Source organism: Paraburkholderia sp. SG-MS1, assembly GCF_012275575.1.
GTDB lineage: Bacteria > Pseudomonadota > Gammaproteobacteria > Burkholderiales > Burkholderiaceae > Paraburkholderia.
This window is the reverse complement of the sequence record NZ_NPIH01000255.1, coordinates 1-105,269: the sequence shown is the minus strand read 5'-3', so window position 1 is coordinate 105,269 and position 105,269 is coordinate 1. Positions and strand designations below refer to the sequence as shown.

The 105,269-nt window shown below is 63.9% G+C and carries 95 protein-coding genes and 7 pseudogenes; 54 read left to right on the top strand and 48 right to left on the bottom strand.

The features are described from left to right. From CIC12_RS26045 to bcsD, 5 genes are all read right to left on the bottom strand, one after another. Window positions 1–245: hypothetical protein (locus CIC12_RS26045; protein ID WP_168668325.1), on the bottom strand; the 245-nt coding region annotated here is incomplete at its 3' end. Between the two features lie 3 nt (window positions 246–248). After that, window positions 249–2,471 (bottom strand): UDP-forming cellulose synthase catalytic subunit, encoded by a 2,223-nt coding sequence (gene bcsA / locus CIC12_RS26040; RefSeq protein ID WP_168668323.1) that lies wholly within the window; start codon window positions 2,469–2,471, stop codon window positions 249–251. After that, entirely contained in the window at window positions 2,468–3,256 is a 789-nt protein-coding gene (gene bcsQ / locus CIC12_RS26035; protein WP_168668321.1) for a cellulose biosynthesis protein BcsQ, read from the bottom strand. Before bcsQ ends, bcsA begins: the two co-directional genes overlap by 4 nt. Then, on the bottom strand, window positions 3,253–4,332 hold the full coding sequence (gene bcsP, locus CIC12_RS26030; RefSeq protein ID WP_168668319.1) for a cellulose biosynthesis protein BcsP: 1,080 nt from the start codon (window positions 4,330–4,332) through the stop codon (window positions 3,253–3,255). Before bcsP ends, bcsQ begins: the two co-directional genes overlap by 4 nt. A gap of 255 nt (window positions 4,333–4,587) precedes the next feature. Further along, the gene (gene bcsD, locus CIC12_RS26025) at window positions 4,588–5,043 is read right to left on the bottom strand and encodes a cellulose biosynthesis protein BcsD (protein ID WP_168668317.1); all 456 of its coding nucleotides are present in this window, start codon (window positions 5,041–5,043) and stop codon (window positions 4,588–4,590) included. Between the two features lie 603 nt (window positions 5,044–5,646). Here bcsD and CIC12_RS26020 point away from each other — a divergent pair. Together CIC12_RS26020 and CIC12_RS26015 are read left to right on the top strand one after the other, a co-directional pair. Continuing rightward, window positions 5,647–6,795, top strand: a complete 1,149-nt coding sequence (locus CIC12_RS26020) for a GGDEF domain-containing protein (protein WP_168668315.1) — start codon at window positions 5,647–5,649, stop codon at window positions 6,793–6,795. A 154-nt stretch (window positions 6,796–6,949) separates the two neighbouring features. Next, a complete protein-coding gene (locus CIC12_RS26015; protein WP_168668313.1) occupies window positions 6,950–9,283 on the top strand; it encodes an EAL domain-containing protein in 2,334 nt (777 codons plus the stop codon). A gap of 42 nt (window positions 9,284–9,325) precedes the next feature. Here the strand turns inward: CIC12_RS26015 and hpaI are convergent, their stop codons facing one another. From hpaI to CIC12_RS25980, 7 genes are all read right to left on the bottom strand, one after another. After that, window positions 9,326–10,135, bottom strand: a complete 810-nt coding sequence (hpaI, locus tag CIC12_RS26010) for a 4-hydroxy-2-oxoheptanedioate aldolase (protein ID WP_168668311.1) — start codon at window positions 10,133–10,135, stop codon at window positions 9,326–9,328. Window positions 10,136–10,145: 10 nt separating this feature from the next. After that, entirely contained in the window at window positions 10,146–10,949 is an 804-nt protein-coding gene (gene hpaH, locus CIC12_RS26005; protein WP_168668309.1) for a 2-oxo-hept-4-ene-1,7-dioate hydratase, read from the bottom strand. Between the two features lie 37 nt (window positions 10,950–10,986). Beyond that, a complete protein-coding gene (locus CIC12_RS26000; RefSeq protein WP_168668307.1) occupies window positions 10,987–11,409 on the bottom strand; it encodes a 5-carboxymethyl-2-hydroxymuconate Delta-isomerase in 423 nt (140 codons plus the stop codon). A 17-nt stretch (window positions 11,410–11,426) separates the two neighbouring features. Continuing rightward, window positions 11,427–12,290: a 3,4-dihydroxyphenylacetate 2,3-dioxygenase gene (hpaD, locus tag CIC12_RS25995; protein WP_168668306.1), complete on the bottom strand. Its 864-nt coding sequence runs from the start codon at window positions 12,288–12,290 to the stop codon at window positions 11,427–11,429. A gap of 126 nt (window positions 12,291–12,416) precedes the next feature. Continuing rightward, window positions 12,417–13,874, bottom strand: coding sequence for a 5-carboxymethyl-2-hydroxymuconate semialdehyde dehydrogenase (gene hpaE / locus CIC12_RS25990; RefSeq protein ID WP_168668305.1), 1,458 nt, complete (start codon window positions 13,872–13,874; stop codon window positions 12,417–12,419). 23 nt (window positions 13,875–13,897) lie between these two features. Then, window positions 13,898–14,656 carry a fumarylacetoacetate hydrolase family protein gene (locus CIC12_RS25985; protein ID WP_168668304.1) on the bottom strand — a complete coding sequence of 253 codons (759 nt, stop codon included), beginning with the start codon at window positions 14,654–14,656 and terminating at the stop codon, window positions 13,898–13,900. Further along, entirely contained in the window at window positions 14,653–15,426 is a 774-nt protein-coding gene (locus CIC12_RS25980; protein ID WP_168668303.1) for a fumarylacetoacetate hydrolase family protein, read from the bottom strand. The genes CIC12_RS25985 and CIC12_RS25980 overlap by 4 nt, the downstream gene beginning before the upstream one ends. A 184-nt stretch (window positions 15,427–15,610) precedes the next feature. On the opposite strand from CIC12_RS25980, the gene hpaR reads away from it, so the two are divergent. Then, window positions 15,611–16,018 (top strand): homoprotocatechuate degradation operon regulator HpaR, encoded by a 408-nt coding sequence (gene hpaR, locus CIC12_RS25975; RefSeq protein WP_121323838.1) that lies wholly within the window; start codon window positions 15,611–15,613, stop codon window positions 16,016–16,018. A 33-nt stretch (window positions 16,019–16,051) separates the two neighbouring features. Here hpaR and CIC12_RS25970 read toward each other — a convergent pair whose 3' ends face one another. Then, the gene (locus CIC12_RS25970; RefSeq protein WP_168668302.1) at window positions 16,052–17,188 is read right to left on the bottom strand and encodes a DSD1 family PLP-dependent enzyme; all 1,137 of its coding nucleotides are present in this window, start codon (window positions 17,186–17,188) and stop codon (window positions 16,052–16,054) included. A gap of 28 nt (window positions 17,189–17,216) precedes the next feature. Next, window positions 17,217–17,531, bottom strand: a pseudogene (locus CIC12_RS25965) (HAD family hydrolase); the annotation flags it as partial. 245 nt (window positions 17,532–17,776) lie between these two features. Between CIC12_RS25965 and CIC12_RS25960 the strand changes: the two are divergent. Next, entirely contained in the window at window positions 17,777–18,895 is a 1,119-nt protein-coding gene (locus tag CIC12_RS25960; protein ID WP_238812891.1) for a hypothetical protein, read from the top strand. 25 nt (window positions 18,896–18,920) lie between these two features. Here CIC12_RS25960 and aroQ read toward each other — a convergent pair whose 3' ends face one another. Genes aroQ through CIC12_RS25945 form a run of 3 tightly spaced genes read right to left on the bottom strand, consistent with a single transcriptional unit; the run spans window position 18,921 to window position 21,930 of the window. Further along, on the bottom strand, window positions 18,921–19,361 hold the full coding sequence (gene aroQ / locus CIC12_RS25955) for a type II 3-dehydroquinate dehydratase (RefSeq protein WP_168668301.1): 441 nt from the start codon (window positions 19,359–19,361) through the stop codon (window positions 18,921–18,923). A gap of 48 nt (window positions 19,362–19,409) precedes the next feature. Beyond that, entirely contained in the window at window positions 19,410–20,477 is a 1,068-nt protein-coding gene (locus tag CIC12_RS25950) for a Gfo/Idh/MocA family protein (protein WP_168668300.1), read from the bottom strand. Window positions 20,478–20,523: 46 nt separating this feature from the next. Continuing rightward, complete coding sequence (locus CIC12_RS25945; protein WP_168668299.1) at window positions 20,524–21,930, bottom strand: MFS transporter; 1,407 nt, start codon at window positions 21,928–21,930, stop codon at window positions 20,524–20,526. 252 nt (window positions 21,931–22,182) lie between these two features. Here CIC12_RS25945 and CIC12_RS25940 point away from each other — a divergent pair, with 252 nt between their 5' ends. Both CIC12_RS25940 and CIC12_RS25935 read left to right on the top strand, forming a co-directional pair. After that, window positions 22,183–23,139: a LysR family transcriptional regulator gene (locus CIC12_RS25940; protein WP_168668297.1), complete on the top strand. Its 957-nt coding sequence runs from the start codon at window positions 22,183–22,185 to the stop codon at window positions 23,137–23,139. A gap of 281 nt (window positions 23,140–23,420) precedes the next feature. Then, window positions 23,421–24,944, top strand: a complete 1,524-nt coding sequence (locus tag CIC12_RS25935; protein WP_168668295.1) for a CoA-acylating methylmalonate-semialdehyde dehydrogenase — start codon at window positions 23,421–23,423, stop codon at window positions 24,942–24,944. 93 nt (window positions 24,945–25,037) lie between these two features. On the opposite strand, the gene CIC12_RS25930 is transcribed toward CIC12_RS25935, so the two are convergent. From CIC12_RS25930 to CIC12_RS25915, 4 genes are all read right to left on the bottom strand, one after another. After that, entirely contained in the window at window positions 25,038–26,390 is a 1,353-nt protein-coding gene (locus tag CIC12_RS25930) for an MFS transporter (RefSeq protein WP_168668293.1), read from the bottom strand. 67 nt (window positions 26,391–26,457) lie between these two features. Beyond that, window positions 26,458–27,021, bottom strand: coding sequence for an isochorismatase family protein (locus tag CIC12_RS25925; protein ID WP_168668292.1), 564 nt, complete (start codon window positions 27,019–27,021; stop codon window positions 26,458–26,460). A 27-nt stretch (window positions 27,022–27,048) separates the two neighbouring features. Next, a complete protein-coding gene (locus tag CIC12_RS25920) occupies window positions 27,049–27,501 on the bottom strand; it encodes a MarR family winged helix-turn-helix transcriptional regulator (RefSeq protein ID WP_168668291.1) in 453 nt (150 codons plus the stop codon). Window positions 27,502–27,624: 123 nt separating this feature from the next. Continuing rightward, window positions 27,625–28,272 carry a VTT domain-containing protein gene (locus CIC12_RS25915; RefSeq protein ID WP_168668290.1) on the bottom strand — a complete coding sequence of 216 codons (648 nt, stop codon included), beginning with the start codon at window positions 28,270–28,272 and terminating at the stop codon, window positions 27,625–27,627. Window positions 28,273–28,385: 113 nt separating this feature from the next. Here CIC12_RS25915 and CIC12_RS25910 point away from each other — a divergent pair, with 113 nt between their 5' ends. Further along, complete coding sequence (locus CIC12_RS25910; RefSeq protein ID WP_168668289.1) at window positions 28,386–28,913, top strand: GNAT family N-acetyltransferase; 528 nt, start codon at window positions 28,386–28,388, stop codon at window positions 28,911–28,913. A gap of 169 nt (window positions 28,914–29,082) precedes the next feature. Here CIC12_RS25910 and CIC12_RS25905 read toward each other — a convergent pair whose 3' ends face one another. Together CIC12_RS25905 and CIC12_RS25900 are read right to left on the bottom strand one after the other, a co-directional pair. After that, window positions 29,083–30,144, bottom strand: coding sequence for an alkene reductase (locus CIC12_RS25905; protein WP_168668288.1), 1,062 nt, complete (start codon window positions 30,142–30,144; stop codon window positions 29,083–29,085). Between the two features lie 84 nt (window positions 30,145–30,228). Beyond that, the gene (locus CIC12_RS25900) at window positions 30,229–30,531 is read right to left on the bottom strand and encodes an ArsR/SmtB family transcription factor (protein WP_121321401.1); all 303 of its coding nucleotides are present in this window, start codon (window positions 30,529–30,531) and stop codon (window positions 30,229–30,231) included. A gap of 529 nt (window positions 30,532–31,060) precedes the next feature. Between CIC12_RS25900 and CIC12_RS25895 the strand changes: the two genes are divergently transcribed. Continuing rightward, the gene (locus tag CIC12_RS25895) at window positions 31,061–31,924 is read left to right on the top strand and encodes a PH domain-containing protein (RefSeq protein ID WP_168668287.1); all 864 of its coding nucleotides are present in this window, start codon (window positions 31,061–31,063) and stop codon (window positions 31,922–31,924) included. A gap of 272 nt (window positions 31,925–32,196) precedes the next feature. Here CIC12_RS25895 and ppk2 read toward each other — a convergent pair whose 3' ends face one another. Next, the gene (gene ppk2 / locus CIC12_RS25890) at window positions 32,197–33,012 is read right to left on the bottom strand and encodes a polyphosphate kinase 2 (protein WP_168668285.1); all 816 of its coding nucleotides are present in this window, start codon (window positions 33,010–33,012) and stop codon (window positions 32,197–32,199) included. Window positions 33,013–33,216: 204 nt separating this feature from the next. Between ppk2 and CIC12_RS25885 the strand changes: the two genes are divergently transcribed. The 15 genes from CIC12_RS25885 (at window position 33,217) to CIC12_RS25815 (ending at window position 50,486) form a co-directional block, all read left to right on the top strand. Then, window positions 33,217–33,897 (top strand): hypothetical protein, encoded by a 681-nt coding sequence (locus tag CIC12_RS25885; protein ID WP_168668283.1) that lies wholly within the window; start codon window positions 33,217–33,219, stop codon window positions 33,895–33,897. Window positions 33,898–34,325: 428 nt separating this feature from the next. Further along, entirely contained in the window at window positions 34,326–34,913 is a 588-nt protein-coding gene (locus CIC12_RS25880) for a BPSL1445 family SYLF domain-containing lipoprotein (protein WP_168668281.1), read from the top strand. A 1,075-nt stretch (window positions 34,914–35,988) separates the two neighbouring features. Then, window positions 35,989–37,422 (top strand): sensor histidine kinase, encoded by a 1,434-nt coding sequence (locus CIC12_RS25875; protein ID WP_168668279.1) that lies wholly within the window; start codon window positions 35,989–35,991, stop codon window positions 37,420–37,422. Between the two features lie 17 nt (window positions 37,423–37,439). Beyond that, window positions 37,440–38,063, top strand: coding sequence for a response regulator (locus CIC12_RS25870; protein ID WP_168668277.1), 624 nt, complete (start codon window positions 37,440–37,442; stop codon window positions 38,061–38,063). A 161-nt stretch (window positions 38,064–38,224) separates the two neighbouring features. Then, window positions 38,225–38,611 (top strand): response regulator transcription factor, encoded by a 387-nt coding sequence (locus tag CIC12_RS25865; protein WP_168668275.1) that lies wholly within the window; start codon window positions 38,225–38,227, stop codon window positions 38,609–38,611. A gap of 211 nt (window positions 38,612–38,822) precedes the next feature. Next, entirely contained in the window at window positions 38,823–39,215 is a 393-nt protein-coding gene (locus CIC12_RS25860; protein WP_168668273.1) for a hypothetical protein, read from the top strand. A 16-nt stretch (window positions 39,216–39,231) separates the two neighbouring features. Continuing rightward, window positions 39,232–40,536 carry an efflux RND transporter periplasmic adaptor subunit gene (locus CIC12_RS25855; protein WP_168668272.1) on the top strand — a complete coding sequence of 435 codons (1,305 nt, stop codon included), beginning with the start codon at window positions 39,232–39,234 and terminating at the stop codon, window positions 40,534–40,536. 13 nt (window positions 40,537–40,549) lie between these two features. Continuing rightward, complete coding sequence (locus CIC12_RS25850) at window positions 40,550–43,768, top strand: efflux RND transporter permease subunit (RefSeq protein ID WP_168668271.1); 3,219 nt, start codon at window positions 40,550–40,552, stop codon at window positions 43,766–43,768. Between the two features lies 1 nt (window position 43,769). Next, a complete protein-coding gene (locus CIC12_RS25845) occupies window positions 43,770–45,311 on the top strand; it encodes an efflux transporter outer membrane subunit (protein ID WP_168668270.1) in 1,542 nt (513 codons plus the stop codon). Beyond that, complete coding sequence (locus CIC12_RS25840; RefSeq protein ID WP_168668269.1) at window positions 45,308–46,600, top strand: paraquat-inducible protein A; 1,293 nt, start codon at window positions 45,308–45,310, stop codon at window positions 46,598–46,600. Before CIC12_RS25845 ends, CIC12_RS25840 begins: the two co-directional genes overlap by 4 nt. Next, window positions 46,584–48,203: a PqiB family protein gene (locus CIC12_RS25835; protein ID WP_168668268.1), complete on the top strand. Its 1,620-nt coding sequence runs from the start codon at window positions 46,584–46,586 to the stop codon at window positions 48,201–48,203. Before CIC12_RS25840 ends, CIC12_RS25835 begins: the two co-directional genes overlap by 17 nt. Beyond that, window positions 48,200–48,796, top strand: coding sequence for a PqiC family protein (locus tag CIC12_RS25830; protein WP_168668266.1), 597 nt, complete (start codon window positions 48,200–48,202; stop codon window positions 48,794–48,796). The genes CIC12_RS25835 and CIC12_RS25830 overlap by 4 nt, the downstream gene beginning before the upstream one ends. A gap of 64 nt (window positions 48,797–48,860) precedes the next feature. After that, entirely contained in the window at window positions 48,861–49,118 is a 258-nt protein-coding gene (locus CIC12_RS25825) for an RNA recognition motif domain-containing protein (protein ID WP_121321430.1), read from the top strand. A gap of 16 nt (window positions 49,119–49,134) precedes the next feature. Continuing rightward, window positions 49,135–50,157: a hypothetical protein gene (locus tag CIC12_RS25820; protein ID WP_168668264.1), complete on the top strand. Its 1,023-nt coding sequence runs from the start codon at window positions 49,135–49,137 to the stop codon at window positions 50,155–50,157. A 32-nt stretch (window positions 50,158–50,189) separates the two neighbouring features. Then, window positions 50,190–50,486 carry a hypothetical protein gene (locus CIC12_RS25815; RefSeq protein ID WP_174772197.1) on the top strand — a complete coding sequence of 99 codons (297 nt, stop codon included), beginning with the start codon at window positions 50,190–50,192 and terminating at the stop codon, window positions 50,484–50,486. Window positions 50,487–50,540: 54 nt separating this feature from the next. Here CIC12_RS25815 and ydiK read toward each other — a convergent pair whose 3' ends face one another. The 3 genes and pseudogenes from ydiK to CIC12_RS25800 form a co-directional block, all read right to left on the bottom strand. Further along, window positions 50,541–51,686, bottom strand: a complete 1,146-nt coding sequence (gene ydiK / locus CIC12_RS25810; RefSeq protein ID WP_168668262.1) for an AI-2E family transporter YdiK — start codon at window positions 51,684–51,686, stop codon at window positions 50,541–50,543. 245 nt (window positions 51,687–51,931) lie between these two features. Further along, window positions 51,932–52,504, bottom strand: a pseudogene (locus CIC12_RS25805) (hypothetical protein); the annotation flags it as partial. 59 nt (window positions 52,505–52,563) lie between these two features. Then, the gene (locus CIC12_RS25800) at window positions 52,564–52,989 is read right to left on the bottom strand and encodes a glycine zipper family protein (protein WP_168668261.1); all 426 of its coding nucleotides are present in this window, start codon (window positions 52,987–52,989) and stop codon (window positions 52,564–52,566) included. 389 nt (window positions 52,990–53,378) lie between these two features. On the opposite strand from CIC12_RS25800, the gene CIC12_RS25795 reads away from it, so the two are divergent. The 7 genes from CIC12_RS25795 (at window position 53,379) to CIC12_RS25765 (ending at window position 60,944) form a co-directional block, all read left to right on the top strand. Then, the gene (locus CIC12_RS25795) at window positions 53,379–54,761 is read left to right on the top strand and encodes a DUF3300 domain-containing protein (protein ID WP_168668260.1); all 1,383 of its coding nucleotides are present in this window, start codon (window positions 53,379–53,381) and stop codon (window positions 54,759–54,761) included. A 10-nt stretch (window positions 54,762–54,771) separates the two neighbouring features. Then, a complete protein-coding gene (locus CIC12_RS25790; protein ID WP_168668259.1) occupies window positions 54,772–55,731 on the top strand; it encodes a DUF2950 domain-containing protein in 960 nt (319 codons plus the stop codon). A gap of 258 nt (window positions 55,732–55,989) precedes the next feature. Further along, window positions 55,990–57,756: a SulP family inorganic anion transporter gene (locus CIC12_RS25785; RefSeq protein WP_238812889.1), complete on the top strand. Its 1,767-nt coding sequence runs from the start codon at window positions 55,990–55,992 to the stop codon at window positions 57,754–57,756. A 35-nt stretch (window positions 57,757–57,791) separates the two neighbouring features. After that, window positions 57,792–58,190 (top strand): RT0821/Lpp0805 family surface protein, encoded by a 399-nt coding sequence (locus CIC12_RS25780; RefSeq protein ID WP_168668257.1) that lies wholly within the window; start codon window positions 57,792–57,794, stop codon window positions 58,188–58,190. 388 nt (window positions 58,191–58,578) lie between these two features. Next, window positions 58,579–59,397, top strand: coding sequence for an ABC transporter substrate-binding protein (locus tag CIC12_RS25775; RefSeq protein ID WP_168668256.1), 819 nt, complete (start codon window positions 58,579–58,581; stop codon window positions 59,395–59,397). 93 nt (window positions 59,398–59,490) lie between these two features. Further along, window positions 59,491–60,249, top strand: a complete 759-nt coding sequence (locus CIC12_RS25770) for an amino acid ABC transporter permease (RefSeq protein WP_168668254.1) — start codon at window positions 59,491–59,493, stop codon at window positions 60,247–60,249. Beyond that, on the top strand, window positions 60,246–60,944 hold the full coding sequence (locus CIC12_RS25765; protein WP_168668253.1) for an amino acid ABC transporter permease: 699 nt from the start codon (window positions 60,246–60,248) through the stop codon (window positions 60,942–60,944). Before CIC12_RS25770 ends, CIC12_RS25765 begins: the two co-directional genes overlap by 4 nt. 281 nt (window positions 60,945–61,225) lie before the next feature. Here the strand turns inward: CIC12_RS25765 and CIC12_RS25760 are convergent, their stop codons facing one another. The 6 genes and pseudogenes from CIC12_RS25760 to CIC12_RS25735 all read right to left on the bottom strand — a co-directional run. After that, entirely contained in the window at window positions 61,226–62,593 is a 1,368-nt protein-coding gene (locus CIC12_RS25760) for an LLM class flavin-dependent oxidoreductase (RefSeq protein WP_168668252.1), read from the bottom strand. 55 nt (window positions 62,594–62,648) lie between these two features. Then, complete coding sequence (locus CIC12_RS25755; RefSeq protein ID WP_168668251.1) at window positions 62,649–63,512, bottom strand: ABC transporter ATP-binding protein; 864 nt, start codon at window positions 63,510–63,512, stop codon at window positions 62,649–62,651. 29 nt (window positions 63,513–63,541) lie between these two features. After that, on the bottom strand, window positions 63,542–64,426 hold the full coding sequence (locus CIC12_RS25750; protein WP_168668250.1) for an ABC transporter permease: 885 nt from the start codon (window positions 64,424–64,426) through the stop codon (window positions 63,542–63,544). 34 nt (window positions 64,427–64,460) lie between these two features. Further along, window positions 64,461–65,312, bottom strand: a complete 852-nt coding sequence (locus CIC12_RS25745; RefSeq protein WP_168668249.1) for an ABC transporter permease — start codon at window positions 65,310–65,312, stop codon at window positions 64,461–64,463. A gap of 12 nt (window positions 65,313–65,324) precedes the next feature. Further along, window positions 65,325–66,392: an ABC transporter substrate-binding protein gene (locus tag CIC12_RS25740; protein WP_168668247.1), complete on the bottom strand. Its 1,068-nt coding sequence runs from the start codon at window positions 66,390–66,392 to the stop codon at window positions 65,325–65,327. Window positions 66,393–66,472: 80 nt separating this feature from the next. Next, window positions 66,473–66,604 (bottom strand): annotated as a pseudogene (locus tag CIC12_RS25735) (co-chaperone GroES); the annotation flags it as partial. A 272-nt stretch (window positions 66,605–66,876) separates the two neighbouring features. On the opposite strand from CIC12_RS25735, the gene CIC12_RS25730 reads away from it, so the two are divergent. The 4 genes from CIC12_RS25730 (at window position 66,877) to CIC12_RS25715 (ending at window position 71,022) form a co-directional block, all read left to right on the top strand. After that, window positions 66,877–67,119, top strand: a complete 243-nt coding sequence (locus tag CIC12_RS25730) for a hypothetical protein (protein ID WP_168668191.1) — start codon at window positions 66,877–66,879, stop codon at window positions 67,117–67,119. 213 nt (window positions 67,120–67,332) lie between these two features. Beyond that, window positions 67,333–68,172 carry a CmcJ/NvfI family oxidoreductase gene (locus tag CIC12_RS25725; protein ID WP_168668238.1) on the top strand — a complete coding sequence of 280 codons (840 nt, stop codon included), beginning with the start codon at window positions 67,333–67,335 and terminating at the stop codon, window positions 68,170–68,172. Between the two features lie 192 nt (window positions 68,173–68,364). After that, window positions 68,365–69,336 (top strand): aliphatic sulfonate ABC transporter substrate-binding protein, encoded by a 972-nt coding sequence (locus CIC12_RS25720; RefSeq protein WP_168668339.1) that lies wholly within the window; start codon window positions 68,365–68,367, stop codon window positions 69,334–69,336. A 552-nt stretch (window positions 69,337–69,888) separates the two neighbouring features. Beyond that, window positions 69,889–71,022, top strand: a complete 1,134-nt coding sequence (locus CIC12_RS25715; protein ID WP_168668237.1) for a response regulator — start codon at window positions 69,889–69,891, stop codon at window positions 71,020–71,022. Between the two features lie 42 nt (window positions 71,023–71,064). Here the strand turns inward: CIC12_RS25715 and CIC12_RS25710 are convergent, their stop codons facing one another. The 3 genes from CIC12_RS25710 to CIC12_RS25700 all read right to left on the bottom strand — a co-directional run bounded on the left by CIC12_RS25710 (window position 71,065) and on the right by CIC12_RS25700 (window position 76,581). Continuing rightward, window positions 71,065–73,617 (bottom strand): hybrid sensor histidine kinase/response regulator, encoded by a 2,553-nt coding sequence (locus tag CIC12_RS25710; protein ID WP_168668236.1) that lies wholly within the window; start codon window positions 73,615–73,617, stop codon window positions 71,065–71,067. Window positions 73,618–73,633: 16 nt separating this feature from the next. Beyond that, window positions 73,634–74,860 (bottom strand): hypothetical protein, encoded by a 1,227-nt coding sequence (locus CIC12_RS25705; protein ID WP_174772199.1) that lies wholly within the window; start codon window positions 74,858–74,860, stop codon window positions 73,634–73,636. A gap of 389 nt (window positions 74,861–75,249) precedes the next feature. Continuing rightward, window positions 75,250–76,581 (bottom strand): phospholipase A, encoded by a 1,332-nt coding sequence (locus tag CIC12_RS25700; protein WP_342030570.1) that lies wholly within the window; start codon window positions 76,579–76,581, stop codon window positions 75,250–75,252. Window positions 76,582–76,770: 189 nt separating this feature from the next. On the opposite strand from CIC12_RS25700, the gene CIC12_RS25695 reads away from it, so the two are divergent. Beyond that, a complete protein-coding gene (locus CIC12_RS25695; RefSeq protein WP_168668235.1) occupies window positions 76,771–77,028 on the top strand; it encodes a hypothetical protein in 258 nt (85 codons plus the stop codon). Here the strand turns inward: CIC12_RS25695 and CIC12_RS25690 are convergent. The 5 genes and pseudogenes from CIC12_RS25690 to CIC12_RS25670 form a co-directional block, all read right to left on the bottom strand. Further along, window positions 76,988–77,491, bottom strand: a complete 504-nt coding sequence (locus CIC12_RS25690) for a hypothetical protein (protein WP_168668234.1) — start codon at window positions 77,489–77,491, stop codon at window positions 76,988–76,990. The genes CIC12_RS25695 and CIC12_RS25690 overlap by 41 nt on opposite strands. Before the next feature lie 86 nt (window positions 77,492–77,577). After that, the gene (locus CIC12_RS25685) at window positions 77,578–78,369 is read right to left on the bottom strand and encodes a phytanoyl-CoA dioxygenase family protein (RefSeq protein WP_342030569.1); all 792 of its coding nucleotides are present in this window, start codon (window positions 78,367–78,369) and stop codon (window positions 77,578–77,580) included. A 176-nt stretch (window positions 78,370–78,545) separates the two neighbouring features. Beyond that, window positions 78,546–79,196 carry a sulfotransferase gene (locus CIC12_RS25680; RefSeq protein WP_238812888.1) on the bottom strand — a complete coding sequence of 217 codons (651 nt, stop codon included), beginning with the start codon at window positions 79,194–79,196 and terminating at the stop codon, window positions 78,546–78,548. 204 nt (window positions 79,197–79,400) lie between these two features. Continuing rightward, window positions 79,401–81,357, bottom strand: a pseudogene (locus CIC12_RS25675) (VTT domain-containing protein). Window positions 81,358–81,665: 308 nt separating this feature from the next. Beyond that, window positions 81,666–82,313 (bottom strand): HD domain-containing protein, encoded by a 648-nt coding sequence (locus CIC12_RS25670; protein ID WP_168668331.1) that lies wholly within the window; start codon window positions 82,311–82,313, stop codon window positions 81,666–81,668. 159 nt (window positions 82,314–82,472) lie between these two features. Here CIC12_RS25670 and CIC12_RS25665 point away from each other — a divergent pair, with 159 nt between their 5' ends. Then, window positions 82,473–82,811, top strand: a complete 339-nt coding sequence (locus CIC12_RS25665) for a hypothetical protein (protein ID WP_168668233.1) — start codon at window positions 82,473–82,475, stop codon at window positions 82,809–82,811. A 100-nt stretch (window positions 82,812–82,911) separates the two neighbouring features. After that, window positions 82,912–83,388, top strand: a complete 477-nt coding sequence (locus CIC12_RS25660) for an OsmC family protein (RefSeq protein WP_168668231.1) — start codon at window positions 82,912–82,914, stop codon at window positions 83,386–83,388. A gap of 164 nt (window positions 83,389–83,552) precedes the next feature. Here CIC12_RS25660 and CIC12_RS25655 read toward each other — a convergent pair whose 3' ends face one another. Continuing rightward, the gene (locus CIC12_RS25655; protein ID WP_168668229.1) at window positions 83,553–83,786 is read right to left on the bottom strand and encodes a hypothetical protein; all 234 of its coding nucleotides are present in this window, start codon (window positions 83,784–83,786) and stop codon (window positions 83,553–83,555) included. Window positions 83,787–83,851: 65 nt separating this feature from the next. Continuing rightward, window positions 83,852–84,319 carry an Lrp/AsnC family transcriptional regulator gene (locus CIC12_RS25650; protein ID WP_168668227.1) on the bottom strand — a complete coding sequence of 156 codons (468 nt, stop codon included), beginning with the start codon at window positions 84,317–84,319 and terminating at the stop codon, window positions 83,852–83,854. A gap of 154 nt (window positions 84,320–84,473) precedes the next feature. On the opposite strand from CIC12_RS25650, the gene CIC12_RS25645 reads away from it, so the two are divergent. Next, window positions 84,474–85,148 (top strand): LysE family translocator, encoded by a 675-nt coding sequence (locus CIC12_RS25645; protein WP_168668225.1) that lies wholly within the window; start codon window positions 84,474–84,476, stop codon window positions 85,146–85,148. A gap of 54 nt (window positions 85,149–85,202) precedes the next feature. Here the strand turns inward: CIC12_RS25645 and CIC12_RS25640 are convergent, their stop codons facing one another. Further along, complete coding sequence (locus tag CIC12_RS25640; protein ID WP_168668223.1) at window positions 85,203–85,376, bottom strand: DUF1289 domain-containing protein; 174 nt, start codon at window positions 85,374–85,376, stop codon at window positions 85,203–85,205. A gap of 137 nt (window positions 85,377–85,513) precedes the next feature. Between CIC12_RS25640 and CIC12_RS25635 the strand changes: the two genes are divergently transcribed. Then, a complete protein-coding gene (locus tag CIC12_RS25635; RefSeq protein WP_168668221.1) occupies window positions 85,514–85,834 on the top strand; it encodes a YnfA family protein in 321 nt (106 codons plus the stop codon). 66 nt (window positions 85,835–85,900) lie between these two features. On the opposite strand, the gene CIC12_RS25630 is transcribed toward CIC12_RS25635, so the two are convergent. Then, entirely contained in the window at window positions 85,901–86,410 is a 510-nt protein-coding gene (locus tag CIC12_RS25630) for a DUF1993 domain-containing protein (protein ID WP_168668219.1), read from the bottom strand. A 302-nt stretch (window positions 86,411–86,712) separates the two neighbouring features. On the opposite strand from CIC12_RS25630, the gene CIC12_RS25625 reads away from it, so the two are divergent. From CIC12_RS25625 to CIC12_RS25605, 5 genes are all read left to right on the top strand, one after another. Next, window positions 86,713–88,272 (top strand): S53 family peptidase, encoded by a 1,560-nt coding sequence (locus CIC12_RS25625; RefSeq protein ID WP_168668217.1) that lies wholly within the window; start codon window positions 86,713–86,715, stop codon window positions 88,270–88,272. 237 nt (window positions 88,273–88,509) lie between these two features. Continuing rightward, window positions 88,510–90,165: a S10 family peptidase gene (locus CIC12_RS25620; protein WP_168668215.1), complete on the top strand. Its 1,656-nt coding sequence runs from the start codon at window positions 88,510–88,512 to the stop codon at window positions 90,163–90,165. A gap of 237 nt (window positions 90,166–90,402) precedes the next feature. Next, window positions 90,403–91,059, top strand: coding sequence for a hypothetical protein (locus CIC12_RS25615; protein ID WP_168668213.1), 657 nt, complete (start codon window positions 90,403–90,405; stop codon window positions 91,057–91,059). A gap of 114 nt (window positions 91,060–91,173) precedes the next feature. Continuing rightward, complete coding sequence (locus CIC12_RS25610) at window positions 91,174–91,524, top strand: hypothetical protein (RefSeq protein WP_168668329.1); 351 nt, start codon at window positions 91,174–91,176, stop codon at window positions 91,522–91,524. Window positions 91,525–91,956: 432 nt separating this feature from the next. Continuing rightward, on the top strand, window positions 91,957–92,220 hold the full coding sequence (locus tag CIC12_RS25605; protein ID WP_168668211.1) for an RNA-binding protein: 264 nt from the start codon (window positions 91,957–91,959) through the stop codon (window positions 92,218–92,220). A gap of 107 nt (window positions 92,221–92,327) precedes the next feature. Here the strand turns inward: CIC12_RS25605 and nadE are convergent. After that, window positions 92,328–92,977, bottom strand: a pseudogene (gene nadE, locus CIC12_RS25600) (ammonia-dependent NAD(+) synthetase); the annotation flags it as partial. A gap of 554 nt (window positions 92,978–93,531) precedes the next feature. Here nadE and CIC12_RS25595 point away from each other — a divergent pair. Then, window positions 93,532–94,440 carry a L,D-transpeptidase gene (locus CIC12_RS25595; RefSeq protein ID WP_168668209.1) on the top strand — a complete coding sequence of 303 codons (909 nt, stop codon included), beginning with the start codon at window positions 93,532–93,534 and terminating at the stop codon, window positions 94,438–94,440. Between the two features lie 27 nt (window positions 94,441–94,467). On the opposite strand, the gene CIC12_RS25590 is transcribed toward CIC12_RS25595, so the two are convergent. Both CIC12_RS25590 and CIC12_RS25585 read right to left on the bottom strand, forming a co-directional pair. Then, window positions 94,468–95,337: a DMT family transporter gene (locus tag CIC12_RS25590; protein WP_168668207.1), complete on the bottom strand. Its 870-nt coding sequence runs from the start codon at window positions 95,335–95,337 to the stop codon at window positions 94,468–94,470. Between the two features lie 127 nt (window positions 95,338–95,464). Further along, a complete protein-coding gene (locus tag CIC12_RS25585; RefSeq protein WP_168668327.1) occupies window positions 95,465–97,024 on the bottom strand; it encodes an ABC1 kinase family protein in 1,560 nt (519 codons plus the stop codon). Between the two features lie 197 nt (window positions 97,025–97,221). Between CIC12_RS25585 and CIC12_RS25580 the strand changes: the two genes are divergently transcribed. The 9 genes and pseudogenes from CIC12_RS25580 (at window position 97,222) to CIC12_RS25545 (ending at window position 105,129) form a co-directional block, all read left to right on the top strand. Continuing rightward, a complete protein-coding gene (locus tag CIC12_RS25580; RefSeq protein ID WP_121321486.1) occupies window positions 97,222–97,977 on the top strand; it encodes a DeoR/GlpR family DNA-binding transcription regulator in 756 nt (251 codons plus the stop codon). A 768-nt stretch (window positions 97,978–98,745) separates the two neighbouring features. After that, window positions 98,746–99,837, top strand: coding sequence for a 2-aminoethylphosphonate ABC transporter substrate-binding protein (phnS, locus tag CIC12_RS25575; RefSeq protein ID WP_168668205.1), 1,092 nt, complete (start codon window positions 98,746–98,748; stop codon window positions 99,835–99,837). Between the two features lie 140 nt (window positions 99,838–99,977). After that, the gene (gene phnT, locus CIC12_RS25570; RefSeq protein WP_168668203.1) at window positions 99,978–101,078 is read left to right on the top strand and encodes a 2-aminoethylphosphonate ABC transport system ATP-binding subunit PhnT; all 1,101 of its coding nucleotides are present in this window, start codon (window positions 99,978–99,980) and stop codon (window positions 101,076–101,078) included. After that, window positions 101,056–102,018 (top strand): 2-aminoethylphosphonate ABC transporter permease subunit, encoded by a 963-nt coding sequence (gene phnU, locus CIC12_RS25565; protein WP_168668201.1) that lies wholly within the window; start codon window positions 101,056–101,058, stop codon window positions 102,016–102,018. The genes phnT and phnU overlap by 23 nt, the downstream gene beginning before the upstream one ends. Further along, the gene (gene phnV / locus CIC12_RS25560) at window positions 102,008–102,871 is read left to right on the top strand and encodes a 2-aminoethylphosphonate ABC transport system, membrane component PhnV (RefSeq protein ID WP_168668199.1); all 864 of its coding nucleotides are present in this window, start codon (window positions 102,008–102,010) and stop codon (window positions 102,869–102,871) included. Before phnU ends, phnV begins: the two co-directional genes overlap by 11 nt. Window positions 102,872–102,950: 79 nt before the next feature. Then, a complete protein-coding gene (locus CIC12_RS25555; protein WP_168668197.1) occupies window positions 102,951–103,676 on the top strand; it encodes a phosphonate utilization associated transcriptional regulator in 726 nt (241 codons plus the stop codon). Then, a pseudogene (locus tag CIC12_RS33355) lies at window positions 103,645–104,005 on the top strand (phosphonoacetate hydrolase); the annotation flags it as partial. The gene CIC12_RS25555 and the pseudogene CIC12_RS33355, both read left to right, overlap by 32 nt. Window positions 104,006–104,013: 8 nt before the next feature. After that, window positions 104,014–104,343: pseudogene (locus CIC12_RS25550) on the top strand (aldehyde dehydrogenase family protein); the annotation flags it as partial. A gap of 225 nt (window positions 104,344–104,568) precedes the next feature. After that, window positions 104,569–105,129 (top strand): phosphonate degradation HD-domain oxygenase, encoded by a 561-nt coding sequence (locus tag CIC12_RS25545; protein ID WP_168668193.1) that lies wholly within the window; start codon window positions 104,569–104,571, stop codon window positions 105,127–105,129. The last annotated feature ends 140 nt before the right edge of the window (window positions 105,130–105,269 follow it).

Genomic DNA, 105,269 nt, shown 5'->3' with positions numbered 1-105,269 from the left:
GCCTGCGTGGCGGCGGCCTGGCCGGTAGCCGGCGCGGCGCTTGCGCCAGTTGCCGCGACCATTTCAGCCGCCGACGCCAGCGGCGCGGCCAGCGCGGTCTGCAACGCGAGCCAGCAGGCGAGGCCGCGCATCAGCCGTCCCGAGCCGGAGCGTCCGACGCGGCGCGCTGCCAAGGTGTGTAATCCGGTCCTGCCGCGCTCGTGATCCGAGCGTTCGATCTTGTCCTTCGCCATCCTGTTGCCCATTGATCAGTCTTTGGTTTTTAGCTTCTTGACGTCCACCGGACGGCTTTTCATCGAACTGCGAAGGTCGGCGTAAAGATGTTCGAACAGCCCGCCGATGCCGCGCGCGCCGACCCTCAGCACGTGCGACAGACCGCGCAGCGGCGTGTCCTGCTGACGGCCTTCGGCCCAGCCGGTCCACGCGTCCGCGCGCGCGAAAGTGGTCTTGACGAACTCGTACTCCTGCTCGCGCGTGAGCGCCGAAAAGCGCAGGCCCACGCGCCCCGGCGCGGTGAAGCCGACGGTCGCGGGAAACGCGTATTCCTCGTCGCCGCGAAACAGCGACACCGTGACGCGCTCGTGCATCGGCACCTGGATCGCGGCCGGCAGCGCCACGCCGACGCCGCCTTCCGAGTAGTCGATGGTTTCGCAGGCGAGCGTGCGGCCGGTCGAGAACTTGAGCATCACCGGCATCTTCATCGCCACGCGGTGCACCGCGCGAATCTGGCGCCGCTCGCTCGCGGCGGCCACGCTCGCGCCAAGAATCAGCATGTTGTATGTGGTCCACGCGAGATTCAGGACGGTAGTCTGGACCACGCTGCGCACGTGCCAGTTCAGATAGATGTGCGCGAGGCCCACGCAGAAGCCGATCAGGTTCAGCAACAGCAGGAACAGATACGGCCGCGAGATCGCCCAGTCGAAATAGTTCTTCTCGATCTGGCCGCCCTTGGCCGTCACGTTGAACTTGCCGAGCTTCGGGTTGATCAGCGCGAGCAGCGTCGGCGCGGTGATGTACGACGCCAGCACCGATTCATACACTTCGGCCCAGAACGAATGGCGAAACGAGCGCTGCATGCGCGAGTTGGTGATGCTCGCGTGCATCATGTGCGGCAGCGCGTAGATCGCGATCGTGCTGGCGGCGGCTTCGATCACGTGCGCGCCGAAGAACAGATACGACAGCGGCGCGGTGAGGAACACAAGGCGCGGGATGCCGTAGAAGAAGTGCATCATCGCGTTCAGATAGCACAGCCGCTGGCCTAACTTCAGGCCCTTGCCGGTCAGCGGATTGTCGATCCGGAAGATCTGCGTCATGCCGCGCGCCCAGCGAATGCGCTGGCCGATGTGGCCGGACAGGCTTTCGGTGGCGAGCCCCGCGGCTTGCGGAATCGCCAGATACGCGGTGGTGTAGCCGAGGCGGTGCAGCTTGAGCGCGGTATGCGCGTCTTCAGTCACGGTCTCGACCGCGATGCCGCCGATCTCTTCGACCATGGTCCGGCGCAGGAGGGCGCACGAGCCGCAGAAGAAGGTCGCGTTCCACAAGTCGTTGCCGTCCTGCACGAGCCCATAAAACAACTCGCCTTCGTTCGGCACCTTGCGGAAGGTGCCGAGATTGCGTTCGAACGGGTCGGCGTTGAAGAAGTGGTGCGGCGTTTGCAACATCGACAGCAGCTTGTCGCGCAGGAACCAGCCGAGGCCGACCTGCAGGAACGAGCGGGTCGGAATGTGATCGCAGTCGAAGATCGCGATGTACTCGCCGCCCGTGATTTTGAGCGCTTCGTTGATGTTGCCGGCTTTCGCGTGGCGGTTGTGCGTGCGGATCGTCCAGTTGACGCCGACTTCCTCGCAGAATGCCTTGAACTCCGGACGGCGGCCGTCGTCGAGTACGTGGATCGAGATTTTCTCGGGCGGATAGTCGAGTGCGAGCGCCGCGTAGATGGTCGGCTTCACCACGGAAAGCGGCTCGTTGTAGGTCGGAATGAACACGTCGACGCTCGGCCACTCGCCGCGCGAGGTGGGCAGCGGCAGCGGCGTGCGCTTGAGCGGCCAGGCGGTCTGGAAGTAGCCGAGCAGCAGCACGATGGTCGAATAGACTTCGGCGGACACCAGCAGCAGGCCCCACGCCGCATCGAGCGGATGCTCCCAGTAGGTGGTCGCGGTGAGCCGCCAGTACATGTAGCGGCCCGAGGTGACCACCGACAGCATGATCATCACCATCGTCGCGTAACGGCCTTGCAGGCGGCGCAACAGCAGCGCGACCAGGAAGCAGCAGGTCGCGAACGCGAGTTGCTGGTAGAACTCGAGCGGCACCGTGAACACGAAGTACAGCATGCCGAGCGCGAACGCCGTGACGAACACGGTGACGATGCGGCTGTTCCAGAAGCCGGCGTCGACGAAACGCTCGAAGCGCGACGGCTCGGCGCCTTCGCCGCCCGGCGCCTGCTGTAATTCCGGCGATCCCTGCGTGCTCATGCGACGTTCCTCGGCGAGACGGCGATCGCGTCGAGCGCCGCCATCAGCCATGTGCCGCACGCGCGGAAATCGGCGGCGGCCTGGCTGAGCGGATCGTAGTGGATCAGCGTGGTGTCGCAGGCGAGCGCTTCGCTCACGCCTTCGTCCAGATGAATCACGCCCGGAAAGACCTTCGCGCCGAGCATCTGGCGCAGCACCTTGAGCACGTCCTTGGTCAACTGGCGCGACTGGTCGATCTGGTTGATCACGTAGCCGTCACCGCCGAACTCGGCGCGCGGCGCCGCGTAAGTCGCGATGAGCCGCTCCATTTGCGGAATCGCCGCGTACGAGGCGGCGTCGGCGAGCACCACGTTCAGCGCGAAGGTGGCCGCGCACAACGCGGTGCGCACGTAAGCGGAGGAGCCCGGCGGCGTGTCGATGATGACGATGTCCGACGCGTCGAGCCGCAGATTCTGCAGCGACTGAGCGAGCCAGCGCGGTTCCTGGTCGATATACGCTTCGAAACGGCGGCGGTCGTCTTCGAGCACCGCACCGTACGGCAGCACGGTCACGCCGTCGACGCCGTCGAACATCACGGTCTGCCACGGGTCGCCGGTGAGCGTCGCGCGCGACAGACCGTCGATGCTGTCGAGCGGCACGCCGAAGTGCAGGCGCAGGGCGTTCTGCGGGTCGAGGTCGAGGGCGATCACGCGCCGGCCACTGGTGGCCAGCACGGAAGCGAGATTGGCGGCGAGGGTGGTCTTGCCGACCCCGCCCTTGGCGGACACCACCGCAATGACTTTCATGAGCGACGCGGGCCGTTGACCAGCCACGAATTGGCGACGCCGGGCGCGGCGGCGCGCGATGCGCCGGCCGGCGTGGCGGGAGTGGGAGCGGGTGCGCCGCGCAGACGGTCGAAGACCGATTGCAGCGGCGCGGATTCGTTAGCGGGCGCGGCGGCTTGCGGCGGCCCGGGGGGCGAGGCCGCGGCGAAGAGTTTGCCGAGGATGGACGCGCTCGGGGTGGATTGGGCGGCCGGGGTTGCCGGTGCGAAAGTGCCTGCAAATGCCGGTGCCGGTGCCGGTGTGGTGAATTGCTGCACGGGAGCGAAGGCGGGCGCCGGCGCTTGCGCCCGCGTCGGCGCGGCAGAAGGCGTTTGCGTAGCAGGCGTGCGGAACAGGAACGCGGGCGACCCGCCACCCACCGGCGTGGCCGCTGCGGCGTGCGACACGGCCGCGAGCGATGCAAGCCCGGCCGGCGCAGCGACAGGTGAAGCCGCAGCCGCGGCGGCAGCGGGTGCAAACGGAGCCGAAGGCATAACCGGCGCGACGGGCGTGAAAGCACTGGGCGCCGCAGGGGCAAATGGAGCCGGCGCAGCAACCGGCGTGACCGGGGCCGACACACCGCCCTGCACAGGTGCGCCAGACGCAAACGGCACCGAACCCGCATGCCGTGCATCACCCACGCTTGCGCTAGCAGACGCATCCCGCGCCGTGCCTTCCTGTTCCGCTTCAGGCGCGCCGAACCGCGAGGCGCCGCTCGGCGCAGCCGGCTGCGCGGCCGCCAACACCACCGGCGGAATATCCCGTCGATGCGAGCGCGTGAACAAGGGCGCCTTCGCGCGGGTCACCGCGGCGACGTCCTTGGGCGTCGTGTCCTGGCGATCGACGGCCGTCGGCGCGGCGCTCATCGGCGGCTGCGGCCTCGCCTCCCGAGCTTGCCCGATCGCCGGAATCGCCGGTTGCGTCAGATCCAGCGTCACCAGAAGCGGCCAACGCGTGCGCGCCGAACGCGCTTCGTTTTCGCGGCCGATTTCCTGGTACGCGTTGGCGTCGCCGCCAAAATGATCGAACAGTTTTTCGATGTCGCTCGATGAACTCATAATGCCGCCGTCTTGTTCATGACTTGTCTTGCCCCCCATCCTTACCTGCTTGCGGCGCTAAACCCTTCTTACCGCTGCCACTGCACGCGCCCGGTCAGGTGCGTCTGCCTGACTGCATTGCTTCTTTGTCTTGTGCCCGGAGCCGTTACGCTGCTTCGCCCGGCGCGCCGCCCGCGAGCGCCAGTTGCACGGCGCTTACCTGACACACGCGCCCGTCGCGCCCGTTCGATCCGCGAGCCGCATCGTTCACGCCGTTCATGCTGGATGACGACCCAGACGAAACTCGATCGCGCTGTCCTCGCCGTACGCACTCGTTTGCGCGACCGACAGACCTTGCGCGCCCAGCGCGCTCAACCACGTCTGATAGACGCCTTCGAGGAACGCCGGGGTCCATGTCAGCGCGGCCTCGCCGAATGCCTGCAGCGGTGCACAGTAGTGAACGATGCGCAGCGACTCGGCTTCGTCGGCCAGTTCGACATAGCCCCAAGCCATCTCCTGCCAGTAGAAATTCAACGCGTGTGCAAGCTCGGACGTCGATGCGCAGGCGGGCAGCGGATGCGCCGCCGCGAACCGGCTGCCGACGCGGTGCATCAGCTGCCGCAGTTCGTCGCGGCCGATCTGCGCCGCGAACTCGGCGGCGAGCGCGGTCAGCATGCCGCGCCACTGTGGCGAGATCTGGCGTTCCAGCAGGTAATCGAGAATGGGGACCATGGTTTCCGGGGAATGGCCGTTGCTTCGATGCGCACAAAGGACGCGACGGCCGGGTGAATATCAAAGTGTTCGGAAAAATCGCGCGTTGCACGCGTCCATAAGTGACTTTTACAAAGCTGTCTAGTCTGTCCGACACACTTCGAGGGGAGTCTACTTAAGACGATAACTTTTAGCCACTTTCCATTCGTCAGCTTATACGCAAAAACGCGCGTATTGGATGCATTGCGATTACGTAATTTTTGCTGGTTCCATTGCGGCTCGCACGATCCTACGGTCTATGCGGCATTTGAATTCGTCTGCTCCAGCTGCATTAATGGATAATTGCGCCGCGCTTTTGACGCCACCATTTCGTGGTAAATGCAACGCTTTTCAGGCAACGCGGGATACGCCGTCGCGCGTCCTTACAAAATCTTGCCTCGCGATGACGTGCAGTAATTTTTACGCAGACCGTATAAGCTGACGAATACGCGAGAACTCGACGCGCATGCAATGGCGCACGAGTGTACGAGAGGGTGCGTATTCCTCGCGCGCACGAAGCATGTGCACGGGCTACGCGTTACTTGCGTCGCGCCGTTGTCATGTCGTTCGAGTCATTCACTTGCCATGCTCAATCCACTCAGTATTCTGCTGGTCACCGTTTTATCGAGCGCGATGGCGATGGCCGTGCTCGGGTCGTTGTGGCGCGCGGCGATTCCCGGCGTTGGCTACTGGATCGCGGCCAACGCGCTCGCCATCGTGGCGCTGCTCGCATTCGCGCTGCAGGGACATGCGTCGCGCTGGCTGACCTTCGTCGCGGCCAACGAGTTGCTCGCCCTGTCGTTATTGCTCGTGATCGAAGGCTGCCTGCGTTTTCTCGGTCGCCGCACCCGTCCATGGGCGGCGTACGCGGGCCTCGTCGCAGTGTTGGTCGGCATTTCGTACTGGACCTTCGCCGCGCCGGACTTCAATGCCCGCGTCGCGCTGGTGTCGGTGTACCACGCGGGACTCTACGCGGTGCTCGCTGCGCTGATGGTGCGCGGCCGCCCGCCGCACCGGCCGCGCTACAGCTATTACTTCCTCGCGGTGGCGGCCATGCTGCTGTGCGCGGGGCATGCGTCGCGCGGCGTAATGTACGGCTTCGGCATCCTCATGCAGACCGGCCTCATGGAGGTCACGCCGTCGAACATCATTTTTCTCGCCCTCGGCATTCTCGCGCCGCCGTGTCTGTCGATCGGCGTCGTGATGCTGGCGCACGACCGCCTTGCCGAACGGCTGGAGCGGCTCGCGAACGTCGACGACCTGACGGGCGCGCTGTCGCGCCGTGCCTTCCTCGCGCTCGGCGACGCGCTGCTCAAGGCGTCGCTGCGAAGCCGCTCGCCGCTGACGATGGCGATCATCGACATCGATTCATTCAAGGCCGTCAACGATACCTACGGCCACGCCGCCGGCGATCAGGTGCTGGTGCACTTCGCGGCGTTCGTCGCGGACAACCTGCGGGTTGGCGACATATTCGGCCGGCTGGGCGGCGAGGAGTTCGGCGTGCTGTGCCCGGCGACCACCACCGCCGACGCGGTCGCGCTGCTCGAGCGCCTGCGCGTCCGGCTCGCGGCGACCACACCGGCCGGTCTGCCCCGCGGGTTGCGCTACACCTTCAGTGTCGGAGTGGATCAGCATCGGCGCCCCGAGTCGCTTGCCCAGTTGATGGCGCGCGCCGACGGTGCACTGTATGCCGCCAAAGAATCGGGCCGCAATCGTGTGATGGCGGCGGCGTAGCAGGCATCGGCGAGGCATCAGCGAGGCACCGGCGAGGCACCGGCGAGGCACCGGCGGAATTTTTTACCTCTATTTGCGCGTCAGGCATAAATATTAGGAAGACGCCTGCCGATAACCAATGGCGGAGTGACTGGAACCAGCTGATAACCTCGATATGTCTGCCACCTCAACGCAGCACCTGCCCGATCCTGGTCTGCGCGATCGCTTTCATGAGCGCTCGCTGGAGCATCAGCGCCCGCTGTCCACGGTGACGATGGCATTCACGGTGATCGCGTTCCTGTGCATGGTCGGCGCGCGTAATCTCGTGGACGGCCCAGCGGCGCCGCTCACCTACAGGTTGCTCTGCGCGCTGGTACTCGTGCTGCTGGTGCTGGCGATCCCGAATGCGAAATCGACCTGGGTGTTCGGCGCGATCGGCGTCGCGTACATGCAGGTACTGGTGGCGGGGCTCGCGCTGAACGCCGCCGGCCTCGCGCAGCCGCTGCTGTGGGTGCTGCCGGCGCTGGTGGTGATCCCGGTTTGCGCGGCGCCGCTATGGCTCACGCCGACGCACTTCTTGACCGGCAGCGTGCTCTTCTATGCGGCGGCCTTCGTGCTGCTGCTCGGCGAGCCGCTCGCGCATGACGTCGATATCGCCGTGTGGATGTGGATCGTGGCGATCGGCGTACCGGCTTCGATGGTGTTTCACTTCGGCTTTTACCGCTTCAGGCGCAATCACTTCCTGCTTGAAAGCCAGCTCGCGCAGCTCGCCGCGACAGATCCGCTGACCGGCCTGCAAAACCGCCGCGCCTTCGTCAAGCAGGCGGAGGGCCGCCTCGGCGCGCTTGCGCCCGAAGCGCGCATCAGCGCGATTTTCGTCGATATCGACAACTTCAAGTCCTTGAACGACCGGTTCGGCCATGCGCTCGGCGACCGGGCGCTGCACCGGGTCGCTCAGGTGCTGATGGACGAGACCACCACGGAAGACAGCGTGAGCCGGATCGGCGGCGAGGAGTTCGCAGTGCTGTTGCACGACGGTCTGGCGGGCGCACTGAGCCTGGCGGAACGCCTGCGCGGCGCGATCGAAGCGATCGACCGCCCGGACGGAAGTTTGACCGCGAGCTTCGGCGTGGCCGAGCATCGCCACGGCGAAAGCATCATGGTGCTGCTCGACCGCGCAGACGAAGCGTTGCTGCGCGCGAAGCACTCGGGCAGGAACCGCGTGTGCGCCGAACGCGCGCCGCCGCTCGACGCGCTGCAGCCGCGCCGCGCCGATGCGCAAGCCCTCGAGGGTGGCGCGGGGCGGCGCCATCGGTGGGACGATTTTTACCTCATCTCGCACTTCCAGCCGCTCTACAGTCTGTCGCATCAGAAGCAGGTCGGGTTCGAGGCGCTGCTGCGCGGCGAGCAGGACGACGGCACGCTGGTGCCGCCGGTGGTGATGTTTGCGCCGAAGCCGTCGAACGACGAAGGCGCGCTCGACCGCGCGAGCCATGCCGTGCATCTCGGCAACGCGTGCCGCGCGCTGCCGGGCGATGCGTGGCTGTTCCTCAATATTTTGCCCGCCACTTTCATCGCCGATGGATACGCCGATCAGCTCGCCGCCATCGTGCGCAGTTCGGGGTTCGACACCGGGCGCGTGATCCTGGAGATTCTCGAATCGCATGGCGGCAGTGTCGACGATATGTCGCGGGCGGCGGCCGCGTACCGCGAGCACGGCTTCCTGATCGCCGTCGATGACTTCGGCGCGGGGCAGTCGAATCTGGACCGCTTGCTGCGCATCCGCCCAGACCTCGTCAAGCTCGACGGTGAACTGATTCGCGCGACCACCCATGGCACCGAACAGCCGATCCTGCCCAAGCTTGTTTCGCTGTTGCATCAGGCGGGGATGCTGGTGGTGGTGGAAGGCGTGGAGACGACCGAGGAGCTGATACTCGCGGTGGAATCGAATGTGGATTTCGCGCAGGGCTATCTGCTCGGGCGGCCGGCGGTCGAGATCGCGCCGCCGGAGTCCGTGCACCGGCAGATCGACGATGCGTTCGACGTGATCGCGCAGGGGCGCGCGCATCAGCATGCGTTGTTCGAATCCGAAGTCGAGCCGTATCGGGTCGCGTTGCGGCTCGCCGCCGATGCGTTGCTGGCCGGCGCCGTGGCTGACGACGCGTTTGCAACGCTCGCGACGTTCGAGCGCTGCGTCAGCTGTTTCATCCTCGACGATTCAGGCCGGCAGATCGGTCACGAGGTGCCAGGGCCGGCCTGGAGCAAGGAGGGCGCGTCCTTGCATCCGGTGGCGGATCCGCGGGATGCGCGATGGGATCATCGGCCGTATTTCCGCAATGCGGTGCTGTTGCCCGGTGTGGCGGTCGCCAGTAATCCTTATCTTTCGCTGGCGAGCGGACGGCCTTGTATTGCGGTGACGGTGGCCGTGCAGTTCGCCGCCGAGCGCTCGGTGATCGGCGTGGAACTGGACTGGTCGGAGCTCGGGTTGCCTTGGCCGGCGGGGGAGTAATGTTTTGCTGCATACACGACGTGGGCGTGAACCCCGCCTGGTTCAGTAACCGCCTTTGTCTTTGACCGGCACGGCCACTTGCGCCGTTGTCTTGTACGACGCAGCGAGCTCCGCCGCCGCGCGGCTCAACAAACCCGTATCCGTTCCGACCGCGACGAAGCTCGCCCCCGCCGCCAGATAGTCGGCGGCAATCGCGGGATCGGGCGCCAGCACGCCCGCCGCTTTGCCCGCATGACGCACGGTGTCGATGCCGTGGCAAATCGCGGCGCGCACGCTCGCGTCGCCCGGCTTGCCCAGCAGGCCCATCGACGCGCTCAGATCCGATGGCCCGAAAAAGACGCCGTCGACGCCCTCAACGCGCGCAATCGCCGCGAGGTTCTCCATGCTTTGCACGGTTTCCACCTGTACCAGCACGCACAACTCATCGGCGGCGGTGGTCAGATAGTCCGGTGTCTGGTTCCAGCGCGATGCCCGCGCCAATGCACTGCCTACACCGCGAATGCCTTGCGGCGGGTAGCGCGTGGCCGCCACGGCGTCGACGGCTTGCGCCGCTGAGTCGATCATGGGCAGCAGCAGGGTTTGCGCGCCGATATCGAGCAACTGCTTGATCAACGCGCTGTCGCTGCGCACCGGGCGCACCACCGGATGCGACGCGTACGCGGCCACCGCCTGCAATTGCGACAGCGTGCTGCGCACGTCGTTGGGCGCATGCTCGTTGTCGATCAGCAGCCAGTCGAAACCGGCAGTGGCCAGCAGTTCGGTCACATACGCGTCGGCGAGCGCGGCCCACAGGCCGAATTGCGGGCGGCCTTCCGCCAGCGCGCGTTTAAATGGGTTGTGCGGTAAAGACATGTCGCTCCACTTAGATGAAATTCAAACCGATGCCGCCCAACGGGCCATAGTCGACGTGGAAGGTGTCGCCTGCGCGTGCCGCGATTGGACTCGTGAACGAGCCGCTCAGGATCACGTCGTTGGCGTTCAGTGCTTCGTCGTACGGCGCGATCTTGTTGGCGAGCCACGCCACGCCCGTTGCCGGATGATTCAACACCGCCGCGGCAAGACCGCTTTCTTCGACAGTGCCGTTTTTATAGAGCAATGCGCCGACCCAGCGCAGGTCGACATCGAGCGGCCGCACCGGGCGGCCGCCGAGCACGATGCCCGCATTCGCGGCGAAGTCCGAGATCGTATCGTAGACCTTGCGCGGCGCTTTGGTCTCGCGGTCGAACTGTTCGATGCGCGCGTCGATGATTTCCACCGCGGGGCTCACGTAGGCGGTGGCGTCGAGCACGTCGAACAGCGTGACGCCGGGCCCCTTTAGCGGTTTGCCCAGCACGAACGCGAGTTCCACCTCGACGCGCGGCGAAATGAAACGGTCCGCACGAATGTCCTGGCCGCTTTCGATGAACATGCTGTCGAGCAGCGGCGCGTAGTCGGGCTCGTCGATCTGCGACGAACGCTGCATCGCGCGCGACGTCAGCCCGATCTTGCGGCCTTTGATCACGTGGCCCTCGGCCAGTTTGAGCTTGACCCACTCGCGTTGGATCGCGTAGCCGTCCTGGACGGTCATCTGCGGATATTGCGCGGAGAAGTGGCGCAGTTGCGTGCGGGTCTTTTCGGCGTGATCGAGTTGCGCCGCGAGGTCGCGGATAGTCTGTTCGTCTAGCATGATGGATTCTCTATGGACCACAGCGCGGCTTCGGGTGTCAGCGTTTGAGCCGCGCGTGCAGATTGTTGTGCTTCCATGTGCCGGCTTCGCTGAACTCACCGATTTCCAGCGATAGCGCGAGGCCCTGCTGCTCGAACTCGAGCGCAAAGTGCTGTTTGATCAGGGCGAACAGCGCGTCGCCAGTCGCCTTTTTCGTGGCGCCGGAGCGACCTGCGCCGATCTTCAGATTCGCATGCAGGAACGCGGCGTCGGGGCCTCCATCGGCGATGCAGTACTGCTCGCAGCGCACGGCGCGCACGCGAATGCCGCCGAGCGGATAAACCCGCTGTTCGCTTTCGTTGACGCTTTCGTTGCCGTTCTGGCGCTGCGCAGCGAGGCATTGCGCGAGCGCGTTGCATAGTTGGCCGATGCGCTCGGCACCGGCGAGATTGGCGCTGTATTCGAGTGTCAGATGCGGCACGTTGATCTCCTCACTATTCAGGCAGGCAGCCGCGTGACTGGAAAGATCGCGTTGATCTGGCCGGTGCCCGAACTGCCAAAATACGGCGTGACGACCTCCACATTGCCGTCATACCGGTCCCAGCCGAGCGCGCCGAGCAGCATCGCGGTGTCGTGCATGCCGCCTTCGCCCCAGCATTTCTCGTTGTAAAGCGGCAGCATGGCGCAAAAGGTCTTCCAGTCACCGGCTTCCCACAACTCGACGACGCTGCGGTCCATCCGTTCGAGAAACGGACTCCACACCTTGTGCATGAACTGCTCGGCCGTTCCGTTATTGGCGAAGTGATGACTGAGCGAGCCGCTCGCAAGGATCGCGACGGTGCCGTCGTAACGTTCCTCGATCGCCTTGCGCACCGCGAGGCCGAAGCGCGCACTCGTTTCCAGGTCGTGCCACATGCACCAGCCCGCCACCGACACGGCCTTGAAATGCTGATCGCTATTCATATAGCGCAGCGGAACCAGCGTGCCATATTCGAGTTCGAGCGTGGTTTCGCTGTGCGCGCGGCTCTTCACGCCCATCTCGTTGGCGACTTCGGCGATCAGATGCCCGAGGCCGACATTGCCCGGATACGCGTACGGCATGTTCCTGATGAAATGCGGCAATTCGTTGCTGGTGTACACGCCTTCGAATTTCGGTGCGCAATTGATGTGGTATTCGCTATTCACGAGCCAGTGCACGTCGAACACGACGATCGTATCGACGCCCAGTTCGCGGCAGCGCCGGCCGATTTCGTGATGACCGTCGATCGCCGGCTGGCGGCAACCCTTGTGCGGACCGTCGAGTTCGGACAGATATAACGACGGGACGTGAGTCACTTTTGCTGCCAATGCGAGTTTGCCCATCGTGGTCTCCGTGTCGGCTGCGGTTAGCGCGTTAGCGCTGGCTGCGGCCGCATGCAAGATAGTTGCTGTTCCGTGTGGCGCGAGGCAAGTTGCATTCGCGTGTCGATTCTCATCGCTTTGGCGACGTTACACACCCCAGCGTGGAATAGGGTGCGAGCCGAGCGAGACACAGACATTCTTCGGTTCCAGAAACACTTCGTAGCTCCACGTGCCACCTTCGCGGCCCACGCCCGATGCCTTGGTGCCGCCGAACGGCTGACGCAGATCGCGCACGTTCTGACTGTTGACGAAACACATGCCGGCTTCGACGGCGGTGGCGACACGATGCGCGCGGCCCGTGTTTTCCGTCCAGATATAGCTCGACAAGCCGTACGAGATATCGTTGGCGAGCTTGATCGCGTCGGCTTCGTCGTCGAACGGAATCAGGCACGCGACCGGGCCGAAAATTTCCTCCTGCGCGATGCGCATGCGGTTGTCGACATCGACGAATACCGTCGGCATGACGAAGTTGCCTTTGCGCATTGCGTCGGGCAGGTCCGGCGTATCGAGGCCGCCGCACGCGAGCGTGGCGCCTTCCTTCGGGCCCAGTTCGATATAGCTGCGTACTTTCGCCAGATGCCCCTGGCTGATCATCGGGCCGACGATGGTGCTGTCCGAGAGCGGATCGCCGACGCTCAAACGCTTCGCACGTTCGATGAAGCGCTCGGCGAAACGCGCGTAGATCGGGCGTTGCACCAGAATGCGCGACCCCGCCGTGCAGCGCTCGCCGTTGTTCGAGAAGATCATGAACACGGCGGCGTCGAGTGCGCGTTCGAAATCGGCGTCGTCGAAAATGACGAATGGCGACTTGCCGCCGAGTTCCATCGAGAACTTCTTCAGGCCCGCGGTTTGCACGATGCGGTTGCCGGTCGCTGTCGATCCTGTGAACGATACCGCGTGCACGTCGGGATGCGCGGCCAGCGGCTCGCCGGCTTCCTTGCCGAAGCCGTGCACCACGTTCAGCACCCCGGCGGGGATGCCGGCTTCGAGCGCCAGTTGCCCAAGCATCGACGCGGTGAGCGGCGACAGTTCGCTCATCTTGAGCACGGCTGTGTTGCCGAAAGCGAGGCAGGGCGCAACTTTCCAGGTGGCGGTCATGAACGGCACGTTCCACGGCGAGATCAGCGCGCAGACGCCGACCGGATGAAACAACGTGTAGTTCAGATGCGTGTCGGTCGGATACGTATGGCCGTCGACGCGCGTGCACATCTCGGCAAAGTAGCTGAAGTTGTCGGCGGCGCGCGGCACGAGCTGCTTGCGCGTTTGCGAAATGGTCTGGCCGGTGTCCTTTGTTTCGGTCTCCGAGATTTCCGGCACATGCCTTGCGATCAGTTCGCCGAGCTTGCGCACGAGCTTCGCACGTTCTGCGGCGGGCTTGGCGGCCCACGCGGGAAACGCGCCTTTGGCCGCGCGCACGGCGGCATCCACTTGTTGCGCGCCGCCGCGGGCCACTTCGGCGAGCACGTCCTGCGTGGCCGGATTGACCGTTTCGAAATAGTCTTTCGCGGCGCAGGCTTCGCCGTTGATCAGATGGTCGATTCGCATTGCGTAGTCCTTTTTGCTGTCGCTCAGGCGCGTCCGAAGTCCGCGTCCGATCCAATCGTGTTGACGAGACGGCCCAGGCCGTCGATCTCGCAGGCCACTTCGTCGCCCGCATTCACGTTGACGATGCCTTCCGGCGTGCCAGTGAGAATCACGTCGCCGGGTGCGAGCGTCATGAAGCCGCTCAGGTATTCGATCAACGCCGGGATGCTGGTGACGAGATCGCGCGTATTGCCGCGTTGTTGCAGTGTGCCGTTCACGAATGTGCGCAATTCCAGCTGCGTGACGTCGCCGATGTCGGCCGCGTCGACGAACCACGGGCCGAGCACCGTGCCGCCGTCGCGATTCTTCACGCGCAGGTTGGGGCGGTAGTAGTTTTCGAGGTAGTCGCGGATCGCATAGTCGTTGGCGATCATGTAGCCGGACACATGCTGCAGGGCGTTTTCACGCGTCACCTTCCGCGTGCTCTGACCGATCACGACCGCCAGCTCGCACTCGTAGTGCATGAACGTGACATCGGCGGGGCGGCGCGTGACGCCGCGATGCCCGAGCACCGTGCCCGGTCCCTTGAGAAAGACGAGTGGTTCTTCCTGCTTGTTGAACTGCAATTCCTTCGCATGCTCGGCGTAGTTCAGCCCGAGCGCGAAGATCGTGCCGACTTCGATCGGCGCAAGCCAGACCACTTCATCTTCGCGACGCACGCGGCCGTCCGCGAGGCGCACGCCATGGGCATCGGGATAGGCTTCGTGAATCGCACCCGCATACGCAACACGGCCGCGCATCATCGTGGTTCTCCGTCGTGTTCCGGTGCGGCGACAAACGACACCATAAGTGGTGGCATGGCACCGATCGTCAGCGTGGCCGTGTCGCCGATATGTGCGACCGGCGAGCCGTGGGGCACGCCGGTCGTGATGACGTCGCCCGCGCTCAGGGTCATGAAATCGGTGACGTCTGCGAGTAATTGCGCGACCTTACGCACCGACGCCGCCGTGCTTGCCGCAAAGGCCGCGGCGCCGTTGAGCGAGACCGCGATGGCAAGCTCGTCCGGCGTTGCAACATGGCGCGCTGCTACCACCGCCGGTCCGATCACACAGAAGCCGTCGCGCGCGCGAAAACGCACCGAAGGCCGGTACACATTCGCATGGGGCACGCTCAGGTCGGCGATCAGCGTATAGCCGGCGATGTAGTCCGCCGCGCGATTCGCATCGACGCGTGTTGCAGTGCGGCCAATCACGATACCGAGCGACGCGCCGACTTCTACCCCCAACGCATCGTCTGGCACGACAACTTTCGCGCGATGTCCGGCGTGCGTGTTGCGGGGCTTCAGATAAAGAACCGGCCCTTTCGGCGGCGCTTTATACGGCGCCGCATGCACCGCGTCGCCTAGCGCATCCAGCGCGGCACGGTCGTTCAGCAGGGTTCCGTACACCGCGCCATGCACCGGCGCGCGGCAGGCTATGCCGCGTGCAAGCAGGGCGGCCGCGGTGCACGCGTCCACGTCGCGAGGCAGTGGGTCGCCTTCGGGATGCAGCAGGTGATCGGCAAGGGCGAACATAACGGCAGACTCTCAGGAAAAAAACTCAGCGAAAACACTAACATGTTAGTAGTATTGCGCTTGATATGATTCACGGTCAATAGGCTGTCGATTGATCGCGGGTTTTCCCTTAAGCTTCGCCGGCTGCTCTTATTTCTTTTCCAACATGTCCGCTGCCACCCGAGTTTTGCACCGCAACCTGCCGATGCTGTTGTTGCGCGCCCGAGAAAAAATGATGGAGCGTTTCCGTCCGTTGATTACCGCTCACGGACTCACCGAGCAGCAATGGCGCGTGATTCGCGCGCTCGACGAGCACGGCCCGATGGAGCCGCGCCACATTTCCGATATCTGCACGATTTCCAGCCCGAGCATGGCCGGCGTGCTCGCGCGCATGGAGAGCATGGATCTCGTCATCAAGGAGCGTTTCGCGGAGGATCAGCGGCGCGTGCTGGTGTCGCTGACGGACACGAGCGTGGAACTGGTGCGCGTGATTTCGAAGGATCTCGAAGCGCACTATCGCGAGCTGGAGCGCAAGGTGGGGCCGGAGATCGTCGAGCGCGTGTATCGGGCGGTCGACGATCTGCTGGCGGGGCTGGGAGAAGAGGATGAGTGAGCAGGGCTGCTGAAGGCCCGGGACCGCGTTCGGCTACCAGCCGTGAAAGCGTCGCCACGCCACGCTGTTGCCGTCCGGCGCGACCGCGTGATACTCGGGAAACTGCGCGCCCGTTGCGCACGCATGATTCGGCAGAATGCGCAGCTTCATGCCGATTGGAAAGCGCTCCGCGATATCGTCGACTCGCGTGCCTGCTTCGGTCGACGACAGAATGCCGTGCTCCTGATTGGCGCCGCTCACCACATACCCGGGCAGCAGGGTGCCGTTCAGCAGACACGGCTGGCCGTAGCCGAAATCGTGCGACTGTTTGGACGTGCCGCGATCGCGGCTCATCGCCATCCAGCCTGCGTCGAGAATCGCCCAGCCTTTATCCGCCTGATGACCAATGACGGTGGCGAGCACGCTGAGCGCGATGTCGTCGAGCGCGCACACGCCGACGTTGTGCATGACCAGATCGAACAGCACGTAGACACCGGCCCGCACTTCGGTGACGCCGTCCAGTTGCGCGGCGGCGAGCGCGGTGGGCGTCGAGCCGACGCTGACCGCCGGGCACGCGATGCCGGCCTCGCGCAGCCGTTGCGCCGCGCGCACGCAGCCCGCGCGCTCCCGTTCGGCGAGCACCGCGAGCGCGGCCGGCGTATCGAGCTCGTAGCTCGATCCTGCGTGGGTCATCACGCCGCCCACTTTCACGCCGTTCTCCTGCAGAATTTTCCCGACTTCGAGCAATGTGTCCTCTTCGGGCGTGATGCCCGAGCGGTGTCCATCGGTGTCGACTTCGATCCACACCTCGAAGTTTTCGCCATGCTGGTCGCCGAATGCGGCGAGCGCCGACGCGGCGTTCGGGTTGTCCACCACCAGCTTGAGATCGCAGCCTTGGCGGCGCAGCGCGAGCGCTCTCGGCAACTTCGAGGGCGCCATGCTGACCGCGTAGAGAATGTCATGGATGCCGGCGGCAAAGAATGCTTCGGCTTCCTTCAGCGTCGACACCGTGATGCCGCGCGCGCCGGCGGCGATCTGCGCACGCACCACGTCGATGCATTTGGTGGTCTTCACGTGCGGCCTGAACGCGACGCCCAGCGTGTTCATGCGCGCCTGCATACGCGCGATGTTCTTCTGCATTCGCGCGATATCGATCAGCGCGGCAGGGGTTTCGATCTGTTCGAGTTTCATGCTGTCACCGGGATTGAAGTGATGGGGCTCACAGGCCGAAACGGCCGAGCCACGGGATGAGCGAATCGAGCTTGGCCGCTTCGATCTCGGGTGCCTGCGCACCCGCGACGAGCGGCAGGCCGGCGTGGTTGTGCCAGTATGTACGCAAGCCGACCGCGGCGGTGCCAAACATGTCGTAGCTGGAGCCGGCCACGAATGCGGCTTCGTGGGCCTGAACGCCGAGTGTCGTGAGCGCGAGCCGGTACGGTTGCGGGTGCGGCTTGTAGACACCGGCTTCTTCGGCGGTCACGATTGTGTCCCAGCGGCTCGGGAACAGGTTGGCTGCCTGAGTGCCGAGGCGGATATCGGCCGAATCGTTCATGTGAGCAATGGAAGAGGGCGCAAGTCTGGCAGCATAATGCGTTTGGCCATGCGGTTCCATGGCCGTCGGCGGTGCACGCAGCCGAACGCGGCACGGCCTCGCAAGGTAAAGTGATGTTTCCGTCACGAAGCCGACCGCTCGACCCGTTCAAGTATGAGCCGCCATGAAGCGCCGCGGGCAGTGTCCGCTTTCCATCGAATCGTTGTCGCCTTCAGAAGAGAAGTCCCATGCCGTTGTCACAAGGGCCGTCGAACAGTCCGTCGAACGCCGCTAACGAACCGGTTTCCCGATTGAACGATGCCGCGCAAAAAAGCGCGCTGAAACAGGCGGTATTTCTGCACACGGGTTGGCGCAGCGCGGGTACGTGGGTCTGGTCCCGTCTGCGTGAACTCGACGCGGCAACCGGCTTTTACGAACCGCTCAGCAACGTACTCGCCGAGCTGAGCCTCGCCGAGGTGGCCGCCTCCCGACCCACGCTGACCTCGGGGCATCCGCCGCTCGCTGCGCCGTACTTCGACGAGTACCGTCCGTTTCTTCAGGACCGCGTGCGCGGCGTGGCCGGTTATCGCAAACGCTTCAGCATCGATCGTTTCGCGAGCACGCCGGATGCGGAATTCCCTCCTTTACAGGCCTATTTGCACAATCTTTGCGAACGCACCGTCGAACTGGGCAGCGTGCCGGTCTTCAAGTTTTGCCGCTCGTCGGGCCGGCTGCCCTGGTTGAAACTGGCGTTTCCAGAAGCGATGCACGTGGGCGTGCTGCGCAATCCGGCATCGCAGTTTGCCTCGGGATGGCTGCTCAGTCAGCAATGGAGCAATCCTTTTTTCGTCGCCGCGCCGTTTCGTGTACTGGGTCTGAACCAGTCAGACCCACTGGTCAGACAGGCGATCGCCGTTTGCGGCGCAAGCTTGCCGCCCGTGGGATCGATGCCGGATGACGCCTACGCGATGGCGTGTGAGCAATACGCGCGCACGGCGGAAGGCAACAACGCCTATCGCGCGTTTGTCGCGTTGTGGATTCTCTGCGCGTTGCGGATGGCCGAGGGTGTCGGTCTGCTGATCGACATCGACCGGCTCGGGCAGTCGCGCGACTATGCGGCCGGATTGCGCGCAGCGTTCGAGGCGCAGAGCGGGTTGTCGCCCGACTTCGGCAGCGCCCGCGATCTGGTCGAAGAGACGCGGCGCAGCGGGGCGCGTATGGCGGGAATCGACGGGCGCGCGATGCGCACGGTGCATTCCGCTGCGCTCAAGTTCCTGAAAGCGCAGGGCGGCGTAGATGCCGCATTGGTCGATGTGGTGCGCGAGAAGATGGTGCTGGCCAACGAACTGACCGAACAATGGCGCTAACGGCGCAGCACACACTCGCCGCGATCTAGGCCGCCGCCGCCGACACGGCCGCGCGTAGCCCGAGCAGATAACTGTCGACGCCAAAGCCGCAAATTTGCCCTTTGACGATCTCCGCGAACACCGACTGATGCCGGAACGCTTCGCGCGCGTGAATGTTCGACATGTGGATTTCGACCACCGGCACCACCAGAATGGCGAGCGCGTCGCGAATCCCGTAGCTGTAGTGCGTCCATGCGCCGGCGTTGATGAGCACGCCGTCGACGTTGTCGGTGAAAGCTTCGTGAATGCGCTCGCACATGGCGGCTTCGCTGTTGGTCTGGAAGCTTTCCACATGAACGCCCAGTTCCTTGCCCGACGCCTGCAGCTTGCTGTCGATTTCAGCGAGCGTGATGGTGCCGTATTGCGCCGGATCACGCTTGCCGAACATGTTGTGGTTGATGCCGTGCAGCATCACGAAGGTTTTCATCTGGGATCCCGAAGAAGGTGTTGCCGGCGCGGCGCGCGCCGCACGGATTTAACGAGCCGATGCGATGGCTGGCGTGGTGTCCACGACCGAGCCCGCATTGGCGGCTGCGGCGATGGCCTCGGTGATGCGCAGATTCTGCAGGCCGTCCCGGGCACTCACGAGCGGCTCCGTTTCACGCCGAATCACGCGTTCGAAGTGTGCCAGTTGCAGCTTGAGCGGATCGTCGCGCGTCACGGCGGCGATGCTCACCTCGAACGGCTTCCACCACGAACGGTCCTCGGCTTTGCCATACGTTTTCAGGCGCATGGTCGGCACGGACAACGAACCGAACGTGCCCGCAATCACATAGCAATCTTCGTCCGGATACGACGGGTAGGCCTTGTTTTCCTGGGAAGTCTGTTCCCAGCTGCGCGCGCTCGCCGCGGTGTCCGATAGCATGAAGCTGCCGAGCGCGCCGCTCGCGAAACGCAGATTGATCGCGACCGTGTCTTCGACCGGAAAGCCGCGCGTCGCATGCGATGAAAAAGCCTGCACGGCGACGATGTCGCCACACAGCATGCGCAGGTTGTGCACCTCGTGAATCATGTTCAGCAGAATCGGGCCGCCGCCCGGCTTGCGCCGCCATTCGGCATCGGAGAAGTACTGGTCGGGCTTGAAAAACACCGCGCTGCCCATCACCGCGACCAGTTTGCCGAGGCGGCCTTCGTCGATCAGTTGCCGCGCGCGCGCCATGATCGGACTATGCGCGCGGTGATGGCCGATCAGCAATGGCACGCCGCTGTGTTCGACTTCGCCGACCAGCATCTCGGCTTCATCGACGGTCGGCGCGATCGGCTTTTCGAGCAGCGTCGGCACGCCGGCCGCGAGGCAGGCTAACGCATGCTCCACATGCAACTGGTTCGGCGTGGCGAGAATCACACCGTCCGGACGGTCCCGTTCGATCAGTTCGTCGAGCGTGGGGTAGAGCGGCACGCCGGCCTCGGCGGCGATCGGCCTGGCCGCTGGCGAAGGGTCGACGATCGCCGACAGCGTGCACGTGCCGCTCTGTTGCGCGACGGCCATATGCGCGCGGCCGATATAGCCCGCGCCGGCCACTGCGATCCGCGTCCTGTTCATGAATCGGGTCCTCTGCGGTTGCGATCGGATGCGTGAGCGTCGGCACTCACGCGACGGCTTTTTTTGCGTCGGCCATGGTCTGCGCGCGCAGGGTTTCATAGCTGTGCTTGTCGATCGGCACCGCGCCGGGTTGACCCAGGTCGCTCAGCTTGACGCGGAAGTTCTCGCGCGCACTCCATGCCGTGACCGCAGCGATGACCGTGATGCCGAACGTGATTGCGCCGATGGTGAGCGGGATGTTGTTCGATCCGGGCGGCGCGACGTAGGCGAACAAGGCCGGCAGCAGCGCGGTGATCGTCGTGCCGATGTTCTGGCCGATCGCCATCGCCGACACGCGCGAGCGGGTCGGGAACAGCTCCGGGTAGAAACTCGGGAAGGTCGCGTTATAGCCTTGATAGACGATGCCCCACATGAGGACCGACATGACCATGGCGAGCGGCACATTGCGGATGCTGATCGCGTAGAGATACGCGAACGAGAGCAGGCCCGCGCCGAGCGCACCGACGATGATCGGCAGGCGCCGCCCGATACGGTCCGACAGATTGCCCACATACGGAATCACCAGCACCGCGACAATGTTGCCGACCACGGGAATCCACAGATACACGCTCTTGGAGAAGCCGATACCGTAAGACTGTTGCACCGCATACGCCGCGCCGAAAATCGTGGCGACGACGGGAATCACGTTCATCAGCGAGCAGCCGACCACGCGCAGCATATCGCCCCAGTTATAGCGGAAGGCTTCGACGATCGGCGACTTCGGCACGTTGCCGCTCGCGTCTTCCTTGGCGAAGGCGGGCGTTTCGTCCACCTCGCGGCGAATGTAGTAGCCGGCGACCAGCACCAGCGCGCTGAGCAGGAACGGAATCCGCCAGCCCCACGAGTTGAACGAACTCTCATCCATGAAGTAGGCGAGCGGCAGGAACACGGCGGCAGCGAGAATCTGGCCCGCCTGCACGCCCTGCAGCGTGAAACTCGCGTAGTAGCCGCGTCGCCCGAATGGCGCGTGTTCGAGAATCATGGAGCTTGCGCCCGAGATTTCACCGGCGACGGCAAAGCCCTGAATCAGCCGGAGGATCACCAGAAGCGTCGGCGCCAGCATACCGACCTGATGGTAGGTGGGCAGGAGGCCGACTGCCATCGTCGAGAAGCCCATCAGGAACATGCACACGAGCAGCACGTTCTTGCGGCCGTGGGTGTCGCCCCAATGCCCGAGCACGACCGCACCGATCGGCCGCGCGACGTAACCGACGCCATAGGTTGCGAGCGAGGCGACGATCGCGATCTTCGGATTGCCGGATGGAAAGAACAGCTGAGGGAAGATGAGGGCGGCCGCCTGAGCGTAGATGAAAAAATCGTAGTACTCGAGCGCCGATCCGATCCAGCCGCTGGCGGTTGCTTTGCGAGCCTGCGAGCCATGCCCGTGGGTGCTCGCCGATGCGTTCGTTTCCATATCGTCTCCTGAACAGAAATGTTTTTGTCAGCTTCTATGGCTGACTCATTGGCGCGCCGAAACCAGAACTTTGCAAGCCAGGACTTTCCTGGACGTGCTGGCCGGCGATCCGTTGGCAGTCGCTGTCGCACGCCGATACAGGGTTAACCAGTACCTGGGTGTACGGAACATCGCGCCCGGTGAGCCCCGGCTTGCCCGATCAATCCGTTGAGGCTAGGGTAATGTGCTTCTGCACGGACACAATGCGACCAGATGAAAAATCAGAATGCGCTCACAGCCAGCAATGAGTCGTTTCTGCGTGATCTTCAGCTGTTCTGCAACATCGCGCGGCGAGGCAGCTTCGTCGCGGCGTCGACGGAAATGGGCTTGTCGCCCTCGCATGTGAGCAAACGGATCGCGATGCTCGAGGCCAGTCTCGGGGTGAAGCTGTTTCAGCGCACCACGCGGCGGGTTAGCGTGACGAGCGACGGCGAAGCCGCTTTGCAGTGGGCGCAGAAAATACTCGATGACGTGCAGGGTATGGCCGATGCTTTCGCCGATCGTCGTACCGAGTTGAGCGGGCTGCTGCGTATCAGCACGAGTCTGCGGCTCGGCCGCAAACACGTGTCGCCGATTCTCGCGATGCTGCGCGAGCGTCATCCGAATCTGGAAATCTGGCTGGAGTTGCTGGACCGGCGCGCGGATCTGGTTGGCGAGAATTTCGACATCGACGTTCGCGTCGGGGAAGTGTACGAGCCGCATCTGATTGCGCACAAGATGGTGGAGAGCGCGCGGATTCTTTGCGCATCGCCCGCCTATCTCGAGCGCCGGGGCGCGCCGGCGGAGCTGGGCGAACTGACGCAACACGACTGCCTGCTGTTTCGCGGCCGCGACGATCGCTTCGGCGTCTGGCGTCTGGCCGGACCGGACGGGGAAAAGAGCGTGAAGGTAACGGGCACGGTCGCGTCGAATCTCAGCGATATCGTCGTGCAATGGGCCAAGGACGGCTACGGTGTGGTGATGGTGTCGATCTGGGATGTGGCCGAGAGTCTGCGCGCCGGCGAACTGGTACGCGTGCTGCCGGATTACCAGCAGTCCGCCGACGTATGGGCGGTGACCGCGGAGCGGCTGTCGTCGTCGGCGAAGATCCAGGTGTGCATCGAATTCCTCAGGGAGCAGTTGACGTGCGGACCGTATGCGCTCGTCACGCGGGGTGTAGGCGGTTTTTGACGCTCTGCGCGTCGCGGGCCGTCCGCGTTTGCCTATCGCTTCGCTGCCGAGGTGTGCGGCTCCATGACAGTTGCGACGCCAAAAACAATACAGTGAGGCGCGGTTCTATCGCGCTGTATCGGGAATATGCCCGGCGCCGTCGATACAGTTGGCGGGTCTTCATGAAGCCACGCAGCGGGCGGCCCGCCGCTTTCACGCGCTGTGCGCCGCAGCCCCATATTTCTTGCTCACGGCCCGAGGGCGAAGCGCCGTGGCCTATTTCCCGAACACGAGGTCAGAACATGAATGTAGCGAATAAAGAAGCGCAGCTGTCGGTGCGGCAATTGGGTCATTACATCGGCGGTGCGCCGGCCGAACCGACGAGCGGCCGCTTCAAGGACGTGTTCAATCCCGCGACCGGCAAGGTGAGTGGTTCGGTCGCGCTGGCTTCGGTCGAAGAAGTGGACGCGGCCGTCAAGGCCGCGAAGGCCGCGTTTGCCGCGTGGAGCGAAACGGCGCCGCTCAAGCGCGCCCGCATCCTGTTCAAATTCAAGGAACTGCTGAATCAGCATCACGACGAACTCGCGATGCTGATCACGCGCGAACACGGCAAGGTGTTCACGGACGCGCAAGGCGAAGTGGTGCGCGGCATCGAAGTGGTCGAGTTCGCGTGCGGAATTCCGAATCTGTTGAAGACCGACTTTACCGACCAGATCGGCGGTGGCATCGACAACTGGAATCTGCGCCAGCCGCTCGGCGTGGTGGCAGGCATTACGCCGTTCAATTTCCCGGTGATGGTGCCGATGTGGATGTTCCCGGTCGCGCTCGCCTGCGGCAACACGTTCGTGCTGAAGCCGTCGGAGCGCGATCCGTCGGCGTCGCTGCGGATCGCCGAATTGTTGAAGGAAGCGGGGCTGCCGGACGGCGTATTCAATGTGGTGAACGGCGACAAGGTGGCCGTCGATGCATTGATCGAACACCCGGATGTCGCGGCGCTGTCGTTCGTGGGCTCCACGCCGATCGCCGAATACATTCACACGGAAGCGTCGAAGCACGGCAAGCGCGTGCAGGCGCTGGGCGGCGCCAAAAATCACCTCGTGGTGATGCCGGACGCCGATCTCGATCAGGCCGTCGATGCGCTGATCGGCGCCGCGTATGGGTCGGCAGGCGAGCGTTGCATGGCGATCTCGGTTGCGGTGGCAGTGGGCAATGTCGCCGACCGGTTGATCGACAAGCTGGTGCCGCGCGTCAAAGCGCTCGTCATCAAGAATGGCGAGCGCCTCGACGCCGAGATGGGACCGTTGGTTACTGCCGAACATAAAGCCAAGGTGGCCGGCTATATCGCCTCGGGCGAGGCGGAAGGGGCGAGGCTGATCGTCGACGGTCGCGCGCATCCGGTGGCGGCGGAGGAAGGCTTCTTCATCGGCGGCACGTTGTTCGACAACGTCGGCACGCAGATGAAGATCTACAAGGAAGAGATCTTCGGCCCGGTGCTGGCGGTGGTGCGAGTGCCCGATTTCGCGAGCGCCGTCGAGTTGATCAACGCGCATGAGTTCGGCAACGGCGTATCGCTCTTCACTTCGGATGGCGGCGTTGCCCGTGCGTTCGGCCGGCAGATCCAGGTGGGCATGGTCGGCATCAACGTGCCGATTCCGGTGCCGATGGCGTGGCACTCGTTCGGCGGCTGGAAGCGTTCGCTATTCGGCGACCACCATGCGTATGGCGAAGAGGGTGTGCGCTTCTATACGCGCTACAAGAGCATCATGCAGCGCTGGCCGGACAGCATTGCGAAGGGCGCGGAATTCACGATGCCGGTCGCCAGATAAGCTGCCGCGCAGCGCCAGTACGGCGGTAACGACAAAGCCGCGCCTGATCGATTCAGGCCGGCTTTTTACATTGAATTGAAGCGGCGAGGTCGTCTAAACGCCCGACGAAGCGTCTTCCTCCGCTTCGCTGACGGCGGCATTCTGCACCGCGCTGACGGGACCGACGTAAGACGTTGCCGCGCTCGCAACCGGACGCGGGTCGTCGATGCTGTAGCACAGCCGTCGCCCTTGGACATACACGCGCAACTGCCGGTACTTCACCAGATAAAGCAGGCCGACGAGCGCCGCAGCGAAACCCGACGCGGCGCCCACGCCGAGCGCCCAGCGCGGGCCGAAACGATCCGCGACCCAGCCCACCACCGGTGCGCCGAGCGGCGTGCCCCCCAGCGCGATCGCCAGCAGGATCGCGATCACGCGGCCACGCATGGCGGGCTCAGTGGTGAGCTGCACGAGACTGTTGGTGGACGTGGTGAAGGTTTGCGTCGATACGCCGATCACGACGAGCGCCATGCCGAACAGCACGTAATTCGGCATCAGCGCGGCCACCGTGCAGCCCACGCCGAAAATCGCGCCCGCGCCGAGCAGCAGCGCCATCCGGGGGCGCGCGCGGCGCGCGGCGAGCAGTGCGCCGGTGACCGAGCCGATTGCCATTGTCGAGCTCAACGCGCCGTATTGACTGGCGCCCGCGTGAAAGGCGGTGACCGACATCGTGGAGATGAAAATGGGGAAGTTCAGTCCGAACGTGCCGATCAGGAACAGCATCAGCAAGGCCGCTTTCAGATCGGGACGCGTCCACACATACTTGAAGCCTTCGACGAAACTGCCGCGCGAGCGCACGGCGCGTGGCTTCAGATGCAGTTCGTGCAGGCGCAGCATGCGCAGCGAACCGAGCACCGCGACGAAAGACAGCGCGTTGATCAGGAACACCCAGCCGGTGCCCACCGACGCGATCAGTAGCCCCGCCACTGCGGGCCCGATCATGCGCGCCGCGTTGAACGAGGTGGAATTGAGGCCGACCGCATTTGCGAGATCGCTTTCCCCGACCAGATCCGATACGAAGGTTTGACGCGCCGGAGAATCGAACGCGGTGACGCAGCCGAGTAGCCCCGCGAAAACATAGATTTGCCAGAGCTGCACGAGCCCGGTGATCGTGAGAAGACCGAGCGCCAGTGCCAGCGAGCCCATGGCCGCCTGGGTGGCGAACAGCAGCTTGCGGCGGTCGAAATGATCGGCCGCATAGCCGGTGAGCGGCAGCAACAGCATTTGCGGTCCGAATTGCAAGGACATGACGATACCCACGGAAGTCGCATTGTGATGCGTGAGTTCCGTGAGTACGAGCCAGTCTTGCGCCGTGCGCTGCATCCACGTACCGACGTTCGAGACGATCGCGCCACTCGCCCAGACCCGGTAGTTGAAATTTCGCAGCGAACGGAAAGTGCCTGTCACAGGATGATTTCCCTCTGAACGGCGAACCATGCTGGGAGCAGCCGCGAGCGCGCGCTCAGGCGGATGGTCATGCGCGCGTACTTTCGAGCAGGGCGAGGACCTCCTGCGTCGTGCCCGTTTCGCCCAGACGCGGGAAGATGCGCGTGATGCTGTTGGTGTGCGCGTCCGCGTTCATGTCGGTCATCGCGTCGACGACGAGCGTGACGTTCAGGCCGAGTTCGCTCGCGTAGCGCGCGGTCGATTCGACGCCGATGCTGGTTGCAATACCCACCAACACCACTTGCGTCACACCTTCCTTGCGCAGATAGGCTTCGAGGTCCGTATTCGTGAACGCACCCCACGTGCGCTTGGTCACCAGATGATCCGACGGCTGCTGGTTCAGTTCGGGCAAGAGGTCCGCGAATCCGGCGGGGAAATCGCCGGTGTGGCGACCCTGGTCGGTGCGGCCCGGTGCGCCGGCCGTGACGTTCACGAGCACCACGGGCAGGCCGTGGCGGCGAAACGCGTCGAGGACGGCGACCGAGCGTTGGACGATTTCGCTCGCCGGGTGAACGACGGGCAGTGCGACGATGCCGCGCTGCAAATCGATGACGATCAGTGCGGTCTTTGCGTCGAAAGTGGTGAGTGCCATGGGTGTGCTCCAGGGTGGTACGAGTCGTTACGAGTCGATCAGGCGTTTGAGTAAGTCGACGCCGATTGCGAGTTGTTGCTGCTCGGCCGACGAGAAATGGGTCTGAATGGTGCGAAACAGCCAGTCTTCGCGCGCGGCCCGGGCGGCCTTGATTTTCTTGCGAAAGGCCGGAGTCAGGGAGAGAACCGTCTGCCGGCCGTCATTCGGATCGGGCGCGCCGTGGACGAATCCCGCGGCCTTCAGCGCCGAAAGCGTTTCGCCCATTGATTGCGGACGCATGCCCCGTGCCCGTGCCAGCGTCGTGACCGTAGCCGGACCTTCGCGCTCCAGCAGAGCGAGAACCTGCATCTGCGAAGGTGTGAAGTCGCCCACATTGGACTCTTCGCGCAGACGGCGGCGCAGCTTCACGCCCACCACGCGCAGGTCTTCAGCCAATGCGTGCAGCGCTTCGGGGGTAGGCGAAGGGACATTCCTGCTCATGCGATGACAGCCGGATGTGAAGGTTACCTGCGAAGGTTACCTTCGTATCTCGTCCGGGTCAAGCCGGGACGCCGTGGCGAACGGCCGCCATGCCGGTAACGCGATGCATGCGCGCCCGGACGTTCAGGGAGCGCGCAAGCGCCGATGGACGAGACGCCATACCGTGCCGCCGATCAGCATGGCGCCGCCGAGCGCAATGCCCAGCAGCACGATTGCACTCATGTGATCGCGCACCATCGGCATGTTGCCGAACAGGAAGCCGGCCGCCATCAGCAAGACGATCCATAGGACCGCGCCGGCGCTCACGAGCCACACGAAACGCGAGAACGTCATGCGCGAGACGCCGGCGACGAACGGCGCGAATGTGCGCACCACGGCGATGAACGGCGACAGCAGAAAGGTCAGGCCTCCGCGTGCCTCGCTGAAATCGTGCGCTTTACGCAGCGCGCGCTTGTTGAGCCAGCGATAGTCGGCGGTATAGACCTTCTGGCCGACCGCGTGACCGATCGCGTAGCCGACGATGCTACCGCCCACCGTCGCCACGAACAGCACGGGCGCCACGATCCAGGCATTAAGCGCGCCCGTGGCCGCGAGCGCGCCGCAAATGAAAATCAGCGGATCGCCGGGCAGGAAAAACAGCGGCAGGAAGCCGTATTCGACGAACACGACGACGAACAGCAGCACATACGCGCCATTGCCGAACTGCGTGATCAGTGTGCTCAGGTGCTGGTCGAGGTGCAGCGCGACCTGTAACACATTCAGGAGATCCATCTTGGGCCGAAGGGGAGTCAGATGTCAGGAGTGTAGTCCCGCGGCAGTGCGGGCACTTGTATATTTGTCTATGGGGATGTCAATATCGCGCGATATTTTTGCTTCGGAACGCCATGCAGCCTGCACCTACTGTCACTTTCCGTTTTGCCGCGCCGCACGAGGCGAGCGTGATTCGTGAGATCGAATTCGAAGCCGGCCAGCGCTTTGTCAACGTCGGTATGACCGGGATTGCCGACGCGCCGCCGATGGCGCTGGAACTCGTCGAGCGCAAGCTCGCCGCCGGCGAGATCATCGTCGCGGTGGACGCCGATGCAACATGCGCCGGCTTCGTGATGTTCGATCCGCAGCCCGCGTGTATCTATGTTCAGGAACTCGACGTGCTCACCGCGCGCGCCGGGCGGCGCATCGGCGCTGCGCTCATCGAGCAGGTCGCGCAACTCGCGCGCACGCGGCAATTGCCGCAACTCGTTCTGTCGACCTATCGCGATGTGCCGTGGAATGCGCCGTATTATCGGCGACTGGGGTTTCGCGACATCGAGGAAGGCGAGCTGGATGCGGCGTTGATCGCGCGGCGCGACGCGCATATCGCGCGAGGACTCGACGAATCGAAGCGCGTGTTCATGCGGCGTGATCTGGGATGACGTGTGGAGTTTCCGCGTGTGCTGTCGGGTTGATTCAGAGCGGGCGCGCCGCGGTGAACAGGGTGAACGGGCAATGCGCAAAAAAGCGCGGCGGGCGATGAGCTGAACATTGTTCGCTCTTCACCCGCCGCGCCATTTCTACAGGGTCACGCGATTCACACGCGGCCGCTTATTCCACCGTTTCCAGCGCCGGATAATCCACGTAGCCGGTTTCGCCGCGCGCATAGTAGGTCGCCGGATTGGGCTTGTTCAACGGCGCATTCGTCGCGAACCGGCGCACCAGATCCGGATTGGCGATGAACAGTTGACCCCATGCCACCGCGTCCGCTTCGCCCGCGTCGAGCACCTGCTGTGCGGTCTCTTTGGTGAACTTCTCGTTCGCGATGTACGGGCCGCCGAATTCCTTCTTCAACTGCGGGCCCAGGCGGTCCTCGCCGAGCGATTCGCGGGCGGCAATGAACGCGATCTTGCGCTTGCCGAGTTCGCGGGCCACGTAACCGAACGTGCCAGCGGGGTCGGAGTCGCCCATTGCGTGCGAGTCGCGGCGCGGTGCGAGATGCACGCCGACGCGGTTCGCGCCCCACACGTCGATACACGCGTCCGTCACTTCGAGCAGCAGACGCGCACGGTTTTCGATCGGGCCGCCATAGGCATCGGTACGCTTGTTGGTGCTGTCCTGCAGGAACTGGTCGAGCAGGTAGCCGTTCGCGCCATGCACTTCGACGCCGTCGAAACCCGCCGCCTTCGCGTTTTCCGCGCCCTGGCGGAACGCTTCGACCACGCCGGCAATTTCATCGAGTTCCAGCGCGCGCGGCGTCACGTACGGACGTTCCGGACGCACCAGGCTCACATGACCTTTTGCCGCGATCGCGCTCGGCGCAACCGGCAATTCGCCGTTCAGGAACAGCGGGTCCGAAATGCGGCCCACATGCCACAGTTGCAGGAAGATCTTGCTGCCCGCGGCGTGCACTGCGTTCGTGACGAGCTTCCAGCCTTCTACCTGTTCCTGCGACCAGATGCCCGGCGTTTCCGCGTAGCCGACACCCTGCGGCGTGACCGAAGTGGCTTCGCTGATGATCAGGCCGGCCGTTGCGCGCTCGGCGTAGTAGCGTGCCATCAGCGCGTTCGGCACGCGGATTTCTTCGGCGCGTTGACGTGTCAGCGGGGCCATGATGATGCGGTTCGACAACGTGATGTCACCAATTTGCAGCGGATCGAAAAGAGTCGGCATAAGAGTTCACCTTTGGCGGCGGGCGCGGCCCGAGCCTGAAAAAAGCTGCGTGATGAAGGTAGCGCGGCGACGCGAGCGAAGCGTTCAGAGCCGGGAGTTCATATGATCGAGGAACGCCTGGATGACGGGCTCGTTGCGCTTGAAAAAGACCCATTGACCGACCCGTTTCGACGTGACAAGCCCCGCGCGCTGCAAGGCCGCGAGGTGCGCCGACACGGTGGACTGCGACAGGCCGCAGCGCGCGTCGATCTTGCCCGCGCATACGCCGTGATCGAGCGGCAACTCCTGATCGGCGAAATGCGCGTGCGGCTCCCGCAGCCAGCCGAGAATCTCCCGGCGGACCGGGTTGGCAAGCGCTTTGTGAATCGCGTCGATATCGGGTTTCATCTGGGTTCGTTCAAGCTTTTCGACAACGGGCAGCCGGGACGCCGGAAGGCGTCGACGCATCTGCATCGCTACATGACGAAGTGTATATCGTAATTTGACGATATGTTTGAAAGCACTACTCGCGGTGGGGCGATCGCGATATCGACATACAAAAAGGCACGCCCGACTTTCTTGCGACGTTCACTTATCCGACCGCAATGACCGCAATGACTGCAGGTCGCTAAAGTGGCCAAAAAATGAAGGCTCGTCTTTCGTTTCCCGGCAGGGCGTAGGATAGCTACGTTGCTGTTTCCCGTTGGCTGGACGGCGATCGGGCGAGGTGGATATTCCGTTCGTTGCAGCGAGACAGCAACGCCAACCGACACATTTCTCCTTTTATGCATGCATCGCCACGATGCCGTCTTGACTACGCTTCTCGCAGCCGCGCTTTTGGTGCAACGACACCGCTCGTGAAGACTCTCATTACCGCCATAGTCATTAGGAGCGGGCACCTGAGCAAGTCGGCCGATCCGTCCGGACGCGGTGGAAGATGCCGCATGTCCGAGCGCTGTTCAACGGAACGCAGACCTTCGATCCCTTTTCGTCATCCATTGTTCAAGGCCAAACCTGCACGGATGACGACCGCCTCACTTCACTGCCCGGCGGCCTTTCGCAGCGGGGCGCCCAACGACACTTCCTCGCGCCGAAAGAGGCCGTTGGCCGGTCTGTGACTAGCACTGCGCTACAATCGTCCTATGTCAGTGTGCTTGGCGTAACGGTCATGGCATTGTCGCCGGTCAGCAGTCAGTTCGCCGACGCGCAGCCCCATCAGGCAGCGCCGCCTTTTTCGACGGACGACTCGGGCCGTCGGTCGGAAAAAGGAATAGACGCGATGGCTAATCACGTGATTTTCAGCGGCGCGCCGTCGCAGGCCTGCAATCTTCCAGCGCTCCTGAAAGGGGGCGTTGTGATAGCAATGATTGGCGGTGTACATCTCTGCGCGTCGAACTCTTTCCCGTTTCAGTGGAATGTGCTGCTTGCACAAGCCGGCGCGGTTTTGATCGGTGTCGGCTTGCCGTTCGTCAAAACCGCGTTCACCCGAATCGTCATCGATACCGCACGCATTTCCTGGACGCAGGGCATTATGCATCGCCGTGTGTCGACTCTCGAACTTTCCCGGATTCAGTGCATCACCTCGATCCACCCATGGTGGCAACGCCTCTTCGGCACCGGCACGATCATCCTGATGACCAACGATGCAGCTCATCCCGTGAGGCGTTTGCCGGCCATCAGCAACGCGGATCAGCTCTGCAGGAGGCTTGAGGATGCGGTAGCCATGCATCAGGAAAGGCTTGCTCCCGCGTACACGAATGATCCGGACGCACCAGGCCACTCCCAGGCACACGGTATTTGAACGGGCGAGGTCAGTTCGCAACTGCAAAATGGATAGCGGCGCATCGACTCCGCTCGACTGGCGTCCCGACAGATGTCACCAGTCGTTCTGCAGACGGGGCTGTCCTGATGATGGACTCGAGCCAATGGTGAGAGCTTCTGGAAGGGCGCATGGTGCCGGCGTCGCGCAACCGCCTCCCGGTTCATGCATGCTGTGGCCCTGACGAAAGCGGGCCTGACGAGCGAACGCACGGATAGGAGACCCTTACATACTCCACCGCGCTCCCACCAGGCTCAGAATCGCTCGGCGACGTATTTGAACGGATAGTCCGGTGCCTGATAGCCGTCGGGTTTCTGCCTTTTGGGTAGCGTCACTTTCTTGCGCGGCATGGCCGTATATGGAATTCTGCTCAGTACATCGCTGATGATGTTCAGTCGCACGCGCCGCTTGTCGTTCGAATTCGCCACATGCCATGCGGCGATCCCGGTGTCTGTCGCTTCGAACATCGCGTCGCGCGCACGCGAGTAGTCATACCATCGGCTATACGATTTCAAATCCATATCCGTGAGTTTCCAAACCTTCCGCCCGTCGTGGATGCGGGCTTCGAGACGGCGGGTCTGTTCCTCCGGGCTGACCTCCAGCCAGTATTTGAGGAGAATCACCCCGGACTCGACGATCGCCCGCTCGACCAGCGGCAGCGCCTTGAGAAAGGCCACGGCGTCCGCGTCGGAGCAGAAGCCCATCACCCGCTCGACGCCCGCGCGGTTGTACCAGCTACGGTCGAAGATGACGACTTCCCCTGCGGCCGGCAAGTGCGGCAGATAGCGCTGCACGTACATCTGGCTCTTTTCGCGGTCGGTGGGTGCGGGCAGCGCGACGACGCGAAACACGCGCGGACTCACGCGCTCGGTGAGCGCCTTGATGGTGCCACCCTTGCCCGCGCCATCACGTCCTTCAAAAACAATGCAGATTTTGCTGCCCGTTTGCACCACCCATTCCTGGAGCTTGACGAGTTCGACATGCAGATCGAACAACGCCTTGCGGTACTCCTTGTACGAGAGTGCCTTGCCCTCGACGGACGCGTCGCCTTTCGCCTGGGTCTTCGCCATTCCCCTATCTCCGCGCGAATTTGAGCTGAGTCATTACCCAACGATCCTCTTGCAATGTAGTGCTCGGCGCGCGGGAAGACCATACGACCTTGGTCCAATATCGGGCGCCGGATCACCAACCGTATGCTGCATGATGTTCAATGGCATCGACGCGTTCGGCCAGGTAGTAAGAACGATCACACGCTAACCGCGGCGGGAGATCTCATGGGCTTTACCGGTCTAATGGATCAGCAGGACATCGGCGCTCGCGAGCCGGTTCTGGATACTGTCGATCGGGTGTCGGAACTGTGTTTTGGTCTCTTCATGGCGCTCACGTTCGTCGGGGCTGTGTCGGCCGCGACGGCGGGCGAAGGCGCCGGGCGAAAAATGTTCTATACGGCACTCGGCTGCAACCTCGCGTGGGGTCTGGCCGACGCGGTGATGTTTCTCGTGCGCACGCTGACCAATCGCGGCCGCCGGCTGACCCTCGCGTTGAGCATCAAACATGAGCAGGACACGGCCGCGGGCGTTCGTGCGCTTCGCAAGGCATTGCCGGCATGGATCACACCGCTGATCGCCGATACGGAACTGGAGCTGATCCGGGCGCGCATCGCCACGATCCCCGATTTGCCGAGTCGTCCGCGCTTTTTGCGCGATGACGTCGTTGGCGCGGTGGGCATCTTCGTGATAGTCGTTTTATCGACTTTCCCGGTGGCATTGCCGTTCTTGCTGTTCGCGGACGTCTCGACGGCGCTGATCGTTTCGCGCGTGCTGACGATTGCCATGCTATTCGGCAGCGGGATGGCGCTGGGCTACCACGCCGGGTTCGGCGGATGGAGAGCAGGGCTGGCAATGGCGGCGCTCGGCGTCGTGCTGACCATGGCGATCATTGCGCTGGGCGGTTGATGACGGGCGGCGATTGTGGATGGCGCATTCACGAAGCAAGGGCCGACATGAGTGCCGCCGGGCGATTGGTCTTTCCAACGCTCACGCGGCGCATCCAGGGGGCGCCCTGTAAGACCAAGGTCCGATTTCCCAATTGCCGCGCCGTGACATCATGTAAGCAGAGGCGTTGCAGTCGCGGTCCTGGCCCATCGAAGGCATGGCGGCTCGATATGTCCGGCGCAAGCCGGCCGTCTGCGCTGTGCGAGCAGAAGTGTGAAGCCGGGCGAGGGCTTCACGGGTGTCGTCGCGCACCCGCCGCGTTGCGCGTGTGCTGGACCGGCAAGCCAAGCTGCACGGCAGCGACCTGCTGGATTGCGATAGAGCAAGGGACCGAAGCGGCCAGACATAGCGGCTGGCGATTCGCACTGTAACCACAACGGAGCTCGATAATGAACAGACGGAACTTTGTGCAAACGATCGCGATTTCAGGCGCTGCCGCGAGTTTGGCTTTGACGGGTTGCACCATGACATCGGGGGGGGACAAGAGTCCCGCGACTGCCGCGTCGAAGCGGCAGGAGATCGATGCAGCGGTGAACGGCACGTTGTCGCGGCTGCACACGGCGGTCCCGGGTTCGAATGAACTCATGGCGAAGGCCCAAGGGATTCTGGTTTTTCCGGACGTGAAAAAAGCGGCCTTCATCGTGGGCGGCTCGCACGGCGATGGTGCGTTGCGGGTCGGTGGCGCGACCGTCGGTTACTACAGTACGACCGCCGCTTCATTTGGATTTCAGGCCGGCGTTCAGTCGACCGCGATCATCTTTCTCTTTATGACGAAGGACGCGCTGGACAAGTTCCGCAACTCGAGCGGCTGGTCGGCCGGCGCAGACGCGGGCGTTTCGATAGCGAAAGTCGGCGCCAACGGTGCACTGGACACGTCGTCCGTGAATTCGCAGGTCGTGGCGCTGGTGTTGACCAATGCCGGTCTGATGGCGGATCTGTCGCTCTCCGGAACGAAGGTGAACCGGCTCGACCTGTAAGCGAGTCAGGATGCGCGGACCGTTTCGTCACGCTGAATCAAAGCGGCGTAGCCGACGGCGGCGCCGTTGCGTCGCGAACCCGTCGGCGCGGGCGACGGAGTGCGTGACGACCGGCGCCGCCATCGAGATGGATCACGTGGTTGGGCGAGAGCCGGCCAACGGGGCATAACCTTGCGCAAGGCCGCCAACGCTGCGCATATGGTCGACGAATGACGGTCTTCGGCGATGCCATTCGCCGTTCTCCTGGTCGTAGTCTTTCGCGCGCATAGGTCTGGCGTCGCCGTGGCCTGGCCGACCTCGGCCATGCCCATCCGGCGGGCCAACACCATGACTCGTCATTCGTGACGCAGTTCAGAGTAAGTCTTCGTCGCTAGCGATGTTCGTATTCATTGGAAGTCGCTGCTGAATTCGCACGGGCATCGCCGCGAATTTATAGTGCCTGATCGCTATGCATTTTAAGAAACGGCTTGGGTGGTGACAGGAGCCACATCGAAAACGGTGAAACACCAATTAAACGTTTTCTAAATAGGTCGGCTTTTTGCAGGACGGGTTAACCACGAGGGGATCATGTCACTATAAATCTCGGCATGATATTTGTCGGCAAAAAATATGACGTAAAACTCCGCGGCGCTCTTGATGGCGAAAATCATTGCGCCGGAGAGTTCACGCAGAAAGGTTTGTCACTGGCGAATCCCTGCTGCACGCGGCGTTCAGAGGGCCGCCGCTGAGTAAATGCCGATTGCATTTTTAGAGCGGACGCCCATAGCCAATTCCCGGACTTCTGGAAAAGCGTATGGATAATTAATGGGTATGAAATCGGACGAGCCATTATTCCGATAACAGCTGACGTATGTCAGAAAATGCCAGACGCCCCTAGGCTGCAGTGGGCACTGAATGGGAAAATTGCGTTTTTTTCTTATGAAATCGACGTGTGATGATCCTATACTGTTTCCAAGTTACTGGTGTACGACGTAATCGGCTACGGAATCAGCGTCGGCGCTGTTATCCGGCAGACGAGGCGTTGCGGTGTTGATCGACTCCATACATGCACTAAACACGGGTGGCGGAGATTCCGATGATCAACCTCATCGTGCATGGCAAGGACCTGATGCAAGGCGTGGTTGGATTTGCGATGACCCTCTATGTGCGCCAGCGCCCTCCTGCCCCATGCTCCGATCGGAATGCAGACGCCTTGATTCCCAACACCGGTTCGACTCATGAGGGGGGCGATCCGCGTTTGGCAACGTCTGAAGCCGAAGCGGCCGCTTTCATTCGCGACGCCGTAGATCGGTTCAGGCTGCCCGTCGCAGCCGGCGAGCGTGAGCTTGCCGGTTCCGCAGCGGGATGGCGAAGCTACGCGGGCGCATGCGTATCCCCGCTGCGCGACGGCGGGCGGCTCAGCGGCGAAATGCTGGACGAGCGAATCCGGTGGCGCGACGCGCTCGACATGTTGCCGGTTCCGATCCTCACGGTCGACCTGCGGAATCAGATCACTTTTGCGAACGCGAGCACCATCGAACTGTTCCGCTACACGAGGGAACAATTGATCGGTGCATCGACCGAGTTGCTATTTCCGATCCGGGGCCTGCGCGATTGCCAGTCCACGGGCGCGGACGATGACGTTGCAAACAGCACCAGTCACGGAAAAACCACCCAGATGCGCTTCGCGCGGCGCAGCGACGGTGAAGGTTTTCACGTTGAAACCAATACGACGAAATACAGCGCAGGCAATGAGCAAGTGCGGATCATCGCGATATCGAGCCACAATGCATGCCGCGAAGTCGATCGCAACCGCAAGGAGCTGACGCATCTGGCGCGCGTCGCTTCGTTGGGAGAACTGGCGAGTTCTCTTGCCCACGAGCTGAACCAGCCGCTTACCGCCATCCTGAGCAACGCGCAGGCCGCGCAGAAGTTCATCGAATCGGATAAGGCCAATACGGCGGACCTGCGCGAGGCGGTGGACGACATCGTCCTCGATAGCTGCCGCGCGAGCGAAGTGATCAAGAAGATCCGCACGATGGTGCGAAAAGGCGACATGGAGTTGCAACCAGTCGACGTGGGCGGTGTGGTGCGCGACATCGCGCTGCTTGTGCACAGCGATGCGATGGCGCGCGAGGTCAGCACGACATTCGACATTGCCGAGAATCTGTCGATGGTGCTCGGCGACAGGGTTCAATTGCAGCAGGTCGTACTGAATCTGCTGCTGAACGCCTTCGACGCGGTGAAGGAATGCGACCCGAAGGACCGCCTGATCAAAACGACGGTGCGCGAAGAATCCGGCACAGGCGTGCGGATTACGGTAAAAGACCGGGGTCAGGGATTGACCGCCGACAAGATGAGCAAAATGTTCAGGCCATTTTTCACGACCAAACCTCAAGGACTCGGACTGGGTCTGTCTATCAGCCGCACGATCGTGACGGCGCACGGAGGCCGGTTATGGGCGCAGAACAACGAGGGCAAGGGAGCATCCTTTCACATAGCGCTGCCGCGGGCCGCGGACCTGCGATAGGGCCGCCTCCGGCCGTCGTGAGTGAGGCCGCCGCCCGCGTTTTCATCGTCGACGATGACGAGCGCGTGCGATGCGCGCTCGCCCGACTGCTGCGCGCGTCGGGTTATCACGTCGAATCCTTCGAGAGCCCGGATGCTTTTCTGAACCGGGCCGACCTGGCGAGCACGCCCGCCTGTCTCGTTCTCGATCTGCAGATGCCGGGCATGACCGGGCTCGACGTGCAGCGCAATCTCAAGCAGTTGCTTCCCATCGTCTTTCTGACAGGGCGGGGCGACGTCAGCACGAGCGTCGAAGCCATGAAGGGTGGTGCGCTCGATTTTCTGCCCAAGCCGGTGTGCGAGTCGCGATTGCTCGCCGCGATCGATCGCGCGCTCGAGCGGGCCTGCATCGAGTTTGCGAAAAGAAACGAAGCGGCGGAGCTTCAGGAGCGGGTCAACCATCTCACGCGCCGTGAGCGTGAGGTCATGGTGCTCGTGCTGACCGGACGCCTGAACAAGCAGGTCGCCAGCGATCTTGGCGCGGCCGAAAAGACGATCAAGATTCATCGGGCGCGCGTGATGGAGAAGATGAAAGCCCGATCGATCGTCGAACTCGTTCGGCTCGCGGAAAAAGCCGGCCTTTATCCGGCCGACGACAAGTAGTCCTGCATGGTCCGATCTGGGACCGGGGAACGTTCATCATATCCGGTCCCCCCGCCACGTGCCGCTAGTGGACCAAAGTCCTATATCTCATTTCCGTGTCTGCCGTTAGTCTGAAGCTCCAATGATCTATTCATGGAGCGACAGCGTGTTCGCGTCGCCATATGGTCAACCCCAACCAAATCGTTGCTGTGGTCGACGATGACGAATCGGTTTGCCGGGCCATCAAGCGTCTGCTGCACTCCGCAGGGATCGAGGCGGAGACGTTCTCAAGTGGCGACGAACTGTTGAATACGCTGTCGGCGATTCCGTCATATCGGCCTGCGTGCGTCATTCTGGACATCCAGATGCCGGGAACCGGCGGTTTGGAAGTCCAGCGTCAACTTGCGCCGCTCGGTTTGCCGATCATCATGATCACGGCACACGACGAACTCGTCGTTCGACAGGCAGCGCTGGCGTCGGGCGCCGCAGCGTACCTGCGCAAACCTTTCAATGCGGCGATTCTCCTCAAGGCGGTGGAACTGGCGATAAACGGTCCGTTGCGCCCTTGAAGCACGCTCACCCCATCTGGCGATATGAGACCAAAGTCCCATTGTCTCCCTGTATGGCTACAACCAAACTGACCTAAGTCCGCGCGTCAACCGGGCGGCCGGCCGCTTCGAACCGAAGGCGCGGCTGCCTGACCCGACCCGTTTGCTGGGTGACGGCGCGTGCGTGGGTTCGCTGTGTGCGCAGCCTTCAAAGAAAACGCGGGAGTACGCGATGAAATCCGGGTCCGTTTTACTCACGATTGTGCTCAGCGTCGTCGCACTCGATACATGGGCCGCCGGCTTCGATGGCAGCAAGCCGCTCCTGTGCGCGACGATCGACGCGCACGCGTGCGATCCGGGCATCGCCTGTACCCGTTCGTTGCCGGACGACATCGGCGCCCCCCGGTTTCTGTCGCTCGATTTCGACAAGAAAGTGATTACCGGACCGGCGCGAACGACCCCCATGCATATCGCCAGCAAGGACGCCAACCAGATCATCATGGACGGCACGGAGATGGGCTATGGGTGGACCCTCGTCGTCGATTCGACAGACGGATCGATGACGTTGGCGATCGTCAACAGTCAGGACGCCATGGTGCTGTTCGGCAACTGTACTGCCTTATGATCAGGCGGGTCGCGCGATGAAAACCGTCTCTTGCCTCCACACCGCGCCGCGGCGGCATCTTCGCGGACCCGCGGAGCCCTCCGGCTGTTTCCATCGTTCGGGGCGCGCGCTGCTGCTGCTGGCAGCGGCCATGACCCTGCTGGTCGCCTGCAAGAAGCATCCCGCCGCGCCCGCGGCCGCCGCGCCGGAAGTGACCGTCACGACCGTGGTCCAGCGCGACACGCCGGTCGACTTCGAATTTACTGCTCAAACCCAGAGTTCTCGCGAAGTGGAGATTCGCGCGCGGGTGGATGGCTTTCTCGACAAGCGCATGTATACCGAAGGGCAGGTGGTCAAGACAGGCCAGACCATGTTCCAGATGGACAGCAAGCCGTTCGAGGCCGCGCTGCAAACGGCCAGGGGGCAGCTGGCGCAGCAGCAGGCGCGGCTGCAGGTGGCCCGGGCGAATCTCGCGCGCGTGGAGCCTCTGGCCGCCCAGAACGCATTGAGCAAGAAAGACCTCGACGACGCGATCGGCAACGAAAAGCAGTCTGCCGCAGCGGTCATCGCTGCGCAGGGAGAGGTCCAGACCGCGCAGCTCAATCTCGGCTATACGACGATCAAGTCGCCGCTCACGGGGCTGTCGAGCTTCGCGCGTCAGCAGGACGGCAGTTATGTCACGGCCACTTCCAACAGCTTGCTGACCTACGTCTATCAACTCGACCCGATGTGGGCGAACTTCAGCATCTCCGAAAACATGATGTTGAAGTACCGCGACCAGATCGCCGCCGGTCAACTGAAATTCCCGCAGAACGACGATTTCGTCGTGCAGATCATTCTGGCCGACGGCTCGATGTTCGCACAGTCGGGGCGCATCGACTTTGCCAATCCGGCCTTCAACACAGAAACCGGGACGTTCCTCGTGCGGGCGGTTTTCGCCAATCCGAAGGGGACGTTGCGCCCCGGTCAGTTCGTCAAGGCCAGGGTCTCCGGGGCCATCCGGCCCAACTCGATTCTCGTGCCGCAGCGCTCGGTCCTGCAAGGCTCGAAGAGCCACTTCGTGTGGGTTGTCGACAACGAGTCCAAGGCACGGCAGCGCGTCGTCGAAGTGGGCGATTGGCAGGGCGAGGACTGGTTCATATCGGAAGGGCTCAAGCCGGGCGAACGCATCGTGGTGGATGGCGCGCTGCGTGTCTCGGCGGGACAGCAGCTCAAGATCGTCCAGGGCCCGGTGCCAGGCGCAGCGCCCGCCGCGGCGGCCGCGTCCGGCAGTGCCGCGCCGGCGGCTTCCGCGCAGGCATCGGCGACGGCGCAAGGAACCCACAGCGATACGACCCAATGAAAGGGCCGCCGACATGAGCATCTCGCACTACTGTATCGATCGTCCGATTTTCGCGTCGGTCATTTCGATCGTCATCACGCTAGGTGGTGCGTTGGCGATGTTCTCGTTGCCGGTCGCGCAATATCCGGACATCACTCCGCCGCAGATCACCATCTCCGCGACCTATCCAGGCGCCAATGCGGAGGTCGTGGCGAACAACGTCGCCGCGCCGATCGAGCAACAGGTCAACGGCGCGGACAACATGATCTACATGAACTCGTCGAGTTCATCCACCGGCAACCTGACCATCAACGCGTACTTCGAGATCGGCACGAACCCGGAACTGGCTCAGGTCGATGTGCAGAACCGCGTGAACCTCGCGCTGCCGCAACTGCCGCAGTCGGTCCAGGCGCAGGGCATTCAGGTGCAGAAGAAGTCGTCCGCTTTCATGATGGTGATCGCGGTCTATTCGCCGACGGACCGGTACGATTCGGTCTACATCGCGAACTTCACCAACATCTACGTACTCGATGCGATCAAGCGCGTTCCGGGTGCGAACCAGTCCAGCATTTTCGGCAATCCGGACTACGCGATGCGGATCTGGCTGAAACCCGACCGGATGGCGCAACTGGGCGTAACGGCCGCCGACGTGCAGCGGGTGGTCGCCAATCAGAACCAGCAGTTCGCGGTGGGCAGCATCGGGCAGTCGCCGACGGGAAAATCCGTCGAACAGTCATTCGCCGTCACGACGACCGGCCGTCTCGCCGAGCCGTCCGAGTTCGAAAACATCATCGTGCGCGCCGCGAGCGGCGGGGCGGCGATCGTGCGGATCAAGGACATCGGGCGGGCCGAACTGGGGCAAAAGGATTACTCCATTCGCAGCCGGTTCCAGGGCAAGCCCGCGACCGTCCTCGCCGTTTATCAGCAGCCGGGCGCCAATGCACTCGACGTCTCGAAGAAGGTTCGCGCGACGCTGGCGGAGTTGAACAAGTCGTTTCCGGAAGGGCTGACCTATGAAATCGCCATGGATACGACCGAGTTCACCCGGGCCTCGATCTCCGACGTGATTCACACCTTCTTCGAAGCGCTGGTGCTCGTCGTCATCGTCGTGTTCGTGTTCCTGCAAAGCCTGCGCGCGACGCTGATCCCGATCGTCGCCGTGCCGGTCTCGATTGTCGGCACCTGCATGTTCATGCTGCTGCTGGGTTTCTCGATCAACATGCTGACCCTGTTCGGGATGGTGCTCGCGATCGGGATCGTCGTGGACGATGCGATCGTCGTGATCGAGAACGTCGAACGAAACATGACGGTGTACAAGCTCAATCCAAAAGACGCCGCCAAAAAGGCGATGGACGAGGTGGCGGGACCGGTCGTCGCGATCGTGCTGGTGCTGTGCGCGGTGTTCGTGCCGGTGGCGTTCCTCGGCGGCATCACGGGGCAAATGTACAAGCAGTTCGCCATTACGATTGCGATCTCGGTCGTGCTGTCCGGCATCGTGGCGCTGACCTTGTCACCCGCGCTCGCCGCGTTGCTGCTGAAGAGCACCCATCACGAGAAAAAGGGCTTTTTCCGCTGGTTCGACAGGCAGTTCGCCCGGATGACCGCGGGCTACTCGCGCGCGGTCAAGCTGGTGATCAAGCGGTTCATTTTCGGGCTGCTGTTTTTCGTGGGCATGATCGTCCTCGCGGTACTCATGGTCCGCTCGATTCCGTCGGCGTTCCTGCCGCCGGAGGACCAGGGCTATCTGCTCGGCGCGGTGATCATGCCCGACGCGGCGAGCCTCGACCGGACCGGAGAGGTCTCGCAGAAGGTGACCGACTACTTCATGAAACAGGAGGCGGTCGGAAGTATCACGGTGGTCGATGGGTTCAGCCTGCTCGATAGCCAGAACAAGAACAATTCGAGCACGTTCTTTGTCGGCCTGAAAAGTTTCGAGGATCGTTACACGTCGGCGAACATCAGGACGCAGAACGCGCGCACGGTGCTGCTCGACGCGTACCGCCACTTCGCGGACGTGAAGGAAGGCGTGGTGTTCCCCGTCAACCCACCGTCGATTCCGGGGCTCGGCACGACCGGCGGCACCGAAATGTGGATTCAGAGCACGGGCGATGCGAGCATCGCGCAGCTCGCGGAGGTGACGCAACAGTTCGTGCAGAAAGCGCGGCAGCGTCCGGAGCTGACCGGCGTGACCATGACGTTCAACGCGTCGTCGCGGCAATTGCTGGTCGAGGTAGACCGCGATAAGTCCGAAACGCTCGGCGTGCCGGTCGAAGACGCGTATAGCACGATGCAGACGATGTTCGGCTCGCTGTACGTGTCGCAGTTCAACCGTTCGAGCCGGCTCTGGCAGGTGATCCTGCAGGCCGAACCGTCGTCCCGGTTGACGCCCGCCGACCTCGATCAGATCTACGTGCGCAGCAAGTCCGGCACGATGCTGCCGGTCACCTCTGTGGCGACCTACCGGTTCGTCGTCGGACCTGATCTGGTCACGCGCTTCAACAACTTCCCGGCGATCAAGATCACGGCGAACGCCGCACCCGGATTCAGCTCCGGGCAGGTGATCTCGACGCTCGAGGAACTGGCGGCGCAGATGCCGCCCGGCTACAGCGTGGCCTGGAGCGGAGAGGCCTTCGAGGAACGGCAATCGGGCGGCACGTCGGGGCTCGTGTTCGTGTTCGGCCTCGTGATGGTGTTCCTTATCCTCGCCGCGCAGTACGAGAAATGGAGCTTGCCGGTCGGCGTGCTGATGGCGGTTCCATTCGCGCTTTTCGGCGCATTGCTCGCCGTTCTGCTACGCGGCCTGAGCAACGACGTTTATTTCCAGATCGGGCTGACGATGCTGGTGGCGCTCGCCGCCAAGAACGCGATCCTGATCTTCGAATTCGCAGTGTTGAACCGGGAAACCGGCGCGTCCGTGATCGATGCCACCATGACGGCCGCGGAAGAGCGCTTGCGTCCGATCGTGATGACGTCCCTCGCGTTCATTCTCGGCTGCGTGCCGCTCGCCATCGCGACGGGCGCGTCGGCCAACAGCCGCCATTCGATCGGCACCGGGGTGATCGGCGGGATGATCGGCGCGACGGCCATCGCCGTGTTCTTCATTCCGATGTTCTATTACCTGCTCGAAACGATGTCGTCGCGCTCGCGCGGCGGCAAACCGACGCCGGACAAGGGCGCGGCCGGAGCGGGACCAGGCGCGACAGCGGCGGAGCGCGGCTTGCCGCCGCAAGCGCCGTCGCAAGAGAGCAACTGACATGGACGGGACGCTTCTCGCGCGTTTGTCGGCTTGCGCCGCGCTGCTTGCGCTGAGCGGGTGTCTGCTCGGCCCCGACTATGCACGTCCCAAGGTGGACGTGCCTGCAGCGTATCGGTTCGCGCAGGGTGAGGCCGCCGAGATTGCCAACGTCGCGTGGTGGGAGCAGTTTCAGGACCCCGTGCTCGACCAGTTGATCGCCACCGCGCTGCAGGAGAACCGCGACGTCAAGATGGCCGCGGCCCGGGTCGACGAGTTTCGCGGCCAGTTCGTGACGACGCGCTCCGGGCTCTTTCCGCAGATCAGCGCGGGCGCGGATGCGTCGCGCCAGCGTGCGTCGACGGCGGCCGGCATACCGATTCCGAACGGTATCAGCCCCATCTATAACCAGTTCGACGCAACGGTCTCGGTCGCGTGGGAAATCGATCTTTTCGGCAAGGTCCGCCGGCAGACCGAGGCGGCCCGCGCCAACCTGCTGGCGAGCGAGGAGGGCCGCCGGGCCACCATTCTGACGCTGGTCGGTTCAGTCGCCTCCGCGTACATCAACCTGCGCAATCTCGACCGGCAACTCGAGATCGCGAAGGAAACCGTGGAAAGCCGCGACGAGTCGGTGCGGGTCTTCACGTTGCGCTTCAAGGGCGGCGAGGTGTCGCAAATGGAACTGGCGCAAAGCCAGTCCGAGTACGAGGCGGCACGAGCCACCATTCCGCAGATCGAGATGCAGATCGGCCAGCAGGAAAACGCGCTTTCCGTGCTGATCGGCAAAAATCCGGGCGCGATTCTGCGCGGTCGCGAACTGTCGACGTTGGGCACGCCGCAGATTCCGGACGGATTGCCCTCCGACCTGCTCGAACGTCGTCCGGATCTGCTGCAGGCCGAGCAGGCCCTGGTGTCGGAAAACGCGCTGATCGGCGCGGCCAAGGCGCTTTACTTCCCGTCCATCTCGCTGACGGGAATGTTCGGCACGGTCAGCTCGCAGTTCTCGAATCTCTTTACCGGGCCGGCGCGGGTGTGGTCGTTTGCCGGCAGCGTGGCACAGCCGATCTTTACAGCGGGCAATATCTCGGGCCAGGTGCACCAGGCCGAGGCACGTCAGCAGGAAGCGCTGTTCGCGTACGAGAAGTCGATCCAGGTGGCGTTCCAGGAAGTCGAGGACGCGCTCATCTCCGTGCAGAAGACACATGAGCAACTGGCCGTGGTGGGCAAGCAGGTCGAGGCGTTGCACACCTACGCGCGGCTCGCGAGTCTGCGTTACGAAGGCGGTTATACGAGCTACATCGAAGTGCTCGACGCCGAGCGTAGCCTGTTCAACGCACAGCTGAACTACACGCAGACGCAGGGCGCCGAGCTGACGTCGTTCGTCAACCTCTATAAGGCGATGGGCGGCGGCTGGGTTCTCGCCGCGGAAAAGCTGGCCTATCCGCAGGCCGCATCGGCCGCGTCGCCCGATAGCGCGCCGGCAGCCCCTACGGCCCCGGAGGCGCCCGTCGCGCGCGGCGTGGCGCCGGCGCGCGACCCGCCGGTCGCTCTGGAGGCGAGATGAGCGAGACGACCCAGCGGGACCTCCTTGCCTGCGAGGAGTGCGACCTGCTTCAGCTCGGAGCGCCGCTCACACCTGGCAGCGCGTTGCGTTGCCGCCGTTGTCGCGCCGAGCTCGGCAGGGGACGCACGAACGGCCCCGAATATGCGCTCGCCTTTACTGTTGCGTCCGCCGTGCTGCTCGTCATTTCGAACGTTTTTCCGATCGTCGGTCTGTCGATCAACGGCAATCTCGTTCAGACGACGTTGGCCGGCTCGGTTCGCATGCTTTACACGCACGGCACCTGGCCGCTCGCGGTGCTGGTTCTCATGACGACGATCGTGATGCCGGTGTTGCAGACACTGGCGATGCTGTGGCTGCTCGTGCCCTTGCATTTCGGGCGCGTGCCGTGGCGCGCGGTCGAAGGCTTCCGGCTGTTTCAACTGTCGCGGCCGTGGGGCATGACCGAGGTGCTGATCCTCGGTCTGCTGGTCGCGCTCGTCAAGCTCGCGCACATCGCGAAGGTCGTGCCGGGCACGGCGTTATGGTCGTTCGTCGTGCTGATGCTGTTGCTCGCCGCGGCATCAGCGGCATTCGATCCGCACGAGATATGGTCGCGCATCAGCGCCGGCAAAAACGGCAACGGCGCGTGGCGACCGCCGCTTCCGAAGCTGCGGCGCAGCGCGGTGACGGCATCCGCGCATGGGCTCGTGCTGTGCGAGGAGTGCGGACTCCTGTTGCGGGATCCGGCGCGCTCGGGCGTGCACGCGTGTCCACGCTGCAAAGCGCATTTGCATCGGCGCAAGCCCGCGAGTCTGTCGCGCACGTGGGCGTTTCTGACCGCCGCCATGGTGCTGTATATCCCCGCCAACGTGCTGCCGGTGATGAACACGAGTTCGCTCTTCGGCGCGCAGAAAGACACGATCATGAGCGGCGTGGTCTATCTGTGGATCTCCGGGTCATGGCCGCTCGCCGTGCTCGTGTTCGTCGCGAGCATCGTGGTGCCGATGCTCAAGATTCTGGGCCTCGCGTATCTCGCGGTGTCGACGCAGCTTCATTCGCAATGGCTTCCCGTGCAGCGCACCCGGATCTATCGCACGATCGAACTGGTCGGGCGCTGGTCCATGCTCGATATCTATGTGATCACGATGCTCGTCGCGCTGGTGCAATTCCACGCGCTGGCGACGATCGAGGCGGGCCCGGCCTCGATCGCGTTCGGGGCGGTCGTCGTGCTGACACTGCTGGCGTCGATGGCTTTCGACCCACGTCTCATCTGGGATGCAGCGGAGAGCGGTCATGTCCGGGTCAAATGACGAGTCCGATGTTCCTGAGCTGCCCGCGGCCGAGCCGGTTCCGCGCTCGCGCTGGCGTATGCAGCTGGTGTGGCTCGTGCCGATCGTGGCGGTGCTGATCGGCGCATGGCTGGCCACCAAGGCGATACTGGAGCGCGGCGAGCAGATTTCCATCAGCTTCAAGACCGGCGAGGGGCTTGAGGCCGGCAAGACGAAACTCAAGTTCAAGGACGTGGACATCGGCGTGGTCGAGGCCGTGAACCTGTCGGCGGATCACAGGAACGTGGTGGCGAAGGCGGAGGTCGCGCGCGACGTGGCGAGTCTGATGGTCGAGAACACGCGGTTCTGGGTGGTGCGCCCGCGTATTTCGGGCGGTACGGTCTCCGGGCTCGGCACGCTGCTTTCGGGATCGTATATCGACGTCGACGTCGGCAATGCGACGAAGGCGCGGCGCAGTTTCGTCGGGCTCGAAGAGCCGCCTGTGTTCGCGAGCGACGTGCCGGGGCGCGAATTCACATTGAAGGGCACGGGGCTCGGCTCGCTCGATGTAGGCACGCCCGTGTATTTCCGCCGACTTCGCGTGGGTCAGATTGCCTCCTACCAGTTGGACCCGGACGGTCGCGGCGTCACGCTGAAGGTGTTCGTCAATGCGCCTTACGACCGCTTCGTGAAAACCGACACGCGCTTCTGGCACGCAAGCGGGGTCGACATGGCGGTCGATACCAACGGTGTGCGGATCGAAACCCAGTCGATCGTTTCCATCATCATCGGCGGCGTGGCTTTCGAGTCGCCGCCGGGATCGCAGGAAGAGGCCGACGCCCCGGCCAACACTCAGTTCGAACTGTACGTCACGCGTGCCGACGCGATGAGACAGCACGATCGGATCGTCGATAAATACGTCGTAAATTTCATCGACTCGGTGCGCGGTTTGACGGTTGGCGCGCCGGTCGATTTCCGCGGCGTCGTGATCGGCGAAGTGACGGCCATCTATACACGCTTCGACCCGGCGCACAATCGCTTCAGCATTCCCGTCGAAATACAGATCTATCCGGAGCGCTTTACGTCACGCTACCAGGGCGGCCACACCGGGGGGCGCATCAGCGACGACCCGCGCGGGGTCGCGAACTATCTGATCGCACACGGCTTCCGGTTCCAGCTCAGAAGCGGCAATCCCCTGACCGGCCAGTTATACGTCGCGCTGGATCATTTCCCGGACGCGCCCAAGGCGACGATAGACTGGAGCAAGACGCCGCCGGAATTGCCCGCGATACCGCGCACGCTTCAGTCGCTGCAGGACTCCGTCACGCGCCTGCTGGCCAAGCTCAACACTATTCCGTTCGAGGCGATCGGCAACGACACGCGCACGATGCTGCGCTCGACCAACACGATGATCTCCCAGCTCAATAGCGAAGTCGTGCCGAAGGCCCGTGACACACTCGCGTCCGCGCAATCCACCCTTGATTCCGCGAATAGCGCGCTGCAACCGGATTCGTCGCTACAGCAATCGACAGAAGAGGCGATGCACGAGTTGACCCGCACCGCCGCCACGCTGCGTACGCTGGCCGACTATCTGTCGCGACATCCGGAAGCGCTCGTGCGCGGCAAGTCGGAGGACAAACCATGAGGTGCGCGCCGGCATGTTTCCCATGTCTGTTAATTGCGCTCGTCGTCGGCGGGCTCGGCGGATGCAAGTCGCCCTCGGCCAGTTTCTACACGCTGAGCCCCGACCGGTCGCTCGCCAGCTCGGGCGCGACCCGCCCGATCGCCGTGGTGATCGGTCCTGTCACGATACCGGACATTGTGGATCGTCCGCAGATCGTGACCCGGCTCGGCGATAATGAGGTCGAAGTCAACGAATTCGCCCGCTGGGCGCAACCGTTGAGCGGCGACATCGGCCGCGTGATTGCCGCCGACCTGGCCGTGCTGCTGAATTCTCCGCAGGTGTCGGTGTACGACACGACGCACGATCCGCTGGGCGTCTGGCATGTGCGCGTCGACGTCATGCGCTTCGACTCCGCGCCGGGGCGGGACGTGACCGTCGACGTGCTGTGGTCCGTGCGCCCGCCTGCGAAAGGCCGCACCGTTTCGGGACGCTCCGTTGCGCGCGAGCCGGTGTCCGGTCCGGGCTTCGAACCGATGGTGGCCGCGCACGATCGCGCGCTGGCGTCGGTCAGCCGCGATATCGCGGCGGCGCTGCAAGCGAGTCCGGTTCAGTGACGCGGCTTGCGTCGACATCGTGCTGCGGCGCCGAGTGCAAGGTAACAGTCGAGGAGCAACCATCATGGCGGAACTGATGCTTGGCAACGTGGAGGAAAGTGTCTCCGATGAAGAAATCGGCGAATTCCTGGTACGGTACGGATTTCCTCAATTCAGTACGATCCGACGTATTCCAGGCGCGGGCTCCCGGCCCGCCGCGCTGGTGATTTTCGACGACGTCACGGCGGACGGGCTGCGCAACCTGCAGCCGCGCGTTCACAACCTGTTCTGGAAGGGCCGCACGATCACGGCGCTGCTGCTTCCTGAGCGCGACGAATCCTAGACCGTGGGGGCCGGGCATGGGTCTGCTGTCGTGGTGGTCGGGTAGGCGCCGCGCGTCTGACGCAGGCGATTCTCAAGAGACGAAGCAGATCGTCGAACGGATCGTCAGGCTCTATCCGCAGTTGCGCCTCGCGCCCGATTACGAGGCGCATATGGCGCTCGCCGTGCAGCGCACGCTCGGCTATCTGCGCGGCCTCGTCGCGCAGGTGCCGGCGGCGCGCGAGGCCAGCGCGGCGGCATGGGCGACGGACCCGCACATGCATGCGTTCTTTGCTACCCCTGAGGACGTCGCTGCGGTTTTCAGCCACGCCGAGCCGGTACGCCAGTGCTTCAATGATCATCCCGCGGCGGCCGAGGTCTTCGCCGTGCTCGGGATGGCCTTCAACGAACGGCACACGCTCGGCGCCGCACAATATGGCGCCACGACGCGCACCGACGTTGCCCAGACAACCGTCAACTTCAGCGACCACCAGGTGCGCGTGTGTGCCGTGTCGGAGGCGACGCTGCGACAGGAAATCATTTTGCGGGTCGTCGATCAGCTCGCGCTCGAAGGGCTCGGCGCGATCGAGTCGGACACGCTGCAGCGCGATTCGCTGGAGCACGAACGGGCGCTGCTGAAGACGCGCCTGAAGATCCTCGAACGTCAGGGGACAGGGGTACGCTCGCTGACGGGGGGCGAGGCATCGTGCAGCTTCGCGGAAGTGACGCGGCTGCAGATGCAAATCGACGAGAACGATCGGGCACTGGCGAATCTGGGCCTGAAAACCGAGGCGCTGGAGCGTGCGCTGGAAATGGTGTGCAACGTACTCTCGGCGCCGCAGACGTACGTGTACGTGCAGCAGAAAACGTTTCTGCTGGACCGTATGAACGTCGTCGTCAAAGACGGCGACGCCCGCGCGGCGCACGAAGTAGAATTCCAGATGGCACACCTGCCGGCGACTCCCCATGCGATGCGCGCCTTTTCGATGGTGCGCTTCAAACGCGGCGATCTTCTGCCCGCGCGAGACATGCTGAAGGAAGCCGGGCGCCTGCTGATTTGACACAAGGCGTTCGCACCCGTGGAGGACGCGTCGTGAGCATCGTCGTCAGCGATCATGCATCAGGCTCGACGTTCATTCGAATCGGCCGTCCGTTATTCCGTCGCGACGACACCCTATGTTTTTCCGCCTACGGGTTCGGTTGGGGATATCGCGCTTTTGCGCTGGACGCCGGCGTCGCTCACGAGGTGCTCGGAAGCGTGGATCCGTCGCCCAGGCAGATCCTGCTGGCGTTCGGTATGGGACACGCGAGAATTCGCGCTGCAGTGTGCCGGGCCGCACGGCCACGGCACGGCGAGCGCACCCGGCTCACCGTAGATGATTTTCCGTGAGCTGGTCACGATCGCCGATGTCACTGTGCAGGTCCCGCCGCGCGCGCTTTCGCGTCAATCGCTTCTTTTGGGGGCGATGCCAGCCTGATTGTCCTGCGCCGCGACCCGGTTCGGCTGATCGATCCACGCCAGCAGCAGATGGTAGGTAACGGCGAGAATGACCGGGCCGATGAACAGGCCGACGGCGCCGATGGCGATCAGCCCGCCCAGCACACCCGAGAGAATGAGCACCAGCGGCAGCGCCACGGCCCGGCGAATGAGGATCGGCCGCAGGACGTTGTCGAGCCCCGACACGCAGACCGTCCAGACTAACAGCACGATTGCCGTCAGCTGGGAATCATGCATGAACAGCCAGATTACGCAGCCCAGCATCGGCAGCAGCGGACCGAGCTGTACGAAGCACATCACGAGCATCAACGCGCTCAACACACCCGCGAATGGAATGCCCGCCAGCCAGATTCCGGCGGCGCCGAGCGAGGCCTGGACGAGCGCCGTGACCACTACGCCGAGTGCGATCGCGCGGATCGACTGGCCCGTGAGGTGCACGATGTTGGCGCCGTTTTCCGGCGCGACGCGCAGCGCCAATGCGGTCACGAGGCCGACCGTGGCCTCGCCTTTGCCGTAGAGCAGGCCGCACACGATGAGCATCAGTATCAGGTGCACGGCAAACGCGCCCACCAGACCCATCTGAACCAGCAGCCATTTCGCGACGATGGCGGCGTACGGCTCCACTTTGGCGAGGATGCCCCCCGGTCCCGCATCGGACAGGCGTTGCCACTCCTGCGTGAGGCGGTCGGTCAGCGGCACGCTGGAGAGCCAGCGAGGGGGCGAGGGCAGCGCATAGTTGGGCAGGTCTTCGACGAACTTCATGATCTCGGTCGAATGATCGGCAAGCGTCGACACGGCCGCGTAGGTCGGGATGCAGATCACCACGATCTCCAGCAACAGCATCACGGCGACGGCGAGGCCGCGTCGGCCGCCTAGCCGCTGCTGGATCGCGAGCATGAGCGGCCAGGTCGTGACGACGATCGTGCCGCCCCAGATCAACGCGGGCACGAACGGATGCACGATGTAGAGGCTGCCGCCGACAAGCAGGACAAGCGCACTGACCGCCAGCACGATCCGGGCTAGATCGACGGTGGGTCGAACGGGCTGGTGCGGTGGCGGCGATTGCGGGGCGGGTTGGGCGACGTCATCCATCGTCTGTGCGGATCCAGAGGAACGGTGCAAGAAACTCATGTGCAAAGGTCTCGCCGACAGGGCCGGCCCGAGCGCTCGCCGTGTGTGCGGCACGGCACGATCGAGCGCAACCGCCGACGACAAGCCGGGCAAGCGGCACCCATCGGCACCAATAGGCACCCATCGGCACGCGAGCGACGCACGTTGCGGCGAGGACGATGATGGGCCGGCGTTCGCCCTACGCCGCCTGCGCGGCTATTTAGCCTGGGTTCGACGGAAATGGCCACGGCTTCGGTGTAGAGCACCTCCATCTGATCGCCTTTCTTGATCAACTTGAGCTGGGCGGGGTCCTGCACGACCAGATCGACCGAATTGCCTTGCGGACCCTTCGACGTGACGACGCCGCTCTGATGGTTGACGGCGGTGACATTGGCCATGATCGTGACTTCCCGGCTGGCCGTGCCGCCGGGTTTGGCGCCCATCGGCGTGCGCTCCATGCCCTGATTTTCACTGGCGCCTAAAGGCGCGCCACCCTTCTTGAGCGTGATGGTCATAGCCTCCGAATACTCCGCGTTGACGACGTCGCCGACCTTCAACTGGTCGAAGTTGCGGGCTTCCTCACTGGCCACGACCTGGACGACTTTGCCCTGGGCGTTCTTCAGCCACACGGTTCGCGTGGCCGGCTCGATACCCACCACAGTCGACGTCGTCTTCACCGTGCCTGTCACGGTGACCTGGCCGGGCGCGCTCTTGACGCCCATCTTCGGCTCCGTCTGCGCGAAACCGGCAGTCGCTAAAGACACGAGCGCCGCCGCGACGATGAATATGCTGCTTCTCATGCTGTTCTCCTTGAACGCCTGCGTGCGCGCCGTCTCGCGGCCAGACTGCCCGCCGTGCTTCATCTGATCGTGTAGCCGCGGCCTTCCATACACGCGGCATAGGCGCGATTGAAGGTGTCCATGGCACCCTGCGTCTGGGATTGGGACGATGCCGCAGCCGCGCGCCGGTTCTGGCGCGCCCGCGATCCGCCGACCATCGTTCCGGTCGCCGCGCCGATCGCCGCGCCCTTGCCCGCGTCGCCCGCGATCGCGCCGATCACTGCGCCGCCCGCTGCGCCACGCGCGGCGCCCTGAACGCGCTCACCACCGCCCACGGCGGGGCCGGAAGGCGGGGGCGGGGCATAGGCCATCCCGGCCGGGTCCACGCCGGTATTGCTTTTTGCCCACGAATAACATGCGCCGTCATCCTGCTGCTGCTTTTGCGGGCTTTGCCCCTTGGCGGGGTACGCAATGGGTTTGCCCTGCGCCATGCCGTCGAGCGTCATCGACCCTGCTAGAGCGGCGACCAGGCAGTACTTTGTCAATGTAGTCACGATGACTCCTTGCGTGAGCTCACGCGAATGTAGATCGCCGGTTGCCGGTTCGCGCGAACATGAACGCGAACGTGACGGGATAACCGGCGCCGATCATTGCGGCCCAGTCAGAGTCGGGCGCGAGGCGGTGTGCCTGCAGCAATGGCAGGATCGCTCTCATCATTGCGTCGCACGCATGCGGCGCGCAATCGGACCAAGGTCGTATTTGCATGGTGGGACGTTCGCGGTCCAAACTGCAATCTGTGCACGACTGGGTGAGCGTCCCGTTTCCATTGTTTCGGATAACTGTCTTTTGAAGATTGCTGTGCGCGTCGAATGGCGAAGCGTGAGGGGAAGCATCAATGGACCGCATTACGCGTGCTTTTGAACGGATCATCCCGTTTGCGAGGGCGGTATGGGCGGCTGGCCGCTGGCGGCGCGCGGCGAGCCCTCACGTTTCGACGCGCGCCCGGGTAGCGAACCATGCGTTGAGTGCCGCGATGCTGGCGGTTTGCGCCACGTTTTGCGCGACATCCTCGATAGCGCAGGCACCGGCCGCGGACGGCGGCGCACCCGCGGCGATTCCCGCCGCGACCCTCGACACACTCGTGGGCCCCATTGCGTTGTATCCGGACGACCTCATCGCCATCATTCTCCCCGCGGCGACTTACCCGGTGGAGATCGTGCAGGCGGATCGCTTCCTCGAGCAGAGGAAGAGCGACAAGGCGCTCAAGGTCAACGAAAGCTGGCACGACCCGGTCAAGGCGCTGCTGAATTACCCGGAAGTCGTCAAGAAAATGAGCGCCGATCTCGACTGGACGATCGGTCTCGGCGAAGCCGTCGTCACCGATCAGGGCGCGGTGCTCGAGGCGGTTCAGCGTTTCCGGCGTCAAACGCAGTCTGCGGGTCAGCTCAAGTCCGACGACAAGCAGGTCGTGGTGGTCGAAAAAGAGGTGATCAAGATCGTCCCGGCCGATCCGCAGGTGATTTACGTGCCGCAATACAACCCGACGACCGTCGTGGTCAGCGGTGCGCCACCGTCCTATGGATACCTGCCTGCTCCGTATCCGGTCTACTACTATCCCTACGCGCCGGGGGCGGCGCTCGCGACGGGGCTGGTCTGGGGCGCGGCGATGGCGGCGGTCTGGCACGGCGGCCACTATGAAGCGCATTACGGAGGCGGCGGCAATAACAACATCAACATCAACCGGGAACGGAATGTCGAACGAGGCAACATCAATACGGGCGACGTCAACCGCTCGCGATCGGAGACAGGGCAATCGTCCGCATGGCGATCCGACAAGAAGCCCGGCCAGGTGAGCGGCACGACAGGCCGCTCCGCCAGCACGCCGCGAGTCGGCGATCCCCCGGCCCGCGGCAGCGCGGGAGGCGGCAATGCGGCGGCCGGTGGGCGGGACCTGGCGGCTCAGCGCCCCGCTACGCCAGCGACACGGGAAGCGGGTGAGCGGGAGTCGTCCACACGTGAAGCCGGTGCGCGGAACTCGGGCGCGCGGGCCTCGCAAACGCCCCGGGGCGACGCGTTAAGCGGCTACGGTTCGGCGCGTGACGCCCGGGCGAATAGTTCGAGAGGCGCGGCGAGCCGTCAGTCGATCTCCCAATCGCCCGCACGAACCGCCCCCGCTGCGGCGCATTCCGGCGGCGGATTTGCGGGTGGTGGCGGGCGCGGCGGCGGTGGCGGATTTTCAGGCCGTGGTGGTGGCGGTCGCGGTGGTGGACGGCGCTAGGGGGATGACCATGACTGCCCATAGCATGACTGGCAAGACCGCACGCGCCGACTGGCGGCGGCGCCTCGCCGCGCGGTGTGGGTTGTGCGCCGTGATCGTCGCGCTGTCGATTCCGTTGAGCGCGCTCGCCGCGGCGCAACGAACTTTTGCCACACCGGAGGCGGCGGTGGCGGCGCTGTCCGCAGCGCTGAAGGCTCGCGACGAGGCGGCGCTGGTCGCTATTTTCGGCGAGGCGCACAAGAACCTCGTCGTGTCGCCGGATCAGGCGGAGAACGCCGCGAACTGGGCCAAGGCGAGCGCGGATCTCGACGCCTTTCACGTGCTGCAGGACGCCGGACCCGACCGCCGGATTCTGCTCGTCGGCGACGAAGCCTGGCCGATGCCGATTCCCGTCGTGAAGGAAAATGGCGACTGGCGTTTCGCCACCGAACAGGGCGAAGAAGAAATCACGAACCGCCGTATCGGCGCGAACGAGCGCGAAGCGATCGCAGTGCTGCGCGCCTATCTCGACGCGCAGCGCGAATACGCATCGCGTGATCGAAACAACGATGGATTGCTCGAATATGCGCAGAAGCTGGCCAGTACGCCCGGCAAGCAGGATGGCCTCTACTGGCGCACCGATGAGGGCAGCGACGCAGAGGCCAGCCCCTTCGGGCCGCTGATCGCCGCCAGTTCGGCGTATCTGAAAGGGCACAAGGCAGGCGACGCTTATCGCGGCTATCACTTCCGCATCCTCACGAGGCAAGCCAAGAGCGCCCCGGGCGGGGCCTTTAGCTATGTCATCAACGGGCACATGATCGCCGGCTTCGCGATGGTTGCGTACCCGGCCCGATATGGCACGAGCGGTGTCATGACTTTCGTGGTCAACAACAACGGCGTGATCTACCAGAAGAATCGCGGCGAGCATGCGGCGCCTGTCACGGTGTTCGACCCGGACGATACATGGCAGCGCGTCAAGGAGCCATTCTGAGTCGGTCAGGAACGTGCGAGGGATGCGCTTCGAACGCGCGATGAATCTGCGTTGAGCGCGCTTTGAAGCGGGCGCCGGGGCGGCGCGCGCATGCATGCGCGAAAGCACCTAGGACCAAGGTCCGATGTGGATTGCGCCGCCCACCGGCTACGCTTGGGAAACGGAACGGGCGGCCCGGGGCATTGTCATGCCCTCGATTACATGACGGAAGTACGCCCGTCTTTCCGTCGAGTCGGCTTCTACACGCGAGGCGCTACGTTGACCAGGGAATCCAGCGTCACCGGTCCGGTAACGGCCGATCCGCCCGCACGCGGGTGGCGCCATGCGTTTCCTCCCGCGCAGTGGCTGCGCAGCTACCAGCCCCGATGGCTCGCGCACGACGCGATAGCCGGTGTGACGCTCGCGGCCTATGGCATTCCGGTATCGCTCGCCTACGCATCGCTGGCCGGCTTGCCGCCGCAGTACGGCATCTACGGATATCTGGTTGGTGGACTCTTCTACGCGCTGTTCGGCTCGTCGCGCCAACTGGCGATCGGCCCGACTTCGGCGATCTCGATGCTGGTCGGCGTGACGGTCGCAGGGATGGCCGGCGGCGATCCGGTGCGCTGGGCTTCGATCGCGGCGCTCACGGCCGTGCTGATCGCCGGCATGTGTCTGGTCGCCTGGCTGCTGCGCCTGAGTTCGCTGGTGAATTTCATCAGCGAGACGATTCTGCTCGGCTTCAAGGCGGGGGCGGCGCTCACCATCGCAATGACGCAACTGCCCAAGCTGTTCGGCGTGAAGGGCGGCGGCGAGTCGTTCTTCGAGCGGATCGCCGTGCTTGGCGGCCAGCTTTCGCAGACCAACCTGACCGTGCTCGCCTTTGGGCTCGTGTGCGTGGCGCTGCCGGTGCTGGGCGAGAAATTCCTGCCGGGGCGCCCGGTTGCGCTGGTCGTCGTCGCGGCTTCGATCGTCGTCTTGTCCATCACGCCGCTGGCGGGCGCTGGATTCAAGGTGGTGGGCGCGCTGCCGCAAGGCTTGCCCGAGTTCCACCTGCCGGGCTTGCGCTTGCGCGATGTCGATGGCGTGATCCCGCTCGCTTTTGCGTGTCTGCTGCTGGCGTATGTCGAGAGCGTCTCGGCAGCGCGCGCGCTCGCCCAGAAAAATGGCTACGAGATCGACGCCCGCCAGGAACTGCTCGGTCTGGGCGCGGCGAATCTGGCCGCGGGACTGTTCCAGGCGTACCCGGTCGCAGGCGGACTCTCACAATCGTCGGTCAACGACAAGGCCGGGGCGAAGACGCCGCTTGCACTCGTATTCGCGTCGATTGCCATCGGATTCTGTCTGATGTTCCTGACCGGGCTGCTGGCCAATCTGCCCAACGTCGTGCTGGCGGCCATTGTGCTGGTGGCCGTGAAGGGGCTTGTCGATCTCGGTGAATTGCGCCATGTCTGGCGTGTCAGCCGCTTCGAGTTCGCAATCTCCATGGTCGCGTTTGCGGCGGTGCTGATGTTGGGAATCCTGAACGGCGTGATCGTCGCCGTGCTGGTGTCGATGTTGCTGATCATCCGGCGCGCCGCGCACCCGCATGTGGCGGTGCTCGGGCGCATCCCCGGCACGCGCGTTTTCTCGGACCTTCAGCGGCACGCCGAGAACGAGGCGATTGCGCATGTGCTGCCGGTGCGCGTCGAGGCGTCGCTGCTTTACTTCAATGTCGAGCACGTGCGCGAGACGATCTGGCGGCAGATTCGCGCGGCGCCCGAGCCGGTCCGCCTGGTGATCTGCGACCTGTCCGCGTCGCCGGTTGTCGACCTCGCGGGGGCGCGGATGCTCAAGGCGTTGCACGACGCGCTCCAGGCGTCCGGCAGGGTCATGAAAGTGGTGGCCGCCCACGCGGAGGTGCGGGACATCCTGCGCGCCGAAGGGCTCGAAGAGCGCTTTGGCCATATCGGCCGACGCAGTTCGGTGGCGGACCTCGTCGACGAGTTCGAGGCGACACGCAACACTGCCGATGACCCCGATGCGGCACCCAGGGCTACGACGTAGCGTGCGGCCGCAGCAGCTATTAACGGAGATGACCTATGCCAGCCCGATTTCGTATGGCCGTACGCCGGTTCCCGCAGTGGATCGCGGCTGCCGCGCTGCTGGCCGGCGCGAGCTTCAGCCATGCCGCGAACCTGAATTTTTTGAAGGACACGCCCGTCAGCTACATGAAGGATGCCGACCGTAAGGCGCTTAACGATGCGGCGCAAATTGCGCTCGAAACAAAGAAGGATGACGAATCGTTGGCGTGGAGCAATGCCGGCACCGGCAACTCCGTTTCGATCACCGGCACGATTACGCCGCACGGCACGACGAAGGAGGGGGATAAAACCTGCCGCACCGCAACGCTCGTCGCGATGGCCAAAGGCCAGACCCAAAGCTGGACGCCGACCGTCTGCAAACAGGGCAACGGACCCTGGAAGATCCTCAAGCAATGAGCGACGGGTCTCGGCGAGCTGCCCGCGTCTGTGGGACCCAGGTCGTGTGTCGGTCGCGGGGAAAAGAATCATGGCAAGAACGCAGAGAGACCGGGTCGGGAGGTGCGACATCTCCGGATGAAAGTCGGCGGCTACGATTCATCGACAACACACTACAAGAACGCATTGAAGCGCCTGATCCGCAGCCGCAAGCGCGCTGCACGAAGAGGTCGGCATCTCGTTCGAGGAGCGACAACCGTGACGTCGCCGTTTATGACGGCGACGACTTAGCACCTGACAAATCGTTGGTTCGGTTCGACATGGCGCGCTGCTACAGTCTGCGCCAAGGGCACGGGGCTGCCCGAAACAATACAAAAGCATTGAACCGATAACACCACGGGATTCGCATATGAAAATCTGGACTCGCGGCGCCGCCGTCCTCGGGCTGCTGCTGACCGTGTCGGGCGTCGCGCATGCCGATCGACTCGACGACATCAAAAAAGCCGGCGTATTACGTGTTGCGACCTTCGACAGCAATCCTCCCTTTGGCTTCGTCGACCCGAAGACGAATCAGGTCGTCGGCCTCGACGTCGACTACGCACGCGCCGTCGCAGCGAAGCTCGGCGTCAAACTGGAGATTCAGACCACCAATCCCGCCAACCGGATTGCCTTTCTGAAGTCGAACAAGGTCGATCTGGTCTTCGCGAACTTCACGATCACCGAGGAGCGCAAAAAGGAAATCGATTTCAGCACGCCATATTTCGCGTCGGGCACGCAGTTCATCGCGAAGAAGGGCGTGTTGAAAGCGCCGCAGCAACTGGGCAGCTTGCGGATCGGCGCGGACAAGGGCACGACGAACGAACAGCAGGTCCGCGCGCAGTTCCCCGCGGCTACCATCGTCGCCTATGACGACACGCCGTTCGCATTCGCCGCGCTGCGTGCGGGCAACGTGCAGGCGATCACGCAGGACGGCCCGAAGCTGGTCGCCTTGCTCGCCAACGTGCCCGACAAGGAAAAATACGAGATCCCGCCGTTCACGATTTCGAACGACTATGAAGGTGTCGGCGTGCCGAAGAACGAGTCGCGGTTGCTCGGCGTCGTCAACGAAACGCTGACGGGGCTCGAGGCAAACGGCAACGCCGCGAAGATCTACGACCAGTGGTTCGGTCCGGCCAGCAAGGCGCCGCTGCCGCGTCTGTTCAAGATTGGCGATCCCCAGAAGAGCTGAGGCTTGTCAAGCTCGCTGACCGGCCTGCAGTCCATGTGACGGCAGGCCGGTTTGTTTTGTTTGCGCAACTGCACTAGCTTCAGGATGGTGACGATGAACGCGTGGCTCGAACCTCGCTATGTGGCGTGGATATGGCATGGTTTCGCGATGACGCTGACGCTGTCGGTCTTCGTGATCATTGGCGCGACGCTGCTGGGTTTTGCGCTGGCGCTCGCGCGCAGCGCCTCCCATGCCGCGTGGCGCCGTGCGGCAGCCGGCTACGTGCTGGTATTCCGTAACTCGCCGCTGCTCGTGCAATTGCTCTTCTGGTATTTCGGCGCGGCTGTGCTGTTGCCCGAGGGCTTGATGAACTGGCTCAACACGGCGCACGTGGTCGTAGTGGGGCCGCTCGCGCTCAGTTGGCCGACGTTCGAATTCGTCGCGGGCTGGTTCGGCCTCACGTGCTATACGACAACCTTCATCGGCGAGGAATTCCGTGCGGGGATGCGCGGCGTGCGCGATGGGCAGTATCAGGCGGCCGCCGCACTTGGTCTGAGGCGCTTCGCGACCTTCCGCCATGTGATCCTGCCGCAAGCGGTGCGGATCGCGACGCCGCCGCTTGCGGGCCAATACATGAATGTCATCAAGAACTCGTCGCTGACGATGGCGATCGGTCTCGCCGAACTGTCGTACTCGTCGCGCCAGGTCGAGACGGAGACGCTCAGGACGTTCCAGTCGTTCGGCATGGCGACGGTGCTTTACATTGCGGCGATCGCCGCAATCGAAGTCGCATTGCTGATCTGGCAGCGCCGCGGCGCGTATGGTCCGTCCGGCGCGAACGGCTTGCGGATTTCGCGTGGCGGCCGGTCATGAGCACTGCGGACTGGCTGCCGGTCTTGCGATATCTGTTGACCGGCGCGTTTCCTGACGGGCCGCTCGGCGGGGTGGCGCTGACCGTGGCGTTGACGCTGAGCTCGGCCGTGCTCTCGGCGCTGCTCGGCGTCGCGGGGGGCGTCGCGCTGGTCATGACGCGGGGTGCACTGCATGTGCTGCTGCTCGCCGTCGTCGGTTTCTTTCGCGCGATTCCGGTGCTGATGCTGATCTTCTGGACGTTCTTCCTCATGCCGGTGCTGCTGCATATCGATGTCCCGGGACTGGCGACCGTGGTCTGCGCACTGGCGCTGATCGGCGGCGCGTATCTGTCGCATTCGGTTCAGGCGGGCATCGTCGCGGTGGGGGAGGGCCAATGGCAGGCGGCGCTGTCGCTCGGCATGACGCGCGGCGAAGCGCTGCGCCACGTGCTGCTGCCTCAGGCGATTCGCACGATGACGCCGTCGTTCGTCAACCAGTGGGTCTCGTTGATCAAGGACACGTCGCTGGCGTATATCGTCGGCGTGCCGGAGTTCACGTTTCTCGCGAATCAGGTGAACAGCCGGTTGATGGTCTATCCGGCGCAGATCTTTCTATTCGTCGCTCTGGTGTATCTCGTGTTGTGCGGCGCTTTTCAGTGGGGTGTCACGCGTCTGCTGGCTCGCGCATGGGGTGTGAGTTCCGAGGTGCGTCGCTAAGCGCCGGCAAGGCGATAGTTGGTGTCGTGTCTGGTGCTGGCACGTGATGCAAGGGCATTGAAGACGGCGCGCATTTCAGGCGTCCGCGCGTACAGGGTTGCGGGCCATGACAGCGAAGCACCGGTCAGCCCGCTGTCGCTCGGATCGCCGCCGACGAACATCTCGCTCCACGCAATCCCAGCCATCGAGCGCCGCAACCGCTGCTGATAGTCGGCCTGGCGGGTGTCGCCGTAGCCGCCGCGCTACGTCTGGAGGCAGGACGGACGCCGAGCCAACGCGCTCTAGCGCGCCGGCACCGCTTGCCGTTCCTTTGCCGCCAGAACATGGCGATTCACCGGTCGCGGCAGTCCGAGATTTTCACGCAGCGTGCGTCCTTCGTAGTCGGTTCGGAACAGCCCGCGCCGCTGCAATTCCGGCACGACCAGATCGGCGAATTCGCTCAGCCCGCCAGGCAGCCACGGCGACATGATATTGAAGCCGTCCGCGCCTTCCTCCTCGAACCACTGCTGCAACTGATCCGCGATACTCTGCGGCGTGCCGATCACCTGCTGATGTCCTCGCGCGCCTGCGATGCGCAGATACAGGTCGCGAATCGTCAGATTCTCGCGCCGCGCGAGATCGAGCAGCAGACGTTGCCGGCTCTTGCCGCCGTTGGTTTCCGGAAGCTCGGGGAACGGTCCGTCCAGAGGGTAGTGCGACAGGTCGACGCCCCCCGCCATGTTGGTGAGCAACGACAAACCCACGGTCGGATGAATCAGATCCTGCAGCGCGTCGAATTTCGCGCGCGCTTCCTCTTCGGTCCGGCCGATGACCGGAAAAATGCCCGGCATGATCTTCAGGTGCTCCGGCTGGCGGCCATAACGCGCGAGCCGGCGCTTGATGTCGCGATAGAACGTCTGCGCTTCCTCCAGCGTTTGATGTGCGACGAAGATGACTTCGGCGGTCTGCGCGGCAAGTTCCTTACCGGCCTCCGACGCGCCCGCCTGCACCACGACCGGCCAGCCCTGCGGCGAGCGCGCGACGTTCAGCGGCCCACGCACCTGGAAATGCTTGCCGCGATGATTGAGCACGTGCAGCTTGTCCTGATCGAAGTACACGCCGCTTTCCTTGTCGCGCAGGAACGCGTCGTCTTCCCAGCTATCCCAGAGTCCCGCGACCACGTCGTAGAACTCTTTCGCGCGCTCATAGCGTTCGCTGTGCTCCGGATGTCGCTCGAAGCTGAAGTTCAGCGCCTCGGATTCCGTGCTCGACGTCACGAGATTCCAGCCCGAGCGGCCGCCGCTCAGATGATCGAGCGACGCAAACTTGCGCGCCAGGTTGTAGGGCTCGTTGAACGTGGTGGACACTGTCGCGATCAGCCCGATGTTCTGCGTGACGACCGATAGCGCCGATAGCAGCGTCAACGGTTCGAAGTGATCGGCGCGCGCGGTGCGCGATAGCGAGGGCAGGTTGGTATCACGCACGCTGACGCTGTCGGCGAAGAAGACCGCGTCGAATTTCGCGCGCTCCGCGATTTGCGCGAGTTGGGCGTAGTGCTGGAAGTCGAGTCCGCCGCTCGCGTGCGTGTCGGGGTGCCGCCATGCGGCGATATGGTGACCGGTCTCCATCAGAAAGGCACCTAGCCTGATCTGCCGTTTGCTCTCACTCATCGTTTGCTCCGCGGAATGTCGCTGTTTTTACGCCGGTTCATGGTTTTGCGCCGCGTCACCACGCGAGACGCCATTCGGTAATCGGTGGATGTACGACCGGCGCGGACGGCGAGCCGTCGTGTCCATCGTGCGAGCCAGGCGACTCGTGACGCGCCTCGTCTCGCTCGCCGAAGTCGGCCACGATCTCGTCGCGCAGGCGGATATAGCGCACGTCGGCGCGATCGCGCGGGCGGGGCAGCGCGACGTCGACGATCCGTTTGATACGGCCGGGGCGCGGCGCCATCGTCACGACGCGATCGCCGAGATACACCGCCTCGTCCACGTCATGCGTGACGAGGATCATCGTGATGCGCTCCTGTTCCCAGATGCGCTGCAATTCGTTTTGCAGGCGGCCGCGGGTGAGTGCGTCGAGCGCGCCGAACGGCTCGTCGAGCAACAGCACGCGCGGGCGGTTGACCAGCCCGCGTGCAATCGCCACGCGCTGCGCCATGCCGCCCGACAACTGATTCGGATACGCATTTTCGAAGCCCGCGAGCCCGACGAGGGCGATGTGTTCGGCGACAGCATCGCGTTTCTGTTTCGCCGTGAGCGGCGCGTTGCGCAGTGCCGCCAGAATGTTCTGTGATGCGGTGAGCCACGGGAACAGCCGGTGGTCCTGAAACACGATGCCGCGTTGCAAGGAGGTGTCACGCACCTGTTCGCCGGCGACAAGGATCTCGCCGCTATAGTCGGTGTCGAGCCCCGCGATCAGCCTCAGCAGAGTGGATTTGCCGCAGCCGCTCGCGCCGAGCACACTGACGAATTCGCCGGGGCGCACGCGCAAAGTGATGTCGTCGAGCACATCGAGCGCCGTGTCTTGCTGGATATAGCGCTTGCGCACATGACGAATGTCGAGTCCTTCCGATGTCGCGAGGGTCATGAGAACGATCCTGTGAAAGTGGGCGTGAGCTACGACGCGCGCGCCGGTCGGCGCGCGAAAATGGCCCGTTCGATCGCGCGAGCCAACGCATTGAGGGCCCAGCCGGTCAAGCCCACCACGATGATGCCGAACAGCACCAGGTCCATGCGGAACTGCTCGCTGCCATCGATCAGCAGATTGCCGATGCCGCTGCCCGAGACCAGCAGATATTCCGCGCCGAGCGTGGCGAGCCACGAATAGATCAGCGCGAGGTAGATGCCGGTGAAGATCGACGGCAGCGCCGCGGGCAAAATCACGTGCGTGATCAGTTGCAGGCGCGAATAGCGGAACGCGCGCGCCACTTCGATGTAGCTGCGCGGCACCGCATGAATGCCGTCGCAGGTGTGCGCGGTCACCGGCAGCAGCGCGGCCAGCGACAGGAACACCACCTTGGCCGCATCGCCGAGGCCGAACCACACGGAGATTAGCGGTATCCACGCGAACAGCGAGATCTGCTTGAACGTGTCGAAGCTCGGTCCGACCATCCGGCGTGCAATCCGCGAAAAACCGAGCAGGCTGCCGAGCAGCAGACCGCCCACTGTGCCGATGACGAAGCCGCTCGCCTCGCGTGCGAGCGATGCCGAGAGTGCGCGCAACAATGCGCCGCTCACGGTTTGGTGCCAGCCGGTTTGCAGGACCGCGAGCGGGCTCACGAGCAAGCCGCTCTTCACGAGATGCAACGCCGATATGACGGCCCAGATCGCGATGGCGAGAACCGGCAGCACCGCGCCACGCCATACGCCACCGTGCCGCGCGACGGCGGTTGCGACTTTGCTGGGTAGCGGCGGCACTGCGCAACTGCAGGGCGGCGGGCCTTTGCGCCTGGCGCGGCGTGCCGTAGCGATGCGGGAGGGGAGTATCGACAGAAGACTCATCAGGGTTCCTTTGCGCCTTGGCGTCGCGGCCGCTTCACTCGCGGAATGCGGACGGCCGTCCGCGCCGCAGACGCGCTTCGAGAGAGTCGAGCAGGCGGTTCACGGCAAAGCCGATTGCGCCGACCACGACGACCGCCGCCATCACCAGATCGAGCTGAAACAGTTGCCGCCCATACACGATCAGATAGCCGAGCCCTTCGGATGACGCGACCAGTTCGACGACGACCAGCGCAAGCCAGGCCTTCGTGAAGGCGAGCCGCACACCGGTCGCGAGCGTCGGCACGGCCGCGGGCAACACCACGTGGACGATCCGCTGCCACGGGCTATAGCCGTACCCACGCGCCACTTCTTCCAGCTCGTGAGGCGACTGGCGAAAACCCTGCAAGGTGCTGAGCGTGACGGGCACCAGTGCCGCGTGGGCGATCAGGATGTACTTGAGCGGCTCGCCGACGCCGACGAGCAGCAGCAGAAACGGCAGCCACCCAAGCACGGGAATCTGCACGAGCGCGTTGAAGCCGGGCAACACGTAGGCTTCCAGCGTGCGCGACAGACCGAGCGCCGCGCCGATCCCAAGACCCGCCACCGTGCCGATGCCGAAGCCGACCAGCACCCGCTGCAGGCTGATCAGCGTATGACGCGCGAGGTCGCCGCTCTGCGCGAGTTCCATGAAGGTCTCGTAGACACGCGAGGGCGGCGGCAGAATCTGCGGGGCGATCCAGCCGCGCTCGCAGCCGATGGTCCAGAGCGCGAGCAGCACGGCCGGCAGCAGCCACGGTGCGAGACGCGAGGCCTGGTGACGCAGCCGTTCGCCGATGCTGCGCCGCTTGCGCTGACCGTGCGCATCGTCGGCGGTGGGTGTCGCGAGGGGGATCGCTGTGTCGCTCATCGTCGGGCTCCGTTAGCTGAGCGGCTTGCCGGCCGCGTCGTAGCGGGTCCAGTAGCGATCGAGCTTTTGCGTACGCAACGCATTGTCGAGATAGCGTGGCTCGAACCAGTTGTCGACTTCGACCGGCTGGCGGATCAGCTTCAACCGGAGCGCGTCCTGAGCGACCGCCTTGTAGCGCGCGACGATGAACGCGTCGATCAGCGGCGTGTTGCGGTCCTTCAGCGGCTGGTGCGCGAACTCGGCCTGCCAGGATGCGTAGCTCACGCCGCTTTGCGACCATAGCTTGAAGAGCGCGTCGCGGTTGGCTTCATCGGACGACCACTGCGCGCCCTTGACGAACGCGTTGACTACGCGCTGTACGAGGTCGGGATGGGCGTGCTCGAAATCGTCGAGCACGAGCAGATGCGATTGCCGCGTAAATTGCGGCCCATCGGTCTGCGATTCGTAGACGATCTTGGCCAGCCCCTGGTCGCGCAGCTTATAGACGTGGTAATCGTTGACCGAGGCATCGATTCCTCGCGACGCCAGCGCCGCGAGCGAGCTTGCCGCATCGAGATTGATCACCCGCAAGTCGCGCTCGTCGAGCTGGTTCGCCGCGAGTACGTTGTCGGCGACGAGTTGCAGATTGGTGCCGCGAAAGAGGGCAACGCGGCGCCCCTTGAGGTCCTTGATCGTGTGGATGTCCGAGTCCGGCGGCACGGCGATCTTGATGCCGACGCGAACACCTGATTCGAGCAGGATGTGTGTCTTCAGGCCGTTCGCCCGTCCGAGCACCGAAGGCAGGTCGCCCTGAAACGCGAAGTCGAGCGACTTGTCGGCGATCGCTTCGTTGACCGCCGGGCCGGCGCCTTTGAAGAAGAGCCATTGCACCTTGATGCCGTCCGCCGCGAATTCCTTTTCGAGCAGCTGCTGCAGTTGCACGGTCGCGGCAGGCGAGCCGCCGAACGTGGGCGGATCGCCCGCGCCTTGCTGGGCGACGCCGATGCGGATGACGGACGGCTTGTCGGCATACGCGTGCAGCGTCGCGGCAGCGAGGGCGGTGAAGACAGCGAGGGACTTCAGTAGCTTGAAATAGCGCATGTTTTCCGTGGTGAACGAGGTCGACCGGTGCATTCACACGAGGGAGTGCGCCGGTGCAGGCAGGAAGGTCAGAAGTCGAAGCCGGTGGCGATCGGTTCGCCGGAACAGGTTTTTTCCACGGCGCTTTCTGAAAGGACGATCCACGGTGCTGTTTTGGTTTCCTGATCAAATCCTTTGAAGATCGGACGGTCGTGCAGCGGGCGTAGGCTCATGAGTTGAAGTCGATGGTGAATTCGCCGGTTCTCGGAGATCGGGCACTCGTCGCAGTGCAGTGCTGACCGGAATCGAGTATAGGAACGTGCCGCGGCGCACTCCAATAACGAATCCTCGGATCGTTATCGGCGTTTGTTCTTTACGCGACCGCTATCGCGTTTTCCGGCTATCCGCCCGTTTCGCGAAAACCATTCCACAAAAGCTTGTTTGTGATTCGCGCGCCTGCTGGCTAGATTGGTTTGCAGCGTATCGAATCGACGGAGCATGCATCATGGCCAGTTCGGCGGCAGCTATCTGGGATGGATTCCGGCACCCGCGCACTTTTCTGCGGGATTGGGTCGGACACTCGTCGGCGGCGCGCTTGCGTTCGTACGAGGCGAGTGTGGCATCGGCGCGGGCATGCTATTCGCCCGAGCGGCTTGAACGCATCGCGGCGTATGCGCGCTGCGGCTACTTTCACATGGAGTACACGGCCGGCATGTTCGTGGTGCCGCTCGACATTCCGCCCGAATGACGGTCTGATTTCGACACGTCATTGTCGGCGCGGCATTTCCTACGATTCGTTTCCGCGATTCGTTATTTCCCTCGCGCACGGCGATTGCCTGCGCTGAGGCGAAGGGCGACGCATGCCCATCGCCGCCACGCTCCGCGTGCCGCGGCCCGCTGGTCGCAGGAAATCGATCTGCGGCCCTTCAATGATTCGTTTTAGCGTGATGGGGACGTGAACATGAGCGATATCGTCATCGATGCGCCTGCGTCGGCCGCGGCGATCGAAGCAGAGCTGAACTACCTCGAATTCACCGGCGAGAAGCCCGTGTCGTACCAGTACGAGCCTCCGCCGGGTGTGCCCAGGCGCAGCGGGGTATACCGGTCGCATCGGGTGCGGATCTCGAATGCGCGCGTGACGCCGCCGCCCGGCGGCCTGTCGCTCGACCGTAACGGCTTCGAACTGCATCGGCATGCGAGCGCGCTGAGCGATTTCTCGAACGCGGCGCGGATCGAATCCGTCTACTACCCCGAAGCGCAAGCGCTGCTCAAGCAGGCCACCGGTGCGCGGCGCGTCGTGGTGTTCGATCACACACTGCGTGACGGCAAGCCTCAGCGTGCCGAGGGCGTGCGCGAGCCGGTCAAATACATCCATAACGATCAGACCTTCGTGTCCGGGCCGCGCCGCGTGCGCGATCATCTGCCGGCGGGCGAAGCGGAGCGTCTCCTGCAAGGCCGCGTGGCGATCGTCAACCTGTGGCGGCCCATCGGCGAGACCGTGCAATCGTCGCCGCTTGCGCTGTGCGACTCGCGCAGCATCGCGCTGAACGATCTGGTCGCGTCGGACCTCGTCTATCCGGACAAGGTCGGCGAGACCTACGCCCTGGTGTTCAATCCGCGGCACCGCTGGTATTACTTCCCGCACATGACGCCCGACGAATTCCTGCTGCTGAAAATCTACGATTCCGCGGGCGATTCGATTGCGCGGCTCAGCGCGCATTCGGCATTCGACGATCCGACGTCCGCCTCGGATGCGCCTGCGCGCCAAAGCATCGAATTGCGCTCACTGCTGTTCTTCTGATTTCCTGCGTGCAAAGCAGGCCGGCGTCGTTATGCCGTTGCCTGCTAAGCATAGAAAAAACGCTCGCTTATCCGTGCGATCCGGCATTGCTACGATCGGGGGCTTGTCGGATTGACCACACCGGAATTTCGAGCCGTGACATTTTCCTTCTTTCGTTTGCTCGCCCGCGCGGCGTTGACATCGGCGCTCGTCATGAGCGCCGCCCACGCACAAACCGCCGCTCATCCTCCGGTGCCGGTGAAACTGCGGATCGGCTATCAGAAGTCGTCGACGCTCATCACGATCCTGAAAGCGCGCGGCTCGCTCGAGCAGGCGCTGGCGCCGCTCGGCGTGACCATTAGCTGGAACGAGTTTGCGAGCGGCTTGCCGCTGACCGAGGCGCTCAATGCGGACGCGGTCGACTTCAGTGCCGATGTCGCCGATACCGTGCCGGTGTTCGCCCAGGCCGCGCATGCACGGTTCGTCTATGTCGCGCAGGAAGCGCCGTCGCCGGGCGCGCAGGCGATCATCGTGAAGCGCGACGGGCCGCTGCATACGCTTGCCGATCTGAAGGACCGGCGCATCGCGGTGACCAAAGCAGCGGGCAGCCATTATCTGCTGCTGGCCGCGCTCGCCAAAGCGGGCCTCACGCCGGCCGATGCACACATCAGCTATCTGACGCCCGCCGACGGACGGGCCGCGTTCGAACGCGGCAGCGTGGACGTGTGGATTACGTGGGACCCATACGTCGCGTCGGTCGACAAGGCGCCCGACGTGCGCATTCTCGCCAATGGCGAAGGTCTCGCGTCGTATCAACGGTACTACCTCGCCTCGAGCAGTTTCGCCGCGGCGCACCCGGATGTGATCAGCACGGTTTTCGCGCAGTTGACGTCGGCGGGCGTGTGGGTTCGCACCCATCCCGACGACGCCGCCAAGCTGCTCGCGCCGGTCTGGGGGCTGGACGCTGCCACGATCGAACGTGCGAACGGGCGTCGCAGTTACGCCGTGCGCGCCGTGGATGTGCAGAATTTCGGCGAGCAGCAAAGGATCGCCGACACGTTCTATCGCGCCGGTCTTCTGCCCGCGCCGGTCGATACGGCCACGGCCCTGCGCTGGAACTTCACGACGAAGCGGGCCGAAGCGGCGGGCGCTTCGACTACGGCATCTGCGTCGCCGGGTGGATAGAGCGTGCGGCAACACCTCGACAATCCCGATACCGCGCCGTTCGCTCCAGGGTGAACGCAAACGGGCGACCGCCTGAGCATTGAAAGCCGCACATGAACCGCCGACTCCGGCGGTCGCGGCACGCCCTGCGTTTTTGCTCAGCAACCGTAGCTGGACGCGGCCGCCAATTCCTTGCCGTCACACCTTGCACTACGAGCCCGATCCGCTGGCCGGCATCCCTGCCTGCTCGCGGACTCACGAGCCGCAGCCTTTCCAAGCCGGCCGCGCCGCGCGCCGCGCTTCTGTCCATCACACGACCCATCACGCATAGACACATTGAGCGGCTCGATGACGCTCAGTGGAATCTCGCGTGTTTCACCGCGCGCAAACGCAGCGCCCGGCATGGCAGTTCAGGCACAATGCGCGGGATTGCAGCGCAAAACGGACCGTGCCAATCCGCAACGGAAACCCTCAGACGCTCAAGCTTTCGCTATGATCCTGGCGAACTTCGTTTTCATCACCCGCCAGGTTGCCTGCTTCAATTCTTACCTGCCGCGATCCGCCGAGAATGCAATGAGCGATACCACGCAGCCCCCGTTTTCCATCCTCTTCGTCGATGACGAGGAGTTGTCGCGCAATCACTTCGCCCGCGCGATCCGCGCGGACTACTGCGTGCACGTCGTGCAGAGCGCGGACGAGGCGATCGCCGTGCTGAGCGAGCACGGCGCCGAGATCGCCGTCCTCGTGACCGACTACCGCATGCCTGGCCGTGACGGCGACGACCTGCTGCGCCAGGTGGCACAGGAATATCCGCAGATCGTGCGGATTCTCGTGACCGCGTACGCCGACAAGGACATGCTGTTGCAGACGGTCAATAACGGCGAGGTGTTCCGTATCCTCGAAAAACCGCTGCGCACGGAAAAGGTTCGGGAAGTCCTGCACCTGGCCATTGCGCGCTACGCCGAGCGGGAAACCCGCCAGCAGCGGCTGCTGGCGATGGACGAGACGCTGGCCTTCCTCGCGCACGAACTGAATACGCCGCTCGCGACGATCTCGCTGTTTGCGCGCTCCGTCGAAACCGACGTGGCCGAGCAATACGATCCGCAACGCCAGCAGGAGATCGGTCACGCGGCCAGATCGATGCTGAACAATGCGCAGTATTGCCTCACGCTCATCTCGTCGTTCTGGGAGACGGTGCACAAAAGCGGCGGCCAGCAATCCGCGCAGGAGGGCGCCATTCGCGAGGTCAGGGCGACCCGCCTGATCGCGACGCTGCTCGACACCTATCCGTTCGTCGGGTCGCAGCGCGACTGGGTACAAGTCGACGTGCGCGGCGATTTCGTGGTGCGCGCGATGCCCAATTGCGTCGCGCTCGTGCTGTCTTCGCTGCTGTCCAATGCGCTGCGCGCGCTCGACGGTACGGCGGCGGCTCCCTCACTGCGCCTCGAAGTGGTGGACAGCCCGGAGCCGGAGATCCGCATGTGCGATAACGGTCCCGGCATTGCGCCGGAGATCAAGGCGCGGCTGCTGCTGGACCCCGTCACGACTTATGCGGGCGCGGGCGGTCATGGCATGGGCATGATCTTCTGCAACCGCATCATGCAGTCTTTTGGCGGCTGCCTACGGATCGAGTCCACGCTCGGTGAGGGGACCACGGTCACGATGGGCTTTCCCCAACCGAAAGCACGGCTGCAAGACGGCGACTAGTGAGGCGGCGCGCGCAGTCAGCTTTCTACTCGCGCTACACCGTTAATCGCTCAACGCATCCCGATGATCGTGGCGTGCTTTGGCCGACGCATAGTACTTCTGCAGCGCGTCGGCCGAACGCCCGCCCAACGTGCTGATGTGCGCGAGCCAGTCGGGCTCCGACGGCCATTCGCCGTCAATCACACGCGGATAGATTTGCCGCGCGAACTGATGCAGCGCCTTGGCGCCGATATTGCCGCTGACGCCTAGCAGGACGTGCAATGCGGTGTGCGTGGCCTTGATGTCGAGCGCCGCGGTGCTAGTCGTGAGCCGCGCAATCAACGAGCGAATCTGCTCGATGCCGTTGAGGAACGTTTCGTCGAGCAGATCGAGCGCGACCAGTTCATCGAGGTGTTCCTCGTCGAGCAGATCGTCATCGGAGACGGGCGCAAGCTGGCCGGAAGACTCCGGTGTTGCCGGCAGATCCTGCTGCGCCGATGCGTGCGGCGCGTCCAAGGCGCGTCGCAGCGCGAACTGTCTCGTCAGGCACGCGTGAAGCGAACCCGCTTGTACGGGTTTGATCATGACTTCGTTCATGCCGGCGGCGAGACATGCCTGCACGGACTCGATGTCGGATTGGCCCGTCAATGCAATGATCGGCACCTGCGCATACGCGTCGGTGCGCGCGCGAATCGACGCGGCGGTTTCGACGCCGCTCATGCCCGGCATGTTGACGTCCATCAGGATCGCGTCGATTACACCGTCCTGCTGCAAACAGGCCAGCACGGCCTGACCATGTTCCGCCTCGACGACGGTCGCCCCGCAGCGTTCCAGATAGGCTTTGGAAATCAGGCGGCTGTACGTGTCGTCGTCGGCAATCAGGATCGATTTGCCGGCGAAGCTGTCGGATCGCTGGCTCAGGTGGTGGCGGTTGCCGTTCTCGAAGAGTGCCTGCAACCCGCTGATCAATTCCTGCACGCTGGCCGACTTGCCGATGATTTCATCCATGCCGGCCCGCCGCGCTTGCAGGCGCACCGCGTTGCCGGGCTCGGCCGTATAGGCGGCAATCAGCACGCTGCAGTTCGGACACGCGTGGTCGGCGCGAATCCGCTCGGTGGCGGCATAGCCGTCCAGCACCGGCATGCTGATGTCCATCAGCACGAGATCGTAGGGCGATGAGCGACGCAGCGTCGTCAAGGCGATCTCGCCGTTTTCCGCCTCGCTCACATAGGCGCCCGCCTTCGTCAACGCGCGACGGGTTCTTGCCCGCTGACCGGCGTCGTCATCGACGATGAGAATGCGCTTGCCCTGGAAGACCGGCGCCGCGCGCTCGAAAATCCTGCGCTCGTAGTCGTCGGCTTCGTCCTTCGAGACGACCGGAAAGCGCAGCGAAAACTCCGTGAACCTGCCGAGTTCCGAGCGGCAGGCGATCGTGCCGCCGAATGCGCGCATCGCGCGCTGGCAATACGCGAGTCCCAGCCCCGTGCCGCCTGAATTGCCCGCCGTGCGAAATGGCTCGAACAGATGCGGCAGGATCTCGGGCGCAATGCCGGCGCCCGTGTCGCGAACGACCACGGATTGCTTGTCGACGGTGAGCGTGAGCGTCGCGAGCGGATGCGTGGCGATGTGATAGAGCGCGTTCTTGATCAGATTGAACAGCGTGAACAGGTAGACCGTTTCGTCGACCTTGAAGACGAAATCTTCCTTCACCACGAGGCTGACCTTGTCGCGCGCCGTGTCGTCGTCGAAGCCGTATTCTTCCAGCGCCTTACGCGTGGTGGCCGCCGCATTCAAGTAGACCAGGCGGTCCGAACGGATGGGCTTTGCGCTGACTTCGTCGAGCGTCATGGCGATGATGCGCAGGCCGCGCTCGATCGACACCTGCCCCTGGGCGAGATGACCATACAGCGAGGCCGCGTTCTCGTGCGACAAGGCGGGTGCGCGACTGGATTCCGAGGCGACGGGCAGCGCTTCTTCCACGCGATCCAGAACGTGCCGCAACTGGCTCAGCGGATTGCGCATTTCATGCGCGATCGAACCCGCGAGCGCCTGGAGCGCGCGGTTCTTTTCGACGAAGATGCGTCCTTTGCTGATCGCGTGACTGAAGGCCATGCTGCACAGAACGACCACCGGCATCACCGCGAGATTCGACTTGTCGTCCGCGGCAAGCACGATCGGCTCCGGCGAGGAGATGACCGCCGCCAGCGTGCCGGACAGTGCGCCAATGCCGATACACGCGATCAGCAAAAGCGGATTGTCGATACAAAGCGCCAGAATGAAGATCATCATCACTTCGGTCATCATCCACATCGTGGAGAATGAATTCCTGACCGTAAGGAATGTGCAAACGAATGGCAATACGTAGATCAGCGCGCAATGCCAGTAAATCAGCAGGTAATGGTTAAACCGCTTTGGCCAGTACGACTGGAAAAGCAATGGAATACAGATGACCGCCGCGCTCAACCGGAGCAGAAGATTGTCGTATGGCTGCGGCAGGAGATAGGTCCACACGACGTAATAGATGGGGTGGCACAGGAGGCCAAGTACGCCGCCCCATCGAATTGCGAACCTGCTTCGTTCAAGCATATCCCGCATGCTTTCGCGCGATATCGCCATCAGGCCTCCGTTGATATTACGACCCCATCAGTTCAGGGTTGCTGCGTTGTTGTGTGTCGAGGCTGATCGGCGAGCCGTTTTTCCCGTGGAAAGGGCCGACCGAGAACCCGTACTTCTTCAAGAGACCGTGAGTATAAGAGACCGACCACACGGGCGGGCTGCCGATGATGAAATCGGACGCAATGCCTTCCTGCCAGGCCGAGTAGCCTTCGGCGAAGCAGGTGTAGCAGTCGCGCGTAGACGGCAGCCTGAACGGAAAGGTGGTGTCGAGCCCGGCGGGACCGCGGGCGAAACACTCAATATATAGCGTCTGGCCGCGTGACGCGAGTTCGGCCTCGACGCTCGCCGCCCGGGGATGGGAGTCGTCGATCCAGAACTGCGCGCGTCTGAGCTCGGACGCGCTGAGGTAGGGCACGCTGGTGCTGCTCGCGAGGATTGCGCCGTCGAACTGCGGCAGCGGCGTATCCGGGCTGAAGGTGTGCACCGACACGCGCGACTTGCCCAGCAGGTCCGACGCCAGCAGTTCTTTGGCCTGTTCGGTGAGCAGATTCAGCTTGTCCGGCAGGTCGATCAGAACCAGCTCTTTCGGGGCGTCCTTGTAGAGCAGATACTTGGCCACCGTCGTGCCGAGCCGTCCGGCCGCGCCGAAAAGGGCGAGTTTGGTGTTGCCAAATGCGAGGTCGAGTTCGTTGCAGCAATGGATCGCCCAGTCCTTCAGCATCGCCGCGGTGGCCGCGTGGCCCGTGGTGATGTGGGGCGGCTTCGTATGGCGCGGCAGGGCGCCATAGTTGCACGCATAGGGCGTGGACGCGCCCATCGCCACCATGTTCAGACCCGCTTGCCGCGCCAATTCCAGAGCCGGAAAAAATTGCGTTTCCCGGAAACGCTTGATACCGCGCGGACTGCCTAGCCACATTTCGAGCGGCACCGGACAGGCGATATTCGCTCCGATGATCTGGGAGCCGGAATAGATCGGCGATGCAATAAAAGGCCTGGTATGCCAAAGCTCCTCTTCAAATGAGGCGCTTCGATGCTTGACATTATGAAAAGAAAATGAAAGCGTATCCCAGTCCGTAGCGTGAAACAAAAAACCCACTCCGCCGTGACCTGGGGGCAGGTTATCCCGGATCTGTTCCGGGAGGATGGTGTGTTTGAGTGCCAGTGGCGCACAATTCAGATGCAAATTCAGCCCCGCGTGCTGTTCGGAATGAGTCGGCACTTCCTTGAGAACAGAAGTTTTCATTGGTTTTCCCTAATGTTGGAATTCGCTGCAAAATCAGCGGAATGTCGCCGGTCAGGATTGACGGGCAACCCTTCAACTCTAGAGAAAAGTGCTGTTGTGTGCCCGTCTGTTCGTTAACAGAGCATGGGGTGCGTTGGAACTCGCAGTTGCACGGGAGCGCCGACGTCAGCGCGCAAACCGCGAGGGCAGGCGCCGCGAACGCCGCCATGACTGACGCCGAGACCGACCCGGTGAACCGCCGATCGTGTTCTTTTGATTGGCATCCCTATCAATGCGAAAGGCCGCTTCATAAAGCGGCCTTTCTTTCGCGTAGCGATGCACGTGTGGCCGCATCCGGAGCCGGTCAACTGCGTTCCGCTGGCGCGCGAACGCTCTCCATCACCCGCTCACTACCGCGTGATGCTATACCCGATTCGCGCAATCCACCGATGCTGGTTGTAGTCGAGAATATCCTCGCCATAGCCCGTGAAGAACCCGACCCACAGATAGCCGCCCCAGGCGCTATTAATCAGCTTCGCCAACGGGTAGGTGAACTGCGTATCGATACTGCCCTTGGTGGACTTCGTGCCTTTTCTCAATGTGGTGGCCAGTTGCCAGCCATCTGTACTGCCGTATTTGAGCAATAGATCCACGTAGCCGCGGTAGTCCGCGATATCGTGGTTCTCTCCCGCAATATGCACGTAGTAATAGAACTTCGGCGACACGGTCAAATGGTTGGCATTCAGGTCGCCGAACTCCCACGTGGGGCGCACGAATAAGATATCGACGCCACGCGATTCGGGACCGTCGCGGCCATTCGATTCGTGACCGTAGCCGGCCATCAGGCTCATCTTGCTGAATAGCGAGCTCTTCCAACCTGTGTCATCCAGAGAATAGAACAATTGAGGCATGTAGCTCGTGTCCCGGAAGGGCGCGGAGTATTCGCCGAGATCCCACAACGAAGTTTGCGTGTACCCAAAGTACAGGTTGTCGACGAAGCGTTTCGAGCGCGGGTCGTCCGGTATGACCATGCGGAACTTGAAGCTCAACTGAAACTTCGCGAGGTTCTCTCCATTCGAGCCATCGGCGAAATACATCGGTTCGAATGCGGAGAAACGGCTCAGGAAACTGGTCACCTCTGGCGAGGGTGCATTGGCGCGGGCGGGCGCCGGTGCGGGTGAAACAGGGAAGGCGCTCGCGGGCTGTTCCGGGATAGTCGACACTTGTCCCGCCGTGCCCGGCGCACCCTCCGACGAAGCCAGTTCCGTCGTTTTGCCGGAGTTGGGCGGACGGGTGAGCATGACGAAAGAGGGCGAAGCATCGAGATCGGGAATATCGAACTTCATCGCGCCGCGGGCCCATTTGGGCCACGTGCCACTATAGCGGACCGCCTTGAGATCGCCCGTTGCCAGCTTGATGTGATCGGGCGTGCCGCTATCGCGAGTGAGCGTCAACGGAGTCGGTATGACGTCGATGTTGCTAACGGCGATTTTCAATTGGGCGGGAACGTTGTATTCCGAGCCGTCCGGCTGATCACCGGAATAGAGAATCGTGACTTCGAGTGGGGCACTGGAAAGCGCCTCGCGCGGCGGGCGCAGGACCGCAACGCCGGCAAAGCTGGTCGCCGGATAGCACAACACCAGCGCGCTTATTCCTAGAGATAACCCGGACGCATATGAGTGTTTGCCGCCGACGATGAACCTGCGGCCTTTCTTTACTCGAAACATCAATCGATTCCACACACGGAACTCCCATTGATCTACGAACTCAGGTTGCAGTGAGACGATAGCGTTAAAGCGGGCCGTTGGGTAAAAAAAATAGGGGCATGTGCTATCGATGACAGAAGCGCCCGCGCATGCTGGTGATCGGCTCTCCTGCATTTCAAATGCCGTATTTCCAATGTTCTCGTGCGTCCATCGATTGATTGATCCGTGTCTTCTCCGGGCGGGGTGCTCGCTGATTCTGCCAGCCGGATCGATGAATTGCGCAAGCGGAAGAAAATTGCGCAGAACTTCTTCTACTCGAACCGCAAGGGTGCGCGATTGAATCTGATCGCCGTTGCATTTCTGCAACGAACGAATGGCGGGATGTCCTTTGAGGATCGCCAGTGCGAGCGCGTCGCGTCGACAACAGTTTCAGTCGACATCGTCACCGCTTCTTCGGGGGCGCCGCGTTTTGCAGAGGGTTGAAGCCGGAACCTGCCTGAGTATTGCGACCGGCGCGAGACGGCTTCGCTTTTGTATTCGACGTAGCGCGTGTCCCTGCCAGTTGTTCAAGCAGTTCGGACTCCGGGGCATCGTCGTTCCCGATTGGCGGGGCCGCGGAGCGTTTGCGCGGCTTGCCGGTAGCGCGTCTGTCGTCGCCACTGACCGGCCGTGCCGCTTGCTTAGCCGCTCCGACGATATGGTCGATCACAGCGGCGTAATCCTGATCGACATTGTCGAGTGCCTTGCCGGGCATCATGACCGAGACCACGACTTCCGGCAACGAGCGTTGGTCGTTCGCACGCGAGTCGGGACGAGTATCCCATCGGGTTCCGGCGAGCGAGACAATCACACGTTCCAGCACTGCCGGCGACAATATTCCGCCATCGTACAGGCTCAATATCAACCGTTCGGCGACGGCGAAGAGCGGGTCGATGCGTGAGGGCATACACGCTTCTCCAGAGGGGGCGGTCACAGTCCCGCTCGGCATTCCCGCCGTTTTGAATGGCGGGCCGAGACGGTACTCCAGCGCGATCAGTAAGCGAATTTGCGGTACTGCTCGGGCGCCGACGCGCCGTCCGCCTGATCGACGCGCGGCATGTAGCGCAGCAGCCGCTTCGCGCGCGGACTCAATTGTTCATCGACCGCGACGGGCACGTCGATGTGCACTTCGGGACGGAAATACCAGCTCCTGCTGTAGCCGATCACCACCATCGGGCGAGGCTCGTCGGTCCTGTTCGGTGTGCCGCGATGCAGGGCGCGCACGTCGCGGATCATCACGTCGCCGAGCTCCATCGGAATCGCGTGCAATGGCAAGCGGCCTTCGCGCCAGGCATTCATCGCGTCCTCTGAGCGCATACGATGCGTGCCGAGCGTGGTCTCGAACGGACCGTTTTCCGGCGTGACGTCGCACAGCGGGAAATTGACAGCCAATTGGAAGGAAGGCGTTTCCGGCATCCCATCGAACAGCGCCGGTGTATCGCGATGGATCTCCTGATACGCCGAGCCGTTCAGCGGCGTGTCGGTGGCAAGCTGACACATCACCGGTTCGTCGCCCGCGACTCGCTCGACAATGCCGAGCACGTCCGGATCGCAGAAGATGCTTTCGTCAGCGAATACGCCGCTAAACGGCAGCGTGATGTAATGCCGGTTCGCGCCGCGCACGGCGGTCGCATTCGACGCAATGCGCTCTTCGAGCAATGGGGCGAACGCCGCACGCCACGCGTACAGCGTGGCCTTCGCAAAGTGGCGACGCAGGATGACCATGCCGTCTTGCTCGAATGTGGCAGCGTATTCGTCGAGTTGTCCGGGTGTGAAGCGTTCCACCGTCGTCTCCTTGATATCGTCGTCGGGCCGCTCGGGCCAGCGCTCATCTTAGCTTCTTCCGACGTTGCGAGCGACAGGTGGATGACAGGTGTGAACGTTTTCCGGTTTGCAAGGCGGGGAGGGGCGACGCCCGAGGGTGGCGTTGCCGGCGCTGTGCGGTCCGTAGACATGCCAGATTACGCAGCCGCATACGCCAGATGCGTGGCGGCTCTTCCTGCAAGCGCCAGCAGTTTGCCGTCGCCGGCCGGCTCGTCGGGATCACATATAGATCGGCGGTATCGGTTACGGGATCGCTGAACGGTGTCGGCGACTCGCGCTGGGCAATGAGAAAATCGCTGATCGGCGATGCGTCCGCGGGGCCGAGGAAGCGCCCGATATGCGCGCCCGTCGCGAGCGGCTCTTCGATCAGACCGCGATAGGGAATGGTCAAGCCAATCGGGGAGTTCTTCGAAGAAATCGATAACCTCTCCCACATATTGGCCCCAGACGCGCACGCCGTCGTCGATCGATCCTATCCAGCGTTTGTGCAGCAGGGAATTGGCGACCTGGCGAGGATCGCGGTGGATGTGAATGAAGCGCGCCTGCGGCGACAGCTCGGGGATCAGCAGCAAACGGGAACCGGAACGCGGCAGATGTTCGACCGAACCGAGACGCCCCGACAGGCCCGTCGGGTCCGCGTACGAAGGATGCTTGCCGCCCCAGATCGGCGCCGTGATCTCGAGTTCTTCGCGATAGAAACGCTCGACCCACGCGCCCAGCGTGCGCCGGCTGAATTCCGCGGCGGCTTTGTGGCGCGTGGGACGTGCGCAGTCCGAACGCTTCGGCATGCTTGCCGGCCATGGAGACATAGGGCAACAGCACCAAAGAAATGCCATCCGCACACTGCCAGGCTTATCCACAGAAAATGTTCATATCCTTGTGGACAAGTTCTGGCCAATTGGCCTAACTCCTTGAGCGCAAGGCGAATTGTCAGGTGGTCCAACGAACGTGCGGACTGTGCGCGCCCGCACCAAATCGCCGTCCCGAGCGGCTCATTCCACCGGCGACGCCAGCAACGACACCGGCACGCCATGACAATCCACCTTGGCGAGAATCGCAGCGCCGGATCCGGCGCCCGGTTTTCCGCGCGCATCGAAAGCAGCCGCCTGCCTGTCCACCCGCAGAATGTTGATGGGCCACGTCGGCCGCGAAAGCCGCTCGTGCGCGAGCGCGCCGACCCACAGCGGCGTGGCGGTGTTGCCGTTCGCCACGGCATAACCGCTTGGCCAGAAGCGCAGCACATCGCGTTCGGCGCGCGTATCGCCGGGGCGCATGAAGACCAGCGACGAAGGCACCCCGTTGTTGAGCTTGGGCAAGACCGGCAGCGAGACCGCGGCGACATCGGGCGATGCGAGCGAGAGCAGGCTGTGCGCGGACACGTCGGTGCCCTCGACCCATCCTTGGGCGCGCAGTTGTCCGCGGATCGAATCGAGGTCCGACACCCACTGCAGCGTGAGCGGCTCCTTGCGGTCGCCACCCATGTCCGAGCGATAACACGGCAGGCGCTTCCACAAGGAGAGCGTCCACTCGGACTGCGTGACCAGCACGGGCGCCGCCCGCGGCGCACTGGCAGGCGGCGCCGGGGGATCGACGCCGAGCTGCACCCCCACACTGAACAGTGTGACCGCCAGCACCACCGCGGGCATGAATGTGCGCGGCGGCGGCGCCTGCGGATGCCGCCACATCGCCGTCAACGCGACGAGCGCCACCCACGCGTACGCGAGCGCGGCGCCGCCGATCGCATCGGAGAGCCAGTAGCGCCCGAAGTACACGCCCGCGAGCGCGACCACGATCACCACGATCGTGCTGGCGGCCGCTACCAGCACGCCCGCCAGCATGCCGACCCGCCGCGCGAGCAGGAACGCGAGAAAGCCATACACGATGACGGTCGCGGCGACGTGATTGCTCGGAAACACGTAGTGAGCGCTCANTCAACAATTGGGAAAACACCACCGCCGCGAGCCAGTAGCCGATGGTGCGCCAGCGCCGCTCCCACAGCATCCACACGACGACCATCGCGATCAGCGCCATCAGCGTGACGCCGCTGCCGAGCGTCTCGAGACCGGCGAGCACGCTGTCGCTCCACGGCGTGCGCACCGATTGCAGGAAGTGATAGACGGACAGATCGACCGCCGTCAGCGGGTCGCCGCTGATGACGTCGCCAAGCACGCCGATAAAAAGCGCGCCGGCCACCAGCACGATCAGCGAAGTCACGAGGATGTAGGTTGCATCCGGCGTCTCGGGATCGAGCATCTTGCGCGCGACGCGGCCAAGCGGTCCGGGATGCCGGCACGCCCAGTCGCCGAGATAGCGGCCCGCCGCGCTCGACCACGCGTTCGCGTGCGAGAGCAGGAAGCCGGCGCCGCGAAAGCTGAGCCAGACGATGCATACGAGCAGCGCGAGAATCACGACGAGCCGGAACGACACCGCGCCGGCCAGCAGCACCGACGCGCCGAACACCACGCCTGGCAGGATATGGGCGGGCGCCCACAGCAGCGCGGACAGCACGTTCATCGCGTAGAAGCGCAGCGGCGGCATGCCGAGCATGCCCGCGACGACCGGCACGATGGCCCGCAACGGTCCGATGAAACGCGCGAGCACGACGCTCTTCGCGCCATGCTTGTGAAAGAAGCGGTGGCCCGCGTCGAGCAGCTCGGGGTGTTTGCGGAACGGCCACAGCTGGACGATCTGTTCCTTGTAGCGGCCGCCGAGCCAGAAGCTCATGCCGTCGCCGGCGATTGCGCCGACGATTGCCCACACGAATACCCAGCCGAGGCTCAGCGAACCGGTGCCGGTTAGCGCGCCGGCGAGGAACATCGCGGTGCTGCCGGGCACGAACGTGCCGACGACGGCAAGGGCTTCGAGAAAGGCTGCGAGGAAGACGACCGTGAGCATCCACGCCGAGTGGCCGGCTAGCTGGTGCAGAAGGTGGATGTAGGCGTGCTCCATCGTGCGCGATCGGCCGTGCTGGCGTGACGATCGATCATAACGCTCGGCAGGGTGGTGTTATTGCTTTTTGGCGGGTGGTGGAGTGAAAGGCGGATGGAGATGCTGAAGCGTTCGGCGAGGGGGGCGACGGCGACGATCTCGTGGACGCGCAATGGGATGCTTGCGCGCTCCAGGTCGCGGTAACTTCGCCCTTTCCTGCGACGTGCCGGACGATCTTGCCGAGGCCTGGTTTGCCGCGTGCCTTGGCGGCCGTGCGCGTTGGGTACAGCGCGACGCTTCATCCATTTGCGCACGCGTCATGCCCACGCTCAGATCTCTTGCGCGAATTCGTCGACGAAACGCTTTAGCCGCGCGTGGCGAACGGCGGCCATACGCGCGCCGGTCTCTGTCTGGAAACCGGACGAGAGCTTCAGCAGCTTGGTATGAAAATGATCGAGCGTATAGCGCGCGTCGTCCAGCGGACGTTGCAAGGCGTGCGGATCAGCCGGGTCGTACAGCGCGCGGCCCAATCGGCCCGCCACGTAGAAGCAGCGCGCCACGCCCAGCATGCCGATTGCGTCGAGCCGGTCGGCATCCTGCAACGTTTTCGCTTCGAGGGTAGCGGGCGCAATGCCGGCAGAGAAACTGTGCGCCGCGATCGCATGCGCGGCGGCTTGGACTTGCGCGTCCGGCCAGCCGAGCGACTTCAGCACGGCGGCCGCCTTGCCGGCGCACAGGCGCGACGCCTGAGCGCGCAATGGCGAGTTCTTCTCGACCGCCACGCAGTCGTGTAGCAGCGTCGACGCGAACAGCACCTGCGCATCGCCGCCTTCCTTTGCGTGGATCGCCGCAGCGTTCTTCCAGACCCGCTGCAGATGCGAGGTGTCGTGCGATCCGTCGCCGTGGTCCTTGTCGAAGGCGTGCGGCAGCAGGGTGCGGGCCAGGTCCTGGAAGGGGGCGAAGGCGGGTGTCGTCATCGGCGTGGCGGGGAAAAAGCCGTCGATTATCGCGCATCGCGTGTCGCCCCGCGATTGCGCGCCCGTGAACGAAGCAGGGCGCGCGTCGTCATACGTATTGAGCGCGCCGCTTTGCGCGGCATCGGCTCTCGGCATTTCAATGATGTGACGGAGTGAGCCATGAAGATCGTAACGGGCAGTATGGCTGTGACATGGGTAGCGCTATGCATCGGTATCGCGGGCGCCGCCGATGCTCAGCAGTCGGGCAACACCAGCGCCGGTATGAGCGGCATGCAGTCGAGCGGCGCCCACAACACAGGCGCCGCTGCCGCGGGCATGGGGACGGGCGCGGGGACGGGCCTCGGCCCGACCCCGGGCATTGGCACGTCCGTGGGCGTAACAGGCCGCAGCAGTTCGGGTCCGGCGCTCAACAACATGCGGGCAAACGGCACGAGCCTCGACATGAACCCCGATCCACGCGCGCCGAACGTGACCGGCAAGGCGGCGCCGCGCCGGTAGACGGCGGTTCGTCACGCTCGCGTACGGCGCGCCGGGTGTCGTGACCAGCGCGTATAAAATGCCCATCCCGGCGCGGTTTTCCGACGACAAGGAGCGAGGCATGGCATACGGTGAGCACAAATACAAAGTCACGGTGCAATGGACAGGTAACCGCGGCAGCGGCACCTCGGGGTACCGCGATTACGGCCGCGATCATCTGATTACGGCGGGCGGCAAGCCGGCTATTCCGGGGTCGTCGGATGCGGCTTTTCTCGGCGACGCCAACCGATGGAATCCGGAGGACCTGCTGGTCGCCTCGGCTTGCGCATGTCACAAGCTCTGGTATCTGCATCTTTGCGCGGATGCCGGCATCGTGGTGCTCGAGTATCGCGACGACGCCGAAGGCTCCATGCTCGACAGTGCGAAGCAGGGCCGCTTTTCAGAGATCGTTCTGCGTCCGCACGTTGTGATTCGGGCAGGGGGCGATGTCGAACAGGCCACGCATTTGCATCACGTGGCGCACGAAAAGTGCTATATCGCGAATTCGGTCAACTTCCCGATTCTTTGTGAGCCGGTTGTGGAAACGGATGCGCGTTGACGCGGGAATTTTCGCTACACGCCGTGCTGTTCCGTGAGCCGCGATAGCGCGGCGCATGCGCAGTCAGTCAGACATCGGAATGCTTCGTTAAACGAAGCATTCATTCGCCGACGCGGGCGCAAAGTGCCGCGCCACGGCGCAACAGGCGGCCGGGTTTTTCCCGTTCAGCGATTGCCGTCGAGCAGTTCGCCGAGCAATTCGTCGAATGCCGCCTGGGCGTCTTCGAGTTCCTGCAACGCGGCGTCGAACGTTTGTAACGCGAACTGTGAGGGCTTGCCGCTGCCAGCGGGCGGGAATTGCGATTGCAGCGACGCAAACGCCGACTGCACCCGTTGGGTCGCGGTCAATACACGCTCCATCGCGGCTGATTCTTCGGCTCGCGCCTTTTCGTGGTCCATGAAAACTCCGAGTTCGTCTGGCCGGCTCACGCCGTTTCAAAGGGGTGACTATGCCACGTTCGTGCTCAGGACAGCGGCAAGCCGCCGTTGGCCTTCACTTCCCGCAACGACAACGCCGACTCCACCGACGTCACGCCCGGCAGGCTGCGCATCTCGTCGCGCATGAAGCTGCCGTAATCGTCGAGGTCGCGCGCCACCACTTGCAGGATGTAATCGGCGCTGCCCGACACGTTATGGCACGTGAGAATGCGCGGGATGGCCTGCACCTCACGCTCGAAGCGGGTCGCCACCGTGCGGTCGTGCACCGCGAAGCGCACATAGACGAACGCGACGACGCCGAAGCCGAGCGCGGCGCGCGAGAGCATCGCGTGGTACTGGTCGATATAGCCGTCGCTTTCGAGACGCTTGAGACGGCGCGCGCAGGGCGTCTCGCTCAGGCCGACCGTTTCAGCGAGCCGCGCATTCGACATGCGGCCGTCATTCTGCAGCGCGGCGAGGATCGCGCGGTCTGTCTTGTCGAGCTCGGCTGTCATGGCTTGGGGGGGCTGCGCTGAAGGAGTGGAAAATCTGTTTTGAAAGAGGAATCTTAGCGCATTCCTCCAAATAGTCACGTGAGAGTCCGGAAATTCGCCAGCAACCTCTCCGCTGACGATAGCAAGATAGAGGCTTGGAGAACAGGAGGCTCAGATGATTTCCGCACACCTGCTGACGGTTTATATCGCGGCGCTGGTCGTGGTCTACGCGGTGCCGGGGCCGGACATGGCGCTGGTCCTGCAAACGAGCATCGGACGCGGCGTGCGCAGCGGTTTCGCGGCCGCCGGCGGGCTGGGCGTGGCGCGCGCCACGCACGTGACGCTCTCGGCGTGCGGCGTCGCGGCGCTATTGCGCAGCGCGCCGTGGCTGTATGACGTCGTGCGCTATGGCGGCGCGGTGTATCTCGCCTGGGTGGGGATTCAGATTTTCCGCTCGTCGGTGTTCGCGCTGCCCGAAGGCGGCATTGGCGGTGGCATTGACGGCGGCAATGAAGGCAGCGTTGCGCAGACCGCGAACGCCGGGGCGCGTCCGCTGCGGGCAGCGTTCGTCAAAGGCTTGTTGACGAATCTGCTGAACCCGAAAGCGTTGCTGTTCTGCTCGGTGTTGTTGCCGCAATTCGTGCGTCCGGAAGCGGGGCCGGTCGCCTGGCAGATGATCGAACTCGGCGTGGTGCTGCTCGCCATCGGCGCGTGTTTCGATGTGCTTTATGCAATCGGCGCCGCACGGATTGCCAACTGGGTGCGCGCCCATCCGCTTGTGCAGACCTTGCAGCGCTGGGCATTTTCGTGCGCATTGATCGGCTTCGCGCTGCGGCTTTCAATCGACTGACGGGGCCGCTCGGCCATTCCTCGAGCGGCTCGTTGCGATGGTCTCGCTAGCCGCTCACTTCTTCAGCTTATGCTCGCGTCGCGGACGATCCTCGATGATCTTCCGGCGATGCTTGTCCTTCATCTTCTTCCAGCTTTTGCATTCGTCGCGCGTGCGCATGCAACCGATACAGAAGCCGGTTTTGCTGTCGAACTTGCAGATGTCGATACAGGGTGACGCGACGCTCATGACTGATAGCCAGCAGGACACAGGGAACGAGGACTGTCGCACGCGGCATGCCCGCTTCGCCAAGTGATTGTGTTAATAAAGCCGATAGGGCCGCGCATCCGTACGCGACGAGGTGATCAACCTGCTTCCACCCATCGATGAAAACTTTCCTGCTGTATGTCGTGACTGCCGTTGCCGAGATTGTCGGTTGCTATTTGCCGTGGCGCTGGCTGAAAGAGGGCGGCTCCGCGTGGCTGCTGTTGCCAGGCGCGCTCAGCCTCGCCCTGTTCGCGTGGCTGCTGACGCTGCACGGCACCGCCGCGGGCCGCGTGTATGCGGCTTACGGCGGCGTGTACGTGGCGGTGGCGATTGCCTGGCTGTGGTGCGTCGACAAGGTGCGGCCCACGCTGTGGGACGCGGCCGGCGCGGCATTGACGCTGGCCGGCATGGCCGTCATCGCGTTTCAGCCGCGCATCTAGTCGCGGCACGGCGCATCGCGGCTGGCGCGTCTAACGCCTGCCGCGCCCGACGCCCGCGTGTTCGCTTTACTTGATGCCGCCGAGGTAGTCCAGCTTGCCGAGTTCGACGCCGTTGTGACGCAGAATGTCGTACGCGGTCGTGACGTGAAAATAGAAGTTCGGCAACACGAACCCGAGCAGATACAACAGCCCCGTGAACTCGATCGGACCCGTGCGCATCTTCAACGTGATGGGACGCTCTTCCGAGCCGTCGATCTGCGCCGCAGTGAATCCCTTCAGATAATCGATCGTCTTCTGAAGGCGGGCCTGGAGTTCGTCGAAGGTCTGTTCGACGTCTTCGTATTTCGGCGCTTCGACGCCGGCCAGACGCGCGGCGCAACCCTTCGCGGTGTCGCTCGCGATATACACCTGGCGGACCAGCGGGAGCATGTCCGGTGCGAGCCGGGCGTTCGTGAACACCGAAGGTTCGATCTGCTTTTCGGCAGCGTGCACTTCGGCTTTGCCCAGGATGGCTTGCAGGTTCGTCAGGCCGCGAATCAGCACGGGCAGGGATGCTTGATACATCGAAATTGACATGGGGTTCCTCTGATTCTTCGATCGGGCGCGCGGACGGCGCGCGAGGCAATGTAACGGCTGGATTGCCGCTGCAGCATCATAGCGCGAGCGGTGCGGGATACGCATTGACGCAGCGCGCATCGGCCATCCGGATAACTGCCGCTCGCGCCGGAACTGTGGTCGAATGCTCGGGTCGGACGATTTGAGGAAACCGTTGAATCAGCAAACGGCCGCCGTGCCATGCCAGCAGGTTGGGCAGGCGCGCGCCGTGCTCGGGTCCACTTTGCGGCCCGCGCCGTCACGCTTACAGGAGAGTCGACACCATGGTCAACAAGCACCCGTTGCCGGGAAGCGAGCGAACGGAAGAACTCGGTTCGAAGGTCGTTGGGCAATGCGATCCGGCGGAGCGGATCGAGGTTTTCGTGATGCTGCGCCGTCAGCAGCAGGCGCAGTTCGATGCGCTGATGAGCCGGATCGAAGCCGGCGACCCCGGCGTCCAGCCGCTGTCGCGCGAGACGCTTGCCAAAGATTACGGCGCCGCGCCGGACGACATCGCGAAGGTCAAGGCTTTCGCCACCGCGCACGGCTTGACGGTCGTGCGCGAGGATGCGGCGGCGCGCTCGGTTCTGTTGAGCGGCACGATCGCGCAATTCCAGAGCGCGTTCGGGGTCAAGCTGCAACATTACGAACACCACACGGCCGGCCAGTTCCGTGGGCGCACCGGCGCGATCAGCGTGCCGGATGATCTGCACGACGTGGTCGAAGCGGTACTCGGGCTCGACAACCGGCCCCAGGCGCGGCCGCACTTTCGCATCCGGCCGCCGTTCGTGCCGGCCAAAGCGCATCAGGCGTCTTTCACGCCGCCGCAACTCGCATCGCTTTATCAGTTTCCGCAAGGCGATGGCGCAGGGCAGTGCGTTGGCATCATCGAACTCGGCGGTGGCTATAACACCAGCGATCTCAACACTTATTTCGCGAGTCTCGGCGTGGCGTCGCCTGCGGTGAAATCGGTCGGTGTCGATCAAGGCGGCAATCATCCGAGCGGCGACCCGAATGGGCCGGACGGCGAGGTCACGCTCGACATCGAAATCGTCGGCGCGATCGTGCCTCGCGCGACCATCGCCGTGTATTTCACGCAGAACAGCGACGCAGGTTTCATCGACGCCGTGAGCCGCGCGGTGCACGACACGGCCAACAAGCCGTCGGTGATTTCGATCAGTTGGGGCGGCCCGGAGTCGATCTGGACCAGCCAGTCGCTGAAGGCGTTCAACAGCGTCTTGCAGAATGCGGCGGCGCTCGGCGTGACGGTCTGCGCGGCCTCCGGCGACAGCGGTTCGAGCGACGGCGCGAGCGGCGGCGATCAGGTCGATTTCCCGGCGTCGAGCCCCTACGTGCTGGCCTGCGGCGGCACGAGCCTGACCGCGGCGGGCACGTCGATCTCGCACGAGGTGGTGTGGAACGATGGCGCGGAAGGCGGCGCCGGCGGCGGTGGCGTGAGCCGCGCGTTCCCGGTACCGGTGTGGCAAAAGGGTTTGTCGGCGAAGTCGTCGGGCGGCGGGAGCAAGCCGCTCAGTGGGCGCGGCGTGCCGGACGTGGCGGGCGACGCGTCGCCGATCACGGGCTACAGCGTGTTGATCGACGGCACGCAAACGGTGGTTGGCGGCACCAGTGCGGTCGCGCCGCTGTGGGCTGCGCTGATTGCGCGAATCAACGCGGCAAAAGGTCAGCCGGCCGGCTTCGTCAATCCGAAGCTGTACAAGGCGCCGGATGCGTGCAACGACATCACACAAGGCAACAACGGCAGCTTTGCGGCGGCCGCCGGCTGGGATGCATGCACTGGGCTTGGAAGTCCCAATGGTCAGAAGGTGGCGGCCGCACTATAGTCTGCAAGTTGCTGGAGCCAATGGATGGTCCCTGGCGCGTCCCTCCGGGGCGCCTTCGGTATTTCCCCCGAAGGAGGCTTCCTCGTGCACAACTGATGAGGCATCCTCATCGAGCCCGCCCGGAGAAAGCTTCGTCGTCGAAGGCCGTAGAAAGGAAGTCCCTGTAGAGACGTCCCCAAGAAAGCGCCCCTCAAAGGGCGCCGTACAACCAGGCGTGAACGAACCCATGGAGCGATCATGACGAACACCGAGTCAGCTTCCGTTAGTCCGCAGTCGCCGCACAATTCTTCTGCTTTGACCACGTCGACGTCCGCCGCCGCGCGCAAAGCCGGCGATCAGCCGTTCTTCGACCCGGTCGCCTATGGCAACGGGCCGGACGATTCCGTCACAGAAGTCGCCGAAACCGCGGCGGTAACACATCATTCGGTGACGCTCGGCGGACGCAAGATCAATTACACGGCGACGGCGGGTCATCTGGTGATCGTCGACCCGAGCAGTTCGCAGCCCGAAGCCCGGATGTTCTATGTGGCGTTCACGCAGGACCACCAGAAGGAAGAAGCCCGTCCACTGACCTTCTTCTATAACGGCGGCCCGGGGTCGTCGTCCGTGTTCGTGCTGCTGGGCTCGTTCGCGCCCCGCCGCATCAAGACGTCGATGCCGAATTTCACGCCGCCCGCGCCGTACTCGATGGAAGATAATCCGGACAGCCTGCTGGACCGCAGCGACCTCGTGTTCATCAATCCGGTCGGCACCGGCTATTCGGCGGCGATCGCGCCGAAGAAAAATCGCGACTTCTGGGGCGTCGACCAGGATGCGGACTCGATCAAGCAGTTCATCAAGCGTTTTCTGACGAAGAACAACCGCTGGAATTCGCCGAAGTACCTGTTCGGCGAATCCTATGGCACGGCACGCAGTTGCGTGCTGGCGTACCGCTTGCACGAAGACGGCGTGGATCTGAACGGCATCACGCTGCAATCGTCGATTCTCGATTACACACAGTCCGGCAATCCGGTCGGCACACTGCCCACCGCGGCCGCGGACGCGTGGTATCACAAGAAACTGGGACTCGCGCCGCGGCCGACCGATCTCGGCGTGTTCGCCGAGGAGGTTGCGCAATTCGCGCGCACCGATTACCTCGCGGCGTTGCGCAAGTTTCCGACCACTGACGCGGCGACGGTCGAGAAACTAAGTGAATACACCGGCATCGACAAAGCGACGCTGCTCGCGTGGAGCCTCGATATTGCCGCCTATGACAGCCGTGGCAATTCGCTCTTCCTGACCACGCTGCTGAAGCCGCAGGGCTTGGCACTCGGCGAGTACGACGGCCGCGTGACGGCGATCGACACTGGCATTGCGGGCAGGATCGATCCGAACTCCGGCGGCAACGATCCGACCATGACGGCGGTCACCGGCGTCTATACGACGATGTGGAACGTGTATCTGAACGAGCAGTTGAAGTACACGTCGAATTCGTCGTTCACCGACCTGAACGATCAGGCCTTCAAGTACTGGGATTTCGGCCACATCGATCCAACCGGCGCGCAGAAGGGGCTCGACTCGAAGGGCAACATCGTTCTCTATACCGCCGGCGATCTTGCCGCCGTGATGGCGCTCAATCCCGATCTGAAGGTGCTGTCGGCGAACGGTTTCTTCGATTACGTGACGCCGTTCTATCAGACCGTGCTCGATCTGCAGCAGATGCCGCTGCTCAGCCAGCAGGTCCGGCAGAATCTGTCGGCGCGGTTTTATCCGTCGGGGCACATGATTTATCTCGACGGCGGTTCGCGCACCGCGCTGAAGGCGGACCTCGCGCAGATGTATGACGCGACCGTGTCCAATGAGCAGGCGCTTGGACGGATTCGCGCCTTGCAGGCGCGAGTGGTGGAGTCATAGCGAGAGCAAGTGTCGCGCGCGGAGGGAAGTGGTGCGGGCGTTGGGCTCAGTGGCTGCGACCTTGCCCGACGTCCCTCACGTAATCACGGCAATACGCTCTTGCCGACCTCCGCGGCCGCTCACGTAAGCCGCGCGCGCCTTGGCCGCCATGGGCCGCTTTTGTACGTATGTATATTGAATGTGTTTTAATTGGTCTGCGAAATGAACTATTGCGCGCCGCAGCCGGCGCGCCGACGAATGAACGCAGGCCTTGCACACACGCGTTTTACCCACCTTTGCGGCGACTCAGCCCGCAATGCGAATAGCGCGCCGCCGCCGGCACTCGAGGTCAAGCGCGGCTGGACGCGTCCCGTTCGCAAGACACGGCGCGCGGCGCTTCTCGCGGGCCTCGCCACGATGCTCGCTTTGCGTTTCACGCACGCCTACGCGCAGGACAGCGAGATGCTCGACGAACGCGTGACGCAGCAGTCGATCGGCGAAACGATCTGCCGCGCCGGCTATGCGGATGCCGTCGCACCGCCTTTCGACGAATGGATGGCGCGCAAGGACCGGATGCTGGCTGAGCGCGGCATCGATACGGACGACGGCGTCGCCTTCGCGCTCGACCGGCGTGTGCCGCTCGTCCTCGGCGGTTCACCGGACGCTCCAGCCAACCTCGATCTTCTGCCGTGGGCGGGCCGCGGGGGAGAGCGTCGCAAGGCGCGTGCGGCGGTCATGCTCAAGCATTGTGTCTGCGAAGGCAAACTGAGCCTCGCCCAGGCGCAAGCCGCGATCGTCGGCAACTGGTCGATGGTTTATTCTGGCTTCGGCCAGACCTCGTGCGACGTGAGCCGGCTCGACGTCGTCGCCGGTGGCGACGACAGGCAGGGCGCCGAACACGCGGGCGCGCGCTGAGGCCGCATCTCGGCCTTGGCGGCCGAATTGCGTTCATTGTTCATCGGCACTTATTCGGGCGCGCTGCTTGCCGCTCCCGCCGCCTGCCGTCCTCATTTTTTTCGGAGAATCACCATGACCCATTCACGTCTTGCCGCAGCGGCGCTCGCTTTCGGCTGCTTCGCCGGCAGCGCCGCAGCGCTCGCGGCCGACCCGATCCGCTGTGACCATGCCGAAGCGTTGCAAATTCGCGGCGATGTGCCCGCGGCAATCAGCTTCGATGTGTACCGCCAACTGCGACCGCTGAGCGCGCAGCGCATCGCGTTGTTTCAGGCTGCAGGAGAAGTGAAGCAGCTGCCCGATGGCCTGCCGGTTTGCCAGATTGCCGACGACGGTGTCGACGACCCGTCCGCGGTGCTGGTTCAACTGCCGCAGGGCAAGAATGCGTGGTGGGTGAGTGCAGCCAACGTGGAGGCGGCGAACTGATCTTGCGATCAGTCCGCCCGTCGCGCAGGTCCCCCGCGAGGTGCCGCGGCCCGTTTTGCAATCGCCATTTTGCTGGCAACGTGTCGCCCCGACCCCGCACTGCGTCAAATGAACAGATGTTTTGCTGTTTGTGATGCTGCTTATTCAGGTACAGTGCATTGACGGAGAGTTTCAGTCCGGTTTTTAAGTACCGTGTCAGATCGCCGTGTTGTCAACTATCCACTATGGCTGTCCAGATCGCAGGACGAATTTCGCAGAGGAGATTTAAATGATTGCCTTCTATCTGTCATTGGTCGCCCTGGGCGCCGCCGGTGTTGCAGTGCTCCGCGAACTCGCCGCCGCTCAGACGAAACAGCGCGCCGCGCTGCGCCCTGTGCGCACCCGGGACGCGGATCGACATACGGGTCGTCACGCGCGTCGAGGGTAGGTCGTATGAATCTGATCGTGCGCAACATTGCCCAATCGTGCAGCGAGCAGGAAGTGCTTGAGTTCCTCAAGCGCGAACTCGGGCACTATGCGAAAAGCGTCGAGGTGACCGACGCCGGCACACCCGGCGCGTACGCCACGGTCGAACTCGACGCGAATGTGCCCTATGTCGGCGATGTGATCGCGCGGCAGATTCACGGCAAGCAGTTGGGCGGCCAGACGCTCGAAGCGAGCGCCGACCTCTTTACTGACGAGCCGCCCGCGCAGTAATCCTCCCCGCTTCAGACTTTTGAATACGGCGCGCGGCAGGAACGCGCGCCCGTTAGGTGGACGCCGCGCATGCTTGCCGCGCTTTCCCGCTGTCTCTTTCCCTGCTTTTATCGCCCGTCATCCTGAGTTGGCCAGTCGAATGGCATGGACGGCAACGCGCGCTTGTGACGCGTCGCGTCGTAGGGGATACCGTACGCGTCTTCGTCGGGGCGCAGCGGCCGCAGCATTCGGGGTCGGCGGTCGGCACCTTGTGCGCCAATGCTGCGGGCGCCCCTAGCGCCTTGGCACCGCCCGCACCCTGCACTTGCTCAGCCCGGCGGGCTGCAGCACGTGGGCACCGCCGTCACCGAACTTGGCGAAGAAGCCCATCAGAGACTCAGCTGCGTGGTCCGTGCCGATCACCACGCCGGCCCCGGCACCGGCGACCGCGTATTGCGACCATGCGTTCGCGCCTTGATATTGCCGCGCACGAAATTCTTGTGCGATTCGTCATTAAAAGGCACGCCGCCTTTATCCCGTGCGGCAAGCATTGCATCGGCGGCGAGTTTGATGTCGATGGCGAGATTTTCATCTGCGCGAATGAAGCGCAATGCCTGTTGCGTCGGCTTCATCTTTCTGCTCGCCGTAAGGCAAACGTATCGCGACGAAATGCGCGTCGTAATGATCGGCGCGTAATCGTTCAACCGCAAGTTGTGCAAAGGCGCCCGGCAGTGGTCGAATCGACGCCGCCGCTAATGCCTAGTAGATAAGTTTTCAGCTTCTTGACATGGTGTCCGCCGCGAACGCCCACGCGCCAATAGATAAATAGCGAAACGACGAGCGGGCGGCCGCGGCACAGTTACTGCTGCAATGAACTGATGGACCGGTCCTGGGTTTAATCACCCATATTGGCTTTAAATCCCTATTGCATTCATTTTTAAACTGTACGCAGATTGTTAAAGAGGCTCGGCCTATTTCGATGAATTGAAGAATTGACAGTATCGTCATCGACAAAAAGCAATGTGCTGAGTAACATCGTCGTTCCGAGCGCTGCGTGACCCGGCGAGCAGTCAATAATAATCAGGTTTGCCCTAATACGCGATGAATCATCCAGATCGGCCTGGCCAGCCTGTATTGGACCGCCTGACTTGCGCGTGGGTCGTGCATCGGCGTGGTATGCCCCGTGCGGCGCGCGCGAGGTTCGCCGGGTGCATCAACTGTGGCGCGCCTGCTTCCCACGTTATTTCGCAGCTTATTTCCGGCACGCAAGCTAGCCGGATTCTGACGCGCGCATTGCGCGCTGTCGTGTGCGCACTGTCGTGCGCCGCCGCGATGGCTGCGCCGGTCCACGGGACGGCATCGTCGGCGGCGCCGACATTGGCGTCGGAGCCGGCGTCGATCGCCGCAAGCCGTCCGCCACCCGACATCAATGCGGCCGCGCTTGCCGCGCCCGACGCTGCGGGCGTCGTCGATCCACGCCGTGCGTTTCTGCTGCGCGACGTGTTCACGCGTAACGTGACACGCCGCCTGAAGGTGCCTGCCGCCGAGCAGCGCGCTTATGCCGACCGCCTGGAAACAGCGCTCGAAGCGAACACGCTGGGCAGTCTGTCAGGCGAGTACGTTTTGCTGGTCGATCGCAACGCCAATGTGCAGGCGCTGTTGATCTACTTTCGCGCGGTCCCGGCCGACGCCTGGCAGATGATCGGCGCGTCGCCGGTGGCGACCGGCCGGCCCGGCGAATTCGACCATTTCATCACGCCGCTCGGCGTGTTCGTACATACGCCTGCCAACATGGATTTTCGCTCCGAGGGCACGCAGAACGAAAACCATATCCGCGGCTACGGCAAGCGCGATATGCGCATCTTCGATCTGGGCTGGGCACAGGGCGAGCGTGGGTGGGGCAAAGGCGGCGTATCGCAGATGCGCTTCCAGATGCATTCCACCGATCCCGACCGGCTTGAACCGCTGCTGGGGATGCGCCATTCGAAGGGCTGCGTGCGGATGCCCGCGTCGCTCGATGCATTTCTCGACCACTACGGCATTCTCGATGCCGAATACGCGACGCTGATCGACTCGGGTAAATCGCTGTGGGTGTTGAAGAGCGACCGGCAGATCACGCCGTGGGCCGGGCGCTACATCGTCGTGGTGGATTCGGCGCGCAAGAGCCGGCCCGCGTGGGCCCCGGCGCCAGGGGGGAAGGCGCGCGCCAAGGTGCCGGCGGGCGCGGATACGGCTGACTGAGATGTGGTGGCGAGTGGTCGACCATCGTCACGAGCGCGCCAGCAACACCCCCACCAAGGCGACGGCAAATCCAGCGATCTGCAACGGCATCAACGTTTCCCCAAAGCCGACATACCCTTCGAGGGCGGCGAGCGGCGGCGCGAGGAACAATAGCGCGGTGGCGCGCGCCGCATCGCCGCGCCTGACCATCCAGACCAGCAAGGTGACGCTGATGCCCGAGAGCATCACGATGCCCCAGGCCAGCGAGACCCATAAGGTGGTCGACGCAATCCAGCGATGCTCGCCGAGCGAGAGCGCCAGCACTACCGCGACGAGCGCTGCGCCGAGATTCTGCACCGCGCTCGCGCTGCGAATATCGGACTTCGCCAGCGAGGTTTTCTGAAACAGCGTGCCCGCCGTGATCGCTGCGACCGCGATGACCGAGATGAACACGACGAGCCAGCCCGGCGCATTGCCATGGGTTGGCGGCGTCGCCGATGCGAGCTTCGGTTCGAGCACCAGCACGACGCCGACGAGCCCCAGTGCCATCCCGCTCCAGCCGCGCCGCGAGAGCCGCTCGCCGAACAGCGGCGCCGCGACGGCGGCCGTCGCGAGCGGCTGCAGCGCGCCGAGCAAGGCCATCACGCCGGCGCTCAGACCTTGCGCGACAGCCCAATAGCCTGCGCCGAGATAGACGCCTTGTAGCAGTGCGCCCGCCGCCAGATGCTTGCCGAAGTCGCGGCCGCTCGGCCATGCCGCGCGCGCGATCACGGCGGCGAGCGCGAAGATCAGCGCGGTGCCGCCGAAGCGCGCGAGCAGAAAGAGATTGGGATCGGCATAAGGCGTAATCGCCCGGGCGACCACGAAACCGGTCGACCACAGCACGACGAACACAGCGGCAATGAAGGAGGCGAGCATCGGCACGGCCAGCGAGAAAAGCCGTCATCTTGTCGGCAAATGTAGGGCGTGTCTTGTTCGAAGCTGCAATCGGTTCGGACGATCCTGCCGCGCGTCGCGCGTCGCACGGATGTCGGTCCCGGCCGCGTCACCACATCAGCAGGATCGTTCCCGCGCCGAGCGCTCCGCCGCACAGCACACACGTCCACAGCAGCACTCGCGTGCGGCGGTATTCGCGCCCGATGTCCGCGATCAGCTGCGCGTTCTGCTGCGGCGTGCGCGCGCGGGCGTGTTCCTGCTGAAGATAGCAGACCGCCAGTTGCGGCATGCGCGGCAGCATATGCGCGAGATGCGGCAGTTCGCGCGAGATCCGCTTGACCCAGCCGCGATGATCGACGTCGCGCCGCGCGATGTCAGCGAGCACGCCGCGCGTGATATTCCACGTATCGACACCCGGATGCAACGCGCGCGCCAACATCTCCGCCTGCTGGAACGAGCGCTGCGCGGTGGCAAGGCGCGCGGGCACCGCGCCCGCGAACGGCTGCACCGCATGCAGCAGATGATGAAACAGCGAACCCGCCGAACGGTCTTCCGGCACCGCCGCGAAGTGCGCTTCGGCGCGCGTGCGCAATTCGGCTTCCAGCATTTCCGCGCGCGTATCGGCCGGGACGTGTCCAGCATCGCGATGCAGGTGGGCGAGGCGCCCATAGTCCTGGTCGAACAGTGCGGTCGCGCCGTGCACGAAGAACTCACGCTCGCCGGTGGAGAGCGTCGACATGATCGAAAACTCGGCCAGCACGAGGCGGCCCAGCGTGTCCGGCTCGATGCTCACGCGCACTCGGCGCGCATCGAGCGTGGCGTGGAAGAAGCCATGCTCGAACGCCTGCTCGGACACGACTTCGACGATATGCGCGGCAAGCGGCGCGAGCTTGATGTGATGCGCGTGCAGGCCGGGCAGGTCGCTCGTGGGCAAGGTGCTGATGCGCTGCATCGTCAGCGTGTGCGCGGTGCACAGTTCCCAGATCACGTCCGGCACGGCGATGCGCTTGTCGCCGTCGAAATGATGGCCGGTCTGGCTCAGGTTGGCGGCTTCGGCGCGCAGATCGAAGCGGCGCAGGATGTCGTCGGTGAAGCTTTGCGCGAGCGCGCGCAATTTCAGGCGGCGTGCCGTGCCGGAGAGTTTTTCCAGCCAGCGCGCGACCCAGCGCAGCAGCGCGAGTTCGTCGCCGATCTGTTGCAACTGATTGGCGCGCACCAGTTTGATCGTCACTTCGTGATGGCCTTTGACCGGCGTGACGAGCCGCGCCAGATGCGTCTGCTCGCCAAAGTCGCCGTGCACCGGCGTGAGGTCGACCGCGCTGAAGAGCGTGGCGAGCGGCTGGCCGAATGCGCGCGCCAGCGCCTCGGCGGATTCGTGAGGCGGCAGGGGGGCTTCCAGATGATCGATCGCGTCGATCGCGTCGTGCAAGGTTGCGCCCGCGAGTTCGGGGCGTTCGGCGAGCGTTTGCGCGAAGCGGCTAGCGACGGGTCCGAGCGCGGGCAGCACGTTGTGCAGGCTTTGGCCGTTGTGTCCCGACGCGTGCACGCGGCCGACCAGCTGGATCATCCAGTGCAGTTTGTGTTCGGGCGGCGCTGCGAGCCAGATCAGGCGCGCGCCGTAACGCAGCGCATGGAACAGCAGGAGTAGACGGCGAAACAGTGGCGGCATCGGTAGTTCAGTTGACGGACCAGCGGTAACGACAGGCATCGGCCTCGCGTCGGCGCGGGCCAGGGCATCAAGGTTAGCAGGTAAGTCGCGGATGGGCGCGCAGGCCGGCGCGTCGCCGCGCATGGCGTACTACAATACGCCGGCCTTCTCCAACCGTGGCGAAACCTCAAGCGTGCCGGCTCGCCGGCCTTCCACCGATGCTCGCAGAACAACGTCACCAATACATCCTGGCGCAAGTCGCTAAAACCGGCGCACTCTCGGTCGCCGAGCTGGTGCGCGAACTGAACGTGTCGCGCGAGACCATCCGCCGCGATCTGAACGCGCTGGCCGGGCGCGGCCTGCTGGTCACGACGCACGGCGGCGCATTGTCGAGCGACCGGCGCGAGCCCGACCTCGATACGCGCGAAGCCGCCAACGCGGGGGCGAAGCGGGCGATCGGCGAGCGCGCGGCCGAGTTCGTGCCGGACGGCGCGTCGCTGATCATCGATTCGGGCAGCACCACGCAGGCGGTGGCGCGCGCGCTGCTCGACCGGCATCGGCTGGTGGTCTATACGAACGACTGGCGCATCGCCCTGCTGCTCGGGCGGCGCAACGAGAATCGCGTCACGCTGCTCGGCGGCGAACTGTCGGATATCGAAGACGCCACCTTTGGGCTCGACACCGTCCATCAACTCACGCAATACCACGCGGACTTCGCGTTCATCGGCGCGGGCGGGATTTCTCCGGATGGCTATCTGAGCGACTACAGCCGCATGGCCGCCGAGGTGCGCAGCCGCATGATCGCCGCCGCCGACATGGTGGTAATCGTCGCCGACCATTCGAAATTCGGCCGCGTGACGCCGGTGCGGATCAACGGCATCGAATCGGCGCGCTACCTGGTGACTGAGCTTGCGCCCGAGCGTGCGCTCGGCAAGGCGATTACCGCGCATGGGCCGGAAATTCTGATTGCCTGAAGGGCCCGGCGTGGGGCAGTGCATGTTGTCATGCGAATGCGGGATTGTTTGCGTCCCTGCACAAAACGCCTCCTCGATATAAACCCCTCATTCGCTGCAAGATCCCGAGCGGGAGGGCACAATACGCGCCGTTGTCCAGGACCAGCACACAGCCAGAGCGACGTGCGATTCAATCGCAGCCGTTCCGGGCGCGTCAATGCCGCCGCGTTTGAGGCGGCATGCATGCAGCGTCTTTTTCACCGTGTACGATTTCGCGAGCCCGCCACAGGGGCGCCGCCGCATGCGATCGAACGCGGCGTCCGACGAACCAGGCTGGAGCCATTTCGCTTCGCGCATCGCGAGAAAGCGCCGCACGGCATTCCGATGCTCGAGCGGATCGGGCGAATTACAGAGGCAGAACACGCTTCGTTCGACCTCTGCCGTTCGCCGCGACAGCAAGGTAACAACTGCGGTGCTTGGACTTTATTGGCGAATTGTGTCGTTTTTTGGAATTCACCAGAATAGTCATTGCGGTGTCATTGAAACCTGTGATTCTTGCCGTGCCCGTTCAGGCATGGCTGGCAGCGCGAGCGTCGTAGGTGGGCCGTCAGGCAGGCTGGGGAAGAAGCGGCAAAGTTGTCGGCAATCTGCAATCCGCGCAGACCGGCACGACAACTGGCCGCGGGCAACACGCAACACGTAAGCGGCACGGCGCGCGGCGCCGTTCAATCACAACAGGTATCGGGACTTCCCGACCGTCTGGTTTTTTGCCTTTCGGAGAAAAGCGACATGACAAAGACGAATTCCCTTCGCGCGAGCGCCGGCCTCGTTCGCAAACTGCTGCCGGCGCTGGTCGCCGCGGCGGTATTCGGCGGCGCGGCCATGCAGGCGCACGCAGCCGGCGCCGTGGTGCTATACACCGCCGACGGCCTGGAGAATCTCTACAAGGACGTGCTGCCGGCCTTCGAAAAGAAGGAAGGCGTGAGGGTCAATATCGTCACGGCGGGAAGTGGTGAAGTGGTGAATCGCGCGACCATCGAGAAGGATCAGCCGAAGGCCGACGTGCTCGTCACGCTGCCGCCGTTCATCCAGCAAGCCGATCAGGCCGGTCTGCTTCAGGCTTATCAGAGCGCCAGCTACAAGAACGTGCCGGCGATCGCCAAGGCGTCGAACGGAGCGTGGGCGACTTTCGTGAACAACTACTTCTCGTTCGCGATCAACCCCGAGGTCACGAAGAACCGGCCGAAAACGTTCGCCGATCTGTTGCACCCGGATTACAGCGGCAAGGTCGCATACTCGAACCCGGCCACGGCGGGCGACGGCATGGCGGTGATCATCCTGACTTCGTCGCTGATGGGCGAAGACAAGGCGTTCGACTATCTGAAGAAGCTCGAACAGAGCGCCAAGTTCCACACCAAGGGCACCGGCTACCTCGACGTGCTGCTCTCGCGCAATGAAATCGCGGTTGCCAACGGCGACCTGCAAATGGATCTGGACGACGCAGCCAACGGCGGCCTGTCGCTCAAGCCGGTGTTCCTTGCGGCCGCGCCCGGCGGTCAGCCGACTACCTTCCAGTTGCCGTACGCGATCGGCCTCATCAAGAACGGTCCGAACCAGGACGAAGGCAAGAAGCTGATCGACTATCTGATGTCGACGCAAGTGCAGTCCAAGGTGCCGGACATCTTCGGCATTCCGGGCCGCACCGACGTGCCGCTCGCCGGCAAGAACGGCGAAGCCGTCAAGCAGGCCATTTCTGGCGTGAAGCTGATTCCGGTGGACTGGAACCAGGTGATGGCGAAGAAGGCCGACTGGACCGCGCGCTGGAAGAACGAGGTGATCGGTTCGTCGGGCAAGCAGATCGAAGTGGTCAAGCCGAAGTAAGCCGTCGGTCCCGGCGTCTGGCACGTCACGGAGTAACGTCATGCAGCGATGCAGCTGCGTGACGCAAAGAGTCAGGCGGCGCCTTGCAGGAAAAACGCGAGGCGCCGCGTCAGCATCAATCTTGTTGGAGGATCAACCCGGTGAATACGGCCAGTCTTGCTCACCCCGGCGCGCTCGACGCCTCACCGGGCGCGCTCGGCGCCGCCCATCCGGACACGTCGGGCGGCGTGCAGATCGATCATCTGACGGTGCGCTTCGCATCGCGCACGGTGCTCGACGATCTGTCGCTGACCATCCAGCGCGGTGAACTGCTTACCGTGCTCGGCCGCAGCGGTTGCGGCAAGACGACGTTGCTGCGTTTCATCGCCGGTTTCGTCGAAGCGGACGGCCTCGCCGGCACGCTGACCGTGGCCGGTCACGATCTCACGCACGTGCCGCCGCACAAGCGCAATCTCGGTTTGCTGTTTCAGAGTTATGCGCTGTTCCCGCATCTGTCGGTGTTCGAGAACGTGGCCTTCGGGTTGCGCGCGCGCCGCACGCCGGCGCGCGACATCGCGCGGCGCGTCGCCGAGGCATTGAAGCTCGTGCAACTGGGCGACGCCGGCCACGTAATGCCCGCGCAACTGTCGGGCGGCATGCAGCAACGGGTGGCGCTCGCGCGCGCGCTCGTGATCGAGCCCGACGTGCTGCTGCTCGACGAACCGCTGTCCGCACTCGACGCCAATTTGCGTGCGTCGGTGCGCTCCGAACTCAAGTCGTTGCATGAGCGCTTGCCGAATCTGACGATCGTCTGCGTGACGCACGATCAGGACGACGCGCTCGTGCTATCCGACCGCACGCTGCTGATGCGCGATGGCCGCATCGCGCAACTGGGCACGCCGCAGCAACTGTACGACACACCGGCCGACGGTTTCGTCGCGCGTTATCTGGGCGCGGCCAATCTGTTGCCGCCGCAGATCGCGTTCGGCATGGACGACGTGCGACATAACGAGCGTGATCGCGTCGCGTGTTTGCGTCCCGAGGCGCTGCGCATCGTGCCGCTCGGCGAGGGGCAGCTGCATGGCGCGATCGCATCGGTCGAATGGTACGGCGCGGTCCTGTCAGTCTCGGTCGTGCTCGACGCGCTGCCCAACGAGCCGGTGCTCGTCACCATGCAGCGCGGCCACGGCATGATGCCGGAGAGGGGCGCGCGTGTTTCCCTGCGTTACGAGGCTGACGATGTCGTCCTTATCAACCCGTGATACGTCTGCTGCGCTCGGCGCGGCCGACGCCGATGCCGACGCCGCTGCCGCCGCGCGCCGAACCGCCAGCGCGGCGGCGCATACGGCCGCAGTGAAGCGGCGCGAGCGCGCGGCGCAATGGCATCTGCTTTTCATCGCAGTAGTCGTGCTCGGACCGCTGGTCATCTATCCGCTCGTGCGGCTGGTGATGTTGAGTCTGACCGGCGCGCACGGTCCGAGCGTGCAGGCTTATGCCACCTTCTTCGGCAACCCGGAAACACGCGGCGTGATCGGCACGACGCTGTGGATCCTGTTCGCGAGCGCGGGTCTCGCGTCGCTGCTCGGGGTGGCGCTCGCGTCTATCCTGTTCTTCAAGCCGTTTCCCGGCGCGCGGCTGATCACGCGTTTTCTCGAACTGTTCGTCGCGTTCCCGTCGTTTCTGGTCGCGTTCACGCTGATCTTTCTGTACGGCTCGCAGGGCTCGGTGAGCATCGGCTTGCAGCGGCTCTTCAATCTGCAGGCGCCGCCGCTCGACTTCCTGTTCGGCATTGGCGGCGTGATTCTCGCCGAAGTGGTGTTCTATGCGCCGTTCGTCGTGCGTCCGACGCTGGCCTCGTTCGCGATGCTCGACCGACGGCTGATCGAAGCCGCCCGCAGCCTTGGCGCGAACGGCCTGATAGTCGCGTTCAAGGTGATCCTGCCGCTCGCGTGGCCGGGCATCGCGGCGGGCACGATCCTCTGTTTCCTGCTGACGCTCAACGAGTTCGGCATTCTGCTCGTGCTCGGCAGCGCGCATCTGATCACGCTGCCGGTGGCGATCTACAGCGCCGCCACCGTCGACCTCGATCTGCCGACCGGCGCCGCCGGCGCGGTCGTGATGCTGATGATGTCCCTGTCGCTGTACGCGTTGTATCGCCAGGTCAACCGTCGCAAGGCGAAAGGAGCGGGCCATGGCCGTTGAACTCGACCCGACCGTATTGCCGGTCATGCACAAGAAGGCACGGCCGGTGCGCCACAGCATGCTGGTGCGCATGCTCGGTGGACTGTTTCTCGGCTTCGCCGCGCTGCTGTGCTTCTGGCTGTTTGTGCTGCCGGTGCTGGTGGTCGCGCTGTCGAGTGTGGCCGCACACTGGTCCGGCACGATCCTGCCTGACGGCTTCAGCATGCGTTGGTTCGAGCGTCTCGGTTCGAGCGACTTCGACGCGCTGACAACCAGCCTCGAAGTGGGCATGGGCGTCGCGGTGCTCGGCACGATCCTCGGATTGTGGCTCGCGCTCGCACTCGAAGGTCGCGACCGGCGGGGCCTCGGCGCCATCGTCGACACCATCGCGATGATGCCCAACGGCGTGCCGAGCGTGGTGCTCGGTCTCGCCGTACTGATCGCCTATCACAAGCGGCCGGTGGATCTGTCGAGTTCGGCGGCGATCGTCGTGTTCGTGCAGCTCGCGCTGGTGCTGCCGTTCTGCTATCGCTGCGCGGCCGCGGCGTTGCGCCCGGAGTTGACGGTGCTGCGCGAAGCGGCGGCGAGCCTAGGTGCGCCGCCGTCGATGGTGTTGCGCCGCGTGGTGCTGCCGCAACTGGTGCCGGCGATTCGCGCCAGTCTCGCGCTCGGTTTCGCGCTGTCGCTCGGCGAGCTCGGTGCCACGCTCACCGTGTACCCGCCCGGGTTCGCGACGGTGCCGATCGTCGTCGTCGGACAGGTGGAGCGCGGCTATTACCTGCCCGCGTCCGCGCTCTCGCTAATTCTGCTGCTGGTATCGCTGGCCGCACTGGTGTTGATCGCCGCGCGCGTGCCGCGCCGTCGGGTGGACTGACGCCCGCTTCCATGCCTGGGGTAGGCACGCCGTGGCGGCGCGCGGGCATCTGTCGATCGATGTGGCAAAATTTGTCAAAATGACCGAATATATGCGCACGGTGTCAGCCGATCCGATCGAGGTGGTGCGTAGGCAATCGCTGGCCGCTTTGGTGCGCGACGAGATCGAGCGGCACATCGTCGAAGGAATGCTCGCGCCCGGTGACAAGCTCAACGAAGCCGATTGGGCGACGCGTCTGCGCGTGTCGCGCGGACCGGTGCGCGAGGCGTATCGCGCGCTGGAGCAGGCTGGGCTCGTGCGCACCGAGAAGAACCGTGGCGTCTTCGTGCGCACGGTGTCGCTGGCGGAAGCTGGCGAGATCTACGCGGTGCGCGCGGTGCTCGAAGAAGCCGCGTGCCGGATGCTGGCTGCGAGCATCGACGCGGGTCAACTGGCGGTGTTGCGTGACTGTTTCGATGCGATGCGCGCCGCAGCCGACGCGTGCGATCACGATGCGTACACGCGCGCGAACATGGCGTTTCACGACGCGCTGGTGGCGGCGTCGGGGAACCGGAAGTTATACGAGACGTATCGCCGGCTGGTGAGCGAGTCGAGCCTCATTCGTCGCGCTGCGCTGGCAATGCATGCCGACGCGATGGAGCGTTCGCTGGCCGAGCACCGCGCGATTCTGACGGCGCTCGCGTCGCGCGACGCCGAGCATGCCGCGACGCTGATGCGCGCGCATGTGAACGGCGGTTTGCGGCGTGCGCATGCGGCGTGCGCGGTGACTACCTCCGCCTCAAAGAGATGCCGCGCAGGTGATTGAGCGAATCGGCCGGTTGCCGGGCATCGACGTCGTGCTCGGCAACTGCACGGCATGCAGACGGTTTGAACTACCTGAGGACTGCGTGGGCGATGTCGTCGTGGTCAGCGCAAAACACGTCGTGCCCGGCACGCGGCGTGCGGAACATGACCTGTCCGGATTGACCGTGCCGTTGCGCTCGCACGGCGGATTTCCGGGCAGGAAGTGCCGCTGCTGTTCGACCGGCGCGTTCAGGCGGGCCCGGCGGCGACGGTGCTGGCGGCGCTAACGGCAAGAGGCTATGCAACTTCGATCTCTTCAAGCTCGCGTTGAAACGCGTGTCGGTATCGTGAATACGACGCTGCGGGAGCAGCCCCTGCTTTTCCGGGCCGCAAGCGCTGCGGCTCGACGGTGGCGCGCGGCCCGCACGCGCACGCTGGACGTGTTCGATCCTTATACGGGCACGCGCGTGGGCACGGTTTGCAGGCAAGTGTCCGACGACGTGCGTGCCGCGTTCGACCAGGCGGCAGCCTGTCAGCCGGCCATCACGCGCTACGCGCGTTCGCAGATTATAGAGCGCGCGACCGCGCCGCTGCGTGAGCGCACCGTGGATGCGTCGCCTCTGAGTTCACTTGAGTCGGGTTTGTCGAAGCAGGGTTCGCGGTACGGGATCGGCCGTGTGGCGGATGTTCAGGGTCGCATGCGGAACGGGACGTCGTTCAGGTTGCGGTCGCGTAGGTGTACAAACCGGTAGGGTGCGAACACGCGCCTCATCCACGAATTGCGTGGGGCTACCGGATCGAGTTGACGCCATGCTTCGGCATCAAGGTCTCCGGGACTGGCTGCCAGGAAGGCGTTCAGAAGCGATGAAGAGCTTCACCAATCCGAAGACCTTTATTACCGTGGGAGTGAGAGCGTGGCATTGAGTTTGAACGACATTCGTTTGCTGTTCGAGCGGTACGGAGAACTGGCTTATAGCGGCGAACCGGTGACGCAGCTTGAGCATGCGTTGCAGAGCGGTGCGTTGGCCGAGGCGGAGGGCGCTGCCGACGAGCTGATCGCCGCCGCGTTCTTGCACGACTTGGGCCATCTGCTGAATCCGCAAGGCGAGACGCCGACCGCGCGGGGCATCGACGATCTGCATCAGTATTTCGCGCTGCCGTTCTTGCGGCCGGTGCTGCCGGATGCGGTGCTGGAGCCGATCCGCTTGCACGTCGACGCGAAGCGCTGCATGTGCGCGATCGACGAGACGTATTTTGGACAGCTCTCGGCCGATTCGGTGCGGAGTCTGGAATTGCAGGGTGGCATCTTCAGCAAGGAGGAGGCCAAGGCGTTCTTGCGCAAGCCGTACGCGGAAGATGCGCTACGTTTGCGGAAATGGGACGATCGCGCCAAAGAACAAAATCGTGCGACGCCGGGTATCGATCATTATCTGGATGTGGTCGAGCGGGCGATGCGCAAACATGGGAAGACGTGAATCGGTGTTTCTGCTTGTGCTCGATTCGAAGCTGATGTCGCTATATTCGCGCCGATTCTGGTGCAGTCGATGCACATCAAATAACGCTTGCAAGTCCCGTTGGGGCTCGCTAGAATTCCGCTCTTTCGTGCTTCGGACAC

What these genes read in the sequence shown, in the direction of transcription:
- bcsA (WP_168668323.1), bottom strand. Translation starts at nt 2,471, where the DNA reads ATGAGCACGCAGGGATCGCCGGAATTACAGCAGGCGCCGGGCGGCGAA.
- bcsQ (WP_168668321.1), bottom strand. Translation starts at nt 3,256, where the DNA reads ATGAAAGTCATTGCGGTGGTGTCCGCCAAGGGCGGGGTCGGCAAGACC.
- bcsP (WP_168668319.1), bottom strand. Translation starts at nt 4,332, where the DNA reads ATGAGTTCATCGAGCGACATCGAAAAACTGTTCGATCATTTTGGCGGC.
- bcsD (WP_168668317.1), bottom strand. Translation starts at nt 5,043, where the DNA reads ATGGTCCCCATTCTCGATTACCTGCTGGAACGCCAGATCTCGCCACAG.
- CIC12_RS26020 (WP_168668315.1), top strand. Translation starts at nt 5,647, where the DNA reads ATGCTCAATCCACTCAGTATTCTGCTGGTCACCGTTTTATCGAGCGCG.
- CIC12_RS26015 (WP_168668313.1), top strand. Translation starts at nt 6,950, where the DNA reads ATGTCTGCCACCTCAACGCAGCACCTGCCCGATCCTGGTCTGCGCGAT.
- hpaI (WP_168668311.1), bottom strand. Translation starts at nt 10,135, where the DNA reads ATGTCTTTACCGCACAACCCATTTAAACGCGCGCTGGCGGAAGGCCGC.
- hpaH (WP_168668309.1), bottom strand. Translation starts at nt 10,949, where the DNA reads ATGCTAGACGAACAGACTATCCGCGACCTCGCGGCGCAACTCGATCAC.
- hpaD (WP_168668306.1), bottom strand. Translation starts at nt 12,290, where the DNA reads ATGGGCAAACTCGCATTGGCAGCAAAAGTGACTCACGTCCCGTCGTTA.
- hpaE (WP_168668305.1), bottom strand. Translation starts at nt 13,874, where the DNA reads ATGCGAATCGACCATCTGATCAACGGCGAAGCCTGCGCCGCGAAAGAC.
- CIC12_RS25985 (WP_168668304.1), bottom strand. Translation starts at nt 14,656, where the DNA reads ATGATGCGCGGCCGTGTTGCGTATGCGGGTGCGATTCACGAAGCCTAT.
- CIC12_RS25980 (WP_168668303.1), bottom strand. Translation starts at nt 15,426, where the DNA reads ATGTTCGCCCTTGCCGATCACCTGCTGCATCCCGAAGGCGACCCACTG.
- hpaR (WP_121323838.1), top strand. Translation starts at nt 15,611, where the DNA reads ATGCTGTTGTTGCGCGCCCGAGAAAAAATGATGGAGCGTTTCCGTCCG.
- CIC12_RS25970 (WP_168668302.1), bottom strand. Translation starts at nt 17,188, where the DNA reads ATGAAACTCGAACAGATCGAAACCCCTGCCGCGCTGATCGATATCGCG.
- CIC12_RS25960 (WP_238812891.1), top strand. Translation starts at nt 17,777, where the DNA reads ATGCCGTTGTCACAAGGGCCGTCGAACAGTCCGTCGAACGCCGCTAAC.
- aroQ (WP_168668301.1), bottom strand. Translation starts at nt 19,361, where the DNA reads ATGAAAACCTTCGTGATGCTGCACGGCATCAACCACAACATGTTCGGC.
- CIC12_RS25950 (WP_168668300.1), bottom strand. Translation starts at nt 20,477, where the DNA reads ATGAACAGGACGCGGATCGCAGTGGCCGGCGCGGGCTATATCGGCCGC.
- CIC12_RS25945 (WP_168668299.1), bottom strand. Translation starts at nt 21,930, where the DNA reads ATGGAAACGAACGCATCGGCGAGCACCCACGGGCATGGCTCGCAGGCT.
- CIC12_RS25940 (WP_168668297.1), top strand. Translation starts at nt 22,183, where the DNA reads ATGAAAAATCAGAATGCGCTCACAGCCAGCAATGAGTCGTTTCTGCGT.
- CIC12_RS25935 (WP_168668295.1), top strand. Translation starts at nt 23,421, where the DNA reads ATGAATGTAGCGAATAAAGAAGCGCAGCTGTCGGTGCGGCAATTGGGT.
- CIC12_RS25925 (WP_168668292.1), bottom strand. Translation starts at nt 27,021, where the DNA reads ATGGCACTCACCACTTTCGACGCAAAGACCGCACTGATCGTCATCGAT.
- CIC12_RS25920 (WP_168668291.1), bottom strand. Translation starts at nt 27,501, where the DNA reads ATGAGCAGGAATGTCCCTTCGCCTACCCCCGAAGCGCTGCACGCATTG.
- CIC12_RS25915 (WP_168668290.1), bottom strand. Translation starts at nt 28,272, where the DNA reads ATGGATCTCCTGAATGTGTTACAGGTCGCGCTGCACCTCGACCAGCAC.
- CIC12_RS25910 (WP_168668289.1), top strand. Translation starts at nt 28,386, where the DNA reads ATGCAGCCTGCACCTACTGTCACTTTCCGTTTTGCCGCGCCGCACGAG.
- CIC12_RS25905 (WP_168668288.1), bottom strand. Translation starts at nt 30,144, where the DNA reads ATGCCGACTCTTTTCGATCCGCTGCAAATTGGTGACATCACGTTGTCG.
- CIC12_RS25900 (WP_121321401.1), bottom strand. Translation starts at nt 30,531, where the DNA reads ATGAAACCCGATATCGACGCGATTCACAAAGCGCTTGCCAACCCGGTC.
- CIC12_RS25895 (WP_168668287.1), top strand. Translation starts at nt 31,061, where the DNA reads ATGCCGCATGTCCGAGCGCTGTTCAACGGAACGCAGACCTTCGATCCC.
- ppk2 (WP_168668285.1), bottom strand. Translation starts at nt 33,012, where the DNA reads ATGGCGAAGACCCAGGCGAAAGGCGACGCGTCCGTCGAGGGCAAGGCA.
- CIC12_RS25885 (WP_168668283.1), top strand. Translation starts at nt 33,217, where the DNA reads ATGGGCTTTACCGGTCTAATGGATCAGCAGGACATCGGCGCTCGCGAG.
- CIC12_RS25880 (WP_168668281.1), top strand. Translation starts at nt 34,326, where the DNA reads ATGAACAGACGGAACTTTGTGCAAACGATCGCGATTTCAGGCGCTGCC.
- CIC12_RS25875 (WP_168668279.1), top strand. Translation starts at nt 35,989, where the DNA reads ATGATCAACCTCATCGTGCATGGCAAGGACCTGATGCAAGGCGTGGTT.
- CIC12_RS25865 (WP_168668275.1), top strand. Translation starts at nt 38,225, where the DNA reads ATGGTCAACCCCAACCAAATCGTTGCTGTGGTCGACGATGACGAATCG.
- CIC12_RS25860 (WP_168668273.1), top strand. Translation starts at nt 38,823, where the DNA reads ATGAAATCCGGGTCCGTTTTACTCACGATTGTGCTCAGCGTCGTCGCA.
- CIC12_RS25855 (WP_168668272.1), top strand. Translation starts at nt 39,232, where the DNA reads ATGAAAACCGTCTCTTGCCTCCACACCGCGCCGCGGCGGCATCTTCGC.
- CIC12_RS25850 (WP_168668271.1), top strand. Translation starts at nt 40,550, where the DNA reads ATGAGCATCTCGCACTACTGTATCGATCGTCCGATTTTCGCGTCGGTC.
- CIC12_RS25845 (WP_168668270.1), top strand. Translation starts at nt 43,770, where the DNA reads ATGGACGGGACGCTTCTCGCGCGTTTGTCGGCTTGCGCCGCGCTGCTT.
- CIC12_RS25840 (WP_168668269.1), top strand. Translation starts at nt 45,308, where the DNA reads ATGAGCGAGACGACCCAGCGGGACCTCCTTGCCTGCGAGGAGTGCGAC.
- CIC12_RS25835 (WP_168668268.1), top strand. Translation starts at nt 46,584, where the DNA reads ATGTCCGGGTCAAATGACGAGTCCGATGTTCCTGAGCTGCCCGCGGCC.
- CIC12_RS25830 (WP_168668266.1), top strand. Translation starts at nt 48,200, where the DNA reads ATGAGGTGCGCGCCGGCATGTTTCCCATGTCTGTTAATTGCGCTCGTC.
- CIC12_RS25825 (WP_121321430.1), top strand. Translation starts at nt 48,861, where the DNA reads ATGGCGGAACTGATGCTTGGCAACGTGGAGGAAAGTGTCTCCGATGAA.
- CIC12_RS25820 (WP_168668264.1), top strand. Translation starts at nt 49,135, where the DNA reads ATGGGTCTGCTGTCGTGGTGGTCGGGTAGGCGCCGCGCGTCTGACGCA.
- ydiK (WP_168668262.1), bottom strand. Translation starts at nt 51,686, where the DNA reads ATGGATGACGTCGCCCAACCCGCCCCGCAATCGCCGCCACCGCACCAG.
- CIC12_RS25800 (WP_168668261.1), bottom strand. Translation starts at nt 52,989, where the DNA reads ATGACGCTCGACGGCATGGCGCAGGGCAAACCCATTGCGTACCCCGCC.
- CIC12_RS25795 (WP_168668260.1), top strand. Translation starts at nt 53,379, where the DNA reads ATGGACCGCATTACGCGTGCTTTTGAACGGATCATCCCGTTTGCGAGG.
- CIC12_RS25790 (WP_168668259.1), top strand. Translation starts at nt 54,772, where the DNA reads ATGACTGCCCATAGCATGACTGGCAAGACCGCACGCGCCGACTGGCGG.
- CIC12_RS25780 (WP_168668257.1), top strand. Translation starts at nt 57,792, where the DNA reads ATGCCAGCCCGATTTCGTATGGCCGTACGCCGGTTCCCGCAGTGGATC.
- CIC12_RS25775 (WP_168668256.1), top strand. Translation starts at nt 58,579, where the DNA reads ATGAAAATCTGGACTCGCGGCGCCGCCGTCCTCGGGCTGCTGCTGACC.
- CIC12_RS25770 (WP_168668254.1), top strand. Translation starts at nt 59,491, where the DNA reads ATGAACGCGTGGCTCGAACCTCGCTATGTGGCGTGGATATGGCATGGT.
- CIC12_RS25765 (WP_168668253.1), top strand. Translation starts at nt 60,246, where the DNA reads ATGAGCACTGCGGACTGGCTGCCGGTCTTGCGATATCTGTTGACCGGC.
- CIC12_RS25760 (WP_168668252.1), bottom strand. Translation starts at nt 62,593, where the DNA reads ATGAGTGAGAGCAAACGGCAGATCAGGCTAGGTGCCTTTCTGATGGAG.
- CIC12_RS25755 (WP_168668251.1), bottom strand. Translation starts at nt 63,512, where the DNA reads ATGACCCTCGCGACATCGGAAGGACTCGACATTCGTCATGTGCGCAAG.
- CIC12_RS25750 (WP_168668250.1), bottom strand. Translation starts at nt 64,426, where the DNA reads ATGAGTCTTCTGTCGATACTCCCCTCCCGCATCGCTACGGCACGCCGC.
- CIC12_RS25745 (WP_168668249.1), bottom strand. Translation starts at nt 65,312, where the DNA reads ATGAGCGACACAGCGATCCCCCTCGCGACACCCACCGCCGACGATGCG.
- CIC12_RS25740 (WP_168668247.1), bottom strand. Translation starts at nt 66,392, where the DNA reads ATGCGCTATTTCAAGCTACTGAAGTCCCTCGCTGTCTTCACCGCCCTC.
- CIC12_RS25730 (WP_168668191.1), top strand. Translation starts at nt 66,877, where the DNA reads ATGGCCAGTTCGGCGGCAGCTATCTGGGATGGATTCCGGCACCCGCGC.
- CIC12_RS25725 (WP_168668238.1), top strand. Translation starts at nt 67,333, where the DNA reads ATGAGCGATATCGTCATCGATGCGCCTGCGTCGGCCGCGGCGATCGAA.
- CIC12_RS25720 (WP_168668339.1), top strand. Translation starts at nt 68,365, where the DNA reads ATGAGCGCCGCCCACGCACAAACCGCCGCTCATCCTCCGGTGCCGGTG.
- CIC12_RS25715 (WP_168668237.1), top strand. Translation starts at nt 69,889, where the DNA reads ATGAGCGATACCACGCAGCCCCCGTTTTCCATCCTCTTCGTCGATGAC.
- CIC12_RS25710 (WP_168668236.1), bottom strand. Translation starts at nt 73,617, where the DNA reads ATGGCGATATCGCGCGAAAGCATGCGGGATATGCTTGAACGAAGCAGG.
- CIC12_RS25705 (WP_174772199.1), bottom strand. Translation starts at nt 74,860, where the DNA reads ATGAAAACTTCTGTTCTCAAGGAAGTGCCGACTCATTCCGAACAGCAC.
- CIC12_RS25690 (WP_168668234.1), bottom strand. Translation starts at nt 77,491, where the DNA reads ATGCCCTCACGCATCGACCCGCTCTTCGCCGTCGCCGAACGGTTGATA.
- CIC12_RS25680 (WP_238812888.1), bottom strand. Translation starts at nt 79,196, where the DNA reads ATGCCGAAGCGTTCGGACTGCGCACGTCCCACGCGCCACAAAGCCGCC.
- CIC12_RS25670 (WP_168668331.1), bottom strand. Translation starts at nt 82,313, where the DNA reads ATGACGACACCCGCCTTCGCCCCCTTCCAGGACCTGGCCCGCACCCTG.
- CIC12_RS25665 (WP_168668233.1), top strand. Translation starts at nt 82,473, where the DNA reads ATGAAGATCGTAACGGGCAGTATGGCTGTGACATGGGTAGCGCTATGC.
- CIC12_RS25660 (WP_168668231.1), top strand. Translation starts at nt 82,912, where the DNA reads ATGGCATACGGTGAGCACAAATACAAAGTCACGGTGCAATGGACAGGT.
- CIC12_RS25655 (WP_168668229.1), bottom strand. Translation starts at nt 83,786, where the DNA reads ATGGACCACGAAAAGGCGCGAGCCGAAGAATCAGCCGCGATGGAGCGT.
- CIC12_RS25650 (WP_168668227.1), bottom strand. Translation starts at nt 84,319, where the DNA reads ATGACAGCCGAGCTCGACAAGACAGACCGCGCGATCCTCGCCGCGCTG.
- CIC12_RS25645 (WP_168668225.1), top strand. Translation starts at nt 84,474, where the DNA reads ATGATTTCCGCACACCTGCTGACGGTTTATATCGCGGCGCTGGTCGTG.
- CIC12_RS25640 (WP_168668223.1), bottom strand. Translation starts at nt 85,376, where the DNA reads ATGAGCGTCGCGTCACCCTGTATCGACATCTGCAAGTTCGACAGCAAA.
- CIC12_RS25635 (WP_168668221.1), top strand. Translation starts at nt 85,514, where the DNA reads ATGAAAACTTTCCTGCTGTATGTCGTGACTGCCGTTGCCGAGATTGTC.
- CIC12_RS25630 (WP_168668219.1), bottom strand. Translation starts at nt 86,410, where the DNA reads ATGTCAATTTCGATGTATCAAGCATCCCTGCCCGTGCTGATTCGCGGC.
- CIC12_RS25625 (WP_168668217.1), top strand. Translation starts at nt 86,713, where the DNA reads ATGGTCAACAAGCACCCGTTGCCGGGAAGCGAGCGAACGGAAGAACTC.
- CIC12_RS25620 (WP_168668215.1), top strand. Translation starts at nt 88,510, where the DNA reads ATGACGAACACCGAGTCAGCTTCCGTTAGTCCGCAGTCGCCGCACAAT.
- CIC12_RS25615 (WP_168668213.1), top strand. Translation starts at nt 90,403, where the DNA reads ATGAACGCAGGCCTTGCACACACGCGTTTTACCCACCTTTGCGGCGAC.
- CIC12_RS25610 (WP_168668329.1), top strand. Translation starts at nt 91,174, where the DNA reads ATGACCCATTCACGTCTTGCCGCAGCGGCGCTCGCTTTCGGCTGCTTC.
- CIC12_RS25605 (WP_168668211.1), top strand. Translation starts at nt 91,957, where the DNA reads ATGAATCTGATCGTGCGCAACATTGCCCAATCGTGCAGCGAGCAGGAA.
- CIC12_RS25595 (WP_168668209.1), top strand. Translation starts at nt 93,532, where the DNA reads ATGGCTGCGCCGGTCCACGGGACGGCATCGTCGGCGGCGCCGACATTG.
- CIC12_RS25590 (WP_168668207.1), bottom strand. Translation starts at nt 95,337, where the DNA reads ATGCTCGCCTCCTTCATTGCCGCTGTGTTCGTCGTGCTGTGGTCGACC.
- CIC12_RS25585 (WP_168668327.1), bottom strand. Translation starts at nt 97,024, where the DNA reads ATGCCGCCACTGTTTCGCCGTCTACTCCTGCTGTTCCATGCGCTGCGT.
- CIC12_RS25580 (WP_121321486.1), top strand. Translation starts at nt 97,222, where the DNA reads ATGCTCGCAGAACAACGTCACCAATACATCCTGGCGCAAGTCGCTAAA.
- phnS (WP_168668205.1), top strand. Translation starts at nt 98,746, where the DNA reads ATGACAAAGACGAATTCCCTTCGCGCGAGCGCCGGCCTCGTTCGCAAA.
- phnU (WP_168668201.1), top strand. Translation starts at nt 101,056, where the DNA reads ATGTCGTCCTTATCAACCCGTGATACGTCTGCTGCGCTCGGCGCGGCC.
- phnV (WP_168668199.1), top strand. Translation starts at nt 102,008, where the DNA reads ATGGCCGTTGAACTCGACCCGACCGTATTGCCGGTCATGCACAAGAAG.
- CIC12_RS25555 (WP_168668197.1), top strand. Translation starts at nt 102,951, where the DNA reads ATGACCGAATATATGCGCACGGTGTCAGCCGATCCGATCGAGGTGGTG.